Here is a 100629-nt window from a genome sequence, read left to right as displayed (position 1 = left end):
TGGATAAATCTTTTACAGAATGGGATTAGCCATCAACACGTTTTGTCCTATAACCCTGTTTTTATGAAGTTACTCTATGCAGAAGACGAAGAAAGCATGGCAGAAGCTGTTACAGATATTCTTGTATTTCATAAGTACCAGGTTGATACGGTATATGATGGAGAAGAGACCTTGGAATATGCAAGAAAAGAAATAACCTGGACGCTTATTATGCTCTCGGAAGGACAACAAAGTGTAAAGCAACAGAATGAACTGCCGGTGCAGCCGGATGGAAACACCAGACAATAAGGAAGAATTGCTTGAAAAAGAAAAAACGGTGGTGTACTATAATGCTATGAGAAAATCAACAGAAAGGGAATATGAGTATGGATTTAGAGCAATGCTACAAGGAACTGGAGGGAGATTATGCAGAGGTCATGCGCAGACTCCGGAAGGAAGAGCTGGTACACCGTTTTTTGATAAAATTCTTAGAAAGCGATGAAGTACAGAGGATTGATGAAGCTTTACAGGAAAGGGATTATGAGAAAGCCTTTGATCTGGTACATACCTTAAAGGGAGAGACCATGACGCTCGGGTTGGGACGGCTGAGCAAATCAAGCATAATTCTGTGCGAACAGCTCCGCTATAAAATATATGGAGAAGAGATGCTGCAGCAATTTAGGGAAGTCAGAATGGATTATCAGAAGACAATTGATATTATCCGGAAATACAGGGATTCACAGCCGTAATTTATGCAGGCAGCCCGCCAGATTGCAAAATGTGTTTCTTGTAGTTTTATGTTATTGTTATTAATGATATAACCATAGGTTATTGTATGAAAAAATATTATTACTTTAAGCCATTTTAGTATTGACAAACAGAACTGATATGCTAGAATAACTGTAATGTGAATGAAAGAAAAAGGATGGTTTTCACATGAGAAAACAGGCATTATCTATTTTAGTAGAGAATACCTCAGGCGTATTAAGTCATATCTCAGGACTTTTCAGCCGGAGAGGATATAACATTGATAGTTTTTCATCTGGTGTAACTGCAGATCCAAGATATACCAGAATAACTATAGTAGCAAGTGGTGACGAGCAGATTTTAGAGCAGATTGAAAAGCAGCTTGCAAAGCTTGAAGATGTACGGGATATTAAAAAATTAGAACCGGGTACATCAGTGACCAGAGAACTGATTCTGGTTAAGATTAAAGCGAAGGATACAGAGCGTCAGGCCATCTTAAGCGTTACCAATATTTTCCATGGCAAGGTGGTTGATGTCACCAACGATTCCATGGTAATTGAACTGACAGGGCATCAGGATAAATTAGATGCATTTATGGATCTGTTACAGGGCTATGAGATATTAGAGCTCGCTAGAACCGGTATCACAGGTTTGACCAGAGGGTCTGCCGATGTTACATATTTAGATTAATCATTAAAACAGGAGGCTGAAAAAATGGCAGCAAAAATTTATTATCAGGAAGATTGTAACCTTTCCTTACTGGATGGTAAGAAAATCGCCATCATTGGTTACGGTAGCCAGGGACATGCACATGCATTAAACTTAAAGGAATCAGGCTGTGATGTCATTATTGGACTTTACAATGGTAGCAAATCCTGGGCAAAAGCAGAAAAACAGGGATTCAAAGTATATACAGCAGCAGAAGCTGCAAAACAGGCTGATATTATTATGATTCTTATCAATGACGAGTTACAGGCTGATATGTATAAGAACGATATCGAGCCAAACCTTGAGCCAGGAAACATGTTAATGTTCGCTCACGGATTTAACATTCATTTCGGATGTATCAAACCACCAAAGGATGTTGACGTAACAATGATCGCTCCTAAGGCACCAGGACATACTGTACGTTCTGAGTATCAGGCTGGAAAAGGAACTCCTTGTCTGGTAGCAGTAGAGCAGGATGCAACCGGTAAAGCACTTGACCTGGCATTAGCATATGGTCTTGGAATTGGTGGAGCAAGAGCAGGACTTCTTGAGACAACCTTCCGTACAGAGACAGAGACAGACCTTTTCGGTGAGCAGGCAGTTCTTTGTGGCGGTGTTTGTGCACTTATGCAGGCTGGTTTTGAAACACTTTGCGAAGCTGGTTATGACCCGAGAAATGCATACTTCGAGTGTATCCATGAGATGAAACTGATTGTTGACTTAATCTACCAGTCAGGATTCGCTGGAATGAGATATTCTATCTCTAACACTGCTGAGTATGGTGATTATATCACAGGACCTAAGATTGTTACTGCTGAGACAAAGAAAGCAATGAAACAGATTTTAACAGATATTCAGGATGGTACTTTTGCAAAAGAATTCTTACTTGATATGTCACCGGCAGGACGCCAGGTACACTTCAAAGCTATGAGAAAGCTTGCTTCTGAGCATCCATCAGAGAAAGTCGGCGAAGAAATTCGTAAACTGTATAGCTGGAACAACGAAGAAGATAAGCTGGTTAACAACTAATCTGATACTTCAAAAAGATGATAAAAAAGCTGTCACAATTGCGGCAGCTTTTTTTACGCGAGTAGCGAGAAAAATCGCATGCTTGCATGCGGATTTGGCGAGCACCGCGATAACTCGAGAAACTCGCAAAGCGTGTTTCTCGTAGCTGACAGGCATTTGTAAGAAACTGACAGTGATGCATCTTATTCGCCCGGATGAAAATTCTGGTAGAAATCAATAAATAATTCCAAGGATTTCGAAGGCTTTAAGGTGTTTTTATAAGCGAAGCCAATTTCACGCTTGTGAATTGGAAAACCAAGTGGAATCTCTAATAACTCTTTATTTGCAAGTTCGTTCTGGACAAATTGGCGGATGACGCAGGCAACACCCAGGTTGGTTTTTGCAAAGTCAATTAAGAGGTCCATCGTAGAGACTTCGATTAAATCTCTGGTCTCGATTTTATTTTCCTGTAAATAATCATCAATATACTGACGGGTCATGTTGTGCTTATCAAGAAGCATCAGTGTAGAATTCTGTAAGATTGCATCGGAAGAAATGCCCCTTGCATTCAATACGTTTAAGTAAGCTTCCGTTGCAACAAAAATATCTTCAATTTCAGCCACATTGCTGAAATTTAAAGTTTTCTGGTTTTCCGGCCTTGCAATCAGACCGATATCAATTTTGTTTTCTTCTAACATCTGTAAGGATTCGTTGGTAGACTGGCATACGATAGAAATATTAATATGCGGATAGCGTTTTGTGAAATCCTTTAAATAAGGCAAAAGCATGTATTTGCAGAGTGTGGAACTGACACCGATTTTTAAGTGGCCGACACCAAGCTCTAAGGAGTTCTTTAATTTATCTTCCCCTAAAGTCAGGGTTTCGAAAGCGGAACTGACATGAGTAAAAAGAAGTTCACCTTCTTCGGTCAGCAATACGCCGCGGGAACTTCGGCGGAAGAGTTCGCAGCCCAGGCTTTCCTCTAGTTTCTGTATGGATTTACTGATGGCAGGCTGGCTGATATAAAGCTCTTTGGCTGCCTTTGATATATTCTGTGTTTTTGCTACGGTATAGAAAATACGGTAACTGGATAAACTCTGCAACATTTATAGATTCCTCCGTGTTTATAACTAAAAATCATAATAAATATGTTTAATATGTATTTCCATTATACCACTAGCTGTGCTATAATAGCAACAGTATAGAAAAAATGATTTAATTTCAGGAGGAATTTCAAATGGGAATGACAATGACACAGAAGATTCTTGCGGCACATGCGGGACTTGATTCTGTTCAGGCTGGCCAGTTGATTGAAGCAGATTTAGACTTGGTATTGGGAAATGATATTACTTCACCGGTGGCTATCCATGAGATAGAGAAAATGAAAGTAGACGGAGTGTTCCATAAGGATAAAATTGCACTGGTTATGGACCACTTTGTACCAAATAAAGACATCAAATCTGCACAGCATTGTAAATGCGTCAGAGAGTTTGCATGCAAAAACGAAATCACCAACTACTTTGATGTAGGAGAAATGGGTATCGAACATGCACTTCTTCCGGAAAAAGGACTGACTGTTGCAGGAGATGTTATTATCGGAGCAGATTCACATACCTGTACATATGGAGCATTGGGAGCATTTTCCACCGGTGTTGGAAGTACTGATATGGCGGCAGGAATGGCAACCGGAAAAGCATGGTTTAAAGTACCATCCGCAATTAAATTCAATATTACAGGAAAACCAGCACCATGGATTAGCGGTAAAGATGTTATTTTACATATCATCGGAATGATTGGTGTGGATGGAGCATTATATAAGTCTATGGAATTCGTAGGTGATGGTATCCGGTATCTTTCCATGGATGACCGTTTTACCATTGCAAATATGGCAATTGAAGCCGGTGGAAAGAACGGAATCTTCCCGGTAGACGAGAAAGCAGAAGCATATATGAAAGAGCATTCCAAGCGCCCTTATAAAGTATATGAAGCAGATGAGGATGCTGTATATGATGAGGAGTATACCATTGACCTTAGTACACTTCGCCCAACCGTAGCATTTCCACATCTTCCGGAAAATACAAAGACCATTGATGAAGTAGGCGACATTACTATTGATCAGGTAGTAATCGGTTCCTGTACGAATGGAAGATTAGATGACCTTAAGATTGCAGCTTCTATCCTGAAAGGAAAGAAAGTAAAGAAAGGTTTACGTGTAATCGTAATTCCTGCAACCCAGCAGATTTATCTGGATGCCATGGAAGCCGGATATATCAGAACCTTTATTGAAGCAGGTGCTATTGTCAGCACACCGACCTGCGGACCTTGCCTTGGTGGCTATATGGGAATCCTTGCTGAGAATGAAAGATGCGTATCTACAACCAACCGTAACTTTGTGGGACGTATGGGACATGTGGATTCGGAAATTTATCTGGCAAGCCCGGCAGTTGCAGCAGCAAGTGCAATTACAGGAAAGATTTCCAGCCCGGAAGAAGTATAGGAGGATTAGAACATGAAAGCAGCAGAAGGAAAAGTATTTAAATTCGGTGACAACGTAGACACAGATGTTATTATACCGGCAAGATATCTGAATTCTTCCGACCCTAAGGAACTTGCCTTACATTGTATGGAAGATATTGATAAGGAATTCGTAAATAAAGTATCTGCAGGAGATATTATTGTAGCGGAGAAGAACTTTGGATGCGGTTCATCCAGAGAACATGCACCAATTGCAATTAAAGCCGCTGGTGTAAGCTGCGTCATAGCAGAGACTTTTGCACGTATTTTCTATCGTAATGCAATCAATATCGGACTTCCGATTATTGAATGTAAGGAAGCAGCTTTGGAAATCAAAGCAGGAGATGAGGTAGAGGTAAATTTTGATACTGGTGTCATTACCGACAAGACCACTGGAAAGAGTTTCCAGGGTCAGGCATTCCCACCATTTATGCAGAAGATTATCGATTGCGAGGGACTGGTAAATTACATCAATCAGAAATAGCAGAAAGTGTAGAAAGATAATTGATATATTTTGGAGAGATTTTAAGATTAGTATAAATTTCTGCATATTCTCTAGCGGATAACTCTGTAATATAGTTTTCTTCAAAATTCTTATGAATACCGGCTGCCTTTGCCAGATCAACAGCTTTGTTGTAGGCAATGGCAGCTTTTTCTTCGGAAGAATAAGTGCCAATGGAATAATTGCCATTGATATGGATAAAAGCCTGATAACGGAGGAGTCCGTTGTGCTCTGTTTGGGCAACTCCACGGTAGCGGTTAATGACAATAATATTGGCGTAGCTGTAATCGAAGGGGTTACCATTGGCGAAAGTGTAATCTACATCCAGTACCGCATGATTACGGACTCCATAGCGGGAGAGAATCCCGGTCTGCATGCCGTATTCATTTACAAAAAGCCGGCCACCACGCTGCATAATCTTGTGGCTGGAATAAAAGAATAAATCATCAATATCAAATTTATATTCCGTCTGTGGTGCGAGAAAATAGAGAAAATAATTCTGCTTCAGATAAATCGGATTCTTGATATAGACGCCATTGTCACGGAAATTTAAAAGTGTAATGGCTTTGGTAAAATCTAAAAGTTTAATATATGCGGTATAATTTTCCAGTGTGATTTCAGACACAGAAATTAGAGAAGTTCCCTCTTTATAGGCAAGATGGGCTTCTTCTTCCGTTGGAAAGCTTCCAAGACTAATATGTTTTCTTTTATAGGTAAGGCTGGAACGGTAGTAGATGGTCCCGTCTTTTGTTTTGGCTGAAAAAGCACCGGAAAGCATGGTAAATCCTCACATTCTAAAATTCTTAGTTACAAATCATCTGTAAGAAGCTGCCGGTGGCGAGTTCTTACGGTAAGTATCACTTTGAGTATAACATTTTTAGGAAAGCATGAAAACAGGAAAATATCAAACTTTTGAAATGAAAAATATGCTATGATGCCAATATATATTGGAAATTGCAAGGATATAAAAATTCGTGGAAATATCAGGAATATTTGGCGGCGTTATTGGAATAGTGATATGATTGCAGGTGGAAAGGAGCAATTCGTTGAAGCAGGAAAATACAAGAAAGAAATATCAATTAAAAAACTGGCTAAAAGCAGGGATGATTCTGTTACTGGTATGCCTTGGAGGGTTATATTTTTTTAAGACATCCGAACGGTTTCAAAAAAGTGATGAAGTAAAGATAACATTAAAGCATGATAATTTCTTTGATGACAGTGTAGCAGGGATATTGGAGGATCTGGATAATGAAATCGGGCTTCCTAAGAAAATTTATCTGGTGAACCATTTTAATGTGACTTTCTATGCTACCGGAGAAATTGCTGCAATAGATACATTTTTCTATGGTGAGGATGAGAATGGAGAAACTAGAACCTATCTTGTGGACTATAACCGGAAGAAAAGCAGCAAAATGACAGTTTACATCAATAATTATGCCAAGACAGATTATGAAGAAAATATGTGCCTGACACCGCTTTTTGAACTGTTGGGAAATATAAAGGTGAAAGAACGGGTAGATAGCTGGGCAGAAGAAACAAAGAGCCATACCTTTGGAATAAGTTATTCTGGGAAAAGAGCCTTTACCAGTGCAGATAGCCTGCAGGTGATAAATGCAGAAAATGCAGATATAGATGGAACTGCAGATACAAATGAAAATTCAATTTTAAGCCAGTTGGAATATGGCGGAGAAGTTACAGGTTTTGCAGTTACATTTTCTGCTGGTGGCGAAGAAAATACAGGTGAAATTATAACTTATATCATAAATCCAAAATATACCAGTGCTGCAGTGTTAGCCCAGCAAAACCGGCAGGAGCAGATTGATGAAGCAAAAAACGGTGCTGGAAATGACACAACGGATAACAATGGGAATGCAGACACCAATGCCGTAGCCGGCAATGATGGCAATGATGAGGAAGAGAGCGGAGATGGCACTCCGTGGACAGAAAACAGGGAAGATGGAAGCGTGTACTTTTTTTTAGATGACAATACCGGTTATCGTCTGTTGGTGGCGGATGCTGCTGCCGGCAGCCGTTTTTATGAGCTTGAAATGACAAAGGACGGCGGGCAGAGCTGGAATCAGAAAAATGCAGATCCGTTTGATGGAAATATTGGTGTGGCAGAAGGAATAGAATTCTATAATGAAAATCTGGGCGTTATCGGATTGGCTGGAGCGTCAGGTGATTATTCCACACTTTATCTGACACAGGATGGCGGGAAAACATTTTCCATGATTGAACTTTCCATGGATGAAGTGACAGAACTTCCGGACACGGCAGCAGAGTATGGATTTTCCATATCAGACTATGATTATTGCAAGATGCCACAGCAGAAAGATGGAAAACTTATAATAAAAGTAATATCTGCTATGGGTGAAAACGATGGAATTCTTTTTGAATCCATAGATAGTGGGAATACATGGAATTATTCTGGGATAAGTTATTGACAGTAAACTGCAGGTTCTTATATAATGAAAGACAGAACAAATTTTATGCAGAGAGCAAAAGAGGGACAAAAAATGGATTTGATTTACACAAGTACAAGAAACTCAGATGAAAAGGCAACAGCTTCACAGGCAATTTTAAAGGGTCTTGCAGGAGACGGTGGTTTATTTGTGCCGGATTCATTACCAAAGCTTGACGTTGATATGGATACCCTGTCAAAAATGAGCTATCAGGAGACTGCTTACGAGGTAATGAAGCTTTTCTTAACAGACTTTACAGAAGAAGAATTAAAGCATTGTATCAATAGTGCATATGATTCTAAATTTGATACAGAAGAGATTGCTCCGTTAGTAGATGCAGACGGTGCATATTATCTGGAGCTTTTTCATGGAGCTACGATAGCATTTAAGGATATGGCATTATCCATTCTGCCTTATCTTATGACAACTGCTGCAAAGAAAAATCATGTAAAGAATGAAATTGTTATTTTAACAGCAACTTCTGGTGATACCGGAAAAGCTGCTTTAGCAGGATTTGCAGACGTTCCTGGTACTAAGATTATTGTATTCTATCCAAAGAATGGTGTCAGCCCGATTCAGGAGAAGCAGATGGTTACCCAGAAAGGGGCAAATACACATGTAGTTGGTATTCATGGTAACTTTGACCAGGCACAGACCGGCGTTAAGAAAATGTTTTCTGATAAAGAACTGGCAGAATTAATGGACAAAGCCGGATATCAGTTTTCCTCTGCTAACTCCATTAATATCGGACGTCTTGTTCCTCAGATTGTTTATTATGTATATGCATATGCAAAATTATATGAAAATGGTGCAATTGCAAAAGATGAAAAGATTAATGTTGTAGTTCCAACCGGTAACTTCGGAAATATCTTAGCAGCTTTCTATGCAAAGAACTTAGGACTTCCGATTGCAAAATTAATCTGTGCTTCCAATGAGAACAAAGTATTATTTGACTTCTTCTCAACCGGAACCTATGACAGAAACCGTGAATTTGTACTAACTTCTTCTCCATCCATGGATATACTGATTTCCAGCAACTTAGAGCGTCTGATTTATCGTATTGCCGGAAATGATGCAGAGAAAAATGCTGAATTCATGCGTGCATTAACAGAAGAGGGCAGATATATGATTACCGATGAGATGCGTGCCCAGCTTGCTGACTTCTATGGCAATTACACCACAGAGGAAGAAACAGCAGAAGTAATCCGTGACCTCTATGAGAAGACCGGCTATGTGATTGATACACATACTGCTGTAGCAACCGGTGTATACCACAAATATGTAAAAGAGACCGGTGATAATACCAAGACTGTTATTGCATCAACAGCAAGCCCGTTCAAGTTTACCAGAAGCGTAATGGATGCCATCGATAAAGAAAAATATGATTCCATGACTGATTTTGAACTGGTAGATGAGTTAAGCAAGATTGCAAATGTAACAGTTCCACAGGCAATTGAAGACATCCGCAGTGCAGAAGTACTTCATAAGACAGAATGCGATGTAGAAGATATGCCTAAGACGGTAAAAGCATTTTTAAATATCTAAATGCTTATGTAAAACATAGAGAATCTGCTACCGGCAGTTTCTTATGGATACAAGGTAACAAAACCCTGTCAGAGAAATCTGACAGGGTTTCGTTTATGTAAATAAAATGTAAAGGTTTAAGATTAGATTTCCATTAGGAAGTGAATGGTTCCAAATGGGAAAATAATTGGAAATACATAAATCTTAGTGGCATTTGTAAGCGTTTCTTCCTCATGAACTTCCGGAGGACATAAGTTTAATTCCAGGGAAAATTCATTAGACATATTTACATTAAATAATCCATTGTGAAGATTTAAGAAATCTTCGATAGAAGCTTTTACATACTCATCGAATTCATGGAATTCTTCTTTGGCATAACGGGATGCAAAAGCAATTGCAACAGATTTACTCATGTCTACACCAGAATTGAAAGAAAGTAAACCTTCATCTTTCTGGGTAACACAATAGTTGGTCATATACTCGGATTTCATCAGTGGATTTAATGGTGTAAAATCCTTTCCGATGAAACGAACGATATCATTAAAGAGAAGATTAAGGTATGCAACAATCTTTCCTGACATATCAGAATTATCAAAATGGAAGAATTTATGAATCAGCTTTTCAACCATATCATTCTGTTCGTTAGCAACATTTAAATCATCAATTTCATTACTTGCCTGATATTCTGCAAGTAATTCCTCAAACTGACTGTTGGTAAGCAGTCCGTCTTCAATCAAAATCTGACCTAAAAGCAGGTAGTCTGGTTTCTGCGAGGAGAGTAATTTGTCAACCTGTTCCTTTGTAAGATATCCGCCTTCGATTGCAATTTCACCAAATTTCTTGTCTTCATGGGTCTGACGGCATACAATAGCGTCAACCTGGGAAGCATTTAATAATCCGGCATGAATTGCCAGAGTACCTAATTTCAGATAGGAAGAGGACTGCCTCTCTAATGCATCTACCAGTTTATCCGCAGGAACAGCACTTTTGCTTAAAAGAAAATTACCAAAAAACTGTGTATACATAATTATCTCCCTTCAAAATAATTCTTCAGTACCCGCTCAATCTGTTCAACATTCAACGGTTTCTGGATAAAGTCCTTTGCACCGGCTTCAATTGCATTCTTTAACTGAGCCTGTGTACCAACAGAAGATACGATAATAATAACCGCTTTCGGGTCAGATTCTCTAATTTCTTTTACAGCGGCAATACCATCTTTTACAGGCATAACAATATCAAGAAAAACGATATCAGGTTTATCGGATTTGAATTTGTCAATTGCTTCCTGACCATTTGCTGCCTCAACAAAAGTTGTACCACCATACTGCGCAATAATGTCTTTTAACTGTTTTCTTGCAAGAATGGAGTCATCTCCAATCAGGATTTTTGCTTCGTCTAATTTCATATATAATCCCTCCAAATACAACTAGAATAATTAGAACATATTAATATACTACAATAGTTGACCAAAAGTTTCAATGGCTTTTTCGATAAAATTCGTGGTTTTGCATAAAAAACAAATAAGAATAGAAGGTTATATGATAAATATGTTCACATAGCAATGTAAAGTGTGGTAAGATAAATCAGAGTCAGGAAAAAAGAGTAAAAGAGGTTACATATTATGAAAGTAAACTGGAATTTAGTAGTAGATGTTGTAGTAGCACTGGTAGGTATCTATGTTCTTATGAATGGCATATGGATGAAAAGTACCGGAAAGACAAGCAGCCTTCTGGCAACGCCGGAGGAATTAAAGAAATGTAAACATCCGGAGAAGATAAGAGAAGAAGTAACACCGAAAATGCTTCTTTGCGGAGCACTGGCATTAGTATATGGCATTGTGACGGCATTGGGTGAGACCATCTTTAAACTGCCGATTATTATTAAATCAGGAATCCTTCTGCTGCTGGTGTTATCTTGTCTGTTTTTGGTCAGTACATTAAAGAATGCCAGAGAGAAGTATTTATAAAAAATATTTACTTATAATAATTTACAAAAAACTGTAGTTTATATCTGGAAAAGATACCGGATAAGAACTACAGTTTTTTGTGTCTAAGCATTCCGTAAGAAGCTGCAGGTGGCAGAAGCTTGCGGTTTAACGTTTGTCAATCGGAACATATTCTTTGCGTTCACCGATGTTACGATATGCAGGACGCATAATTTTTCCGTTCTGGGAAAGCTCCTCTAAGCGGTGGGCACTCCAGCCGGCAATTCTTGCAATTGCAAAAATTGGTGTATAGAGTTCTAACGGAAGGTCAAGCATATGATAAACAAATCCGCTGAAGAAGTCTACGTTTGGACTTACACCTTTATAGATTTTACGCTCTTTGGCGATGATTTCCGGTGCAAGACGTTCTACTAAAGAGTAGAGTGCAAATTCTTTTTCATATCCCTTTTCCTGGGAAAGCTTTTCCACAAAACCGCGGAAGATGACTGCTCTTGGGTCGGAAAGAGAATATACTGCATGACCCATTCCATAGATAAGACCGGCATGGTCAAAAGCTTTTTTATGAAGAAGTGCAGTAAGATATTTACCTACTTCGTCTTCGTCTGTCCAGTCTTTTACAGTGCGTTTCATATCTTCAAACATCTGAACTACTTTGATATTGGCACCACCATGTTTCGGCCCCTTCAGGGAACCAAGGGATGCTGCAATAACAGAATAAGTATCGGTTCCGGAAGAAGATACCAGATGGGTAGTAAAGGTAGAGTTATTTCCACCACCATGCTCCATATGTAAGATTAATGCGATATCTAAAAGCTTTGCCTCTAATGGGGTATATTTACTGTCTGGCCGCAGAATATGAAGAATTGTTTCTGCAGTAGATAATTCCGGCTGTGGGGTATGAATATAAAGGCTGGCACCATCATGATAATGGCGGTAAGCCTGATAACCATATACAGAAAGCAGTGGGAATAAGCTGATAAGCTGCAAACACTGTCTCAATACATTAGGAAGTGAAATATCATCGGCACGGTCATCATAGGAATAAAGTGTAAGCACACTTCGTGCCAGTGTATTCATCATATCTTTGCTTGGAGCTTTCATAATAATATCACGTACAAAGCTGGTTGGAAGTGTACGGTATTCGGAAAGCAGTCCACAGAAGTTTTTCAACTGTTCTTTGGTTGGAAGCTCACCAAACATCAGAAGATAAGCACATTCCTCAAATCCAAAATGGCTGTCCGGTGCAATTCCTTTTACTAAATCTTTTACATTATAGCCACGGTAATAAAGTTCGCCCTCAGATGGAATGTATTCTCCATTTACCAGCTTGGTAGAGCATACATCAGAAATGTGTGTAAGTCCTACCAGAACACCCTTTCCATTTAAATCACGAAGACCACGGTTAACATTATATTTCGTATATAATTCAGAAGGAATGATGGATGATGCGGAGCATTTATTCGCAAGTTCCATTATTTCCGGTGTGATTTCATAAAAACGTCCTGTCATATTGTTCCTCCTCTTTTAATTATTTTAATATGTTATCATATTTCGGTTGTAGAAAACAAGAAAAAAGCGTAAATTTTAAAGAAAGTTTAAAATTGTTTTCTAAAAAATTTAGAATTATAGGAAGATAGTACTAATGTAAAAATGTTCTCTGATAAAACGTTTTTTGCTGGATAAATTACAGAATATATATTACAATTAAAAAAAATACCGGAGGTACAAAATGGAAAAAGAAGAATTATATCGTTATGTGGATCATACTGCGTTAAAAGCCTTTACCACATGGAAGGACATAGAAAAATTATGTGAAGAAGCAATAAAATACCATACCGCATCGGTTTGTATCCCAAGTTGTTACATCAGCCGGGTAAAAGAAACTTACGGCGATAAAATCAAAATCTGTACCGTAGTAGGATTTCCGTTAGGATATGCGAACACTGAAGGAAAGCTGGCAGAGACAAAGAAAGCATTGGAAGACGGCGCAGACGAAATTGATATGGTAATTAATATCTGCGATGTAAAGAATGGGGCATATCATAAAGTAGAAGAGGAAATCCGTCTTTTAAAAGAGGTAACAGGAGGTAGGATCTTAAAGGTTATTATCGAAACCTGTTATCTTACAAAAGAAGAAAAGATTGCCATGTGCCATGCGGTAACCAATGCCGGAGCAGATTTTATCAAGACATCTACCGGATTTGGAACGGCAGGTGCTACCATGGAAGATGTATTATTAATGAAAGAACACATTGGAGCAGAGGTTAAGATTAAGGCGGCCGGAGGAATCCGTACCAAAGAAGATATGGAAAATTATATTAAGGCAGGCTGTTCACGGCTTGGCACAAGTTCTGCCGTTGATATTCTGGGATAGCAGATATTAAGAGCAATGAAGAATGATAAGATAATGAAAAAAATTTGTAAAACAGAAATAATTTAGAAAAGGTGAGTGTCATGGAGACGGACAAAAGACAATTATTAGAAGCGGCAAAAGAAGCCAAAAAATATTCCTATGCACCGTATTCCAATTTTCATGTAGGTGCAGCCCTTTATTGTAAGGATGGCAGTATCTATACCGGATGTAATATTGAAAATGCAGCCTTTACGCCCACGAACTGTGCGGAGCGAACAGCTGTCTTTAAGGCAGTATCCGAAGGGAAAAAAGAATTTTTAGCTATTGCTGTAGTGGGAGACAGGGAAGAACCGCTTACACCTTGCGGTGTCTGCCGGCAGGTGCTGACAGAATTTGTAGATGGAAGCACATTTGAGGTAATTATGGAAGATGGAGCTGGCGGTATCAAAGTTATGAAATTAGAAGAGCTTTTTCCGGCATCCTTTTCACCGAAAGATCTGCAATCATAAATTGTTCCACAATTTGACAGGAATTTTACATTGAAAAGCAACACATATTAGAGTATAATAACAATTACAAAAAGCAGATAGTTTTATGCCTGGGATGTTCGACACGCCTGTTATTTTGAACCTACATTTACTTTAAACGGGATTCCAATATCTCCAATAGGATGTCAGGCCTCCGTTTGCAGTGGAAGGCAGAGTATTGGTTGAGGTTACCCACCTAGCTTTGCTAGGAGTCAAAATACAGGAAACGGCATTTTGGGTATATTTGCTAAAGATAAGGTATGAATAGACGAAAGAATCTTTGTGTACAAAAGAATCATAAGGTACGGAAGATAAACATATAGTATACCAAAGAAGCATGTTTACAAAAGAACCGAAAATACAAAAGAGAAAAAAGAAGCTGCTGAAAAGCAGCTTCTTTTCTGCAACAGGCAATAAAGGAGTTATTATGCGAAAAGTGAAAAGTAAAAAAAGTAATTATCTGTTGCTGTTTTGTGGAGCACTTCTGGTTCTTATACTGGTGGTTCTGATAACGGATACAAAAGGGGAGAAAAATGGATATTCCGAACAATGTGTTTATCGGAATGAGATTCCCTCCCTGCTGCAGTTTACTTATTATTCCAAGGACGAATGGGCTGAGAAACTGCCGCAACAGGGAACACTTACCTATGATGATGTAAGTGGCATTCTGGAATTGCTTCATTTAAAAGAATATATTCCTTTGGATGATTCGAAAAAAAACATTGACCGGGCAGTCTGGTTTGCTATATATGATGAAATTTTAAGTTATCTTGATACCGATACGTCTGTCTTAAAAAAGGACATTCTTGTATTGAAAAAAGAAAAAAAGCAGCTTACCACACAGGATGGCATTTATGCCATTACATCCAATCTAAAGTGGTATCAGAAGCTTCACAGTTATGGTGTTTATCTGTTAGAGGATAAAGTAATCGGGGTCGCCGCAAAGGATAAAGAAGATGTGGCATTGAAAAATGCCTATCTCATTTCAAATATAGAAGGAAATCTTACATTTCTTTATCAGGGAACAGAATACCAGCTGCCGGTTGATACCGATGAAGAATTATCAAATGTCGTAGCAGATATTTTTTTCAGTGAAAAAGAGATACATAAAATCAGCCGGAAGGAAGATACCATTACCGGAAAGCTGATATCAAAAACAGATACCGCAATGGAGATTAAGGGATATGGACAAGTTGCGATAGATGAAGCCATGAAAATATATGCAACTTATGATGGAATCCGGGAAGTCTCCATGGATGCGCTGATGCTGGAAAATATGGAAATTACATTTGTAGTGGCAGAAAAACAGATCTGCGCCATTCTTTTGACAGAGCCTGCTAAAATAGAAAACATCCGTGTTTTGTTATTAGACAATGATAATATGTTCCGTTCTGATGTATCATTGGTATCGGATGTGCCGGTGCATCTTTATTATGGAGAAACGGAAACTGTATTAGAAGCAGGAAGCGTGATTACAGCATCCTGTTATGCCAATATACTGACAACATCGTCTGTTTCATTAGTCGCAGAGGATGGCACATCGCCATTCTATTTTACTGACAATCAGGGCAATCGCATATCTCCGGCTTATGCAGGCAGCATGGAGCTTCGTATGTATCCGGAAGGATATACCGTGGTAAATGTAGTGGATTTAGAATCCTATGTAAAGGGCGTTATCCCAAGTGAGGTTCCATCTTCTTATGGAATGGAAGCCTTAAAAGCACAGGCTGTCTGTGCCAGAAGCTATGCTTATATCCAGATGATGCACAATAAATATGAAGCTTATGGAGCACATGTAGATGACAGTGTGAATTTTCAGGTGTATAATAAGCAGAATCAGACGCCGGAAACGGTAGCTGCGGTAGATGAGACGAAAGGTCAGGTACTTTCTTATAAAGGTGATATTATAGAGACTTATTATTATTCCACATCCTATGGACATACCGGAGATTACGAAGCCTGGAATCTTGATAAAGATGCTTATGGTTATTTGCAGGGCGTCTGGGTGCGCAGTGAAGAAAATCCCATTGATTTATCGGATGAAAAAAGCTTCTTGGATTATATCAGTAACGTAGACAGTGCCTGCTATGAATCGGATTTGAAATATTTCCGTTGGAATACTGTGCTTGATTTCCAGGGAAAAGATGAGACATTGCTTCATACGATAGCCGATAGAAAAGAGCACCAGCCGGAGGCAATTAGTTATTATAAAGATGCATCTAAGACGGAAACAACAGACAGTTGCAGTAACTTTGGCTCATTGCAGGCAATAAATGTGGTAAAACGCAATCAGAGTGGTGTTATTTTAGAACTGGAACTTGAATTCCAGAATGGTGCAGTCAGCGTACAGTCCGAATATAATATGCGTGCAATTTTGGGCTGTGGTATTACGAATATTAACCTTTTGGATGGAAGCAGTGTGGAAATGAGTATTCTGCCCAGTGCTTATATCAGTATACAGGCAAAAGGGGATGGAACTTATGCAGTCCTTGGCGGTGGTTACGGTCATGGCATTGGCATGAGCCAGAATGGGGCACAAAAGCTTTGCGGGCAGGGCTTTGATTATAAAAGGATATTAAATTATTTTTATCAGGATACAGAACTGACTGAGTTATATCAGCCACAAAATATGACGAAGGAAGAAGGGGGTGCATAAGTTTGCTCTGGAAACTGATTGGAAATGTAAAATCATTTTTAGATAAATGTAAACGGGATAATATCAATGCATTTGCAGCACAGGCAGCATTTTTTATCCTCTTATCCAGTATCCCGTTTCTTATGGTGTTCAGTTCCCTTTTGCAGTACACGCCGGTAACGGAAGGGATGATTTTGCAGATTGTAAATGAAACAATGCCTGAATATATTGCGCCGTTCCTGGTAAATATTATCAATGAAGTCTATACCAAATCCTTTGGAATTGTATCGATTGCAGCCATCGCAGCAGTGTGGTCGGCAGCCAAGGGTGTGCAGTATATGGCAAATGGGTTGAATGTGGTAAATGATATTGTGGAGACCAGAAACTGGTTTGTTCTCCGTTTCTGGGCGATTATTTATACCATTGTATTTGTCATTGCTATTGTAATCTCGCTGGTATTACTGGTATTTGGCAAATCATTAGAACATCTTCTGGTGAAACATATTCCGATAATGACACATATTGTAAGCCTTATATTTGAACGTGGAAGCCTTATTATGATACTGGTGTTAGTCATTCTCTTTGTAGTGATTTTTACATTGATACCAAACCGTAAGGCAACCTTTCGTTCCCAGCTTCCGGGCGCAGTACTTTGTGCCATTGCCTGGTGTGTGTTTTCTGCCGGATTATCTATCTATGTGAATTATTTTAATGGATTTTCCATGTATGGAAGCCTGACTACATTGGTATTAATTATGTTGTGGATGTATTTTTGCATGTATATCCTGATGTTATGTGCGGAATTCAATGTGGTATTCGACGAATATATTGCAGGATTCATACAGCAGAAGAAGGAACGGAAACGGGATAAAAAATAACTTGAAGTTTTAGAAACACTGTGATATTATAACATTTAGTGAAAAAGTAAAGGGCAATGAAAGTGTTCAGTAGGTTATTGTACTTTTTAAAGAGAGAGGAAATCATCGGCTGAAAGTTTCCTTAAGGTAAGGCAGTAATTGAATTTCGCACGGAAGCTGCACAGGTGAATGTTAGTAGTCTGTGACGTGATACGCGTTAAGTATTTATAAGTGTCTAATGATTTAGAAATCAGGGTGGTACCGCGGAGTAATTTCGTCCCTATGGGAAGAAAATGCTTCGCGTTTTTTTTACGTGAAAAATTCGCAAAGCGTGTTTCTCGTAGTTTATTTATGAATGAAATAAAATGATAGAAGGAGATATTATTATGAAAGAAAAGCTGCAGAAAATCAGGGAAGAGGCAATTCATCAGATTGAATCATCCGGCGAACTTGGCAAACTGAATGATGTCAGAGTTGCATTTCTCGGAAAGAAAGGTGAACTCACCGCAGTATTAAAAGGAATGAAGGATGTTGCACCGGAGGACAGACCTCTGGTAGGACAGCTGGTAAACGAGACCAGGGAAGCTATTGAAAAGAAATTAGATGAGACAAAGCAGAAATTAGAAGCTGCCCAGATGGAACTGAAATTAAAACATGAAGTAATTGATGTTACACTTCCGGCTAAAAAGAACCGTGTCGGCCATCGTCATCCGAATACCATTGCATTGGAAGAAGTAGAGCGTATCTTTACCGGTATGGGCTATGAAGTAGTGGAAGGACCGGAAGTAGAATATGATTATTATAACTTTGAAGCGTTAAATATTCCTGCAAATCATCCTGCAAAAGACGAGCAGGATACGTTCTATATTAATGATAAAATCGTGCTTCGTACCCAGACTTCACCGGTACAGGTCCGTGTCATGGAAAAAGGCAAGCTGCCAATCCGCATGATTGCACCGGGAAGAGTATTCCGTGCAGATGAAGTAGATGCAACCCATTCACCTTCCTTCCATCAGATAGAAGGAATGGTAATTGATAAGAATATTACATTTGCAGATTTAAAGGGAACGCTGCAGGAGTTTGCAGCCCGTCTGTTCGGACCGGAAACCAAAGTAAAATTCCGTCCGCATCACTTCCCATTTACAGAGCCAAGTGCAGAGATGGATGTCACCTGCTTTAAATGTGGCGGTAAAGGATGCCGTTTCTGTAAGGGAGAAGGATGGATTGAAATCTTAGGCTGTGGAATGGTTCATCCGAAGGTGCTTCGTATGAGCGGTATTGATCCGGAAGAATATTCAGGATTTGCATTCGGAGTTGGTCTTGAGCGTATTGCTTTATTGAAATATGAAATTGATGATATGCGTCTCTTGTATGAGAATGATGACCGTTTCTTAAGACAGTTTTAATGAACAGGGAAGTTGAAGGGACATGCTTCCTGTAGTCGGAAAGAAAAGAACACAGTAGAGAGTTGATAGAAGGAGAAACAATATGAATACATCATTAAAATGGATAGAAGCTTTGGTTCCGGGACTTAATGTAGATGCACAGGAATATACCGATGCAATGATTCTGTCCGGTTCAAAAGTAGAATTTTACAAGAAAATGGATGCCGATTTAGAGAAAATCGTCGTTGGACAGATTAAGAAAATCGAGCCGCATCCGGATGCTGATAAGTTAATCATCTGTCAGGTAGATGTGGGAACAGGTGAGGACATCCAGATTGTAACCGGTGCTCCGAATGTAAAAGAAGGAGATAAAGTTCCGGTTGTATTAGATGGCGGACGTGTTGCCGGTGGACATGATGGAAAGATGACAGAAGGCGGCATCAAAATTAAAAAAGGTAAATTAAGAGGAATTGAGTCCAATGGAATGATGTGCTCCATTGAAGAACTTGGTTCTACCCGTGATATGTATCCGGAAGCTCCGGAATATGGTATCTACATCTTCGCAGAGGATGAGGTAAAACCGGGTGATGATGCAATTAAAGCATTAGGCCTTGATGATACTATTGTGGAATATGAGATTACAAACAACCGTGTAGACTGTTTCTCAATCCTTGGAATTGCCAGAGAAGCAGCAGCAACCTTTAAGAAAGAATTTGTACCGCCGGTTGTAACTGAGACCGGAAATGATGAGGATGTCAATGACTATATTAAAGTAAATGTAGTAGACAAAGAATTATGTCCTCGTTATACCGCCCGTGTGGTAAAGAATATTAAGATTGCTCCATCACCAAAGTGGATGCAGCGCAGACTTGCAGCCCAGGGAATCCGTCCAATCAATAACATTGTGGACATTACCAACTATGTTATGGAAGAATACGGACAGCCGATGCATGCATATGACTGGGATACCATCGAGGGAAAAGAGATTGTTGTAAGACGTGCCGGAAAAGGCGAATTATTTACAACTTTGGATGGTCAGGAGCGTTCTTTGGATGAAAACGTTCTGATGATTTGTGATGGCAGGAAAGCAATCGGTATTGCAGGTATTATGGGTGGCGAGAATTCCATGATTACAGACAATGTAAAAACCATGCTTTTTGAAGCTGCATGCTTCGATGGAACCAATATCCGCCTTTCCGGTAAGAAAATCGGGCTTCGTACCGATGCGTCTTCCAAATTTGAAAAAGGTCTGGATCCGAACCTTGCTATGGAAGCTATGAACAGAGCCTGCCAGTTAATCGAAGAATTAGGCGCTGGTGAAGTAGTTGGCGGAGCCATTGATATTTACGAGAATAAGAAAGAAGGCAGACGGATTCCTTTTGAACCGGAGAAATATAATAAATTATTAGGAACCAATATTAAGCCGGAAGAAATGCTTTCCTATTTTAAACGTCTGGAATTAGGTTATGATAAAGAAACCAATGAAGTATTAGTTCCATCCTGGAGACAGGACTTAGAGTGTGATGCAGACCTTGCAGAAGAGGTAGCAAGATTCTTTGGTTATGCAAACATTCCAACAACCCTGCCAAGCGGAGAAGCTACTACCGGAATGTTATCCTATAAATTAAGAATCGAAGCAATTGCAAGAGAAATTGCAGAGTTCTGCGGTTTTTCACAGGGTATGAATTATTCCTTCGAAAGCCCGAAGGTATTTGATAAATTATTACTTCCGGAAGATTCACCATTACGCCAGACCGTAACAATTTCCAATCCTTTGGGAGAAGATTTCAGTATTATGCGTACCACATCCTTAAATGGAATGCTGACATCTTTATCAACCAACTACAACAGAAGAAATAAAGATGTACGTCTCTATGAATTAGGCAACATTTATCTGCCAAAGAGTGTACCGGTAACGGAACTTCCGGACGAGAGAATGCAGTTTACCCTTGGTATGTATGGTGAAGGTGATTTCTTTACCATGAAGGGAGTGGTAGAAGAATTCTTCTATAAAGTTGGAATGACGATGAAAGCTGAATATGATCCGAAGTCCGGAAGACCTTATCTGCATCCGGGCCGTCAGGCAAACATTGTATATGATGGTAAAGTAGTTGGTTACTTAGGAGAGGTTCATCCGATTGTAGCTGCTAATTACAATATCAAAGATAGAGTATACGTTGCAGTGATTGATATGCCATCTATTATGGATGAAACAACCTTTGACCGTAAATACGAAGGTATTGCCAAATTCCCGGCAGCAACCCGTGATATCAGTATGGTTGTTCCAAAAGAGATTCTTGCAGGAGATATCGAAAAAGTATTCGACAGCAAGGGCGGCGCTTACTTAGAAAGCTACACACTGTTCGATATTTATGAAGGAGCCCAGATTAAACCGGGTTATAAATCTATTGCTTATTCACTGACCTTCCGTGCAAAGGATAAGAACTTAGAGGAAGCAGATTTAAGCGGAGCAATGAACCGCATTGTAAAAGCATTAGAAGCAATGAAGATTGAACTGAGAGCTTAGAAATAGAGGAAAGAAACATGGATGTAAAAGCTTTTGATTACGATTTACCGGAGGAACTGATTGCGCAGGATCCTCTGGAGGATCGTTCCAGTTCCAGACTCATGGTCTTGGATAAGAAAACAGGAGATATTGAACATAAAATATTCCGTGATGTAGTAGATTATCTGCAGCCGGGAGACTGTCTTGTGTTAAATAATACCAAGGTTATTCCGGCAAGACTGTTTGGAGTCAAAGAGGGAACGGAAGCCAAAATAGAGATTCTTCTTTTAAAGAGAAAAGAAAATGATATCTGGGAAACACTGGTAAAACCGGGAAAGAAATGTAAGCCTGGTGTTAAGATTTCTTTTGGAGAGGGACTTTTGACCGGAGAAGTCTTAGAGGTCGTAGAAGATGGTAACCGGCTGATTCAGTTTCACTATGATGGAATCTTTGAAGAGATTTTAGACCAGCTTGGTCAGATGCCATTGCCGCCTTATATTACCCATCAGTTAAAGGATAAGAACCGTTATCAGACAGTATATGCCAAATATGATGGTTCTGCCGCTGCCCCAACAGCGGGACTTCATTTTACACCGGAATTATTACAGCAGATTCGTGATATGGGCATAGATATAGCAGAAGTTACCCTTCATGTGGGACTTGGTACTTTCCGTCCGGTAAAAGTAGATACCATCGAAGAGCATCATATGCATTCGGAATTCTACCGGATCGAACAGTCGGAAGCCGATAAAATCAATCGTGCCAAAGCAAATGGCCACCGGGTAATTGCCGTGGGAACCACCAGTACAAGAACCTTAGAGTCCGCAGCAGAAGAAGATGGCACCTTACGGGAAAAGAGCGGCTGGACGGATATCTTTATCTATCCGGGCTATAGGTTTAAAGTTATAGATGCTCTGATTACGAATTTCCACCTGCCACAGTCTACCCTTGTGATGTTGGTGTCTGCTCTTGCAGGCAGGGAACATATTCTGGCTGCCTATAAGAAAGCAGTAGAAGAAAAATACCGTTTCTTTAGTTTTGGGGACGCTATGCTGATAAAATAATTTCTTATTGTCAGAATTCGAAATATAGGATAAAATAATTTTATTAGCTTTAATCTTGATAGAAGGAGAGGACTATGGACGAGAGAAGAAAACATAAACGATTGGATTTAGATGTATCTGTTCAGCTGGAACGTCTGGATCAGGATGATATTACTACTTTAAAATTTATTCATGTGGTAGTTACCGATATTTCACGTTCCGGAATCGGATTTGTTTCTGACCAGAATTTGAAAGTTGGAACCTACTATGATACCAAGATTCAGATCTGGACGAAAGAGGTCATTGATGCGGTACTTGAGATTGTCAGATGTGACCCGAAGGGGGACGGAACCTATAAATATGGCTGTGTATTTGTTGGAATGTCAGATACCGATGCATTAAAAATTGATATTTATCAGATTTTCAATGATGTCTAAAAGAAAAAATGAGTTACAGAATAAAATGTGTTGATGAAAACCGCTTTTAACCCTTGAAAATAAAGGGCTGAAAGCGGTTTGATGTTTTCAAAACTGCCTGTAGCAGATTTGGTGCTTTTTTTAGTGGATTTATAATCTGACATATGATTTACATAGATAATTTCTCTAAATCTTTGTAGAAATCAGGGTAAGAAACCTCTGCAATTTCAGAATGCTCTAATTCGATACCACCATCAATATTTAACGCAGCAATGGCAAAGCTCATAGCAATCCGGTGATCAAGTCCTGCATCAATGGCTGCGGAGTGTAAGGTATTTCCGCCGTGAATAATCATGCCATCATCCGTTGGGGTAACATCACAGCCTAATAACTTTAAGTTTTCTGTTACCGTAAGAATACGGTCGGTTTCCTTTACCTTAAGTTCTGCAGCATCCCGGATAATGGTGATTCCTTCTGCAAAGGCTGCCATAACAGCAATCACAGGGATTTCATCGATTAAAGTCGGGATGAGTTCCCCTTCCACCACGGTACCATGAAGTGAACTGCCTTTTACCAGAAGGTCGCAGACCGGCTCACCGGATGCGGTTCTTGGATTCAGCCGTTCGATGGAGCCGCCCATTGCTTTGGCAACTTTTAAGATGCCGTCTCTTGTGGGATTGACTCCAACATTGCGGATTAAGATTTCGGAACCAGGAGTAAGTAACGCTGCCGCAATAAAATAGGCTGCCGAAGAAATATCTCCAGGAACTTCCACTTTCTGTCCGTTTAAAACAGGATCCGGTGCAATGGATGCAGTTGTTCCTTCGGAGGTGACTTTAGCACCGAAAGAGCGAAGCATTAGTTCTGTGTGGTTGCGGGAGAGTACCGGTTCCGTTACGCTGGTAATTCCGTCGGCGTATAAGCCGGCTAAAAGTATACAGGATTTTACCTGGGCAGATGCAACCTTGGAAGTATAATCAATGGCATGTAATTCATGTCCGGTTATTTTTAAAGGAACACAGTTGTTATCCTTTAAACTTTCGATATCTGCCTGCATGAGACGAAGTGGTTCCATGATACGCTTCATAGGACGGGTGCGAAGGGAATCATCCCCATCTAACTGGCTGACAAAGGGATTACCGGCTAAGATACCGGAAATCAGCCGGGTAGTAGTTCCACTGTTCCCTGCATCTAAGATATGCTGTGGAGCCTTTAGACCGTGTAATCCTTTTCCATGGACAAGTACACGACTTTTTTCCCGTTCAATTTCAATGCCCATTTCCTGAAAGCAGGAAATCGTAGAAAGACAGTCGGCACCCTCTAAGAAATTGGTGATTTCGGTTGTGCCGTTGGAAAGCGAACCAAACATAATTGCACGATGGGAAATAGATTTGTCTCCCGGAATATTTATTTCTCCATGTAAGGCATGGGCTTTTTTGATCTGCATAATAAAATCCTTTCTGGATGCATTCTGAAATATTGTCAATATTTTATCTAAATATTATCGTTCATAAACTGTATAATGATATTTGCGAAGCAGTGCAATGGCACAGTTAAGTGCTTCTTCTTCATATAATTCAATACGAAGTACACCGTTTTCAAATTCACGGTTATGGATAATTCCAATATTTTTAATACTGATATTGTTGCTGGCAAGAATCGTAGCAATGGTTGCAATTCCACCGGCTTCATCAATCAGATCACAATAACATTCAAAGACTTTACGCAATGGACCGGAAGAAGTAATGGTGATAGAATCCCGGTAATCCTTGGCATGAGAGAAGAAATCATAGATTTCCTTTTCTTTTTTTTCTGCAATCAGACTACGCATGGTATTTAATTCTTCCGTATAGCGGTCAATGAGTGTTAAAATCTGCTCCCGGTTAGAGGCACAGATATGCTGCCACATTACAGGAGAAGAGGATGCAATTCTTGTAATATCTTTAAATCCGCCTGCTGCAATCGTCTTCATCGTCTCATTTTCATCATCGGTTTCACGAATCAGATTCACAAGACTTGCTGCAATAATATGCGGCAGATGACTGATAGAAGCGGTTGCATAGTCATGGGTTTTCGCATCCATAATCATAGGAACTGAGCCTAATGATGCAATATAATCCCGGAACGCATGAAGCACTGCGGTATCAGTTTTTGCAGTCGGGGTTAAAATATAATAAGCATTTTCCAATAAATAGGCGGTTGCAGCCTGATAGCCGGTCTTTTCAGAACCTGCCATAGGATGTCCGCCAATAAAAAAGGATTCTAACTCAAGGGCTGTAATACTTTCATGAATATCCCCTTTGACACTTCCTACATCAGAAAGAATACAGCCCTTTTTCAAAAAGGGCTTTAATTCTTTTATGTATTCAATATTTTTCTGTACCGGACAGCAGAGAAAGATAATATCACAGTCGGAGAAATCTTTCATTGCAAGCAGCGTATCATTGGAAATAGTATGGTCCTCAAAAGCTGCAGTTATGGTAGAAAGATGACCGGATGTGGCAATCAGTTCTGTTTCCGGGTAAATGCGTTTTATGGTCTTAGCCATCGAACCGCCGATAAGACCAAGACCAATAAAACCGATTTTCTTAAAGTCCATGTTACATTAAGCTCCTTCCGCTTAAGGAAATATATGGTTTGATATGTTCCATAACAGAATCGAACTGTTCGAAGTTCAGAGACTGCGGACCATCGGAAAGTGCATGTGCAGGGTCATTATGCACTTCAATCATCAGACCATCGGCACCGCAGGCAATACCGGCTTTAGCAAGCGGCTCAACGAAAGAGCGGACACCAGTTGCATGGCTTGGATCAACGATGACCGGAAGATGGGTACGTTCCTTTAAGACACATACTGCACTTAAATCCAAAGTGTTTCTGGTGGAAGTCTCAAAGGTACGGATACCACGTTCACATAATGCAACGTTTGGACTTCCGGAAGAAATAATATATTCTGCTGCATTCAGCCATTCATCAATCGTAGCAGACAGACCTCTCTTTAATAAGACAGGAAGACCAGCACGGCCAACTTCTTTTAATAATTCGAAGTTCTGCATATTTCTGGCACCGACCTGAAGCATGCTGACATATTTTACAGCAGATTCTACGGCATGTGCGCTGGTTACTTCACAAATGGTTGCAAGACCTGTTTCATCCGAAGCGGTCTTCATATATTTTAAACCTTCTTCCTCAAGACCCTGGAAAGAGTATGGGGAAGTACGAGGTTTGTAAGCACCACCACGAAGAATGGTTGCTCCTGCCTTCTTGACTGCACGGGCAATGCAAAGAAGCTGTTCTTCTGTTTCAACGGCACATGGACCAGCCATAATTGTCATGGTATCAGGACCGATTACGGTATCCTTAACCTTGAAGCTGGTTGGCTGTGGGTGGAACTTCTTATTGGCAAGCTTGTAGCTTTCGGTAATCGGAACTACCTTTTCTACCTCAGGGCTGGCTTCAATGCGCTGAATATCTAATTTGGTTTTATCACCGACAACTCCGATGATTGTAACTTCTTCCCCATGTGAAAGATGGGTTTTTAAGCCTTCTTTTTCCACTGCATCTACAATTTTATCTACATCCTGTGGAAGAGCGGATGGTTTCATAACAATAATCATAATTTATAATCCTCACTTAAAAAAATGTCACCTGACCGGTTTATTATAATATGAGAAGAAACGGAATGCAACCGTATCTCTCCGGTGGTGCATGTATACTATAACGGAATCAGAATACAATGTCAATACTTTAAAGCGTTAAAGTTTAACGTGCGAAAATATAAAATTTCACAATAAAATTATCAAAAATAGTGCAAAATGTTTACTGCACATTTACAATTCATTCATAAATGTTGTGTATAATACATAATATAGTTGAAGAAAATAACTTGATTTAGTAAAATATATACATAAATCTATAGTACAGGAGGAATAACATATGGAAGTATTTACAACGGACAGAATCAGAAACGTCGTGCTTTTAGGACATGGTGGAGCGGGAAAGACCAGTCTGGTGGAAGCAATGGCATATTTATCCGGCATGACAACCCGTATGGGAAAGATTTCTGATGGAAATACTATCAGTGATTTTGATAAAGAAGAAATCAAAAGACAGTTTTCCATCCATACTTCGGTTGTTCCGGTTATCTGGGATAATACCAAGATTAATTTCTTAGATACTCCGGGATATTTTGACTTTGTCGGTGAAGTGGAAGAAGCAGTCAGTGCCGCAGATGCAGCAATTATCGTGGTATCCGGCAAGAATGGAATTGAAGTCGGTACGAAGAAAGCCTGGGACATCTGCGAGAAATACAATCTTCCGAGAATGATATTTGTTACGGAGATGGATATTGATAATGCAAGCTTCAGGCAGGTAGTAGAAGATTTACAGCAGTTATATGGCAAGCGGATTGCACCATTCCATCTGCCGATTCGTGAAAACGAGAAATTTGTAGGCTATATCAATGTGGTTCGTAAGAGTGCCCAGAGATGGAATGATAAGGGTGAAGTAGTAGAATGTGAGATTCCGGAATACAGCCAGAATAACCTTGGAATCTGTACCGATGCCCTGATGGAAGCGGTAGCAGAAACCAGTGAAGAATTCATGGAGCGGTATTTTAATGGTGATGAATTCTCAGAAAACGAAATACGTCAGGCACTTCGCGTGAATGTGGCGGATGCCAGCATGGTTCCGGTTTCCATGGGTTCCAGCATTCTTGCACAGGGTATGTATACCTTGTTAGATGACATTATAAAATACTTCCCAAGCCCGGATAAACGTTCCTGTACCGGAATCAATGCCAAGAGCAATGAAGTATATTCCGCAGATTATGATTTCTCAAAGCCAAAATCAGCATATATTTTTAAAACAATTGTAGACCCTTTTATTGGAAAATATTCTCTGATAAAAGTAAATTCCGGTGTGTTAAAAACCGATGATTTACTTTTTAATCATCATCGGGATACAGAAGGCAGGATTGGAAAGCTCTATGTAATGTGCGGCAGCAAACCACAGGAAGTACCGGAGCTTCATGCCGGAGATATCGGAGCATTAGCAAAGCTTTCCGGAGCTATGACAACCGATTCCCTGTCTACCAGAGCCAATCCGATACTCTTTATCCGGACAAGTATTTCAGAGCCATATACCGGCATGAGGTATAAAGCAAAGAATAAAGGTGATGAAGATAAAATTTCCCAGGCACTGCAGAAAATTATGCAGGAGGACTTAACCATTAAGACGGTAAATGACAGTGCTAATCACCAGACACTGATTTATGGTATCGGGGAACAGCAGTTGGAGGTTCTGGTAGAAACCTTAAAGAATAAGTATAAAGTAGAGATTGAACTGAGCCGTCCGAAGGTTGCATTCCGTGAAACCATCCGAGGAACCTCAGATGTGGAATATAAATATAAGAAACAGTCTGGTGGACATGGCCAGTATGGACATGTAAAGATGCGTTTTTCACCATCGGGAAATCTTGAGGAAGCCTATGAGTTCTCGCAGGAAGTGGTTGGCGGAGCGGTTCCGAAGAATTTCTTCCCGGCAGTAGAAAAAGGGCTTCAGGAGGGCGTGCAGAAAGGACCTTTGGCGGCATATCCGGTACTTGGTATCAAGGCAGTGCTTTATGACGGTTCCTATCATGCAGTAGATTCTTCGGAAATGGCATTTAAGGTTGCTGCAAGAGAAGCCTTAAAGAAAGGAATCTTAGAAGCAAAGCCGGTGCTTTTAGAACCGATTGCCAGCCTTAAGATTACATTACCGGACGTTTATACCGGAGATGTAATGGGAGATTTAAATAAGAAGCGGGCAAGAGTTCTTGGCATGACACCGGATAACAAAGGAACCACCGAGATTTTAGCGGATATTCCTTATATTGAATTATATGGTTATGGCACAAGACTTCGTTCCATGACACAGGGAAGCGGAGATTTCTCCTACCAGTTTGCCAGATACGAACAGGCACCGGAGGAAGTCGCAAGGGTACAGATGGAAGAACGGGCATCCAAGCTTGCTTCAGAAGAGGATAAATAGTGTAGTGAGATAAGTGTAATGAGAAAAAATATCTGTTAAGACAAACGGATGAGGAAAGAGAGGTGGTGGTGACATGGGAAAGAAAAGAACATTTTTTGCAATTGTTTTGATTATTGCACTGTTTTTCGATAATTCGCAGTTCTCAGAAGCAAAAGCACTTCGTTCTCTGCCAATCACTACCTCTCTTTATTACAGCATGGAGCCGGAAGATGCCAATGTATTAAAGGAAGATTATGATATCACCTATTACTTAAATGGTGGAATCCCTTCTTCTGATTTGACTTATAACTATATTATAGAAGAACTTCCTCTAACCCTTGATATACCGGAAAAACCGGGATATAATTTCGCTGGCTGGTATACCGAAAGCAGTTATCAGAATAAGATTACAGAGATAAACATTGATAATTTCGGAGACGTATCGTTATACGCAAAATGGACCAAGAAGATTGATTCTTCTTACAGCGTGGAAATGTATCCATATTCCACGGCATCACAGATGAGCGGAAATGACCGGATGTTAAAGGATTGTGGATTCAGCTTTGCCTATGATGTAAATATTCCGGGAATGCCATCCACCAGGGAACAGGATTATGCACAGAATATGACATCCACGGACAACCAGTGTCCGCAGGGAATCTGTATTACCGAAGATTATTATATGATTACAGCATATAATACGGATGATTCGGAAAGCCTTGGAGCCCTTTATATCTTTGACAAAGAGACCGGAGAATATATGGTTACCCTTGGCATGAAAAAGAACAGCCATCTTGGAGGACTTACCTACGATGGAAGAAATGTCTGGATCTGCCATTCGGACACAAGGTCTTTGGAACGGCTTAGTTACAGTTATATAAAAAAGATTGCAGAGTCCAAACCGAAGATTTTTGTGGATGCCACCGGAATGTTTGAAGAATACCGTGTAGCGAATATGCCATCCTGCATTACCTGGCATGATGGAATTCTCTGGGTAGCAACACACAATGCCTTATTCAAATCCATTATGATTTCTTATAAATATCAGGATGGAGAACTGATGGAACAGCAGCGCTACCAGATACCGGAAAAGGTGCAGGGAATTGCTTTTGATGAACAGGACAGAGTGTATTTAAGCACATCCTATGGAAGAAGCAATTCATCCTATTTAAAGATTTACCAGAATGTAGATGCAATGGATACAAAGCCGCGGGCACCGGAACTTAAGGTGGAAATGCCACCATGTTCCGAAGAAATTAATTATGCAGACGGCAATATCTATGTGCTGTTTGAATCGGCAAGCTCGAAATATTTTGAAGGCACAGACGGAAAAGGGAAGAGCATTTGTCCGATAGACCGGATTCTTACAATTGATACAAATACCATTTTTCCTTGACAAATTGAGGGCATGTGATAGAATTTTATGAGTATAAGTCTCTAAAAAGGCATTCTATCAGCATGTCCTTATTTTATGGACGAAAGCTGTTTTAATTAGGAGGAATTGAAGATGTCACAAACAACAGTACCGTATAATCACAGAGCGGTAGAGCAGAAATGGCGTAAAGTCTGGGAAGATAAGCCAATTAACGTAAATGATGGCAAGAAGCCGAAATACTATTGTCTGGATATGTTTCCATACCCATCCGGAAACGGACTTCATGTAGGTCACTGGAGAGGCTATGTAATATCTGATGTATGGAGCCGCTATAAGCTTATGCATGGATATTATGTCATTCACCCGATGGGATGGGATGCATTTGGTCTTCCGGCAGAGAACTACGCAATTAAGATGGGTGTTCATCCGGAAAAATCTACCGCTGAAAATATCAGGAATATCAAGCGTCAGATTCAGGAAATTGCTGCAATCTATGACTGGGATATGGAAGTAAATACTACCGATCCTGAATTCTACAAATGGACACAGTGGATTTTTGTAAAAATGTTTAAAGCCGGACTTGCTTATGAGAAAGAGATGCCAATTAACTGGTGCCCATCCTGTAAGACTGGTCTTGCCAATGAAGAAGTTGTAAATGGTAAATGTGAGCGTTGTGGTGCTGATGTTACCAAGAAGAACTTAAAGCAGTGGATGCTTAAGATTACCAAATATGCTGACCGTCTTCTTGCAGACCTTGATAAGCTTGACTGGCCGGAAAAGGTTAAGAAAATGCAGACTGACTGGATTGGTAAGAGTAATGGAGCAGAAGTCAACTTTAAGGTGGATGGAAGCGATAAAGAGATTACTGTTTATACCACAAGACCGGATACTCTTCACGGAGCAACCTTCATGGTACTTGCACCGGAGCATGCTTTGGCAAAAGAGCTTGCAACTGATGAGACAAGAGCTGCAGTAGAGGATTATATCTATCAGTCATCCCTGAAATCTTCTGTAGATCGTTTGCAGGATAAAGAAAAGACTGGTGTATTTACTGGTTCTTATGCAATCAATCCGCTGAATGGTGCAAAGGTTCCAATCTGGCTTTCTGATTATGTATTAGCTGATTATGGTACCGGAGCAATTATGTGTGTTCCTGCACATGATGACCGTGACTTTGAATTTGCAAAGAAATTCAATATTCCAATCATCCAGGTTATTGCCAAAGATGGTAAGGAAATTGAAAATATGACCGAAGCCTATACCGAAGCAAAAGGTATTATGATTAATTCTGGTGACTGGAATGGAATGGAGTCATCCATTCTTAAGAAAGAAGCTCCGGAAATGATTGAAAAGATGGGCTTTGGTAAGAAGACAACCAACTATAAATTAAGAGACTGGGTATTCTCCCGCCAGCGTTACTGGGGCGAGCCAATTCCAATCGTACATTGTCCGGATTGTGGAGCAGTTCCGGTTCCGGAAGAAGAGCTTCCATTACTGTTACCGGAGGTTGAATCTTATCAGCCGACAGGTACCGGAGAATCACCGTTGGCAGATATTACGGAGTGGGTAAATACCACATGTCCTTGCTGTGGTAAGCCTGCAAAACGTGAGACCAATACCATGCCACAGTGGGCAGGTTCATCCTGGTATTTCTTACGTTATGTAGATAACAAGAACAAAGATGAATTAGTAAGCCGCGAGAAAGCAGATAAATATCTTCCGGTTGATATGTATATCGGTGGAGTAGAGCATGCAGTACTGCATCTTCTGTATTCCCGTTTCTATACCAAATTCTTATATGATATCGGAGTAATTGACTTTGATGAGCCATTTACCAAACTGTTTAATCAGGGTATGATTACCGGTAAGAATGGTATCAAGATGAGTAAATCTAAAGGAAATGTCGTCTCACCGGATGATCTGGTTCGTGACTACGGCTGTGATTCCTTAAGATTATATGAGCTGTTTGTTGGACCACCGGAATTGGATTCTGAGTGGGATGATCGTGGAATCGATGGTGTATACCGTTTCATCACCAGATTCTGGAATCTTGTAATGAGCCAGAAGGATGCAGATGTTGCTGAAACCAAAGAACTGGTTAAGATTCGTCATAAACTGGTATATGATATCACCCAGAGACTGGAAAGCTTCAGCTTAAATACTGTAATTTCAGGGTTCATGGAATACAACAACAAACTGATCGACCTTTCCAAGAAGGGCGGCGTAGATAAGAAGACACTTGAAACTTATGTGCTTCTTCTTGCTCCGTTTGCACCACATATTGCAGAAGAACTGTGGAGCGAGCTTGGTCATGATACTTCCGTATTTGCAGAAAGATGGCCGGAGTATGATAAAGATGCAATGGAAGATGATGAAGTTGAAATTGCAGTACAGATTAACGGCAAGACAAAGGGTGTTGTCAGCATTGCAAAAGATGCTTCCAAAGAGGATGCACTTGCTGCAGGAAAAGCTGCAATTGCAGATAAGCTTACCGGCAATGTAATCAAAGAGATTTATGTACCGGGTAAAATCATTAATATTGTAATGAAATAAGCAATGATAAAATCATAATAAATATAACGCAAACGAGGATGTGCATTTTGCATATCCTCGCTTGTGTTATAAGAGACTATTTTTTCTTTTTCTGTAACATCTGCATCATCTGCAGCATTTTATCCGCTTTTACACGTTCTGCTTCGGACATATTCTGCTTTAATAATTCAATTAATAAAGTTGTTTCGGTATTGGAAAAAGTCATGCCGTTCTGTTTGGCATTATTGGCGGCGTTCATGACCGTGGAAGCCATGGATTTGGCATCCTTTGCATCGGTGTTATTAGAAGCAAAATCCATAAGAAACTGCAGCTTTTCCGGTGAAATATCATTTAAGGCAGGATTGCCTTTTAAAAAGTCTAAATTCATAAAATCCTCCGTTCTTAACAAGTTGACAGGGAACCATAAAATAACAAATGATAAAGTGATGAAATCAGGAAAACAGGGTATCATAAGCAGACAGCATCTGATACATATTTAAAAAGTTTTCAATATTTTCTTTCTCGCTGGGTGTACACTGTTCGCTGATATCGGTAAGCATCTGAAACATCCGCTCCTGGGGAGAATGGCTGCTGACTTCCTGGATCGTAAGCGTGTCATTGGAAAAAAGCTGGGCTGTTTTTTGTAGTTCCATATATTTGATGAGAAGCGCAAAGGGACGCTGCTGACCGGCGGAAAGATATGGAATCATGGTTTTCATAATCTGTAACTGGTGGTTTTGTAACTGCGAGTCAAAGAAGGTTGGTTTATACTCAGAATCCATAAAAAAATCCTTTTTCTTTTAAATTATGATGGAACAGCGGAAAATATAACTTTGACGCATATAATAAAATGTAGAACTTTTTTATAGAAACCGGAAAGGATTTGATGCCAGCATGGGAAAATTAATCATTGACGGAAATGAAGTATATGAAATAGATGAAGAATGTATGAAAAAAAAGGAAGCAGAAAAGAAGAAGCGGACCGCACCGGAAAAAGGCGGTCAAAGATATGACACAAGAAAGAATCCTGCTTGCAGGATTCTCCGCCTGCGGCGGGTCACTTCAGCGACATAATTCCTCTCCGTCGCAGTGCGACCCTGCCCGGAGGGCTTTTAATTCTATAGGAAACGTAACTTTAACACTTTAATGTAACACGGCGTTTCCTATAGAATAAAAAAGGGACCTCGTTGAGAGGCCCCCGCTTTGCAGATGAATTAGCATCCACAACCGTTGTTGTTAAATCCGAAGCTGTCACCACAGCCGCCACAGAAGAGCAACAGTAAAATAATCCAGATACAGCTGTCGTTGCCGCATCCATTGCCACATCCTCCAAATCCATTGTTGCCGCAGCAGGAGAGTAACAGGATAATCCAGATTAAAGAACAGCAGTTATTTCCTTCGTTACATCCACATCCGCAGCCAGTAGCAGCTAAATCACTCATTTTCAAATCCTCCAAAATTTATCTTACACTTCATAATATGGAAGAAGTAAAAATGTGTGACTAAATTATTCTGAAATTTTTTCGATGCCGGAAATGTCCGGGTGAATTGTCAGGGAATAATTCGTATAGTAAATGACATAACCGGCAACAGCACCGTTTGGTTTCTTTACATTTTTACGCTGTAAATAATCGATTTCAATTTTTTCGTTATCACGGCCGGAAGAATAGTAGCCTGCCAGTCTGCCGGCCTCTTCGAAAGTCCGATCCGGCAGCTCCCTGCCCTCGGTTTTTACAATAACATGGGAGCCGGGCATTCCTTTGGCGTGGAACCACCAGTCATTTCCATTGGCAACCTTGAAAGTAAGTTCGTCATTCTGGAAATTATTTTTTCCAACATAAATATCAAAGCCATCACTGGAACGATAATGGAATGGTTTACTTTTGGATTTTTGTTTTTTCTTACCGCTCATTTTCCTGCGGATATAGCCATAGGTTTCCAGCTCGTCCCGAATCTGGGCAAGGTCATCTTCGGATTCTGCAATGGCAAGCGAAGCCTGAATGGTCTGTAAGTGTGCCATTTCTGTCTTGGTTTCTTCGGTCTGGGTATTTAATGCTTCAAAGGTACGCTTTAATTTATTGTACCGGGCAAAATATTTTTTTGCATTGTCCAGTGGAGAAAGTGTTTCATCCAGAGGAATGGTAAGCATTTCGCCGGTATAGTAATTTGGCACCTCTACTGATTTGGCTCCTTCGGTAACCTGATAGCCGTAGGTATTTAATAATTCGCCGTATACTTTAAATTTATCACGTTTTTCCGTATCTTTTAACTGTTTTAACTGTAAATCCAGTTTTTTACTGCTTCGCTCTAAGTGAGTGGATACAATTTTACGCAAATCCACAGATTTCTGACGCATACGGGTGTAGAGGCTGCGGCTGGCATAAAATTGTTCTAATACGGCGGAAATAGAATCTACCGGTTCAATGTGATAGCCTTCCGTATGTTCATAGCGGGTTGGTAAGATGGCAGCATATTCTGCCGGTTCTTCTCCTTTATAAAGAATACATGGCTTGAAGTTGGCGTTTCCGACATCCTCCATCAGCCAGCTGAAATTATGATAAAGGTGCAGCAGTGCGTCTTCTTCTAAGGTATTAATCGGTGTATCTGCATCTAAAGAAGCACGGTAACAGATTTCCGTTGCAACCTGTCCGCTGATTCCGGTAAAAGCAGAAGTAAGTGCTTTGGCAAGTGGCAGTGGAAGAGAAGACGCCTTTTCACAGAACTGTTCATAGGAACAGTCAAGGGGATTCCACTTGTTCTGGGTCTCCGGGATAAAATATTCTCTTCCCGGCAGAACTTCACGGACGGAACTCATCTGGGATGGAACCCGTTTGATGCTGTCAATGATGCGTTCGTTTTCATCACAGAAAATAATATTGCTGTATTTCCCCATTAATTCTATAATCAGGTTTTTCTTTTTCAGGTCGCCCATTTCATCCAAATGCTCGACCGTAATCCGGATGATTCGTTCTAATCCGGGCTGACTGATGGCAATAATCCGGCCGTTGGCAATATGTTTTCGTAATACCATGCAGAAATTCGGTGCAGTCATGGGACTGACTTTATTCTGAGCTGTAAGATAGATATAAGGCAGGGAAGCACTGGCACTTAAAGAAAGCCGGTACTGGCCGGATGGTGTCTTTATGGTAAGCAGCAGTTCGTCCGCCTCAGGCTGGGCAATTTTGCTGATTCGTCCATTTAAAATTGTCTGATTTAATTCTGCAGTAAGTGCAGCTACGGTAATTCCGTCTAGTGCCATATAATATGACCTCCTTTTGGAAAGAATAGATTCTTTTACAGAATTTTATTATAAAGAAATCTTTCTAAAATTTCAATAAATACGGCATTTTGAATTTGACTAATAAAGAAAATTCTACTATAATACATATATCTATGCATTAGGAGGCAGCTATGATTAAAAGTATGACCGGCTTCGGCAGGTGTGAGATAGAGGAAGACAACCGTAAGATAACGGTAGAAATTAAATCAGTAAATCACCGCTATCTGGATGTAAATGTTAAGCTTCCTAAAAAATTAAGCTTCTTTGAAAGTGCCGTGCGTAACTTGATCAAAGAATACATACAGCGTGGAAAAGTAGATATCTTCATTACCTGTGAAGATTTCAACGAAGCCAACTTCTCACTGAAATACAACGAAGAACTTGCTGGCGAATATTTAAAATATTTACAGCAGATGGCAGAACATTTCCAGCTGGAAAATGATATCCGTGTCAGCACATTGTCACGTTATCCGGATGTTTTTATAATGGAAGAACAGGATAATGACGAAGAAGAACTTTGGGCACTTCTTGAGAAGACATTGCGTAATGCATGTGAGGCATTTGTTGAAACCAGAGAAAAAGAAGGCGAGAATTTAAAAACTGACCTTCTGAATAAATTAGATGAAATGATTGGCTATGTGGACTTTATTGAAGAACGTTCTCCAATCGTTATGAAAGAATACCGTGAGCGATTAGAAACCAAGGTAAAAGAAATTTTAGAAGATAAGCAGATGGATGATGCAAGAATTGCAACGGAGGTTACAATATTTGCTGATAAAATATGTGTGGATGAAGAAACTGTCCGCTTAAAGAGCCATATTGAAGCGATGAAAGCTGCTTTAACAGGCGGTGGAACCGTTGGAAGGAAGCTTGACTTCATTGCCCAGGAGATGAACCGGGAAGCAAATACGATTCTTTCCAAGGCAAGTGATCTTGCAATTTCAGATACCGGTATTAATCTGAAAACGGATATTGAAAAAGTCCGCGAACAGATTCAGAATATTGAATAAATGATTTCCGTAAACCCTGTAGTAAGAATGGAATGGTGAAAAATGGCAGCACTTATGAATATTGGATTTGGAAATGTAGTAAATACAGATAAGATTGTTGCTGTGATTCAGCCGGATTCTGCACCTGCCAAGCGCATGATTCAGAAAGCCAAAGAAGAAGAGTGCGTGGTGGATGCAACCCAGGGAAGACGTACCCGTGCGGTGATTATTACCAACGCCGGATATATCGTTCTTTCTGCGTTACAGCCGGATACACTGACTGGCAGATTTAACGAGATTAGTGGAAATAAACTGAGTGAGGAATAGTAAATGAAAAGAAAAGGTATATTAACCGTAGTATCCGGTTTCTCCGGTGCCGGCAAAGGCACTGTGATGAAAGCTCTGATGGCGGAGTACAAGGATACGTATGCATTATCTGTTTCAGCTACCACGAGAAATCCGAGACCCGGAGAAGTGGATGGTGTTGATTATTTCTTTCGTACCAGAGAAGAATTTGAACAGATGATAGCAGACAATGCGTTAATTGAGCATGCCTGTTATGTGGGAAATTATTATGGTACACCAAAAGCCTATGTAGATGAACAGTTAGAGGCTGGAAAAGATGTAATTCTTGAGATAGAGATTCAGGGAGCACTTGACGTAAAGAAACGTTTTCCGGACACCATCTTAATCTTTGTAACACCACCGGATGCGGATGAATTAAAGAACCGCCTGGTGAACCGTGGAACTGAAGATATGGCAACCATCAATGCAAGATTAAACAGAGCATCCCAGGAAGCAGAGTTTATGAATCAGTATGATTACATTGTGGTGAACGATACCGTCCCTGCATGTGTGGAGAATATCCATAGCATCATTGAGAACGAGCATGATTGTGCATCACGTAATATAAATTTCATCAATAAAATCAGAGAAGAGCTGAAGTGCTTTTCGAAAGGAGAATAAATTATGATACATCCATCTTATGTTGAGTTAATGAAGGTCGTAAATAACGACGTTGAAATCGGAGAAGAACCGGTCGTAAACAGCAGATATTCTATTGTAATTGCTACTGCAAAGAGAGCAAGACAGATTATCGGTGGAGATGAACCATTGGTTGAAAATGCCAAAGGAAAGAAACCACTTTCTATCGCAGTAGAAGAGCTTTATACCGGAAAGGTAAAAATCATGGGAGAAGATGCTGTTTCAGAAGATAACGAGTAGCATAGCGGGGTTGCCAACATGGTTTGGTAACCCTTTCATCATGTAAGAGAAAAATATATACAGGACTTTTTCCTGTTACGGAGGAATGAATGAATATTTTCTTTGTATCACTGGGTTGTGATAAGAATCTGGTGGATTCAGAATATATGCTTGGTATGATCCGTGATGCCGGATATACCATTATTGATGATGAAACGCAGGCAGATGTGATAGTAATTAATACCTGTTGTTTTATCAATGATGCCAAAGAAGAGAGTATTAACACAATACTTGAAATGGCAGAATATAAGAAAACCGGACATGCAAAGGCATTGATTGTAACCGGGTGCCTTGCCCAGCGTTACAGGAATGAGATTGAGGAAGAAATACCGGAAGTAGATGCAATTCTTGGAACTAATTCCTATGATAATATTGTTTCTGCTGTGAAAGAAGTTATGGCAGGAAAACATTATACCAATTTAAATTCGCTGGAAGGACTTCCGACCTTGCATACCAAACGATGTGTTACCACTGGTGGACATTATGCCCATTTAAAAATTGCAGAAGGCTGTAACAAACGCTGTACTTACTGCATCATTCCATATATCAGAGGTAACTACCGCAGTATTCCGATCGAAGAACTGGTAGCAACAGCCAGAGAACTGGTAGAGGGTGGTGTAAAGGAACTGATTCTGGTAGCCCAGGAGACCACTCTTTACGGAATTGACCTCTATGGGAAAAAATCCCTGCACCGGCTTTTAGATGAATTAAACAAGATTCCGGGATTGTACTGGATTCGTATTCTTTACTGTTATCCGGAAGAAATTGATGATGAACTGATTGAAGCAATCAAACGAAATGATAAAGTCTGCCATTATCTGGATATTCCGATTCAGCATGCAAATTCAGACGTATTAAAGAGAATGGGAAGAAAGACCAATAAGGATGACCTGGTTCGTATTATTCATCATCTGCGGAAAGAAATTCCGGATATTACGCTCCGGACCACTTTAATCTGTGGCTTCCCCGGAGAGACAGAAGAGCAGCATAAAGAGCTGTTGGAATTCGTACAGGAAATGAAATTTGACCGTCTGGGCGCATTTACCTATTCTCCGGAAGAAGGAACGAAAGCAGCTGAGATGGAAAATCAGATTCCGGAAGAGAAGAAGAAGCTGTGGCAACAGGAAGTCATGGAGCTTCAGGAAGAAATTATTTTTGAGAAAAATGAAGATATGGTTGACCGTGAACTTTATGCTTTTATCGAAGGAAAAGTTGCAGATGAGAATGCTTATGTAGGAAGAACCTACCGTGATGCGCCATCTATTGACGGATATATTTTTGTAAATACAGAGGAAACCTTAATGACCGGAGACTTTGCCAAAGTAAAAGTAACCGGAGCTTATGAATATGATTTGATAGGAGAATTAGCATGAATTTACCAAACAAATTAACAATTTTCAGAGTAATTTTGATTCCGTTTTTTGTAGTGTTTATGTTGGCACCGATTTGTCCGGGTTATGCAAATTATATTGCTGTAGCAATCTTTATTGTAGCAAGTCTTACAGACCTTTTGGATGGAAAGATTGCAAGAAAGTATAATCTTGTGACAGATTTCGGCAAATTTATGGACCCGCTTGCGGATAAACTGCTGGTATGTGCCGCAATGATCTGCCTGATTGAAACCGGACAGCTTGCAGCCTGGATTGTAATCGTAATTATCAGCCGTGAGTTTATCATCAGTGGTTTCCGTCTGGTAGCAGCTGATAACGGCGTTGTAATTGCAGCCAGCTACTGGGGCAAATTTAAGACCACATTCCAGATGCTTATGGTCATTGTATTGATTCTTAATTTTGATAACTGTTACTTCCAGTTATTAGGAACCGTACTTACTTATATTGCACTGGTATTAACGGTTGTATCTCTAATTGATTATCTCTGGAAAAACAGAGCTGTTTTAAAAGAACAGAAATAAAGAGGATTCCCATGGAAAAAAGACAGGAAAATCTGGAAGATAAAATTGTAAAACGGCTGGCGGAGAATCATTTATCCATTGCTACCGCAGAATCCTGTACCGGAGGACTTGTAGCCGCAACTTTGATTAATGTGCCGGGTGCTTCGGATGTGCTGGAAGAATCTTATATCACATACTCGGATGCGGTAAAGCATAAAGTACTAGGTGTATCGGAAGAAACCTTACAGAAACACACTGCAGTAAGTAAAGAAGTAGCAGAAGAAATGGTTCGTGGCGTAACAAAAGTTGCCGGTACGAATGTCGGAATCTCAGTAACCGGTATTGCAGGTCCCGGCGGTGGAAGTGAAAAGTTTCCGGTAGGACTGGTATACATTGGTTATAAAATAAATGATTTTGTGAAAGTTATACGTTATGTATTTTCCGGAGACCGTAGTGAAGTGCGTATGCATGCGGTGGAGACGGCATTGCAGGAACTGAATGATTTACTGATAAAAGAGGGATTTTAATGAGAATAATAGCCGGAAAAGGAAGAAGCCTTCCATTGAAAACAATTGAAGGGATAGACACAAGACCGACAACAGACCGTATTAAGGAAACGCTTTTTAATATGCTGCAATACGAGATTGCGGACTGCCGGTTCTTAGATTTGTTTGCAGGAAGCGGACAGATTGGATTGGAAGCTGTCAGTCGTGGAGCGAAAGAAGCTGTTTTTGTGGAAAGTGGGAAAAAAGCAGCAGCATGTATACAGGATAATATTAACTTTACCCAATTTAATGACCAGTGTCGTTTACTGCAGATGGATGTTATGGCAGCTATCCGGAGTCTGGAAGGAAAAGGGACATTCCAGATTATTTTCATGGATCCGCCTTACAATCAGGAACTGGAAAAGGATGTGCTGATGCTGCTTTCTAAATCGACCCTGGTAGATGAAGATACGGTAATTATTGTAGAAGCGTCCCTAAAGACTGGTTTTGAGTATCTTGAGGAGCTTGGTTTTACACTTGATAAATGCAAAAAATATAAGACAAATTTACATGCCTTTATATCCAGAAAGGAATAACCTATGATGAAAAAAGCAATCTATCCGGGCAGCTTTGACCCGGTCACAAATGGTCATGTTGACATGATTGAACGTGCTTCGAAAATAGTGGACGAGCTGGTTGTAGGAGTTTTAAATAACAGTGCAAAAAACTCGTTGTTTTCTTTAGATGAACGTGTTAGTATGTTAAAAGAGATAACAAAAGATATGCCGAATGTAACAGTTGCTTCTTTTGATGGTCTTTTAGTTGACTTTATGGAAAAAATTGATGCAACCATTATCGTCAGAGGATTGCGTGCGGTAACGGACTTTGAATATGAACTTCAGATTGCACAGTCGAACCATCGTGTAAATCCAAAGATAGATACGGTATTTCTTACAACGAATGTAAAATATTCCTATCTCAGCTCTACAATTGTAAAGGAATATGCTTCTTATGGTGGCGATATTTCTCATTTTGTCCCACCACAGTTTATAGAGCGGATTTATGATAAATATAATATCAAAAAATAAGGAGTGTGGACGATGAGTAGCAGAATGGAACAAATCATAGAAGAAATCGAAGAATATATTGATAATTGCAAATATCAGCCATTATCCAGTACAAAAATTGTTGTTAATAAGGATGAGTTAGAAGAACTCCTGACGGAATTAAAAATGAAAACGCCAGAAGAAATCAAGCGTTATCAGAAGATTATCAGCAACAAAGAAGCTATTCTGGCAGATGCCCAGGCAAAAGCAGATGCCATCATTGCTCAGGCACAGGTACAGACCAGCGAGCTTGTCAGTGAACACCAGATTATGCAACAGGCTTATGCCCAGGCAAATGAGGTTGTTATGATTGCTACCAAGCAGGCACAGGAGATTCTTGATAAAGCAACCAATGATGCCAATAATATCCGTATGGGTGCAATTCAGTATACGGACAGCAGTCTTAAGAATATTGAAGAAATTTTAAGTCATGCCATTGAAGGTTCACAGGCAAGATATGATAATCTGATTCATACCCTTCAGGGTTGTCTGGATGTTGTAACGGCAAACCGGAATGAACTGCTTCCAGAGGAAGAAGATGCTTCTTCCGGACAGGCAAAACAGGAAACAACAGCAGAGCCTGCCACACAGGAAGCTCCGGCAAATGAGACTCCGGAAGAGTAATATATATTTATCCTGCCGGATATATCATGTACCCCAGAAGGAAAGCACAGAATGCAAGACTGATTCGGACCAGCAGATAATATTTCATGGAGAGCTTCTGGCTTGCAACCATGGAATAGGTCTGGGCGAAGCCACATAATCCGCCAAAAGAGGTAAGACTTAAAATTAAGGCATAAGCAAGTTGTGGAGAGAGAGCTTCTTCGGAAATCTGCCGGATTCCATTAGTAACTTCCAATGGAATACAAAGTGGTAATTGTAAGAGCTTTTGTGGCACATAAAAGGTAATCTGTTCTAACAGAATAGAAAAGAGCATGATATATCCACCGAGTTTACAAAGAATTTCAAAACCGTTCATGATACCGGCATCGATGATTGAAAAGTTTAATTTTAATCGTGGTGCCGTTTCTTTTTGCCTTAGATTATTACACTGAAAAGCATAGAGAATGCGGCATAGAATCAGGGGCGGCAGATAGAGGATCCCAAGTGTCGGTAATAAAAGACCGTCCTGCCGGAGTGTATCGTGAACAATATAGCTTGCAATGAACATGGGACTGATATTATTGCAGATGGCAAAGAGAATGACAGCCTCTTCCCTCGACAATTGATTTTCTTCTAACATCTGGGCACAGATACGGCTTCCCATAGGAAAACCAAATAGAAACCCTGACAGAAGTGGAAAACAGGCATTTCTGCTGCAGGGAATCAGGAGATGGATGAATGGATAGAGGATTCCTGAAATATGATAAAAAACCCCGGATGAAATCAGAATATTGGATAGAATGGCAAAAGGAAGCAATGCAGGCAGAATACTCTGGTACCAGAGCATAAGGCCATTTGCTGCGGCTGATACCGTAAGCATGGGATGCACAAATAATAATATTAAGCACAAAAAAAGAATCAGAAGAGAAATAGTTTTTTTCATAGTTCAATATATTGTATAAAATAACTTTTATGCGGATTATTATGAAGAAGAAAATTTGTGTCATTATTCTCTTTTTTTTGCTGTTGGTCATAGACTGCAGCCTGTTACAGCAGATTCAAAAGCGGGCAGCCTTTTATATAGCATTTGAACAACAGGAGTTCTTTCAGAAACTTCGGAATCAGGAAGTCTCTCCGGAAACGGTGTTAAAATTCAGGGAATATGAGTCTGAAGATGGTGAGGCTCAGGACGATATGACATTTACCCGCTATCTTCTGGCATATTATGCTTCAGATTTAACAGAAAAAAACGAGCTGAAAGATGTATACAAAAGATTGCTGCATTTTCATAAAGAAGAAATTGAAAAGCAGGAAGCCTATTTAGACAGTATCTGGTCTGACATTGTCTATTTCCCGGTTCCGGATACCATCTGGGACGAAGAGAAAAAAGTAACTTTTGGAGACACCTGGATGCAGAGTCGCACTTATGGTGGAGACAGAGGACATGAAGGCTGTGATATTATGGCAGATATCAATGAGCGGGGAAATTACCCGGTAATCAGTGTCTGCGATGGAACCATAGAGCAGATGGGCTGGCTGGAACTTGGGGGTTACCGTATCGGAATCCGGAGTCCTCATGGAGCATATTTCTACTATGCACATCTGTCGGATTATGCAGAGGGACATTCCATCGGAGACGAGGTTCATGCCGGAGAGCTGATTGCATTTATGGGAGATACCGGATATTCTAAGACAGAAGGAACCGCCGGTAATTTTGATGTGCATCTTCATTTTGGAATTTATTTAAATGATGAAAATAAACGGGAGTTTAGTGTAAATTCCTATTCCATCCTGCAATATCTCTATCAGGAGAAGAAAATATTACATTATCAATATTAAGATTTAAATTAGGATTTGAATTATAAGAAACACGCTTTGCGAGTTTCTCGAGTTATCGCGGTGTCTGCCAAATCAGAGTAGTAAAGGAACGTATCAGAATGAAAGATTTGAGATTAGATAAATTTTTAACAGAAATGGGCAAGGGAAGCAGAAGCCAGGTGAAAACCTATATTTCCAAGGGACGTGTTACCGTAAATGGAGAAATCATCAAACGTCCGGAATATAAGATTTCACCGGAAAAGGATATTGTTAACCTCGAAGGCGAAAAGGTTAATTATTCCCAGTGGGAATATTATATGCTAAATAAGCCTGCCGGCTGTGTCAGTGCCACGGAAGATAAGCATTTTCCAACTGTAGTTTCTTTCATAGAAGATGCTGTAAGAAAAGATTTGTTTCCGGTAGGCAGACTGGATAAGGATACGGAAGGGCTGCTCCTTATCACCAATGACGGTGCGTTGGCTCATGAGCTTTTATCTCCGAAGAAACATGTGGCAAAAACTTATTATGCCAGAATAGAAGGAAAAGTGACTGCTGAAGATGTTGCGGCTTTTCGGAAGGGTCTTGATATCGGAGAGAAAAACCTCACAAAGCCTGCTGAACTTGTGATTTTAAAAAGTGATTCAGAATCAGAAATTGAAGTTACTATTACCGAAGGAAAATATCATCAGATTAAGCGGATGTTTGAAAAAACAGGAAAAAAGGTCATTTATTTAAAACGGCTTTCCATGGGAAGCTTAAAGCTGGATGAAACTCTGGCAACAGGAGCGTATCGCCCGTTGACGGAGTCAGAATTACAGGCATTAAAGGAAGGATAAGAAGATGCAGAACGGTTTTTTACCAATTTCAAGAAAAGACATGGAAGAAGCAGGGATAAAGCAGCTGGATTTCGTTTATGTATGCGGAGATGCATATGTGGACCATCCTTCCTTTGGACATGCTATTATCAGTAGAATATTGCAGGCACATGGTTATACCGTGGGTATCATTGCACAGCCGGATTATCGTGACAAGGAAAGCGTAACCATATTGGGCGAGCCACGGCTTGGCTTTTTAGTTTCCGGAGGTAATATGGATTCCATGGTAAACCATTATTCTGTATCGAAAAAGAGACGTGCCCATGATGCATTTTCACCGGGTGGCGTTATGGGAAAACGCCCGGATTATGCAGTGGTAAGTTACTGCAATCTGATCCGTCAGACCTATAAACATAATCCAATCATTATCGGCGGTATTGAAGCAAGTCTTAGAAGACTTGGGCATTATGATTACTGGTCTAATAAGGTAAAACGTTCCATTCTTCTGGACTCCGGTGCTGATTTGATTTCTTATGGAATGGGCGAGCACAGCATTGTTGAAATTGCAGATGCGTTAGCTTCCGGTCTTGCGGTAAAGGATATTACTTATATCGATGGAACTGTTTTTAAGACCCGAAATAAAGAAGATATTTATGATGCCTTGGAATTGCCGTCTTTTAATAAAATCAAAGAGGACAAGACAGCGTATGCCAAGAGCTTTTACCTTCAGTATCAGAATACAGACCCTTTTACGGCAAGAAGAATTTATGAAACCTATGATGAGAAAATGTTTGTCGTACAGAATCCACCGGCAAAGCCATTGACCCAGATGGAAATGGATGATATCTACGCACTGCCATATATGAGAACCTATCATCCAATCTATGAAAAGGATGGTGGTGTACCGGCTATCGAAGAAGTAAAATTTTCCCTGGTCAGTAACCGTGGCTGCTTTGGTGGCTGCAGCTTCTGTGCCTTAACTTTTCATCAGGGCAGAATTATTCAGACCAGAAGTCATGAATCCATTCTTGCAGAAGCAAAGAAGATGACACAGGATAAGGATTTTAAAGGATATATCCATGATGTAGGTGGTCCGACTGCTAATTTCAGGGCACCGGCATGTACGAAGCAGCTCACAAAGGGAGTTTGCAAGAACCGGCAATGTCTGTTCCCGACACCATGTAAAAATCTTGTTGCTGACCATAGTGATTATATCAGTCTTCTTCGTAAATTACGGAATATCAAAGGCGTGAAAAAAGTATTTGTCCGTTCCGGTATCCGATTTGACTATCTTTTATGTGATACGAAAAATAATTTTCTGGAAGAACTTTGTAAATATCATGTCAGCGGACAGCTAAAGGTGGCACCGGAGCATATCTCAGACCCGGTATTACAGAAAATGGGAAAACCTCCCGTTTCCGTTTATAATGAATTTGTCCGCAAGTATCATGATATGAATGAACGGTTAGGATTAAAACAGTATCTGGTGCCATATCTGATGTCCTCCCATCCTGGTTCGACCCTGCAGGAGGCAGTAGATTTGGCTGAGTATTTAAGAGATTTAGGTTATATGCCTCAGCAGGTACAGGATTTCTATCCGACCCCATCCACCATATCGACCTGTATGTACTATACCGGTTTAGATCCGCGGACCATGGAGCCGGTATATGTAGCAACCAATCCGCATGAGAAAGCCATGCAGCGTGCACTGATACAGTATCGTAATCCGGAAAATTATGATTTGGTGCATGAAGCGTTAGTTAAGACGAACCGGACGGATTTAATCGGCTTTGATGCCCATTGCCTCATCCGTCCAAGAAAGCTTGCCAAAGAAGAAGCATTTTCGGATAAGAAAAAGACGAAGCGGACACTGAATCAAAATCAGACAAAGTATAAAACTGGAAATTCCAGAAATACAGAAAAATTTTCGGGAAAGACTTCCAGTCAGAATACGAAGAAGAAGCATACAATTCGAACCGTTCATAAAAAGAAATAGTAAGGATATGTTATGAAAACATTTATCATTAAAGAAAATGAAGCAGGACAACGATTTGATAAATATTTAAAAAAGCTTTTAAAAGAAGCACCGTCAAGCTTTGTCTATAAAATGCTTCGGAAGAAGAATATTGTATTAAATGGAAAAAAGGCAGATGGTTCTGAAAAACTGGAAGCCATGGATGAAGTAAAGCTGTTTTTAGCAGATGAAACTTATGATAAGTTTGCAGGAGCAGAGGTAAAAGAAAGTTTTCCAACCACAGCACTGGATATCGTTTATGAAGATGAAGATATTTTAATCATCAATAAACCTGCCGGAATGCTGTCACAGAAGGCACAGCCATCCGATATTTCCGCCAACGAATATATTATCGGATATCTTCTTCAAAGCAGAGCCCTTAAGGAAACTGATTTGCGGACCTTTCGACCGTCCGTATGTAACCGTCTTGACCGCAATACTTCAGGACTTCTGACAGCCGGAAAGACGTTAAAGGGATTGCAGGATTTATCCGAGGCTTTGAAAAAAAGAACCGTAAAGAAATATTATCTCTGCCTGGTAGCCGGATGCATTACAGCACCGCAGCATTTAAAGGGGTATCTTATGAAGGATGAAAGGCAGAATCGGGTATTTATTTCAAAGGAAAAAACAGCGGATGCACTCTGTATTGAGACCGAGTATGAGCCACTGGAAGTATATCAGGATGTCACACTGCTGCAGGTGCATCTGATTACCGGACGCAGCCATCAGATCCGTGCCCATTTAGCATCCATTGGTCATCCGATTATCGGAGACAGCAAATATGGTAATGAAAAAATCAATCATTTTTACCGGGAACGCACCGGCGTAAAACATCAGCTTTTACATGCTTACCGGATGATATTTGCAGATGGCAGATGTGTAGAAGCAGCTCCACCGGATGATTTTAATAAGGCTATTTGTTATGCAAATCAGAATGCCGCAGAGCAGTAATTATTTTTAATGAAAGACTGCGGATGTTACAGGAAGGATGAATAAGTAAGATGAAAGTATATCTGATGCGGCATGGAGAAACCGATTACAATAAAAAAGGACTGATACAGGGAACACTTGACATTCCATTAAATGAATTCGGACTGGAATTAGCCGAAAAGACCAAAGAGGGATTCCAAAACGAAGGATTGACTTTTGACTACTGTTATTGCAGTCCGTTAATTCGTGCCAGACAGACGGCAGAGATTATTCTGCGAGGAACGGACACCCCGATTTCCTATGATGAACGTATCAGTGAAATGAACTTCGGAGAAGGGGAAGGACAGAAGCTTGCTGATCTCAGCTGGAATCCGGTCCTTAAAAATATTGATGCTTTATTTCATGCGCCGGAACAGTATCGTGCCACGGAACAGGGCGAAAGCTACGAAGCATTACTTGGCAGGGTGGAAGATTTTTTAAAGCATGAAATCCTTCCACTGGAAGAAAAAATGAAGCGTGTGCTCATCTGCTGTCATGGTGGAATCATCCGGGCATTTCTTGCATACATAAAAGGACTTGAAATCAAGGATTTCTGGAACAGCCACCAGCCAAACTGCAGTGTAAATATATTAGAAGTAAAGAATCAGAAAATAAGGATTCTCGAAGAACATAAAATTTATTACACACTGCCGGAAGAAAAGAAAGGAAGTATACTCTGATGCCAACTTGGAATTCCAGAGGATTAAGAGGTTCTACGTTAGAGGAATTTATCAACCGGACCAATGAAAAATATGCAGAGCATAATTTAGCAATGATACAGAAAATTCCGACACCGATTACACCAATTAATATTGATAAAGAAACAAGACATATTACCCTTGCCTATTTTGACCAGAAAAGTACCGTAGATTATATCGGGGCAGTACAGGGCATTCCGGTCTGCTTTGATGCCAAGGAATGTCACACCGATACGTTTCCTCTTGCCAATGTGCATGCTCACCAGATTCAGTTTATGCAGGATTTTGAAAATCAGCAGGGTATTTCCTTTATTCTGATATTTTATACCCAACGGGATGAATTTTACTATATGCCATTCCGACAGCTTTATGAATTCTGGGAGAGAGCCCAGAATGGCGGACGGAAGAGCTTCCGGTTAGAAGAATTAAATCCGGAATTTTTCCTGCCAAAGAAGTCAGGAATCCTGGTTCCTTATCTGGAAGGCTTGAAAAAAGATTTGGAGCTAAGGGATTGACAATTATTTCCAGGTAATATATACTAGGAAAAGCAATTCACCGTGGTAGCATGGTAGCACGCTAAAGTGCTTTGAGAAAAACTGGAGGTTTATATGAAAAATCAATTGTTACATACACCAGAGGGTGTCCGGGATATTTATAATGAAGAGTGTGAAAAAAAATTAGAGCTGCAGGATCGGCTGCATAAGGCTTTAAAACGACACGGATACCACAGTATTCAGACACCAACCTTTGAATTTTTCGATATATTTGGAAAAGAAGTTGGAACCATTCCATCCAGCGAATTATATAAATTTTTTGACCGGGAAGGAAATACCCTTGTATTAAGACCGGATATTACACCATCTATTGCACGGTCTGCCGCAAAATATTTTATGGATGAGGATATGCCAATCCGCCTTTCTTATATGGGAAATACCTTTATTAATAACCATAGTTATCAGGGAAGATTAAAGGAATCCACCCAGCTTGGAGCAGAGTTAATCGGAGATGATACCGTAGATGCCGATGCAGAGATGATTGCCATGGCAATTGACGCATTAAAGAGCAGTGGTTTAAAGGATTTCCAGATTAGTGTGGGACATGTGGAATTTTTCCGTGGCTTAATGGAGGCGGCAGGACTTTCCGAAGAACAGGAAGAAGTTATCCGGGAACTGATTGCCAATAAGAATTTCTTTGGTGTAGAAGAAGAGATTTCCGACTGCTCCATGAACCAGAATTTAAAAGAATTATTCGGAATGCTTGGAACCATTTATGATAATGCATCTTCCTTTGAAGAAGCAAAGACCTATGCAGCTGATTATCCAAGGGTTTATAAAGCGATACGCAGACTGGAAGACTTAGATGCGGTGCTTAAAGTATATGACGTAGACAAATATGTGACCTATGAATTTGGTATGTTAAGCAGCTATCATTATTATACCGGAGTAATTTTTGCCGGTTATACTTACGGAAGCGGTGAACCGATTGTAAAGGGTGGCCGTTATGACAAGCTTCTTACTTATTTTGGAAAAGATGCAGCTTCCATTGGATTTGCGATAGTAGTAGACCAGTTAATGGCAGCAATTTCAAGACAGAAAATTGAGATTACCGTAAAACATGACAATCAGCTGATTGTATACAAACCGGAATACCGCAGGGAAGCAGTAAAGAAAGCCATTGCACTGAGGGCAAAGGACTGCAATGTGGAACTGATTGCCTGGGCAATGGATAAATCAAAAGCAGATTATGAAGCATATGCATTGCGAAATCAGATTGCAGAACTGACATTTATGGATGGAGAATAGAAATGGAAGATATGAGATATTTAACCTTTGCATTAGGTAAGGGAAGACTGGCAAATAAAACCTTAGAGACTTTTGAAAAAATCGGCATTACCTGTGAAGAAATGAAAGACAAGAATACCAGAAAACTTATTTTTGTCAATGAAGAATTAAAGCTTCGTTTCTTCCTTGCCAAGGGACCGGATGTACCAACTTATGTAGAATATGGTGCGGCAGATATCGGTATTGTGGGAAAGGATACAATTTTAGAGGAAGCAAGAAATATTTATGAAGTATTGGATTTGGGCTTTGGAAAATGCAGAATGTGTATCTGCGGTCCAAAAGAATCCAAAGAATTATTACAGCATCACGAACTGATCCGTGTGGCAACCAAATATCCGCGCATTGCAAAAGACTATTTTTATAATAAGAAACATCAGACTGTAGAAATTATCAAATTAAACGGTTCCATCGAACTTGCCCCGATTGTTGGACTTTCTGAGGTAATATGTGATATTGTAGAGACAGGCTCAACCTTACGTGAAAACGGACTTGAAGTATTAGAAGAAGTTTGTCCGCTTTCTGCCCGGATGGTCGTAAATCAGGTTAGTATGAAAATGGAACATGAGCGGATTACGAAATTAATTACAGATTTAAAATCGGTATTAAAGGAGGCATAAACATGCGTATTTTAGAGTTGACAGAAGAGACAAAGGGTAATATATTAGAGAATCTTTTAAAGAGAAGCCCCAACAGCTACGGCAAATTTGAAGCCAGCGTACAGGAAATCATTGAAACGGTACGTGCCAACAGAGATGCTGCATTATTTGACTATACAGCGAGATTTGATGGCGCAACGATTCATAAAGATAATATTTTAGTAACAGAAGAAGAGATTAAGGAGGCTTATGATGCAGTAGATCCGAAGCTCCTTGAAGTCATCCGGAAATCTCTTGTAAATATCCGTACCTATCATGAAAAACAGCGTCAGAACAGCTGGTTTGACAGCCAGGATAAAGGTATTATCTTAGGTCAGAAGGTAACCGCATTAGCCCGTGTCGGTGTTTATGTACCGGGTGGAAAAGCCGTTTATCCTTCTTCCGTACTGATGAATATTGTTCCGGCCAAGGTTGCCGGAGTTGATGAAATTATTATGACAACACCGCCTGGAAAAGATGGTAAGGTAAATCCTTCTACCCTGGTTGCAGCAAGAGAAGCCGGTGCAGACCGCATCTATAAAGTAGGTGGCGCACAGGCAATTGCAGCTCTCGCCTTTGGTACCGAAAGCATTCCAAAAGTAGATAAAATTGTTGGCCCTGGAAATATTTATGTAGCTTTAGCGAAAAAAGCCGTATTCGGTTATGTCAGCATAGACTCCATCGCCGGACCAAGTGAGATTTTAGTATTAGCAGATGAAACAGCCAATCCAAGATATGTTGCAGCCGACCTTTTATCCCAGGCAGAGCATGATGAAATGGCTTCCGCAATTTTGATTACCACAAGCCGTGAACTGGCAGAGCGTGTTTCTGAGGAAGCAGCAAAATTTACCGCACAGCTTTCCAGAAAAGAAATCATCCAGAAATCCTTAGATAACTATGGATATATTTTAATTGCAGATAATATGGAGGAAGCCATTGCTGCAGTAAATGAAATTGCATCCGAACATATGGAAATTGTAACAAAGAATCCATTTGAAGTTATGACCAAGGTAAGAAATGCCGGAGCAATTTTCATCGGTGAATACAGCAGTGAACCGCTTGGTGATTATTTTGCAGGACCAAACCACGTTCTTCCAACCAATGGAACCGCAAAATTCTTCTCTGCATTATCCGTAGATGATTTCATTAAGAAATCCAGCATTATTTCCTATTCCAGGGAAGCATTAGAGGAAGTATATAAAGATATTGCCCAGTTTGCAGAGTGCGAACAGTTGACGGCACATGCAAATTCCGTTAAAGTAAGATTTGAAGACGAAAACTAAACGGAGGTTTGTTTCATGGAACAAAGACGTATTGCAGAATATACAAGAAAAACAAAAGAAACAGATATTTACCTTTCCTTTGATTTGGACGGCAGAGGGGATGCAAAGGCAGATACCGGAATTGGATTTTTCGACCATATGTTAGATGGCTTTGCAAGACATGGATTATTTGATTTAAATGTCAAAGTGACCGGAGATCTGGTGGTGGACTGTCATCATACCATTGAAGATACCGGAATCGTCCTTGGCAATGCCATTAAAAAAGCAGTCGGTGACAAAAAGGGTATCAAACGTTTTGGAAGCTGTATGCTGCCCATGGATGAGACACTGGTGCTTTGTGCGGTAGATTTATCCGGAAGACCGTATCTATCCTTTGATGCAGAATTCACCACAGACCGTGTGGGTTATATGGATACTGAGATGGTAAAAGAATTCTTTTATGCCATTTCCTATAGCGCCGGAATGAATTTACATCTTAAGGTCATTACAGGCGGAAATAACCATCATATGATTGAAGCCATGTTTAAGGCATTTGCAAAGGCATTGGATGAGGCAACCATCATTGACCCGCGTATTACCGATATATTATCAACGAAAGGCAGTTTATAGGTGAGCATATGAAACACAAGAATATAGTAGCAACCATTTATCTGAAAAACGGAGAGGCAGTAAAGAGCCCGAGTGACCTTAGTTCTGCAGGAGATTTAAAAGAACTTACCAAGCTTTATAATGACAGTGGAATTGATAAGATTTTAATCTATGACTTATCAACCGGTGATGAAGAGCATGAGAAAAATATTCATACGGTAAAAGATATTTTCCGTACTGTAGAGATTCCGATTTATGCAGGTGGAAATATCAACCGTCTGGAAGACATTAAGAAATTTATCTATGCCGGATGTAAACAGGTTGTTTTAAACGGTGCAAAATCTGTCAGCATGTCTTTGGCGGAGGAAGGTGCAAAACGATTCGGAAAAGACCGTATGATAGTTTCTGTAAAGAATATTGATTTCTTATTCAAACACAAAGATGAACTGGATGAATATTTTCATGAAATGATTGTTCTTGATCCATCCATGATGGACGGAGTAGAAAATATTACAAATCTGCCATATGTCGTTCAGTATGATAATTATGACAAGGATGCACTGGTGGATGTATTAAAACGTGAAAATGTCAGAGGAATCTGTGGTGCATTTATTAATGATACCAGGACAGATATCATGAAATTAAAGACAGAATTTGCAGCCAGCGGAATCCGTATGGACAATTTTGCTCCGGCATTAAAATGGAGTGATTTCAAATTGAATTCGGATGGAATGGTACCTGTTGTAGTACAGGACTACCGTACCGATGAAGTACTTATGGTAGCTTATATGAATGAAGAAGCGTTCAATACCACCATTTCCAGCGGAAAGATGACTTATTACAGCCGCAGCCGTAAGGCGTTGTGGATGAAGGGTGAGACCAGTGGTCATATCCAGTATGTGAAATCTTTAACGGCAGACTGTGACTTTGATACCATTCTTGCAAAGGTATCCCAGATTGGCGTGGCATGTCATACCGGAGCACCAAGCTGCTTTTTTAATGAAATTGTCAAGAAAGAATATGCTGAGAAAAATCCACTGCAGGTATTTGAGGATGTCTACTCCATTATTGCGGATCGTAAGATTCATCCAAAGGAAGGCTCTTATACCAACTACCTTTTCGATAAGGGAATTGATAAGATTTTAAAGAAGGTCGGCGAAGAAGCAACCGAGATTGTCATTGCCGCAAAGAATCCGGAACCGGAAGAGATTATTTATGAAATTTCAGATTTCCTTTATCATGCAATGGTATTGATGGTAGAAAAAGGCGTAACATGGGAGGATGTTACCCAGGAACTTGCCCAGAGATAACATACATAGTTCCTGCACTTTCTGCATAGATTACAGCAGAACAACAATCAGGCGATGATATGCAGAAAGGTGCGATTTATTTGGAACAGGATTATATTGCAAACAGACGGGAATATATTCTTCGTGCCAGAAATTCTTTTTCGGAATCACGGAAAGACACGGACGAGGAGTTAATAAACACAGGAAAAGCAGCCATTTGGAAAGTAAAATGGCTGCTTTGTATTTGCATTTTTGTGATGTTTGTTTTATGTGATAAAGGGAAGCTTTCTTTTCCGGGGACTGCCGGTGAAAAAGATATCGAATGGATGTATCGGCAATTAGAAGAAAACTATGATTATACAAAACTGCAAAAGTATGTTATGATGATTTCGGATTTTGCAAAAAATATATAAGCGTTATTTTTTTCACAAATCGGATTATGATATTTAAGAATGATTGAGGTACCAGATGAACACTTTAGCATTAAGTGATGAAATACTTTTAACAATTGATAAACCGGCCCGTTATATCGGAAACGAGCTGAACATGGTAAAGAAGAATCCGAAGGATGTTGACATCCGTTTTGCAATGTGCTTTCCGGATGTCTATGAAATCGGAATGTCTCACCTGGGCATTCAGATTTTATATGATATGTTTAATAAACGGGATGATGTATACTGCGAACGGGTTTATTCTCCGTGGCCGGATTTACACAAGATTATGAAAGAAAAAAATATTCCTTTATTTGCACTGGAAAGTCAGGAGCCGATTAAGGATTTTGATTTCCTTGGTATTACCATCCAGTATGAGATGTGCTATACCAATATTTTACAGATTCTTGATTTATCCCAGATTGCCATGCTGTCTTCTGAGCGAAAAGAAGATGACCCGATTGTAATCGGTGGCGGTCCTTGCAGCTATAATCCGGAGCCGATTGCAGATTTCTTTGATTTGTTCTATATCGGAGAAGGCGAAATTTCTTATACGGAATTATTTACGCTGTATAAGCAGTGCAGGAAAGAAAAGGCCAGCAGAAAGGAATTCTTACGCCGTGCAGCGTCTATTCCTGGAATCTATGTGCCTTCCATGTATGAGGTGGCTTATAAAGAAGATGGAACGATTGCATCCTTTACACCAAAATATGAGGATGTGCCGGCAACGGTAAAGAAACAGATTCAGATGGATATGTCCCATTCTGTTTACCCGGAGAAACCGGTTGTTCCTTTTATTAAAGCAACCCAGGATCGTGTGGTATTAGAGATTCAGCGTGGTTGTATCCGCGGCTGCCGTTTCTGTCAGGCAGGAATGATTTACCGTCCGGTCCGTGAAAAAGATGTAGAAGTCTTAAAACATTATGCTTATGAAATGTTAAAGAATACCGGACATGAAGAGATTTCTTTAAGTTCTTTAAGTTCCAGTGATTATTCGCAACTGGAAGAACTGGTTAATTTTCTGATTGATAACTTTAAGGATAAAGGCGTAAATATTTCTCTGCCATCTCTTCGTATCGATGCATTTTCCTTAGACGTTATGGGAAAAGTGCAGGATATCAGAAAGAGCAGCCTTACCTTTGCTCCGGAAGCCGGTTCCCAGCGTCTTCGTAATGTTATTAATAAAGGACTGACGGAAGAGGTGATTTTAAATGGTGCCGGAATGGCGTTTGAAGGCGGCTGGAATAAAGTAAAGCTTTATTTCATGCTAGGACTTCCGACCGAGACGGAAGATGATATGCGTGCCATAGCAGAACTTGCCAATAAAATTGCAGTCCGTTATTATGAGATTCCAAAGGAAGAGCGGAATGGAAAATGTCAGATTACTATCAGTACCTCTTTCTTTGTACCAAAGCCATTTACTCCATTCCAGTGGGCGAGAATGTATGATAAGGACAGCTATCTTGGCAGAGCCAAGGTGGTAAATGATGCTGTAAAAGAACAGTTAAACCGCAAGAGCATCAAGTATAACTGGCATGAAGCAGATGTTACGGTATTAGAGGGTATTCTTGCAAGAGGAGACCGCCGGATTGCCCCTGCCTTGCTTAAAGTTTATGAAAAAGGTGGCATCTTTGATGCCTGGACGGAATTTTTTGATAATAACCGCTGGGTAGAGGCTTTTGCGGAATGTGGCATCGATACCGATTTCTATACCATGCGGGAACGTCCTCTGGATGAAATTTTCCCATGGGATTTTATTGATGATGGCGTTTCGAAAAAGTTCTTAATCCGCGAATGGGAACGTGCCAGAAAAGAAGAAGTAACTCCAAACTGCCGGATGCAGTGTCAGGGCTGTGGAGCTGCTCAGTTTAAGGGAGGTGTCTGCTTTGAAAATAAGAATTAAATTTCGAAAATATGGTGTAATGAAATTTATCGGACACCTTGATATGATGCGCTATTTCCAGAAAGCAATGCGTCGTGCTGAGATTGATATTGCATATTCTGAGGGATTTTCTCCGCATCAGATTATGTCTTTTGCGGCACCGCTGGGAGTTGGAATCACCAGTGATGGAGAATATCTTGATATTGAAGTACATTCTACCAGAAGTTCAATTGAATCCGTTAAGGCTTTAAATGATACCATGGTGGAAGGTGTTGAAATCGTATCTTACCGGATGCTGCCAGAGCATGCAAAAACAGCGATGTCCATTGTTGCAGCAGCAGACTATAACGTATTTTATAAGGATAAAGGAAATTGTCCATTCACTTTGGATGAATTGAAAGGTAAAGTAAAAGCATTTTATGAAGATGCTCCGGAGATTCTGGTTACGAAAAAGACGAAAAAAAGCGAAAAAGTCATGGACTTAAAGCAGCTGGTATATGATTTTCAGGTTGAGGAAGCAGATGGCTGTCCATTCTTTTATCTTAAAGTATCTACAGGAAGCGTAGATAATGTAAAACCAGAGCTTTTGTTAGAAGCCTTTTACCGGTATCTGGAACTTCCTTATAACGAAATGCAGTTTCAGATTCATCGTGTGGACGTATATGCCCGAAAAGAAGACGGCACTCTGATTGCATTGGATGAAATGGGAGATGACATTCTTGAATAAATTTATCATTACAAGGCAGCATTATGTAGGCGACTCCTATTTTACGGCACTGTTAGATGAAAAGGACAAGTTTAGGGAAATTGCATTTCATCCGTTATCCGAAGAAAATCAGGTTGTACCGGGAATAATTTGTATTGCCAGGGTAAAAAAGATTGCCGCGAACTTAGATGCCGCTTTTGTGGACATTGCAAAGGGAGTAACCTGTTATCTGGAAACAGCACATATAAAAGATGCCTGGTTTTCGAAGCAGTGCAGAAGCGGAAAGCTGACCGAAGGGGATGAACTTGTGGTGCAGATTACCAAAGAGGCGATCAAGACCAAGTATCCCATTGCAGATACCAAGCTTTCCCTTACCGGAAAATATTTTGTCCTGACAAATGAAAACCGTTCCCTTGCCATTTCATCTAAATTAAGTGCGGATGAAAAAGAAAGGTTAAGCAGTCAGGTACAGCTTTTCGAACAGATGCGGCTTTTTGAAAAAGAAGCAGTTACCGATACAAAGCAGAATGCCGGACAGGAAGAAAAAAGAAAGCCGCATAGTCTTATCGTAAGAACCAATGCGGCAGGAGCTTCTTCGGAAGAATTGGAAACAGAATACCGGAAACTTTTATCTGACTATCAGAAGTTAGCTGCAACTTTTCATTTCCGTACCTGTTACAGCATTCTGATGCTGCCAAAGAAATTTTATGAAAATGCCATTAATCACCTTTACCAGGAAGAGCTTGGTGAAATTATTACGGATGATAAGAATATCTATGAAGAGCTTCAACAGCTTTATGCCGGAAATCCTGATATTTTATCTAAGATACGGTTCTATGAAAATGATGCCATTTCATTAGGAACCCTTTATTCCTTTGAAACGCAGATACAGCGTGCAATATCGGAACGGGTCTGGATGAAGTCCGGTGCTTATCTTATCATTCAGCCAACGGAAGCTCTGACAGTTATTGATGTAAACAGTGGAAAGAATACTTCCGGAAAAAATGCAGAAGAATATTATTATAAGATTAATTTAGAAGCTGCTGCAGAGATTTCAAGACAGCTCCGGCTTCGTAATATTTCAGGAATTGTCATTGTGGATTTCATCAATATGGCAAAAGAAGAGCAAAGAAAAGAGCTGATGCACCAGTTCCGGTTATCCTTAAAAGAAGACCCGGTTCCGGTACGGCTTGTGGATATTACAAAGCTTGGCTTAGTGGAGCTGACCCGGAAGAAGGAGCGTAAGACCCTTTTGGAGCAGGTTGCCCAGCTAAGATGATAGCAGCTGCAAAAGCCACATCAAGGTATCTATCAAGATATGCAAAGAAATATCTGAATACAATACCCGGAAAGTACCTGAAAAATAATGATACCTGAAAAATAATTAAAATTATAGCGTGAAATAGTTGACGAATCGTAATTCGTGTGCTATGATACAACAGTATGCCGCACAGTGAGGTATAAGTCTATCGTAAGGATAGCACCACAACTGGCGAGTAATGATAATAGGAGGTGCCATATGTACGCAATTATAGCAACAGGTGGTAAACAGTACAAAGTATCTGAAGGCGATATCATTACCATTGAAAAGCTTGGTGTTGAGGCTGGTGAGAAAGTAACTTTCGATCAGGTTTTAGCAGTATCTGACAACGGATTAAAAGTTGGTGCAGACGCAGCTAATGCAACTGTAGAAGCTTCTGTAGTAAAAGAAGGCAGAGCTAAGAAAGTTATCGTTTACAAGTATAAGAGAAAAACCGGCTATCACAAGAAGAACGGTCATAGACAGGCGTTCACACAGGTGAAAATCGAAAAAATTAATGCGTAATCGATAGGAAATTGTTATGACAAAGATAACGATTTTTCGAAACCAGAAACAAGAGTATCTTGCTTTTTCCTGTGTCGGACATGCTGAATATGCAGATGCCGGAGAGGATATTGTATGTGCAGGAATTTCGGTTCTTGTGATTAATACAATCAATGCCCTTGGAATGTTCACAAAAGAACAGTTCAAGACCAATCAGGACGAAGAGACCGGATTGATTTCCGTATCTTTTGAGCAGCCGGCAGGACATGATGCAAAGTTACTTTTGGACACAATGGTTTTAGGCTTACAGGGAATACAAAACAATTATGGAAATGATTACATCATTTTAAACTTCAAGGAGGTGTAGAACATGTTGAATATGAACCTTCAGTTTTTTGCTCATAAAAAGGGAGTTGGTTCTACTAAGAACGGTAGAGATTCTGAATCCAAGAGATTAGGTGCAAAAAGAGCAGATGGACAGTTCGTTAAGGCTGGTAACATTTTATACAGACAGCGTGGAACAAAGATTCATCCAGGCGTTAACGTTGGTATCGGCGGAGATGATACTTTATTCGCATTAACAGACGGTGTTCTTAGATTTGAAAGAAAAGGCAGAGATAAGAAACAGGCTTCTGTTTATCCAGTAGCAACAAACGAATAAGATGCATGATAGACCCGACACGAAAGCGCCGGGTCTATTTTCACTTATAGGAAACTATATTTTAACTTGAAGTAATTTAGAAACAATTAAAGTATCATTTGATTACAGTAACTGATATTTAATCACAATCAATAATGAGGTAGAAAATTATGTTTGCCGACAGTGCAAAAATTATTATAAAATCAGGAAAAGGCGGTAACGGTCATGTGAGCTTCCGCCGTGAAAAATATGTTCCGGATGGCGGTCCGGACGGTGGCGATGGTGGAAAAGGTGGCGATATCATCTTTGAAGTAGATGACAGCATGAATACATTAAATGATTTCCGTCATAAACACAAATGGGCTGCAGAAAACGGAGAAGAAGGAAAAAAACGAAACTGCCACGGAAAAAAGGGTGAAGACCTTGTCATCCATGTTCCTGCCGGAACCATTATCCGTGATGCAGCTACCGATAAGGTAATTGCAGATATGTCCGGTGAGAATAAAAGACAGATTATTTTAACCGGTGGAAAGGGTGGACTTGGCAATCAGCATTTTGCGACCTCTTCCATGCAGGCACCGAAATATGCACAGCCGGGGCAGGAAGCATTGGAACTTGAAGTTCGACTGGAACTTAAAGTAATTGCTGACGTTGGTTTAGTCGGCTTCCCAAATGTGGGAAAATCAACTTTATTATCCAGTTCCACCAATGCAACACCAAAGATTGCAAATTATCATTTTACAACTTTAAATCCGATTCTTGGTGTCGTTGATTTAGGCGAAGGTGCCGGATTTGTCATGGCTGATATTCCGGGGCTGATTGAAGGGGCATCCGAAGGAATCGGTCTTGGACATGAATTCTTAAAGCATATAGAGCGAACCAAGGTTATTATTCATGTTGTGGATGCTGCCGGAACAGAAGGCAGAGATCCGATTGCAGATATTCATGCCATCAATCAGGAGCTGGAATCCTTTAACCCTGAATTGTTAAAGAAACCTCAGGTTATTGCAGCCAATAAAATTGATGCTATTTATGAAGGCAATAATGAAATTATTGAGAAATTAAAAGAAACCTTTGAGCCATCCGGCATTAAAGTATTTCCAATTTCTGCGGTCAGCCGTCAGGGTGTCCGTGAGTTAATGTTTTATGTGAAGAGTCTTTTAGATGAAATGGACGATACTCCGGTCATCTATGAACAGGAATTCTTCCCGGATTCCAGAGCATTAGAGGGTGAACCTTATACCATTGAGGTTGATCCGGAAGATGGTGCTTATGTTGTAGAAGGTCCTAAAATTGATAAAATGCTGGGTTACACCAATATTGATTCAGAGAAAGGTTTCCTTTTCTTCCAGAAATTCTTAAAAGAACAGGGTATCTTAAAGGAATTAGAGGCAAAGGGTATTCAGGAAGGTGATACAGTCCGTATGTATGGACTTGAATTCGATTATTATAAGGAGTAAATCATTATGGAATTAACGAGTAAGCAGCGTTCCCATTTAAGAGGAATGGCAAGTACGATAAATCCAATTTTCCAGATTGGAAAGGCATCTCTTACACCGGAAATTATTTCTGCAATAGATGATGCTATTGAAAAACGGGAATTAATCAAGATTTCTGTATTAAAAAACTGTGCAGATGATCCTCGCGAATTAGGCGAAATAATTGCAGAGCGTACGCATGCACAGGTGGTTGCGGTAACTGGTAAAAAAATCGTTCTTTACCGTAAATCAAAGAAACATCCAAAGATTGAATTGTTATAAACGAAAGCTTTTATACCTTGGAAGGGTGGTAGAAGATTGAAAAAAGTGCGTATTGGAATTATTGGCGGAACCTTTGATCCGATTCATATCGGGCATCTGATTATTGCACAGAATGCGGTAACACAATATCATTTAGACCAGATTCTTTTTATTCCAACGGGACATTCGCCTCATAAGGATGATAAAGAGATTGAACAGTCTGCCCACCGGCTGGAAATGATTCGCCTGTCTATTAAAAATAATCCGGATTTTTATTTTTCAGCCATGGAGATTAATGCAGCCCGTACCAGTTATACGTATCTGACGCTGCAGGAGCTTCATCGGACCTATCCGGACTGGGAACTCTATTTCATTATGGGAGCAGATTCCCTTGATTATCTGGATAAATGGATGGAACCGGCAGAAATTTGCCGCCTTGCAACGCTTTTAGTTGCTATCAGAGACGATTTGGATATGAACCGGATAAAGAATAAGGCTGCAGAGTTAAAGCGGCTCTATGCGGCAGATATAAGGCCGATTATCACACCAAATGTTTCCGTTTCTTCTCATAATATCCGGGAGCGGGTAGCAAAAGGGGAACCGATACGTTACCTTGTCACACCGGAAGTGGAAGAATATATTGCCCATCAGTGTTTATATCAGGAGGATGAAGGTCAGACACCAATGAACGAAAGATTAAATAAGATAAAAAAAACATTAAAAAAGGAATTGGATAAAGACCGTTATGAGCATACTTTAGGGGTCATGTATACTTCAGCCTGTCTTGCCATGGCAAATGGTTATGATATGGAAAAGGCTCAGCTTGCAGGTCTGCTTCACGATTGTGCCAAATGTATTCCAAACGAAAAGAAATTAAAAATCTGTGCGAAGAATAACATTCCTGTCACGCAGGTGGAAAAGGATAATCCTTTTTTACTTCATGCTAAAGTCGGTGCATTTCTTGCCAGAGTATTATATGAAGTAGAGGACGAAGAGATTCTTCATGCAATTTCTGTTCATACCACCGGGGCACCGGCAATGAATACACTGGATAAAATCGTATTTATTGCTGATTATATCGAACCAAAACGGGATAAAGCAGCAAACCTAAAAGAAATCAGAAAAACAGCCTTTGAAGATTTAGATGAAGCACTGAAAATGATTTTAAGTGATACCATTCATTATCTCAACGGCAGTAAAAATGATAAAAATATCGATCCAATGACAATTGAAACATATCATTACTATACAGGAGGTTCTCATGAATAAACAGTCGAAAGAAATGGCGAAGCTTGCATATCAGGCTTTATCAGAAAAGAAGGCAGAAGATATCCGTATTATTGATATCAGTGAAATATCTGTTATCGCAGATTATTTTATTATTGCCAGTGGAAGTAATGCCAACCAGTTACAGGCTATGCAGGACAGCGTAGATGAACAGTTATATAAAGCCGGTTATCATGCAAAACAGATTGAAGGAAATCAGCGTTCCAGCTGGATTCTGATGGACTACAGTGATATTATCGTTCATATCTTCTCAAAAGAAGATCGTCTCTTCTACGATTTAGAGCGCATCTGGAGAGATGGAAAAGATATTGACCCGGAAGAACTTTAAGAAATATATAGTTAAGAAGTATATTATGAAAAGGTATATATAAAAAGTTATATAATAAGATGTGCATATCAGGAAGGCACTATCGTACAAACACAGTCTGTATGGTAGCGCCTTCTTTCTAAAATATACTTACATAATAAGCCTGAAATTATTGCTAAGCCAGGAAACGGAATACGCCGAATACCTTTCCAAGAATAGAACATTCTTTCACAATAATTGGATCCATGGAATCATTTTCGGGCTGCAGACGATAATAACCATCCTCCTTATAAAAGGTCTTAACCGTTGCAGAATCATCTACAAGAGCAACCACAATATCACCATTAGATGCAGTAGACTGACGCTTTACAAGAACATTATCCCCATCGAAAATACCTGCATTAATCATACTTTCTCCCTTAACTCGAAGCATAAAGCTTTCTGCATTTGGCATAAACTCTGCCGGAATAGGAAAATAGCTGGTAATATTTTCTACTGCAAGAATCGGCTGTCCTGCAGCAACACTTCCTACCATAGGAACATTAACAACCTCACGTCTGGTTAAATTAAAGCTGTCATCAATGATCTCAATTGCTCTTGGCTTCGTAGGGTCACGTCTGATATATCCATTCTTCTCAAGAGTTTCCAGATGAGAATGAACCGAAGAAGTTGATTTCAGATTAACTGCTTCACAAATTTCACGAACAGCAGGTGGGTATCCTTTATTTAAAATTTCCTGTTTAATATATTCAAGAATTTCCTTTTGTTTTGAACTGATTTTTCCGTATGCCATCTCATTACCTCCTTTTTATATTCTAAGTCTAACATATGTTCACAGAAAAAGCAAACACATATTCCGAAAATTTGTTCGCTTTTCTTCTTGACAAACGAATGTTCCCTATATATAATGCATATATAAACAAATGTTCGCAACAGACGTTCGAAAGGAGACGAAACAATGAATCGTGATAATAGAGTATATGGATACAACGAATATAAAGAATACTACGGAAGGGGAAATAGAATGGACAACAGGTGCAGAAATATGGATGGAACTCAGTATACATCGAATCGTACGATGGCAATTCGTGCAAACGGAGGAAGAAACAAAGCATATGTGTGCCAGATTCAAAGATATCTTATTATTTCTTTTCTGGCAGTGCTTTTAACCATCCTTGGTGTTATTTTAGGAAGCAACCTGCTTGCTTCTTCACAGAGCAAAGCTTCCAATGAGGTAAATACCTATAAATATTATACCAGCATTGAAGTACAGAAAGGGGATACTCTCTGGACGATTGCAGAGCAATATGCAGATGATGATGCCGATTATGCCTCTTATATCGAAGAAGTAAAAGAGATGAACCAGTTGACCAGTGATACCATCCATGCGGGAGAGTACCTTACTGTTTCTTATTCTTCCAGTGAATTTAAATAGGATTTCAGATATGACAGAACACAGAACGTTTTTAGATAAATTAGATACCTTTCTGGATAAATAAGATATACAAGAAGAGATTTTGTTTTAATGTTATTTTAAATATTATTTTAATTTTATATTGACTTTTCATAGTAACCATATTAATATAGTAGGAAATTAGAAAAAGTATTATTTTCAACTACATATATCAAATTACATTATTTTAGACAAATGGAGGTTTACTATGAAAGAAATATTATGCTTTGGTGATTCAAATACTTACGGTTTAATTCCTGGCACAAAAGAGAGATATGGACGTGATACCAGATGGACAGGTCTTTTAGAACAACATTTATATGAAAAAGGTTATCGTATTATAGAAGAAGGTTTATGCGGTAGAACCACCGTCTTTGAAGATGAGCTAAGAGAGGGACGGAAGGGGGCTGCCTTACTTCCGACACTGTTAGAAAGCCACGCTCCAATTGACCGGGTTGTTCTTATGTTAGGAACGAATGACTGCAAAAGCTTATATAATGCATCAGCAGAAGTAATTGGACTTGGAATAGAACAATTATTAAAACAGATCCGGAAAATTGATTCAGATACCCGTATTTTGTTAATTTCTCCAATCCAATTAGGTGAAGGAGTTTGGGAGCCGGAGTTTGATCCTGAATTTAATCAAAAATCTGTTGAAGTATCTAAAAAATTAAAATCCGTTTATCAAAGAATTGCCCTAAAATACAACTGCGATTTTCTTGCTGCATCTGATATTGCAGCACCAAGCAGTGCTGATAGAGAACATTTAAATGAAGAGGGACATCAGAAGCTGGCAGAAGCAGTCCTTAAAGTGATTGCAGCATAATATGCTAAGAAATTTAAAATAAAAATTTATCAGAAAAGAAAGAATAGTTGTCGAATTTTCGGAATGTGGTATAATAGTTATGTATTATTTTACGCATAGTACAAGATTAAAATATCAAGGAGTTAGAAAATGTTACGTTTTATATATGTTATTCTAATGAATCTTTTTCGGGCCCCATATATTATACCGAAAATGAGAAAGTGGGCAGATCATCCGGAAAAATATTCGGAAGAAGAACGATATAAACTGGTTCGTCATGTCATTTATTTAATGAAGCGTTCCGGTAAAATCAAGACTGTAGCCTATGGCGAAGAAAATCTTCCAAAAGAAGGTGGATATGTTATGTATCCGAATCATCAGGGTAAATATGATGCTCTTGGTATCATAAGCACTCATAAGGAACCTTGTTCCCTTGTTATGGACGAAGCCAAATCCCATACCATTCTGGTAAGTGAATTTGTTGACTTACTTCAGGGTAAGCGTTTAATAAAAGATAATGTCCGTCAGGCTTTGAAAATTATTACCGAAGTTTCAGAAGATGTAAAGAACGGAAAGAAATACATTCTTTTTCCGGAAGGTGGTTACGAATTCAATAACCGTAATCGTGTCTGTGATTTTAAAGCGGGTAGTTTTAAATCTGCAATAAAAGCACATGTACCAATTGTACCAATTGCGCTGATTGATTCCTACAAAGTCTTTAACAGTTTTTATCTGTGGCCAATTACTACACAGGTTCATTATTTGGAGCCGATTTATTACGAAGAGTATAAAGATATGAAATCCAAAGAAATTGCCGAATTAGTAAAACAGCGGATTCAGGATAAGATATCAAGTATTTTATAAGATTCCTTTTATTATTTTATATTAAAACAGTTTCCCTTCTGGTGATTATAAATATATTTTTACTTTTATAATACCGGAAGGGAAACTGTTTTTCTTATAAAATATTAATTATAATATAATGATAAGAATGCTTATTTTTATTCATCCCGCAAATGAATATATTTTGGAGCAGTTCTTCGACGTTCATCCTCTAAGGCCGCATAATGCTTTTTCGTGGTATTTACATCTTTATGGCCTAAGACATCAGCCACCAGATAAATATCGCCTGTTTCGCGATATAGTGACGTTCCATAGGTACTTCTTAATTTATGCGGTGTAATATTCTTCATGGTAGTAATTAATTTTGAGTATTTTTTTACCAGATTTTCTACTGCCCGGACACCGATTCGTTTCTTCTGCATGGAAAGGAAGAGGGCATGGGTGCTTCCTTCCACAGCTTCAATGGTATTTCTTTCTTCCAGATAATTCAAAAGAGCAGTGCGAACCTCATCACCGAAGTATACAACGACTTCTGCACCACCTTTTCGATGTACTTTGATTCCGTTGTTACGAAAGTCTACATCTGTGATATCAAGTCCCACACATTCAGAAACACGGATTCCTGTTCCTAAAAGCAATGTCATAATTGCAAGGTCACGACATTTGGTCTGTTCATGAAACTTTTGCTGGCGTTCGGTTAATTTTTCACCAGATTCAACTTCATCTAACAGCATAGCAACTTCATCTACATCAAGTCTCGTTATGGTTTTTTCGTGTTTTTTTGGCATCCGGACAAGCTGTGCAGGATTTTTTGTTATCATTTCTTTACAGAAATAGTAATTATAAAAGCTTCGTAAGCTTGCCAGTTTACGTGAAATGCCTCTTTCATCATTGGTATGCGCAACACCATCTTTTTCATAAACCCTTAAATAATCAAGATATTCCTCAATATCCATAGGCGAAATCTGGTCTAACAAATCGATAGTGAATTCATTTACCGGCTTTTTCGCACAAATGGGATTATTCTGATGTATAAAATCAAAAAATATACCTAAATCATATGCATAAGCCAATAGGGTCCGGGACGAAACAGACGCCTTCATTCCGATAAAAAACTCTCGGCAGAAGGGGGGCAGCTCCTTCTGAAGTTCACGTAACTTTAATTCATTTTTTGTATTTACTGATTCATAATATGCCTTTTCATTCATTGGATAATTGCCTCCAGTCTGGAATATTCCCATTTATAATTGCTGTAAATAAACGGTTCTTTACACCAGGATGATCTTTATTAAGCTGTTGTAATAAATCCTTGGCATACTGACGCTTTGTTTTTCCATCAAATGTACATGGATTTTTAACAACAGGAAGATTGTAATGATTTTTAAAACCAATTACATCGACTTCTGGAACATACATCAGTGGCCGGATAACATCGAGATTGCTACGGTCGAGATGTGTAACCGGTGGAAATGCATAAAATCTTCCTTCAAACATAAGAGAAAGCAGCATCGTTTCTATGATATCATCTTTATGATGAGCATAAGCAACCTTGTTGCAGCCAAGCTCAATGACAGCATGATTCAATGCTCCTTTACGAAGCTTTGCACAAAGAGAGCAGGGGCTATTCTTTTTGTTCTGCTCTTTTATAATTGCCCCAATCTGTGTTGGAATAATATGATATGGCACATCCAGCTTCTGACACAATGCTTTGATTTCTGTTAAATCAAAATCCGGATATCCTAAATCAACTGTTATGGCAGTAAGAGAGTAGTGCACCGGATAAAATCTGCGTAGACCAGCCAGGGCATATAGCAGCGTAAGACTGTCTTTTCCTCCGGAAATACCAACCGCAATAGAATCATTTTCCTTAATCATCTGAAAATCATCCATCGCCTTTCTGGTATAACTATATAATTTTTGAAGTTTCATGAATAGCCTCCAAGTTTTGTGTTTTACGAATACATTATACATGAAAACTACTGGAAAATCTATGTCTTTACATATATAATAGGATAAGAATATGTAATGAAAGGAATTTTAGAAGAATGAAATTCGTAATACAGCGTGTTACACATGCCAAAGTTGAAGTTGAACAGAAAATTATTGGTTCCATTCAGAATGGCTACCTGGTATTAATCGGAATTGCTGAGGATGATAATGAAGAAATTGCAGATAAATTAGTTAAAAAGCTATTGGGATTAAGGATTTTTGCAGATGAGAATGGCAAGACAAATTTAAGTCTAAAGGATGTAAATGGATCCCTCTTGTTAGTTTCACAATTTACATTATATGCAGATTGCCGTAAGGGAAATCGACCGTCCTTTGTAAATGCAGGTAATCCAGAAAAAGCCAACGAATTATATGAATATATCATTGAAAAATGTCGTGACGAAGTTCCGGACGTACAAACTGGTTCCTTTGGAGCTGATATGAAGATAACTTTGCTGAATGACGGTCCATTTACAATTATATTAGATTCAAAAGACTTGATGTAAAGTCTGCTTTGTGCGTTAATATGGTATATATAGTGGTAGTGAAGTATCTATTCGCAAAACACAGCTTTTACGAATAAATGCTGCCATTTTAAGCCGGTTAGCACCGACGCACGCATAAAAATACCTTTGACTTACACAGGCATTCCCTTATGGCTGTTTCAGAGCTTTTTATAGCCACATTTGCAGTCCGGCTTTATAGCAAATGAGTAAAAACTATGAATGAAAAATAAAAAGTGCATGAACCCTAAAGTTTCTTTTGGAATACTTTAAAAGTTCATGCGTTTTTTGTTCTTATTTCATAAGATATAATGCACGATACTGCAAAATCATTTCTACACATTTATCAATGCCAAGAGCACTGCTGTCTAAGGTCAGATGATAGCTTCTTGAATCGCCCCATTTCTTGCTGGTATAGTAATTGTAGTAACTGGCACGCTGTTTATCCTTTTTCTGGATAGCATCCTTTGCTTTGGATTCATTTACCTGCAACTCCGCAGCAACACGTTGTATCCGGAATTCCTTGTCAGCATGAATAAATACATTGATGCAGTTTGGATTTTCTGCCAGTGCATAGTCGGCACAACGACCAACAATGACACAGGATTCTTTTTCAGCAATTTTCTTAATTGTTTCAAACTGTGCTAAAAATACCTTGTGATTTAACGGCATATCTAAAAACGGTGCGGATGAATAGCCATTTATGGAATATGTATCCATAACTAAAGAATATAAGAAACTGTTCGTTGGCTTTTCGTCCTGATTTTCAAAAATTTCACGGCAGAAACCGCTTTCTTTTGCAGCTTCCTGTAAAAGCTCTTTATCATAAAACTTTATGCCGAGACGATCTGCAACTTTCTTGCCAATTTCTCTTCCGCCACTTCCAAATTCACGTCCGATGGTTATAACAACATTATTTCCCATAGTAATCACCTCTTTATGCAAAATATATAACTTGATAAATGAATTATAACATATTTAGTGCACTATTCCTAGTATTTTCTGAAAATAAATAGAATTTTTTAAAATTGAAAACAGCCAAACACTAAATATTACCGAAAATAATACCGGAGAAAGCATAAAAAATTGAAGAAGAATCCTGAATTAATTCTTCCTCAATTTATTTAAAAGATCTTCAAAATATTCCGGAATAGGTGCTTTAAACTCAACATATTCTCCGGTTGTCGGATGCACAAATCCAATGATATAAGCATGAAGGGTCTGTCCTTGCAGATGATATGGATTCTTCAGACTGCCATATACGGTATCGCCCAGTAAGGGATGACCAATACTTGCCATGTGAACACGAATCTGATGGGTACGTCCCGTTTCCAGTTTGAATTCCATATAAGTTGCATCTTTTAGACGTTCTATAACACGGTAATGGGTAATTGCCGGTTTCCCATTTCGTTCATTAATTGCCATTTTCTTACGGTCTTTTGGATGACGTCCGATTGCGCCTTCAATGATGCCGGAATCTTCTTTTACAATTCCTTTTACAATGCCACGATACAGCCGGTTAACGGAATGCACTTTAATCTGTTCTGCAATCAGACGATGGCTCTGGTCATTTTTGCATATAATCAGTGAACCGGTGGTATCCTTATCAATTCGATGAACGATGCCTGGCCGGATTTCACCATTGATTCCGGAAAGATTTTCCCTGCAATGGTACATGATTGCATTTACAAGCGTTCCGCTGTAATGTCCGGGACATGGATGTACAACCATATCTTTGGGTTTATTAACGATAATTACATCATCATCTTCATACAAGATGTCTAATGGAATAGCTTCTGGTAAAATGGTTGTCTTTACCGCATCTGGTATGGTCACAGAAACCATATCTTCTATATGCATCCGATAATTTGCTTTTGATTGTGGCACATCATTGACCAATACCAGCCCGTCTTTTATCAGCTTCTGAAAGAAACTTCTGGACTGTTCCGGGTAGATAGCAGCCAGAAACTTATCCAGACGTTCCTCTTCATATTCATCCGTAACTTCAAAAGTTTCATTATGCATAAAAGAAATTTCCCCCTACTCTTCTACTTTTTTGCTCTTCATAAATGGGAAAATCTGACCTAATTCCTCTTCCTTATAATAAAACAGCATCAGCAGAATAAAGAGAATACATGCTACTACCACATAAATATCTGCAACATTAAAAATTGGGAAATTAATTAGCTTAAAATAAAAGAAATCAATGACATACTGGTGTACAACACGGTCAATCATATTTCCAATAGCACCGGCAACAATCAGTACAGCAACAATGCGGATTGGTGTAAATCTTTTCGCCAGTGGAATATTATGATAAAGAATTACCACTATTACAAGGAAAATCAATGTTCCAATCACAAAAAAAGTTTTCTTCCCCTGCATAATACCAAAGGCTGCCCCCTGATTTTCAAGATACTGCAATTCAAAAACGTTCTTAATAATTGGAATTGCAGCCTGTCCTTTGAGATGAAGCACGGCTAAATATTTTGCTATCTGGTCGAGAAAAAGCAATACTGCTGTACTCAATATAGTAATTATATACATAATTTTCTTATTCATAAATCTATCGCCTTTCGTCTTTTTTATGAAACATACTGCCGGAAGTGGATTTTCATCATTAATCAAACATACTGCCGGAAACGGATTTTCATCTTACTTTTCTTTGTGGTGCCAATTTCCCCATCAAAAATAAATTTTCCGGTTCCGCGGATGGAAATCACATCATTTTGTTTACATAAGTATGTGTTATGTAAACACTCTGCACCATTGATAAAAATTTTACCGGATTGTATCAGCACAACCGACTGGCTTCTTGATTTTCCACTCATGGCAGCTATCACACTATCTAAGCGATTCGATGCCACAATTTTTTCGAATTCTTTTAATTCTGGCTCCACTGCAATAGCTGATGGTTCTTCTAAAACACAATGTACTATAGTATGACATACCTGTTGAAGTTCCTCGGCTATGTAATCGGCAATTTCCCTTTTTACAAAAAGGTAAGCCTTATTATCCTTTATCAGAATGTCTCCAAGCTTCTCTCTTGCAATGCCAAGATTCATCAATGCTCCCAATACATCCCGGTGGGAAATTGTATCTGCAAATTTCGGATAAGCCGGTGCAATTTCAATACATTTAATCGGATAACTCCATTCATAATAAAGAGCATCAGGAAGAAAAGCTGCTATCTGACGCTCTGCATAAAAACAGCCGCCCGATAATTCATAGGTAATTCCCAATGATCCGGCGCAGCTATTTAAGATATTCTGTTCATTCAGGGTAAGAAAATCGCTGAAACAGACAATCCCCTTGCGTTGTGCCTGCTGGAACAAGTCCAGGAAGCGTTTTTTTATTAATTGTTCATCCTGCATCATAGCTATATCACATCATATATTTTGATTGTAATACTATTAACGAAAATCTGTCTGAATGGACGAACCGGAGAAGCTGTCTAAAATCTCCTGGAAGTCACCTGAAATATCAACAGATTCCGGTGTAATAATAAAGATATAATTGGATATCTTCTGCAAATTTCCATTGATTGCATAACAGGAACCAGAGGTAAAGTCAATAATTCTCTGGGCAATCTCAACATCCAGACCCTCTACATTCAATACAACGGTACGGTTCATAAGAAGAGTCTCAGTAATCTCTCTTGCATCCTCAAAAGAGGTTGGCTTAATCACACAGACTGCCATATTACCATTCTGCTTCCGGCTGCTGCGCATTGGAGTAATCTTGCTGACTGCCTTTGGTTTCTCCTTTACAACAGGCTCATCGAAATCGTCATCCTCTTCCTCATGCTTATGGAAAAGCTTTTTCTTTGGCTTTTCTTCTTCCTCCTCATCATAATAATCGTCATCATAGAAATCATCATCGTCATCATCTGAGTTCAAACGCATAACATCCATAAATTTATCAAAAAGACCCATTGTTCATTCTCCTAACTACTTATTTATTATAATTTCTTTCGCCAAAAATTCCGGTACCGACACGAACCATTGTAGCACCTTCCTCAATGGCAACCATATAATCTCCTGTCATACCCATGGACAGGACATTCATAGATACATTATCAATGTTTTTTGCGGCTATGTCAACAGATAATTGGCGGATATTCCGAAAATATTGACGGTTATCTTCTGGATTTTCTACCAACGGAGCAATGGTCATAAGTCCTTTTATCCGTACATTTTCAAGCTGTGCAATCTGTTCTACCAGTGCAATGGCATCCTCTGCATGAATACCAAATTTGCTGCTTTCTTCAGCAATATTGACTTCCACAAGAATCGGAACTGTGATATTTTTCTTCTTTGCCTGAATATTAATTTCTTCAGCGAGACGGTAAGAATCTACAGAATGAATCAGGCAGACCTTATCAACGATATATTTCACTTTATTTCTCTGTAAATGACCAATCATATGCCATTTGATATCCTGTGGAAGCTCATCATATTTTTCTACCAGCTCCTGCACTTTATTTTCCCCAAAGTCACGGATGTTTTCATCGTAAATTTCCTGCAGCATTGGTACCGGCTTGGTCTTGCTGACAGCAATCAATGTTACATCTTCCGGATTCCTTCCGGACTTTTCACATGCCTTTAAAATATTTTCCTGCACTTCTTTTAAGTTTTCTTTCAGCATTTTATACACCTCTTAATCTCATGATATCATTTTATGATAATGTTACTTTTTTAACAATATTAATTAATCAGATCATCCTCGGAAACAGCATCGCCCTCTAATGCAATGTGATCATAAATGGAGATTCCAAAATCTGTTCCAGCCTTTACAATGGTATATTCTTCATTCTGATACAAAATATCAATCTGCTTGAATACCGCATATCCCTTGTTGACATTGTATACACCCTGAAGTGTGGACTGCGCCTGCACCTCAAAAGTATCGTTGGAATCCGGCTTTTGAATGATACTGCCGGCAGTAATTTCTTCTTCGTCAATATAATAATCCGTTTCGGATTCCTGGAAAATAGCTGTTGCAACGAAATTAACAGCATTGGTCTTATTGTCCCTTACATATAAGCCTAAGGAGTTAGAATCGCCTCCACGGGTAAAATATTCCTTCGGAACAGTATAGAAAGCCTTTTCCGTGATGGAAGAATTTGGGATCTTAAGTCCACTCCGCTCTGTCAGCAGTAATTCCACATCGGTAAAACGGTCTCCTGCAAAGCGAACCATGTTATTATGCAGAGATAATATCACATAATAATCATTCCCCTGGGTTTTTAATTCATAATTCACCCAGCAGCTCGTATTGTCTTTTTTAAATTTGATTTCAATAACATTGCTGTCTGTTAACCGGTCATAGGTTGCTTTCTTGACCGGAAGAATGATATTCCAGTTTTCACTGGTAATCTGCTTATAAATCGGGTCACCTGCAGCAATCGTACTGTTATTTTTAATGGTTGTCTTCTTATAATCCAGCGGCTGAATATCATCTGCCGTAAAATTATCTGTCGTGATATTTTCATAGCCATCGGTATAATAAGCAATCAGCCCCGGAGTCTGGGCATAACTGATATGGAAGGTATCACTTGCCGTTGCCCCGGATGCTGTCAAATCGGATAATGCACTCATATTTACCGATTCCATGACCTGGGAGCTTACATTTTCTTTAAAATCATATACATGATAAAAAGATAATGAATCATAGGACTGGGTAAACTGTGATACATTGGACTTCAGATTTTTAAAATAATCACTGTCAAGCCCCGTGGTATCTGAAGCAGCTGCAGCCGCCAACTGATCACTGACAGAGCCTGTCTCATCCACAGAACAGATAATATTGTTCCAGCCAGCCTGGGCATTGTCTGCAATGTAATAATTAAAGGTACCACTATAGTCGGAAGTATAAACACTTTCTGACCTTACAATCAATCCGGTATAAGTATTATTCTCGGCAATTGTACCCTGGGTCACTTCATATATTCCAATGTGTTTTTCAGTGAAATAAGAAAATACATAAAAAAGAATATATACAAGAATAATGACAAAAATGACAATCTCTATATTTAAATGAAATGGTTTTCGATACTTTACAATCTTTTTTGTTTCAGCCACAATCGTTCCGCCTTTATAAAGAATAAATAGAAATTGATGTATAATGTCATCCACTTTGCACCATACTACATAGTAAAGGAGGACTTTGGCTATGAGTTCAAAAGGATTAGATTATACATTACTAACACTTGTAATCATTGGAGCCATCAACTGGGGACTCATCGGATTCTTCCGATTTGACCTGGTGGCATTTCTGTTTGGTAATATGAGCTGGCTTTCCCGCATTATCTATGCACTTGTCGGAATCAGCGGTCTTTATCTGCTTTCTGCCTACGGACGAATCCGCTCTATCGAACAGGCTTAGTAAAAAAGGTGTCTTAAGCATTTTAAGGACTTAAGACACCGCTTTTACTGCCAATTCAGGCATTTTTAAAGTGCTGCAACTACTTTTGCTTTTGCACATTCTGGAAGTTTTGAAGCATCCATAGAAATACTTAAAATAAATTTAACTTTATACTTCTCACTGATGACATCAAGTTTTTCAATAGCATGGGTAAATTCTTCGTCCTTCATACCGGAAATCGTAAGAAAACTATCCAGATACATCTCATGTAAATCATGATCAGATGAAACGATACCACATATAAAACCTAAAAACTCATCACAATTGGATATTGGAAAATCTGCAACATTGACAAGTCTGACTTTATTGTCCAGCTCATACATATGTTTCTGGCTCTTATCCAGATATACAATGTTGCCACAGACTGTTTTTACAGCTTCATTTACCTTATCCAGTAATACTTTTGTCTTTCCTTTACCCTTTTCTCCTGCAATTATTTCAATCATCGCATTTCCTCCCAGACATTATTTTCTTCAATGAAGAACTATATAAATTCATTATATAATATGTTGCAGCTTTATACAATGCCTAGTTACCACATCCGGCAAGTATTTCATTCATCATAAGATACAGATTGGATTTACAGTCTGCCTTTAATACAATGGATATCACCGGTTGTCCACCGGCATTATCCGTAAGTAACACAAGACAGAATCCTGCGTCCCCGGTGGTTCCTGTCTTACCGCCCACCAGTGTAAATCCATCCGGTAATTTGGATTCACCGGTTTTATACTGATTGGTACTGCTCCAGTCCTGGGTCTTAGCACTGCCATCTGCCGCTGTATAATTGGTGGTATAGGAGCTGGTAGAAATCAGCTGGTAAAAGGTCTCGTCCTGTAATGCCTTTTGGAAAATCAGATACAAATCATAAACGGTTGTATAATGATTCTCATCCGGCAGTCCATTTGGATTCATAAAATGAGAACCGGTTGCACCAAGTTGCTGTGCTTCCTGATTCATCAAATCCACAAAAGCTTCTACGGAACCGGAAATATGTTCTGCAATTGCAATGGCTGCATCATTTCCGCTTCGCAGCATCAGACCATAAAGTAAATCCTGTAAAGTCATCTGGTCTCCCGCCTGCAATCCGCATTTAGAAGAATCAGACGCCAGATTTACGGCATTGTCACTGATTGTTACCACATCACTGAGATTTCCATATTTGATAGCAAGATAAGCGGTCAGTATCTTTGTTGTACTGGCCGGATACATCCGCTCATATATATTCTGGGCATATGTAATTGTATTAGTTGCCGTGTTAAATACTCCGGCGGCCTCTGCCACACTGTTATGTTCTACGGATTCCTGCCCGATATTTTCAGTTCCGCCAACACATAAATTGGCACCAAAATAAGAGCTGACCGTATCCTCTGCACCGGATAGCACATTTACGCTGCTGCTTTCTCCATATACCGGATAGCCATTCTCTACAACGCTTTTGGCTTTCCCACAACCCGTTACAGATACGAACACACATACAACAAGCAGACCTGCCAGTACACGTTTATTTATACATTTCACGCCACTCAAGGTCTCCTCTGTCTAATGATTTAATCAAAAGCTCTGCAGTAGCAAGATTTGTTGCCAGCGGAATATTGTGTATATCGCATAAACGAACAACACTGTTTACATCCGGCTCATGTGACTTCTGTGATAATGGATCACGCAGGAAAATCACAAGGTCAATCTCGTTATGCTCAATCTGTGCACCAAGCTGCTGTGCACCGCCTAAATGACCTGCGAGATATTTGTGGACATTCAGATTTGCTACTTCCTCAATTAGTCTTCCGGTAGTTCCCGTTGCAAAAAGTTCATTTTTACAAAGAATTCCCCGGTATGCAATACAAAAATTCTGCATAAGCTTTTTCTTCGCGTCGTGTGCAATCAAACCGATATTCATTCGTTTAGTCCCCCTGTCCATATTTTCTAGGCTGAAGCCCTACATTCAGTACCAGACCAATTCCCGCAAACAGCGTGACTAACGATGTTAATCCATAGCTTACAAAAGGAAGTGGAAGTCCGGTATTTGGCATCAAGCCTGTGACAACGCATATATTTACAAAACTCTGGAAACCAATCAATGCAGCAATTCCGCTGGCAATCAACCGGCCTGCCATGTCTTTTGCACGTCTTGCAACCAACAGACATTCTATGGTAATAAGAAACAGTAATACGATAATAATAATACTGCCGATAAAGCCCATCTCTTCACCTACTATAGAAAAAATAAAGTCTGTCTGTGGTTCTGATATAAAGTTACCGTTTTTAACAGAAACAATATTCGTATTATTAAGTCCCTTGCCCCAGAGTTGTCCGGAGCCCACTGCCATAATCGAGTTCTGCTGCTGATATGCAATGTTAGGATATTTATCGGGTTCCAGCCAGCCTAAAATACGAAGTGCCTGATTTCCTGTCAAAAGTTTCTGCCCCGGCTGTAATACCAGCGTTAAGACCACAACCAGTGACGGAACCGCCACTGCCAGCACACCCATTACTATTTTATAACTTAATCCGGCAATAAACAAGAGGGATGCAAAAATTAATGCTGTAACAATTGTGGTAGAAAGATCCGGCTCCTTAAAAATCAGAAGAAGCGGTACTGCTGCCAATACCAGCGTGCAAAACAGCGTCCGGATATTATTCAGTTTATCTTTATTTTTGCTTAGATAATAGGCAAAAAACAAAACTAACAGGATTTTGCCTAATTCGGAAGGCTGAAAGCGGATTCCAAGCTTCAGCCAGCGGCGCGCTCCTTTTGTCTTTTCTCCAATGACAAAGATAGCTGCCAATAAAGCCACATTAACAAAATAGAATATCCAACTGAATTTCAATATAAAATTGTAATCAATCAGCGATATACCAACCATTACAATCAGACCTAAGATTAATCCTGCAATCTGCTTATTCTGTACGGAAGGCTTTGCACTGCCAACTACCATAATTCCAATGATGGTCAGTGCCACCACATAAAATACCAGTCGGAAACGGTAGTCTCTTAAGCGGTATTGTTTTAACATAAATCACTACATCCAATCTGAAGTCAGTTATTTTCCGGAATGCTTCAAATCCTTAATCGGAATATTTGCAAACAATGCCGGAACAGTTCCGTTGTTACCATCTGATTCGGTCTGGGTAATCTGAATATCAAGCCCTTCCGCATCAATTTCCATATACTTTGATATTACCTGGATAATATCGTTTTTGATATTTTCCATTACATCCGGTGAGCAGTCAGCACGGTCTGAAATCAACAATAATTTCAGACGGTCTTTCGCTACATTACCGGAATTCTTTTTCTTAAAAAAATCCATGAATCCCATAATTATTATCCCCCTAGTTTTTCTTAAATAAACTTACGAATTTAGACCATACGCCATTTTTAGACTCTAAGTCAAGAAGCGGTACTTCTTCTCCCATGATACGTTTACAGATATTTAAATATGCCTGTCCTGCAAGGCTGTCAGAGCCTACTAACGGCTCACCCTGGTTGGTTGAGATTACAATCTGTTCGTCATCCGGAACTGCACCGATTAAATCGATAGCAAGAATCTCATGAACATCTTCAATGGACATCATATCGCCACGTTTTACCATATCCATACGCAGTCGATTTACGATTAACTCGATTTTCTTAATCTCATTTGCTTCTAAAAGACCAATGATACGGTCTGCATCACGGATTGCAGATACCTCCGGTGTGGTAACAACCAGTGCACGGTCTGCTCCTGCAATTGCATTTTTAAATCCCTGTTCGATTCCAGCCGGGCAGTCTAATAATATGTAATCAAATTCTTCTCTTAATTCTTCTACTAATTTCTGCATCTGCTCCGGTGTAACAGAGGTTTTATCTCTGGTCTGGGCAGACGGTAATAAGAAAAGGTTCGGATATTTCTTATCTTTGATTAATGCCTGTTTGATTCTGCAGTTGCCTTCTACAACATCTACCAGATTGTATACAATACGGTTCTCAAGACCCATAACTACATCAAGGTTACGTAATCCGATATCGGTATCAATCAATACTACTTTTTTATTTAACTGTGCAAGACCGGTTCCTACATTTGCAGTAGTTGTTGTCTTACCAACACCGCCTTTTCCTGATGTAATAACAATTACTTCGCTCATGATTTATTCTTCCTCCTAAATCTTATATATTCATTAATAATCCACTTGTAATCGGTTCGATTAGTATGGAATCATCCATAACAACAGCTACCTGCGGTTCTAAAGTCTTCCGCCGGTTCTTAATGGCACTCAGTGGTCCGCGGTCAGAGCTTCTTCCAATTACATTACCTATTTTAATCTGTACCGGGTCCATATCAAGGGCAGCTACAAAGGTATGCTCATCTCCTGCCGCTCCAGCATAGGCATTGCCACGAAGCGAGCCTAATACCACAATATTTCCTTTTGCAATAATTTTTGCACCTGGGTTCACATCGCCAAGTACAACAATGCTTGTCTTACATTCAATGACCTGTCCACTTCGCAGTGTTCCCTTATAGAATTCACCGGTTCTTCCAGACTGACTTTCATCAAATTCCTGAATCTTTCGGGCACAGATTTCATCCCGCAGGGAATTATTATCTAAAATACATACCACATCAATGCTGGTATTTCGACTGATCAAATCAACGATTGCAAGTTCTTCTTCCTGACTTAATTCCCTGCCCTCAAAAGACAAGGCAATTCTGGCATTTTTAAAGAATTTGTCGGATTCTTTAAATTTATGAAGTATCTCGTCTAATAGCTCCTGAAATGGAATTCTATCATCTAAAATCAGATTGATTCCATGGGGATTACTCTTTAAAACAACTGGTTGCGACATATACTTCCCTCCTGACATTTAATCATTAAAGGCATTGGCAGCAGCTCCAACATCTTCTGCCTGACCATCTAACAAGGTAGATGTATCCTCCAAATGGAAATAATATTTATATACTGATGCAGCAAGTTCTGCAGTATTGGCTGATGTATATCCGTATGCAATACGGGTTGCAATGGAAATCTCAGGATCATTATATGGTGCATATCCTACATATAACGCATGGTTTGGTCTGGTTGGTACCTGCTGTGCGGTACCCGTTTTACCGGCAGAATCCACAGTAAGTCCATCAAACTGCTCATGGGTTTCTACCACCATCTTCATACCGGAATGAATGGCATCCCAGGTACTCTCTGAAATGTTGTCCATCGTGTTCTTTACGGTCGGTTCATAGGTTTCTAATACGTTACCATCGGAATCTGTAACCTGTTTTAACAGGGTATAATTATATACGGTTCCACTGTTTGCAACTGCAGTTACATAACGGGATAACTGTACCGTAGTAAAACTGTTGTTACTCTGTCCGATTGCAGAAGTAATCGGGAACTCTGTGGTCTGCTTCGGTTTACTTTCTGCAATTTCAATTCCGGTTTTAGAATCAAGACCATACATGGATGAGTATTTATTAATCATTTCCACACCATGGTCTTCATTATAAGTTCCATTTACCATACTTAAATCGTAACCAACTTTATAAAAGAAATAGTTACAGGAATCTCTTAATGCCTCTGAAACATTGATGGAACCGTGACTGCTTGGATAAATCCAACATTTTGGTCCATTTGCCACTTCTTCAAACTGTCCTTTATCCAAAATAGTTGTACCAGGTGAAATAATACCCTCAGTAAGTCCTGCTGTTGCAGTAACCATCTTAAAGGTAGAACCAGGTGCCGTCGTCTGCTGTGTTGCATTATTATAGAACGGATTTGATAAATCCTGATACAGCAAATTATAATAATTACTGTCTACTGTATTTGCCAGACGGTTGGTATCATAGCCCGGATAAGTAACACAGGCCAACAGTTCGCCGGTCTTTACATCTGTAATGACACAGGAGCCGGAACAAGGATCCAGTGCAAGCTGTGCCGGTGTAATCTCAAGATTCTTCACCTTTTCTTTTATAAAATTAAAGGCACTGATGCTGCCGGACTGTAACCCGCTTACTGCCGTGTCATCATAGTTTAACACTTTTTGGTCAAAAAGTGCAAGACAAAGCTGCGTTCCATTAATCAGGTCATCGTGAATCATGTACTTATACATAATCTTTGAAAATCCCTTATCTGATGCCAGTTCTTCTACAATATAGCTGACCAGTGCATCATAGATTTCGGAAGAATCAGAATACTTCTCGTCTACGGAAAACTTCGTGATATCAATCCATTTCTGGCTGATGGCATAATTTAAATATTCATTTACACTGATTTTATTACCTGCATAATTTTTATAGGTTTCATCCGATTTGTCAATGGAATCTGTAAGCAAAATTTTATTATTGACCAGCATTTTCGGAATATAGGTCATATAATTCTGCATTTCCTCAGGCAACTCATCCACTGGAGTTGCTGCTGAACTGCTAAGGCTGCTTTCCACCTGGGTTAATACTGTTTGCTGTTTACTTCCAAAGGCACTGAAAATCTGTTTTTCCACATCGGAAGCATCTTCAGTACTAAAGTGGTTTAAATCCAATACATTATTATTAATCAATGCAAAATACACATCATCAATTGGAATCAGAATATCGGACGCTGTTCCGGCTGCGGTATTATATTCTTTGATATTCACAATTTTAGAATATAAAATTCCGGCAATTTCCTGTTCCAAAAGATTATAAACCGCTTCCTGCAAATCTTTATCAATAGAAAGATAAACGTCATTTCCGGCCTGTGGCTCAATCCGTTCGGTTGTCTCCATTACTTTTCCGAGACTGTCGACATAAACGGTTTCACTGCCCTTTTTGCCCTGTAGTGTTTCGTCCATAACCTGCTCAATTCCGGATTTTCCAATGACATCATTTAAAGAATACTCATCATTATCAGCAGATAATTCATCATATTCTTCCTGGGAAATCTTTCCGGTATATCCGATAATATGGGAAAAATACTTGCTGTCTACATATTTTCGGATGGTATCTTCCGAGATATCCACACCCTGCAATGCATTCATATTTTCTGTAATATATGCTACGGTTTCATCACTAACATTTTGGGCAATGGTTGTGGAAATGTATTTCTGATAGCTGTTTTCTGCAATGGCACAACGCAATACCACAATCCGGTATAAGTCTTCTCTGGCATAATCATCTTCTGATAAATCATAGCCATTCTGTTTACTGGATCTGCAAAGGTAATCCATTACCTGCTTTGGGGTTGCTTCTGCTTCGTTATATTTCAGCTTCTTATTATAGGCTAAATCATCCGCAGAAGAATGTCCATAAGTGTCAGCAAGGAAACGCTTTAATGTGGTTCCCTCTACCGTATAATAATAGTTCCCGTCATCATCCAGTCCGATTTCAAAATCATTTTCAATGACATCGCCGTTTTTATCCAGCTCTTTGATAATATTGTAAAGTTCTGTATTAAGAGCCTCATTCTTTTCTGAAGTCTTGTCATAAGAACCATTATCCTCAATGGTTACGCTGTTTGCCAGTTCGTTGTAGGCTAAAAGATTACCATTACGGTCATAAATATTGCCACGGGAACCATTTAAGATACGTGGTTTCTGGATTTTTAAACTGTAATTATCCTGATACTCTTCACCTTTGATAATCTGAAGGTAAAATAGTCTGCCTATCAAAGTCGATGACAAAAGAATCATGACAACGCAGAGTACAAATATTCTTGATTTTGCAACTTTATGAAGTATTTCTTTCAGTGTATCAAACAAATTTCGCTGCACTCCTTTTTTCAATACGCTCTAACCGCTGGTTAATTTTCAAAATAATGAAATATAAAACCACAGAAATCAAAAGCGTGTATACAAGTTCCGGTATGATAATGTGTAACATATAATATCCAATTGCAAACTGCTTGCGGAATAAAAACCGGAAAAAGTAGATAAACAGATTATAAGATAAATCACTTCCGGCAATCAAAAGCATTGGAAGCTTAATATCGTCCGGGTAAAACATCTTCTTAAAGCATCCGTTTAAGAAGCCTGCATACATATATAAAAGGGCATAAAATCCAATCATCTCCCCAAAAAAGATATCTATCAGCAGTCCACTGAAGAAACCGATAAATATCCCTTCTTTTCTTCCGCGCATAAATCCAAAAGATGCACAGACCACAATCAAAAGATTCGGGGAAATAGACGCAAAGGATAACGCCTTAAATAATGTGCTTTGCAATAAAAAGCATACAACAATAATTAATGTAACGGTGATTTTTCTTCTCATCAATCAGACCCCGTTTCCTTTTTATCAAGTATTACCAAAACCTGCTGAAGATGTTCAAAGTCAACTGCCGGAGTAATGGTTCCTGATTTGGTCAGGTGGTTGGAATCTTCCGAAATACTGCTGACATATCCCACCAGAATGCCCTGCAGATATTTATCACTGACATTGGAGGTTACAATCTGATCTCCTATCTGAACCTTGTTTTCGCTGTCGTTTAATCCGGAGAACTCGATTACCTGGTCTTCATTCATACTCTGAAGATTACCATTTATAATACAGTTATCTGACGTATTTAATATCATGCCGTATACCTTGGCAGAATCATCAATCACAGAACGCACCTTTGCATAATGCGGTCCCACATCGATAACAATTCCTACCAGTCCGTTTCCGGCAATAACATTCATATCTACTTCAATTCCATCTTTGGAGCCTTTGTCAATGGTGAAAACGGAAAACCAGTTGCCTGGATCCTTTCCGATAACATTTGCTCCGGTTTTCTTGTAATCCGAATACTGCTGGTCTAAAGCTAACAGTTCCCTTAAATTATCCAGTTCATACTGTTCTAATTTAATGGTGTTTAATTCGTTGGTCAGTTCTTCTACCTGTCCCTTCAACTGTTCGTTTTCTTCCATGACGTCATTCAGATTTTTTAAATTATCTGCCTTGTCAGAAAGCCATGTACCAGCATAATTGATTCCCTTCTGCATTGGTTCAAAAATTGCACCGGCAATCGAATTCAACGGTCCGCCACCAAGATTCAATGAAAAACTGACATACATTGCCAGAATACATAATGCGGTCATGGACAATAATATATACTTTGTTGGAATTTGATGTTTTGGTCTACGTCTCATTTTATGCCTCTATTTATATATTTTGGACTTCATACTGAATCCTAAATGTTTATATTTTTCATCTGAAACAATCTTATTCAATCCACGAACTGCACATTCTTCCGGATTCTCGCAGGAATTTACCTTTATATTGGTAATCTCAGTAAATAATTTATCCAGATTATGTATTTTAGAACCGCCACCGGTAATATAAATACCGGAATGAATAATATCTTTTGCAAGTTCAGGCGGAGTCTTCTCCAAAATCATTTTAATAGAGTTACAGATAGAATTAAGATTATCCTTAATTGCAGCATAAATGACTTCTGCAGTAATCTCCATCTCAATCGGCAGACCACTGACTACGTCACGGCCAACTATAACCATACTCTTTTCCATGCCAGGTGTACCGGAACCAAGTTCTTCTTTTAAAGTCTTAGCAGTTTTGCGTCCAATCACAAGATTAAAGTTCTTTTTGATGTAACTGCTGATGGAGTCATCAATGCGGTTTCCACCAAAATGCAGTAAGTCACTTAATACAAGTCCACCCAGGGAAATTACTGAAATTTCTGTGGTATCTGCTCCGATATCTACAATCATGGCTCCGGTCGGCTCATTGACATCAAGTCCCAAACCAACAGCATCAGCCAATGGCTTCTCACATAAAAGGACAGACTTCGGTTTCATTTTGCTCTTATAAAAGATATCAAAGAAAGCTTTTTTCTCAACTTCCGTAATATCTGTTGGTACCGCAACGATAAATTCTGCACCACGGGTCTTGCCCTTTGCGTGTTTTTCTAAAAATTCCTGTATCATGGTCTGCATATTATTAAAATCTGCAATAACACCACAGATAATCGGAAAAGAAACCTGAATCTGCTCCGGTGCCTTCTCATACATTGCATACGCTGCATCACCATAAGCATACATCTGATTCTTATTTATGATGGCAATCGTATTTTTTTCATTTAGTATTTTCCCAGTTGCCTTGCAATATACCTTCATATTAGAGGTTCCAAGATCAATTCCATAAATGTTATTCGACATTTCTTTCTCCCTCCGGAAATCATAGCATTTCCTGTTCTTTAAAACTAAAATATTTTTTATCACCAATAATAATATGATCAGCAAGCTCAATTCCAAGAAGCCTGCCGCCTTCCACTATCTTTCTGGTAACTTCAATGTCCTGCCTGCTTGGTAGCGGATTTCCGCTGGGATGATTATGCACTAAAATCACATGTACTGCATGATATTCAAATGCTTTCAAGAAAATCTCCCTCGGGGAAATCAGTGAGGCATTTACTGTGCCAATTGAAAGAATGGAATCTGCAATCAGATGACACTTCGTATCAAACATGCAAAGCATCAGATGTTCTTTTTCTTCATGCCGAAGCTGCTCCATATAATAGTCTGCTACGGAAAAAGCATTCTGCATTACAACTGCCTGCTGGCGTCCGGTCTGTGCAATCCGCTTTGAAAGCTCTGCGATACACTTTAACTGGATTGCTTTTACTTTCCCGATACCCGGAACCTCCTGTAATTCCTTAAGACTCATCTGATAAAGCCCTAAAAGATTTCCGGTGCGTTTGCTCAATACATGCTTTGCTACTTCTGTTGAAGAACTTCCATTTGTGCCACAGCGGATAATTACCGCTAAAAGCTCTGCATCCGATAGGGATGCCGCCCCGGATTTCAAGCACTTTTCATAGGGCTGTTCGGAGACTGGCAGATTTTTTGCTGTCATATTATAACCTCTTTCTACTCTCACCGGTAACCCATTTCTTCCAAAAAGGCATATACTTTATATTAACACATCATATCTTCATTAACAAGTTTCTGTTCATAAAGTTTTTGTAAAGACATCAGGATTCCAAGTTTTGCATGATACCAGGTCAGTCCACCCTGAAAATATACGGCATACGGCTCTCTTAATGGACCATCGGCACTTAATTCAATGGAGGAACCCTGTACAAATGCCCCGGCAGCCATAATGACATCACTGTCATAGCCCGGCATTGCCCATGGCTCCGGTGTTACATAGCTGTCCACCGGCGCTGCAGCCTGAATTCCTTTGCAGAATGCAATCAGACCTTCCGGGCTGTTTAAGGTAACTGCCTGAATAATATCGTGACGGCTCTCTGTGCCATTCGGTACAACGGCAAAGCCCAGTCTTTCGTAGATATTTGCAGCAAAAATTGCACCCTTTAATGCACCTGCTGTAACTATCGGTGCCTGAAACAGTCCCTGATAGAAAGAAGAAATTACATTTAAGGAAGCACCCACTTCTTTGCCGAGTCCCGGAGAAGTAAGGCGGTATGCTGCATTTTCCACACATTCTTTTTTGCCGACAATATAGCCGCCGATTGGTGCCAGTCCGCCCCCCGGATTCTTAATCAAGGAACCTACAATCATGTCTGCTCCTACATCCAGTGGTTCTCTTTCTTCTACAAATTCACCGTAGCAGTTATCTACCATACAGATAACGTCCGGTTTTATGGATTTGATAAAGGAAATCAGTTCTCCAATCCGCTCTACGGATAAGGTAGGTCTTGTCTGGTATCCCTTGGAACGCTGAATGGTCACAAGATGTGTTTTCTCATTGATTGCTTTTTTGATATTCTCATAATCAAAGCTGCCATCGGAAAGTAAATCTACCTGGCGATAAGTAATGCCATATTCTGCCAGTGAGCCTTTGGATGGTCGGATACCTATAACTTCCTCTAAGGTATCGTACGGTTTTCCTACCGGTGATAATAATTCGTCCCCCGGTCTTAAATTTGACATCAATGCCAGTGCCAGTGCATGGGTTCCGCAGGTAATCTGCGGACGGACCAGAGCATCTTCTCCATGGAAACAGCTTGCGTATACTTTTTCCAGTGTATCTCTTCCCAGATCGTTATATCCATATCCATTGGACATGGCAAAGCATTCTGCGGAAACTCTGTTTTTCTGCATGGCATCAATTACTTTCATCTGATTATATTCTGCTGTTGCATCAATTGCTGCAAAACGTTCTTTTAATTCATCCTCTATCTTTTTCCCAAAAAGGTATACTTCTTTGCTGATACCCATTTCTTCATATTTCTTTTCAATCATTTCTTCTCTCATCATTTTCCTCGTCTTTCCGGCTGCAATTCCTTCCTAAACTACAGCAAGTCTATCATATAATGTTCTCTTTCTTTTTGTATGAATAAAAACTTAAGAAATAATAGCTTTTTCCTTAAGTATCTTTATCATGTATGCAAGAATTGCCTCATTTTTATAATCAAACTCATTTTTGTTAAGCCAGATGACATCCCGTTCCCGTTTAAACCATGTAATCTGCCGTTTTGCGAAATGTCTTGTTTCCCGCTTGATAATATAAACTGCTTCTTCCAAAGAATAACTGCCATCAAGATAGGATAACATTTCTTTATAGCCAATTCCCTGCATTGCCACCATATCTTTGGTGCAGCCCATTTCCTTTAAGCGGCGGACTTCTGCTTCCAGTCCATCTTCTATCATTTTATCTACTCTGGCATCGATTCTTTTGTATAAGTGGCTGCGCTCATCATTTAATACAAAATAGGCAAAATTATAAGGTGAAGTCCGCATCTGCTCTTTTGCATTATGCTCAGAAATCTTTCTACCGGTCTCCTGATAGAATTCCAACGCACGGATGACGCGTTTTCTGTTATTCGGATGGATGGCTTCGGCAGATTCCGGGTCCACTTCCTTTAACCGGTCATGAAGATACTGATTGCCATGTTCTTCTGCCAGCGCTTCCAACTCTTTCCGGTATGCACTGTCACTTTCCTGTTCCGTAAAATCAATATCATTTAACAGCGCCTGGATATAAAATCCGGTGCCGCCGGCAATAATCGGAATCTTTCCGTGGGCATATATTTCATTTAAATATTTTTTGGCATATTCCTGAAATTTTACCACATGAAATTCATCGAAAGGCTCTAATTCATCCACCAGATAATGACGTACACCATCCATTTCTTCCGGTGTGATTTTTGCGGAACCTACATCCATATGTTTATACACCTGCATGGAATCGGCGGAGATAATCTCTCCGCCAATGACCTTTGCAAGCTGAATGGATAATTCTGTTTTTCCTACCGCAGTAGGACCTGTCAGTACTACAATTGGTTTCTTCATCATCTTTTCCTACACAATCCGCTTGAATTTTTTCTCAATTTCATATTTTGACATGGCAATAATCGTTGGTCTTCCATGTGGACAATTATATGGATTATCAAGCTTCATCAAATCTTTCATAAGCTGTTCCATTTCCGGCAGGCTCAGTCTCTGGCTTCCCTTTACTGCAGCTTTGCAGGACATGGATGCGATTTTGTCTAAAATAACATCCGTCGTTGCCCGCTCGGATATGCCATCGGTAAGCTCGTCTAACATGTCAATCAATACATCCCTGGTATTCAGCCGGTAAAGATTACCCGGAACTCCGCAGATACTGTATTCTGCACCACCAAAGTGCTCAATTTCGAAACCTAGCTTCGTAAACTGTTCTTTGAATCGCTCCAGTACTTCTGCCTCACGCATGGATAATGTTATGACAATCGGCGGGCTGATAGCCTGAGAAGTAAACTCTTTCTTCTCAAACTGCTTTTTTAATTTTTCATACATGACTTTCTCATGGGCAGCATGCTGGTCTACAATAAACAGTCTGTCATTATATTCTACCAGCCAGTAGGTATCAAAAAGCTGTCCGATAATCTTCTGCTTTGCCATCTCCTCTTCTTTTAAGAAAGAACCCTGTTCATAGCTTCCTTCCGGCTTTGCTCCGTAGGTTTCTTCCTCCCGGAGGACATAGGCTTCTTTTGCCAGTTCTTTTTCCGTTTCTTTTTTCGATTGTTCCGGAAGCGGCTCTTTCCGAATCCGTTCTTCCATCATACCTTCCGGTGGCATTGATTTTATCGTATCAAGAAGCTTTTCCTGTGTCGCAGAGCTGACTGACCCGGTTCCCATTGGTCTGCTGACAGGATATTTTATTTCGTAAGGACTGTCTTTTCGTACTGCCTTCCGGATTTCTTCCAAACGTTTCTGCTCAAATGGCTCCGGCATTACCTTCTCTATCTTAGGAACTTCCATCTCGTTTTTCTTTGGTGTATCCACCGGAACTTCCGGTATAATATCACGGTGCACTAGCGCTGCCGATAAAATACTCTGCACTTCCCGGTACAGCTCCTGCTGGTTGGAAAAGCGAAGTTCCATCTTGGTGGGATGCACATTTACATCCAAAAGACTGCTGTCAATCTCAAAATAAAGTACTGTAAAGGGATACTGATGCTGCATCAGAAACGGTTTAAAGGCATCCTCTATAGCCTTGGATAAAATCTGGCTCCGGATAAATCTGCCATTGACAAAATATAATTCGTAGCCCCGGTTTCCTCTGGAAATCATCGGCTTTCCAATAAATCCACTGACTTTAAAAAGCTCGCTTTCATGTGCAATCGGAAGCAGCGCTTTTGTAATATCCCTTCCGTATAAATGGTAGATAATATCCTTGATATTTCCATTTCCGGATGACTGCAGTTTTACCTGATTATTCATAATAAATTTGAAAGCTACGTCTGGATGGGATAAAATCATCCGCTGCATCAGTTCATGAATATAGGTGCCTTCTGTCTGAGCGGATTTTAAGAATTTCTTTCTTGCCGGTGTATTATAAAAAAGATTCCGTATAATAAAAGTGGTTCCATCCGGCGCACCGATTTCTTCCAAAGAAACTTCCTTTGAGCCTTCAATGAGATAACGGGATCCGGTAAAATCACCGTTTGTCTTTGTAATGAGTTCCACCTGACTTACTGCTGCGATACTTGATAATGCTTCACCTCGGAACCCTAAGGATGTAACGGTAAACAAATCTTCTACGGATTTAATCTTACTGGTGGAATGACGCAAAAATGCCAAAGGAATCTGTTCCCTTTCGATTCCGCAACCATTGTCCGAAATACGGATAAAGGATATTCCACCTTCTTTGATTTCAACCGTTACTGCACTGGAACCAGCATCTATCGCATTTTCCACTAACTCCTTTACCACCGAGCTTGGTCGTTCGATGACTTCTCCTGCCGCAATTTTATCAATTGTTTCCTGACTTAACAGTGCAATCTGTGGCATAACGCCATCCACCTCCTTTACCATCTGTTTTTCACTTTATTCTGTAATTCGTATAACTTATTCATTGCTTCGATTGGTGTCATCTGACCCAAATCCAGTTCTTTTAATTCGTTTAATATCGTATCGTTGTCCATGGTATCAAGCAGTGATATCTGTTCTAAATCCACCTCGTCTAACTTCGGTTTGCTGCGTTTACTGCTTCCCTCCGCACTGATGTTCTGAACGATTTCCGTAATATCATTATTACTTAATTCTTCTACAATTTCTTTGGCACGTTCAATGACATTATCCGGCACTCCCGCAAGCTTTGCTACCTGGATACCGTAACTCTTATCAGCTCCGCCTTTTACAATCTTGCGCAGGAAAACGATATCATCACCCTTTTCTTTTACTGCAATGCAGTAGTTATTTACGCTGTTTAATTTGCCTTCCAGCTCCGTCAGTTCATGATAATGGGTTGCAAATAATGTCTTTGCGCCAAGAAGCCTTGGATTACTGATATGCTCTACCACTGCCCAGGCAATACTCAATCCATCAAAGGTACTGGTTCCACGTCCGATTTCATCTAAAATCAAAAGACTGTTGGAAGTGGCATTCCGTAATATGTTTGCCACTTCTGACATTTCAACCATAAAGGTACTCTGTCCGCTGGCGAGGTCATCAGAAGCCCCTACTCTGGTAAAAATACGGTCTACAATTCCAATTTTGGCTGATTTTGCCGGAACAAAGCTTCCGATTTGAGCCATCAGTACAATCAACGCACTCTGTCGCATATAGGTAGACTTTCCTGCCATATTCGGACCGGTAATAATGGACACACGGTTGCTGCCATTATCAAGATAAGTATCATTTGCCACAAACATTTCATTCTGAATCATCCGTTCTACTACCGGATGTCTGCCGTCTTTGATGTCGATAAGACCTTTTTCGTTTAATTTCGGACGGCAGTAATTATTCTGTTCCGCTACAGTTGCAAGAGATGCAAATACATCAATCTGCGCCACTGCTTTGGCGGTCTTCTGGATACGGACCACTTCATCCGCCACCTTCTGGCGGACTTCCCGGAACAGTTCATATTCTAAGACAATCAGCTTGTCTTCCGCACCTAGGATAACATCCTCTAATTCTTTTAATTCCGGTGTGATAAAACGCTCAGCATTTGCCAGAGTCTGCTTTCTGGTGAAATAGTCCGGCACCATGTCTTTAAAGGAATTGGTTACTTCAAGATAATAGCCAAATACTTTGTTATATTTGATTTTCAGATTCTTGATTCCGGTTTTCTCACGCTCTTTTGCCTCCAAATCAGCAAGCCAGCTCTTTCCATCTGTCTTTGCTTTCCGCAGGCGGTCCACCTCTTCGTTATAGCCCTCTTTTAAGATGCCGCCGTCATGAAGGGTAAGTGGCGGTTCTTCCGCAATGGAGCGTTCGATTAATTCGTATAATTCATCCAACGTATCCAGCTGCTCATATAAACGTTTTAAAAGTGGTGACTGAAAGTCACTCATCAGTGTCTTAATCGGTGGCAGCATATGTATGGAATTGCGAAATGCAATCAAATCCCTTGGATTTGCGGTCTGATAAGTAACACGGGTAATCAACCGTTCCAGATCATAGACCGGATTTAAATATTCCCGGATTTCTTCTCTTGTGATGGCATTGGTATTAAATTCGTCAATGGCATCATAACGTTCTTCTATTTCCGTACGCTCAATTAATGGCTGTTCCACAAAGCTTCTTAAGGTTCTTGCTCCCATGGCTGTCCTGGTCTTATCCAATACCCAAAGGAGAGAACCACGCTTTTGCTTTTCCCGGAGGGTTTCAACCAGCTCTAAGTTTCGTCTGGTAGAACTGTCAATAATCATGAATTTTCCGGTGGTATACGGATGAATTGCCACCAGATTGGAAAGGGTTGTTTTCTGTGTCTCGTAAAGGTATTTTAATAATGCACCGGCTGCAACGACGCCGCTGTCATAATCTGCAAGACCAAGTCCTTCTAAATCCCTGACTTTAAAATGATCCTTTAAAGTCATCTGTGCTGTCTCATCAGAAAAATACCATGCATCCAGAGAATAAATTACGATTCCCATACGGTTTTTCATATCATCGATATCAATTCCGCTGATATAAAATGCTTCATTACAGATGATTTCTGTCGGCTGGTATTTATTGACTTCGTCCAATAATTTCCGTTCCGAATCCACTTCTGTCACATAATAGTCTCCGGTGGTAATATCTGCAGAAGAAATACCATAATGGTCACCGATATATGCGATACACATGATATAATTATTTTTCGTTTCATCCAGTGCCTGTGCATTTAAGGTAGTTCCCGGCGTTACAACTCTTGTTACTTCACGCTTTACCATTCCCTTGGCAAGCTTCGGGTCTTCCACCTGCTCACAGATAGCAACCTTATAACCTTTTTTCACCAGTCTGGTCAGATAAGTTTCTGCTGCATGATATGGGATTCCGCACATGGGTGCCCGTTCCTCTGCACCACAGCTCTTTCCGGTTAAGGTAAGCTCTAATTCTTTTGATACAACCTTTGCATCATCAAAAAACATTTCATAAAAATCACCCAGACGGTAAAATAAAATACAGTCCTTGTATTCTTCATGTGTTTTTAAATAATGCTGCATCATTGGTGTATATTCCGTCAATGTTCTGTATCTCCTTTTCTATTTCAAAACACCTGTTGTTTTAATCTATTTTAAGTCTTGCATATTTTCCTGCAATTGCTTCCGCTACTTTCAATCCGTCCATGGCTGCTGACATAATACCGCCGGCATAACCGGCACCTTCTCCGCAAGGGTAAATGCCTGCAATATTACTTTCAAAGGATTCATCCCTTGTAATCCGCACCGGAGAGGAAGTTCGGCTCTCCACGCCGGATAAAATGGCATCCTCCCTGTTATAGTCCGGAATGTATTTCGGAAAGAGCTCCATTCCTGCCTGAAAAGATGCTGCTAATTCTTTTGGAAAAATTTCCCTGAGATTTGCAAATGTATGTGCACCCTTTGTGGTACTTTCAAAAGCCCCATATCCTGTAGATATGCGATTCTCTTTAAAATCTCCGTAAAGCTGCTGCGGAATTGCTCCGTTTCCAATGCGATAGGCATTTTTTTCCAATTTCCGCTGAAACTCAATTCCAGCTAACGGTCCATCCCCTTCAAAATCATCCGGTCGAACCGATATGATAATGGCACTGTTGGCATTCTGCCCGGCTCTTGCATGATAGCTCATGCCATTGACTGCCAGCATACCTTCCTCCGAAGAAGCATTTACTACATAACCACCCGGACACATACAGAAAGAATATACCCCGCGGTGATTCTCAAGATTTGCAGTCAGCTTATAGGATGCAGCAGGCAGCAGGGCATTTTTATGTCCGTTATACTGGCATGCATCAATCATCGCCTGCGGATGCTCTACACGAAATCCCACCGCAAATGCTTTGGCTTCCATCATAAGTCCCGCTTCCTGTAACATTGGGAAAGTATCTCTGGCGGAATGTCCGATTGCCAGCACCAGAACGTCTGTTGCTACTTCCTTTTCTCCGTTAATCCGGATGGCTTCTACTTTATCTTTCTTCCCATTCAGCATAATGTCTGTAAGCTGGCTGAAAAAGCAGTAAGTTCCACCCATTCTTTCAATTTCCAGCCGAATGTTTTTTACGACTGTTTTTAAAATATCAGTTCCGATATGAGGCTTATTTATATATATAATTTCTTCCGGAGCGCCCATTTTCACAAAGATTTCTAACACTTCCCGGTTTCTTCCTGCCACATCTTTTACCAGCGTATTTAATTTCCCATCGGAAAAAGTACCTGCTCCGCCTTCGCCAAACTGTACATTCGTCTTTGGATTTAAGATGCCGTCCTTCCAGAACCGTTCTACTTCAGTAGTCCTCTCTTCCACACTGCTTCCACGCTCCAAAATAATTGGACAATAGCCATGCTTTGCCAGTTCATAGGCACAGAACATTCCTGCCGGACCGCTTCCTACAATAACCGGTCTGTAGGACAGCTGTTTCTCTCCGGCATCCGGGAAATGATAATGTATATCCTTTGCTTTACTGATATTGGAATTTTTATTCTTATGTAAAATCGTATCTTCCTGCTTCACTTCCACATCCACTGTGTATACAAAGGAAAGTTCATTTTTTCTTCTTGCATCAATGGATTGCTTTCGAATCTGATAATGAATCAGATCCTTTTCATTTTTTAGATGAAGTGTTTTGATAATCTGTCTTCTTAACATCTCTTCCGAATGTTCAATCGGAAGCTTTAACTGATTTACTCGTATCATGATAACTCCCTTGCCACATGTATCCCGGCTACTGCGCCGCTGCTCCATGCCCATTGCAAATTATAACCACCGCAGATTCCGTCAATATCCACCATTTCTCCGGCAAAATAAAGTCCCGGACAAAGCTTTGACTCCATGGTTTCTGCATCTATTTCATCAGTGTCTACGCCACCGGCAGTCACCTGTGCCGTATCAAAGGTATTCCAGTCAGTAATATCCACCCGGAGTCCCTGCACCGTATCTATAAAGCTCTCTAATTCTTCTGTCTGCAGCCGGTTCGCATATTTTGCAGCTTTTATATGTGACTCTTCTAATAATACCGGAATTAATTTTTCCGGGAAAAAGCCGATTAAGGCTTCCCCGATGTGTTTTTCATCTGCTTTCTTAAATCTTTCCTTGAAATAGGTTAAGCACTGTTCTTTCTCCCAGAATGGCACAAAATTAAGTGTCGCATAGACTTCTTTCTGTTCTGATAACGCTCTTGTGGCAACTCTTGAAAGCTGAAATACCGGAATGCCGGATATTCCATAATTCGTAAGCTGTAATTCACCTCGTTCGCTGCATACATGTGTGCTTTCTATGTATAAATCGACCTTCGCATCTGCACGAATTCCTGCAATATCAGCAAAAAATGACTGTTTTCCCTTCAATCCGATAAGCCCCGGTACTAAATCTATGATATGATGTCCCAGACTTTCAAGATATAGGAAACCACTTCCATCACTGCCGCTTTTCTTTAAGGTCTTACCACCGGTTGCCATTATGCATTTTGTTGCATAAAAATCACCGCCCTTGGTATGAAAAGTGAAGCCCTTTGCGGTCTTTTCTATGCCTCTTATGCCACAGCCACAGACAACTCCAACGTTCTGTTTCTTTAATTCCATCAGCAACACATCCCTGATTGCAGTTGCCTGCTCGCTCTGAGGATAATATCCGCCGTTACGCTCCTTTGGATATATGCCAAGTTCTTTAAAGAACTGCAGTGTCTCTTCCAGTCCAAACTGCTCAAATACAGGTGCAACAAAAGCAGGGTTCTGTCCGTAATATTTGTCCACACCCTGCACTTTATTTGTATAATTACATTTACCGTTTCCGGTTGCTAAAATCTTCTTACCAGGTACTTCGTTGTGCTCTAAAATAAGAACTTTTGCACCGTTTCGTGCCGCCATAATGGCTGCCACCAATCCGGCAGCACCTCCACCGACTACAACGACACCTATGCGTTCTGTATGCTTACTCATGCCAGTTATTTACTCTTCTCTCTATTTCTTTTGGACTGCTATGCAATCAGACCTATTCAGCCTTTTAGATTGTATCATAACAGTCTGAAACAATCAACTTTTTAACTGGAATAGCTTTCTAAGAAACGGTATAAATCTTCCAGTGTATCAAAGGTTTTTCCATTGCTGATTTCTTTTTTCAATTCTTCCGGCAGTCCCTGATATGCAATTCCAGTATACATGTATAAGGCATCCTCTTCGCCGAAATAGACATTCAGGTACCCGTCCTCTTCCCGGATAACAAATGCTTTTTTATTCTGAATGTTTGCACTTTCCACGCTATCCTCGAATTGCTCCGTCTCAGCTTCCTGAATCTCTATTATTTTTTCCTGTTCTTTTTCATTCAGTTTCAGATAATACTGTCTTCCACCAATCCATGCAGAGATAGATAATACCAGTGCTCCAAGGAAAAAAGTGCGCATACGTTTTGTGTTTTTCATATTCATCACCACAAACAGTATGCGCAGGTTTTTTCTTTTTATACAATTTTTTCAAGAATTCTATGTTTTGCCCTTTTATTGCATTTTTATAATAAATGTAATTTCTTGGCAATACGGACAAAAAGGTATCCCTTCGGGAATTTCTTTAATTCTTCCTCACTTAAGCCTTTTAATAATAAAAGCATTGCACCGTATACAACAGCTCCGATTACAATTGCAAGTATAGCTGCAATGGCATTTACCTTAATAACAGCATAAATACCTTTGTAAACGCCAAAGACTACGACACCCATAATGGCAGAAGCTGCCACTGGGATTAAGAAAGTTTTCACAACTTCCTGACGATAACCACTGTATTTCCGTAAAGACATTGCGTTAAAGAGGCACATAAAGAATGCAAATAAAGCATTCGAATATACCACTGCATAAATACCAAGATGTAAACCAAACATCATCACTAATAGTGCAATCAGATGCAGTCCCAATGCGATAGCCGCATTTTTAACAGGCTCTCTCATCCGGTTAATCCCCTGTAACAATCCATTAGATAATGTGGAAAGAGAATAGAACAAAATTGCAACAGCTCCCGTTGTAAGCATGGTTGCTGCAGTAGTTCCGGTGCTGCCATAAAGATGCAGCAACTTTAATATCGGTCCTGACAGCACTGCAATTCCAATGGTACAAGGGAATGCAATTACCATAATAAAGCGGATTGCAATATTAATCTGGCTTCGTACGGACTCTCTGTCCCTTCTTGCATACGCACCGGTAAGATTTGGTACACAGGAAGCCGCCATCGCAGAAGCAATGGAAATCGGAATATTGATAATGGTCTTATATTTTCCGGAAAAGATTCCCCACCAGACATCAATATCATCCGGCTTATAGCCCTGTAGTTCCGCTACGTTCTTATAGATACCCTGATCTAAAATTGCACTGATATTATAAATTGTGGTACTTAAAAGTACCGGAACAATGGTCATAATCAGTACACGAAAGACATTCTGATAGGATTCTGTTTTGCTGCTGGTATCACGGCGCATCTGTCGTTTAAAAATACGTTTGTATGCCAGAAACAACATTCCAAGGAATAAAAGTGCAAACACTGCTCCCATATTGGTACCCAGTGTTCCGCCTGCAGCACCGTAAGCAGAACCATACTTTTCCTTATTTCCAAGCACTGCTCCGATTCTTGCCCCATATCCATAGAGGATATAGGCAGCTGCAATACTGACAATCGCATTGACAATCTGTTCGATAATCTGTGAAATGGCACTCGGCATCATGGTACCAAGTCCCTGGAAAAATCCACGTAAGACTCCTAATACAGCAACTACCAGTATCGTCGGTGCCAGAACCTTCAATGCAAAAATACTAAGGGGCGTATTCAGCATGTTTGTGAAGAATGACGCACCAAAGAAAAGAATCAAACTTGCAGTAAGTCCGGTACCGGTTGCTAAAAGCAGGGCTCCTTTTACAATTCGATATGCATTTTTTCTTTGCCCCTTCGAGACACGGGCAGATACCAGCTTGGATACCGCCAATGGCAGGCTGTATGCAGAAATAATCAGCAGGATATTATAAATTTCAAAGGCTGCACTGTAATAACTGTTACCGGTATCTCCAATGATATTGGTCATCGGGATACGATAGAGCAGACCGATTATCCTGCTGACTATAGAGGCAATTGCAAGAATGGAACCCTGTACTAAAAAGTTGGAGTCACTCTTTTTTCCTGAACTCATAAATTTACCTCAAGTAATTTTCGAAATAATTATTTTGCGGAAGGTGGTGTAAACTCATCTTCTGTTGCATAGATATTTAATTTCTTCTCCATATCATTTAACAATACACATACCATGGTCTTACCCTGATTTAATGTGATTTCATTTCCGGAAGCGTCATAGTATCTGGTTGGCTCGTTTTCGCTTGCTTTCTTCCATGTCACATCTATTACTTTACCGTTAGTAATATATTTTCCGGTTCCTTCACCGGTGCTCTCAACATCCAGATAACCGTGTGCATCATCTAACTTGGTATAATCGCAGTACTGAAGCAGAATGTTCTTAAAAGCAAGCTGTGTGCCTGTATTTTCATCCATATGCTCTTTTTTATACTGGAAACGATAGTATAAACCATCTTCACTGTTATATACAAACCAAGGATTGTTTACATAATATCCCGGCTGAACCACTGCTGCATCTGCTCCGTCTGTAAGTTCAATTTCTTTTTCATCATCTTCATTAAACTGATAATGTCCTTCATAATCGGAAGGCAGCTCGGTATCATAACCTTTTAATTCAATTCCGGCATCAATACCATCTGTGCTTACAAATGCATTGTGTGGAGCCTTTCTTGACTTGTCACGATAGAAAGTAGCAGAATCAATGGCACCCTCTAAACCGTTTAAGTCCTCAACTTTGCCACTCTCTAACAGCTCAGTTGCGTAAATTGCCTGTCCGTAATGAATATAAATTGCATCAAATTCCATTGCATAATATGCATAGTAGTGACGGCAGCTTCTTACCGAACCAATCTTGTCTAATCCGGAATAATCCTGGAAAATTGGCATCAGACGGGTAATTCCGCCTTCAGCAGGAGCTTCGTAAAGTACGTCTGCCTGTGACAGTCCATACTGTGGCAATGCATCATTGGTATTTCCAATCATGATTGCAACCGGTTTCTTCTTTGCTAAATCTTTATCAATCCATTCACCGGTCAGGTAACTTCTTGCCATACCATCTTTGCCGGTTTTGGTTTCGGTTTCAGGTTCTACTTCAGAAACGGTTTCTGTTGGTTCCGGAGCTTCCTCTTTTTTCTTACATCCAGCTAAAAGACTGGTTGCCATCAGTGTCATGCATAAAACAATACTTAATCTCTTTTTCATGATGTTCCTCCATTTTTATCTTAAAATATTTAAGCATTCTAAAATCTCGCGCTGCTTTCCTTCCATCAATGCAGCTTCCTGCTCTTCCATGTGGTCGTAACCAAACAGATGCAGCATACTATGTACAATCAGAAATGCAAATTCTCTTTGCATACTGTGGCCATATTCCTCTGCCTGTTCCCTGACCTTGTCCACAGAAATAATAATATCCCCCAGCAGAATTTCCCCTGTATCCGGATTAAAGCAATCCTCCGTCTGATTCTCTATCTGGGAAAAATCTCCCGGTACATCATATTCTAACATTGGAAAGGATAAAACGTCCGTCGGGCGGTCTATCTCCCGGAACTCTTTATTAACCTTCCAGATACCTTCGTTATCTGTCAGCGTAAGGCTGATTTCTGCTTCAAAAGGAAAATGCTCATGTTCCATTGTAAACGATATTACATCTTTTGCAAGTGTTTCATAATCAAAATCGAAGGTAACCTCCGCTTCTTTCTCTATCGCAAGGCTCAAAATAAATCCGCTCCTTTCGTTAAAAACTCTCTGATTTTAATAAACTGGTTCATGCCAAGATTCGCTTCATCATATAATCCGGCAGCCGATTTTTCGTTTAATGTCTGATAAATAATAATATCATGATTCCAGCTGTTCTTCACGGTTTCCTTGTCCAAAAGTTCAAATTTGGTAACAATACTGTCCACAATATGTACGATTGCGGACTCTATGGAACTAATAGCATTTAATTCACCATTGTATTCGCTTAGAATCTTAACCACGTTTTTCGGGAAACAGTTAATCTCAGCAAGACGAACTCCATTTTCTACAAACGGTTCTCCCTCCAGCTTGCCAATCCGGTAGTAAAATCCTGCCGCAGCTACCGTTTTATCATCTGCCCCAAGCTCCTTTGCACATTCTTCTGCCACACTCGAAACTTTACGGGCATGTGCATAATCAATTTCCGAATAGTTTTTAATCTCCTGTACCAGCGGAAAATTTTCTGCAATAATTTCAGCTAAAGTACGTTCTTTTTCATGCTTCGTATAATAATACAGCCTGTCTGCAAAAAAGTACGAAAAAACTGCAGTCAGTATCATGCTGCATCCTGCGGATAAGTACTGATGATA

104 protein-coding genes, 1 other RNA gene, 2 pseudogenes and 1 other annotated feature (1 of these 108 running past the window's edge) are annotated in these 100629 nt (G+C 39.7%); of the genes and pseudogenes, 61 read left to right on the top strand and 46 right to left on the bottom strand.

All coding sequences use genetic code 11. The features are described from left to right. From DXB43_RS15405 to ilvC, 4 genes and pseudogenes are all read left to right on the top strand, one after another. Window positions 1-288: pseudogene (locus DXB43_RS15405) on the top strand (hypothetical protein); the annotation flags it as partial. 71 nt (window positions 289-359) lie between these two features. Further along, on the top strand, window positions 360-728 hold the full coding sequence (locus DXB43_RS05215; RefSeq protein ID WP_117946995.1) for an Hpt domain-containing protein: 369 nt from the start codon (window positions 360-362) through the stop codon (window positions 726-728). A gap of 187 nt (window positions 729-915) precedes the next feature. Continuing rightward, complete coding sequence (gene ilvN, locus DXB43_RS05210) at window positions 916-1416, top strand: acetolactate synthase small subunit (RefSeq protein WP_117946994.1); 501 nt, start codon at window positions 916-918, stop codon at window positions 1414-1416. Between the two features lie 24 nt (window positions 1417-1440). Continuing rightward, window positions 1441-2463, top strand: a complete 1023-nt coding sequence (ilvC, locus tag DXB43_RS05205; protein WP_117698982.1) for a ketol-acid reductoisomerase — start codon at window positions 1441-1443, stop codon at window positions 2461-2463. A 182-nt stretch (window positions 2464-2645) separates the two neighbouring features. Here ilvC and DXB43_RS05200 read toward each other — a convergent pair whose 3' ends face one another. Next, entirely contained in the window at window positions 2646-3548 is a 903-nt protein-coding gene (locus tag DXB43_RS05200; RefSeq protein ID WP_117841097.1) for a LysR family transcriptional regulator, read from the bottom strand. Between the two features lie 131 nt (window positions 3549-3679). On the opposite strand from DXB43_RS05200, the gene leuC reads away from it, so the two are divergent. Then, entirely contained in the window at window positions 3680-4939 is a 1260-nt protein-coding gene (gene leuC, locus DXB43_RS05195; protein WP_022243892.1) for a 3-isopropylmalate dehydratase large subunit, read from the top strand. A gap of 12 nt (window positions 4940-4951) precedes the next feature. Next, window positions 4952-5440 (top strand): 3-isopropylmalate dehydratase small subunit, encoded by a 489-nt coding sequence (leuD, locus tag DXB43_RS05190; RefSeq protein WP_022243891.1) that lies wholly within the window; start codon window positions 4952-4954, stop codon window positions 5438-5440. On the opposite strand, the gene DXB43_RS05185 is transcribed toward leuD, so the two are convergent. Next, entirely contained in the window at window positions 5427-6236 is an 810-nt protein-coding gene (locus DXB43_RS05185; RefSeq protein ID WP_117946993.1) for a hypothetical protein, read from the bottom strand. The two genes, leuD and DXB43_RS05185, sit on opposite strands and share 14 nt — an antisense overlap. Before the next feature lie 153 nt (window positions 6237-6389). Here DXB43_RS05185 and DXB43_RS15000 point away from each other — a divergent pair, with 153 nt between their 5' ends. The 3 genes from DXB43_RS15000 (at window position 6390) to thrC (ending at window position 9465) form a co-directional block, all read left to right on the top strand. Beyond that, window positions 6390-6605, top strand: coding sequence for a hypothetical protein (locus DXB43_RS15000; protein ID WP_147343666.1), 216 nt, complete (start codon window positions 6390-6392; stop codon window positions 6603-6605). Next, window positions 6562-7902, top strand: coding sequence for a WD40/YVTN/BNR-like repeat-containing protein (locus tag DXB43_RS05180; protein WP_147343665.1), 1341 nt, complete (start codon window positions 6562-6564; stop codon window positions 7900-7902). The genes DXB43_RS15000 and DXB43_RS05180 overlap by 44 nt, the downstream gene beginning before the upstream one ends. Window positions 7903-7974: 72 nt before the next feature. Next, window positions 7975-9465, top strand: a complete 1491-nt coding sequence (gene thrC, locus DXB43_RS05175) for a threonine synthase (RefSeq protein WP_117698989.1) — start codon at window positions 7975-7977, stop codon at window positions 9463-9465. Between the two features lie 122 nt (window positions 9466-9587). Here the strand turns inward: thrC and DXB43_RS05170 are convergent, their stop codons facing one another. Together DXB43_RS05170 and DXB43_RS05165 are read right to left on the bottom strand one after the other, a co-directional pair. Further along, a complete protein-coding gene (locus DXB43_RS05170) occupies window positions 9588-10469 on the bottom strand; it encodes a chemotaxis protein CheX (protein WP_117698986.1) in 882 nt (293 codons plus the stop codon). Between the two features lie 2 nt (window positions 10470-10471). Beyond that, the gene (locus tag DXB43_RS05165; protein ID WP_117698987.1) at window positions 10472-10849 is read right to left on the bottom strand and encodes a response regulator; all 378 of its coding nucleotides are present in this window, start codon (window positions 10847-10849) and stop codon (window positions 10472-10474) included. A gap of 216 nt (window positions 10850-11065) precedes the next feature. On the opposite strand from DXB43_RS05165, the gene DXB43_RS05160 reads away from it, so the two are divergent. Then, on the top strand, window positions 11066-11410 hold the full coding sequence (locus DXB43_RS05160; RefSeq protein WP_117946991.1) for a hypothetical protein: 345 nt from the start codon (window positions 11066-11068) through the stop codon (window positions 11408-11410). Window positions 11411-11536: 126 nt separating this feature from the next. On the opposite strand, the gene DXB43_RS05155 is transcribed toward DXB43_RS05160, so the two are convergent. Then, a complete protein-coding gene (locus DXB43_RS05155; protein ID WP_117946990.1) occupies window positions 11537-12898 on the bottom strand; it encodes a citrate/2-methylcitrate synthase in 1362 nt (453 codons plus the stop codon). A 220-nt stretch (window positions 12899-13118) separates the two neighbouring features. Between DXB43_RS05155 and deoC the strand changes: the two genes are divergently transcribed. From deoC to DXB43_RS05110, 9 genes are all read left to right on the top strand, one after another. After that, window positions 13119-13763, top strand: a complete 645-nt coding sequence (deoC, locus tag DXB43_RS05150) for a deoxyribose-phosphate aldolase (RefSeq protein WP_117946989.1) — start codon at window positions 13119-13121, stop codon at window positions 13761-13763. Between the two features lie 80 nt (window positions 13764-13843). Further along, on the top strand, window positions 13844-14251 hold the full coding sequence (locus DXB43_RS05145; RefSeq protein ID WP_117946988.1) for a cytidine deaminase: 408 nt from the start codon (window positions 13844-13846) through the stop codon (window positions 14249-14251). Window positions 14252-14334: 83 nt separating this feature from the next. Continuing rightward, window positions 14335-14514, top strand: a non-coding RNA gene (gene ssrS, locus DXB43_RS05140) — 6S RNA. 182 nt (window positions 14515-14696) lie between these two features. Beyond that, window positions 14697-16925 carry a SpoIID/LytB domain-containing protein gene (locus DXB43_RS05135; RefSeq protein WP_158567194.1) on the top strand — a complete coding sequence of 743 codons (2229 nt, stop codon included), beginning with the start codon at window positions 14697-14699 and terminating at the stop codon, window positions 16923-16925. 2 nt (window positions 16926-16927) lie between these two features. Next, window positions 16928-17782 (top strand): YihY/virulence factor BrkB family protein, encoded by an 855-nt coding sequence (locus DXB43_RS05130; RefSeq protein WP_022243880.1) that lies wholly within the window; start codon window positions 16928-16930, stop codon window positions 17780-17782. A 47-nt stretch (window positions 17783-17829) separates the two neighbouring features. Next, window positions 17830-18046: a binding site (T-box leader), on the top strand. A 101-nt stretch (window positions 18047-18147) separates the two neighbouring features. Beyond that, window positions 18148-19167, top strand: a complete 1020-nt coding sequence (gene pheS / locus DXB43_RS05125; RefSeq protein ID WP_117698997.1) for a phenylalanine--tRNA ligase subunit alpha — start codon at window positions 18148-18150, stop codon at window positions 19165-19167. An 82-nt stretch (window positions 19168-19249) separates the two neighbouring features. Continuing rightward, window positions 19250-21673 (top strand): phenylalanine--tRNA ligase subunit beta, encoded by a 2424-nt coding sequence (gene pheT / locus DXB43_RS05120; RefSeq protein WP_117946986.1) that lies wholly within the window; start codon window positions 19250-19252, stop codon window positions 21671-21673. Between the two features lie 17 nt (window positions 21674-21690). Next, window positions 21691-22716 (top strand): tRNA preQ1(34) S-adenosylmethionine ribosyltransferase-isomerase QueA, encoded by a 1026-nt coding sequence (queA, locus tag DXB43_RS05115; RefSeq protein WP_117946985.1) that lies wholly within the window; start codon window positions 21691-21693, stop codon window positions 22714-22716. Between the two features lie 74 nt (window positions 22717-22790). After that, entirely contained in the window at window positions 22791-23132 is a 342-nt protein-coding gene (locus DXB43_RS05110) for a PilZ domain-containing protein (protein WP_022243876.1), read from the top strand. Between the two features lie 148 nt (window positions 23133-23280). Here DXB43_RS05110 and aroA read toward each other — a convergent pair whose 3' ends face one another. The 3 genes from aroA to aroF are packed head-to-tail and all read right to left on the bottom strand — an operon-like array spanning window position 23281 to window position 26728. Continuing rightward, the gene (gene aroA, locus DXB43_RS05105; RefSeq protein ID WP_117946984.1) at window positions 23281-24558 is read right to left on the bottom strand and encodes a 3-phosphoshikimate 1-carboxyvinyltransferase; all 1278 of its coding nucleotides are present in this window, start codon (window positions 24556-24558) and stop codon (window positions 23281-23283) included. Between the two features lie 54 nt (window positions 24559-24612). Continuing rightward, on the bottom strand, window positions 24613-25710 hold the full coding sequence (locus tag DXB43_RS05100; RefSeq protein WP_117946983.1) for a prephenate dehydrogenase: 1098 nt from the start codon (window positions 25708-25710) through the stop codon (window positions 24613-24615). Window position 25711: 1 nt separating this feature from the next. Then, window positions 25712-26728, bottom strand: a complete 1017-nt coding sequence (aroF, locus tag DXB43_RS05095) for a 3-deoxy-7-phosphoheptulonate synthase (protein ID WP_022243873.1) — start codon at window positions 26726-26728, stop codon at window positions 25712-25714. Between the two features lie 319 nt (window positions 26729-27047). Between aroF and DXB43_RS05090 the strand changes: the two genes are divergently transcribed. From DXB43_RS05090 to leuS, 3 genes are all read left to right on the top strand, one after another. Continuing rightward, entirely contained in the window at window positions 27048-29141 is a 2094-nt protein-coding gene (locus DXB43_RS05090; protein WP_117946982.1) for an elongation factor G, read from the top strand. A gap of 73 nt (window positions 29142-29214) precedes the next feature. Beyond that, window positions 29215-30516 (top strand): InlB B-repeat-containing protein, encoded by a 1302-nt coding sequence (locus tag DXB43_RS05085; RefSeq protein WP_117698991.1) that lies wholly within the window; start codon window positions 29215-29217, stop codon window positions 30514-30516. Window positions 30517-30627: 111 nt separating this feature from the next. Beyond that, complete coding sequence (gene leuS, locus DXB43_RS05080) at window positions 30628-33048, top strand: leucine--tRNA ligase (RefSeq protein ID WP_117946981.1); 2421 nt, start codon at window positions 30628-30630, stop codon at window positions 33046-33048. 76 nt (window positions 33049-33124) lie between these two features. On the opposite strand, the gene DXB43_RS05075 is transcribed toward leuS, so the two are convergent. After that, window positions 33125-33415, bottom strand: a complete 291-nt coding sequence (locus DXB43_RS05075) for a hypothetical protein (protein WP_117946980.1) — start codon at window positions 33413-33415, stop codon at window positions 33125-33127. A gap of 64 nt (window positions 33416-33479) precedes the next feature. Further along, complete coding sequence (locus DXB43_RS05070; RefSeq protein ID WP_117946979.1) at window positions 33480-33809, bottom strand: hypothetical protein; 330 nt, start codon at window positions 33807-33809, stop codon at window positions 33480-33482. Between the two features lie 112 nt (window positions 33810-33921). On the opposite strand from DXB43_RS05070, the gene DXB43_RS05065 reads away from it, so the two are divergent. After that, window positions 33922-34101, top strand: coding sequence for a hypothetical protein (locus DXB43_RS05065; protein WP_117946978.1), 180 nt, complete (start codon window positions 33922-33924; stop codon window positions 34099-34101). 140 nt (window positions 34102-34241) lie between these two features. Here the strand turns inward: DXB43_RS05065 and DXB43_RS05060 are convergent, their stop codons facing one another. Together DXB43_RS05060 and DXB43_RS05055 are read right to left on the bottom strand one after the other, a co-directional pair. Continuing rightward, on the bottom strand, window positions 34242-34469 hold the full coding sequence (locus tag DXB43_RS05060) for a hypothetical protein (protein WP_022243866.1): 228 nt from the start codon (window positions 34467-34469) through the stop codon (window positions 34242-34244). 65 nt (window positions 34470-34534) lie between these two features. After that, window positions 34535-36286 carry an Rqc2 family fibronectin-binding protein gene (locus tag DXB43_RS05055; RefSeq protein WP_117946977.1) on the bottom strand — a complete coding sequence of 584 codons (1752 nt, stop codon included), beginning with the start codon at window positions 36284-36286 and terminating at the stop codon, window positions 34535-34537. Between the two features lie 152 nt (window positions 36287-36438). Between DXB43_RS05055 and DXB43_RS05050 the strand changes: the two genes are divergently transcribed. The 10 genes from DXB43_RS05050 to DXB43_RS05005 all read left to right on the top strand — a co-directional run bounded on the left by DXB43_RS05050 (window position 36439) and on the right by DXB43_RS05005 (window position 42665). Next, entirely contained in the window at window positions 36439-37317 is an 879-nt protein-coding gene (locus DXB43_RS05050) for a YicC/YloC family endoribonuclease (protein ID WP_117698640.1), read from the top strand. Between the two features lie 42 nt (window positions 37318-37359). Beyond that, on the top strand, window positions 37360-37623 hold the full coding sequence (locus DXB43_RS05045; RefSeq protein ID WP_117698639.1) for a DUF370 domain-containing protein: 264 nt from the start codon (window positions 37360-37362) through the stop codon (window positions 37621-37623). Window positions 37624-37626: 3 nt separating this feature from the next. After that, window positions 37627-38262 carry a guanylate kinase gene (gene gmk / locus DXB43_RS05040; RefSeq protein WP_117946976.1) on the top strand — a complete coding sequence of 212 codons (636 nt, stop codon included), beginning with the start codon at window positions 37627-37629 and terminating at the stop codon, window positions 38260-38262. A 3-nt stretch (window positions 38263-38265) separates the two neighbouring features. Next, entirely contained in the window at window positions 38266-38520 is a 255-nt protein-coding gene (gene rpoZ / locus DXB43_RS05035) for a DNA-directed RNA polymerase subunit omega (RefSeq protein WP_022243861.1), read from the top strand. An 89-nt stretch (window positions 38521-38609) separates the two neighbouring features. Continuing rightward, window positions 38610-39932, top strand: coding sequence for a 30S ribosomal protein S12 methylthiotransferase RimO (rimO, locus tag DXB43_RS05030; RefSeq protein WP_117946975.1), 1323 nt, complete (start codon window positions 38610-38612; stop codon window positions 39930-39932). Beyond that, complete coding sequence (gene pgsA, locus DXB43_RS05025; RefSeq protein WP_022243859.1) at window positions 39929-40471, top strand: CDP-diacylglycerol--glycerol-3-phosphate 3-phosphatidyltransferase; 543 nt, start codon at window positions 39929-39931, stop codon at window positions 40469-40471. Before rimO ends, pgsA begins: the two co-directional genes overlap by 4 nt. An 11-nt stretch (window positions 40472-40482) precedes the next feature. Further along, entirely contained in the window at window positions 40483-40977 is a 495-nt protein-coding gene (locus DXB43_RS05020; protein ID WP_117946974.1) for a CinA family protein, read from the top strand. After that, window positions 40977-41531 carry a 16S rRNA (guanine(966)-N(2))-methyltransferase RsmD gene (gene rsmD / locus DXB43_RS05015; RefSeq protein ID WP_117946973.1) on the top strand — a complete coding sequence of 185 codons (555 nt, stop codon included), beginning with the start codon at window positions 40977-40979 and terminating at the stop codon, window positions 41529-41531. The genes DXB43_RS05020 and rsmD overlap by 1 nt, the downstream gene beginning before the upstream one ends. A 6-nt stretch (window positions 41532-41537) precedes the next feature. After that, window positions 41538-42023, top strand: a complete 486-nt coding sequence (coaD, locus tag DXB43_RS05010) for a pantetheine-phosphate adenylyltransferase (protein ID WP_022243856.1) — start codon at window positions 41538-41540, stop codon at window positions 42021-42023. Between the two features lie 12 nt (window positions 42024-42035). Further along, complete coding sequence (locus DXB43_RS05005) at window positions 42036-42665, top strand: ATPase (RefSeq protein WP_117946972.1); 630 nt, start codon at window positions 42036-42038, stop codon at window positions 42663-42665. A gap of 7 nt (window positions 42666-42672) precedes the next feature. Here DXB43_RS05005 and DXB43_RS05000 read toward each other — a convergent pair whose 3' ends face one another. Continuing rightward, on the bottom strand, window positions 42673-43428 hold the full coding sequence (locus DXB43_RS05000; protein ID WP_330417864.1) for a hypothetical protein: 756 nt from the start codon (window positions 43426-43428) through the stop codon (window positions 42673-42675). A 200-nt stretch (window positions 43429-43628) separates the two neighbouring features. Between DXB43_RS05000 and DXB43_RS04995 the strand changes: the two genes are divergently transcribed. From DXB43_RS04995 to rsfS, 23 genes and pseudogenes are all read left to right on the top strand, one after another. Next, complete coding sequence (locus tag DXB43_RS04995) at window positions 43629-44483, top strand: M23 family metallopeptidase (protein ID WP_158567192.1); 855 nt, start codon at window positions 43629-43631, stop codon at window positions 44481-44483. A gap of 98 nt (window positions 44484-44581) precedes the next feature. Beyond that, entirely contained in the window at window positions 44582-45298 is a 717-nt protein-coding gene (locus DXB43_RS04990) for a pseudouridine synthase (protein WP_117946969.1), read from the top strand. Window positions 45299-45302: 4 nt separating this feature from the next. Continuing rightward, window positions 45303-47273, top strand: coding sequence for a YgiQ family radical SAM protein (locus DXB43_RS04985; protein WP_117946968.1), 1971 nt, complete (start codon window positions 45303-45305; stop codon window positions 47271-47273). A gap of 12 nt (window positions 47274-47285) precedes the next feature. Then, window positions 47286-48242, top strand: coding sequence for an RluA family pseudouridine synthase (locus tag DXB43_RS04980; RefSeq protein ID WP_117946967.1), 957 nt, complete (start codon window positions 47286-47288; stop codon window positions 48240-48242). Window positions 48243-48292: 50 nt separating this feature from the next. Further along, on the top strand, window positions 48293-48940 hold the full coding sequence (locus DXB43_RS04975; protein ID WP_117946966.1) for a histidine phosphatase family protein: 648 nt from the start codon (window positions 48293-48295) through the stop codon (window positions 48938-48940). Further along, window positions 48940-49473, top strand: coding sequence for a Holliday junction resolvase RecU (locus DXB43_RS04970; RefSeq protein ID WP_117698628.1), 534 nt, complete (start codon window positions 48940-48942; stop codon window positions 49471-49473). Before DXB43_RS04975 ends, DXB43_RS04970 begins: the two co-directional genes overlap by 1 nt. Before the next feature lie 93 nt (window positions 49474-49566). Continuing rightward, window positions 49567-50760 (top strand): ATP phosphoribosyltransferase regulatory subunit, encoded by a 1194-nt coding sequence (hisZ, locus tag DXB43_RS04965; RefSeq protein ID WP_117841073.1) that lies wholly within the window; start codon window positions 49567-49569, stop codon window positions 50758-50760. 2 nt (window positions 50761-50762) lie between these two features. Beyond that, window positions 50763-51416 carry an ATP phosphoribosyltransferase gene (gene hisG, locus DXB43_RS04960; RefSeq protein ID WP_117841072.1) on the top strand — a complete coding sequence of 218 codons (654 nt, stop codon included), beginning with the start codon at window positions 50763-50765 and terminating at the stop codon, window positions 51414-51416. 2 nt (window positions 51417-51418) lie between these two features. Continuing rightward, window positions 51419-52717 (top strand): histidinol dehydrogenase, encoded by a 1299-nt coding sequence (gene hisD / locus DXB43_RS04955; RefSeq protein WP_117841071.1) that lies wholly within the window; start codon window positions 51419-51421, stop codon window positions 52715-52717. Between the two features lie 15 nt (window positions 52718-52732). Continuing rightward, on the top strand, window positions 52733-53326 hold the full coding sequence (gene hisB / locus DXB43_RS04950; protein WP_117946965.1) for an imidazoleglycerol-phosphate dehydratase HisB: 594 nt from the start codon (window positions 52733-52735) through the stop codon (window positions 53324-53326). A gap of 8 nt (window positions 53327-53334) precedes the next feature. Next, entirely contained in the window at window positions 53335-54615 is a 1281-nt protein-coding gene (gene hisIE / locus DXB43_RS04945; protein ID WP_022243843.1) for a bifunctional phosphoribosyl-AMP cyclohydrolase/phosphoribosyl-ATP diphosphatase HisIE, read from the top strand. A 59-nt stretch (window positions 54616-54674) separates the two neighbouring features. Further along, a complete protein-coding gene (locus DXB43_RS04940) occupies window positions 54675-55007 on the top strand; it encodes a hypothetical protein (protein WP_117946964.1) in 333 nt (110 codons plus the stop codon). A 55-nt stretch (window positions 55008-55062) separates the two neighbouring features. After that, window positions 55063-56928 carry a TIGR03960 family B12-binding radical SAM protein gene (locus tag DXB43_RS04935; RefSeq protein WP_117946963.1) on the top strand — a complete coding sequence of 622 codons (1866 nt, stop codon included), beginning with the start codon at window positions 55063-55065 and terminating at the stop codon, window positions 56926-56928. Next, on the top strand, window positions 56912-57634 hold the full coding sequence (locus DXB43_RS04930; RefSeq protein ID WP_117698623.1) for a TIGR03936 family radical SAM-associated protein: 723 nt from the start codon (window positions 56912-56914) through the stop codon (window positions 57632-57634). The genes DXB43_RS04935 and DXB43_RS04930 overlap by 17 nt, the downstream gene beginning before the upstream one ends. Continuing rightward, window positions 57627-58892 carry a ribonuclease E/G gene (locus DXB43_RS04925; protein ID WP_158565936.1) on the top strand — a complete coding sequence of 422 codons (1266 nt, stop codon included), beginning with the start codon at window positions 57627-57629 and terminating at the stop codon, window positions 58890-58892. The genes DXB43_RS04930 and DXB43_RS04925 overlap by 8 nt, the downstream gene beginning before the upstream one ends. A 240-nt stretch (window positions 58893-59132) precedes the next feature. After that, window positions 59133-59438, top strand: coding sequence for a 50S ribosomal protein L21 (gene rplU, locus DXB43_RS04920; RefSeq protein WP_022243838.1), 306 nt, complete (start codon window positions 59133-59135; stop codon window positions 59436-59438). A gap of 16 nt (window positions 59439-59454) precedes the next feature. Then, window positions 59455-59784: a ribosomal-processing cysteine protease Prp gene (locus DXB43_RS04915; protein WP_022243837.1), complete on the top strand. Its 330-nt coding sequence runs from the start codon at window positions 59455-59457 to the stop codon at window positions 59782-59784. A 3-nt stretch (window positions 59785-59787) separates the two neighbouring features. Continuing rightward, a complete protein-coding gene (gene rpmA / locus DXB43_RS04910; protein ID WP_022243836.1) occupies window positions 59788-60078 on the top strand; it encodes a 50S ribosomal protein L27 in 291 nt (96 codons plus the stop codon). Window positions 60079-60227: 149 nt separating this feature from the next. Continuing rightward, window positions 60228-61517 (top strand): GTPase ObgE, encoded by a 1290-nt coding sequence (gene obgE, locus DXB43_RS04905; protein ID WP_117841065.1) that lies wholly within the window; start codon window positions 60228-60230, stop codon window positions 61515-61517. Between the two features lie 6 nt (window positions 61518-61523). Beyond that, complete coding sequence (yhbY, locus tag DXB43_RS04900) at window positions 61524-61817, top strand: ribosome assembly RNA-binding protein YhbY (protein WP_117946962.1); 294 nt, start codon at window positions 61524-61526, stop codon at window positions 61815-61817. Window positions 61818-61862: 45 nt separating this feature from the next. Further along, window positions 61863-62450: pseudogene (gene nadD / locus DXB43_RS15760) on the top strand (nicotinate-nucleotide adenylyltransferase); the annotation flags it as partial. A gap of 30 nt (window positions 62451-62480) precedes the next feature. Beyond that, entirely contained in the window at window positions 62481-63065 is a 585-nt protein-coding gene (gene yqeK / locus DXB43_RS15755; RefSeq protein ID WP_242997800.1) for a bis(5'-nucleosyl)-tetraphosphatase (symmetrical) YqeK, read from the top strand. After that, entirely contained in the window at window positions 63058-63411 is a 354-nt protein-coding gene (gene rsfS, locus DXB43_RS04890) for a ribosome silencing factor (protein ID WP_022243832.1), read from the top strand. The genes yqeK and rsfS overlap by 8 nt, the downstream gene beginning before the upstream one ends. A gap of 154 nt (window positions 63412-63565) precedes the next feature. Here the strand turns inward: rsfS and lexA are convergent, their stop codons facing one another. Next, window positions 63566-64183, bottom strand: coding sequence for a transcriptional repressor LexA (gene lexA, locus DXB43_RS04885; RefSeq protein WP_022243831.1), 618 nt, complete (start codon window positions 64181-64183; stop codon window positions 63566-63568). 165 nt (window positions 64184-64348) lie between these two features. Between lexA and yneA the strand changes: the two genes are divergently transcribed. From yneA to DXB43_RS04870, 3 genes are all read left to right on the top strand, one after another. Further along, the gene (gene yneA / locus DXB43_RS04880; RefSeq protein ID WP_117946961.1) at window positions 64349-64825 is read left to right on the top strand and encodes a cell division suppressor protein YneA; all 477 of its coding nucleotides are present in this window, start codon (window positions 64349-64351) and stop codon (window positions 64823-64825) included. 226 nt (window positions 64826-65051) lie between these two features. Beyond that, window positions 65052-65669, top strand: coding sequence for an SGNH/GDSL hydrolase family protein (locus DXB43_RS04875; RefSeq protein ID WP_022243829.1), 618 nt, complete (start codon window positions 65052-65054; stop codon window positions 65667-65669). Window positions 65670-65798: 129 nt separating this feature from the next. Then, complete coding sequence (locus DXB43_RS04870; protein ID WP_022243828.1) at window positions 65799-66512, top strand: lysophospholipid acyltransferase family protein; 714 nt, start codon at window positions 65799-65801, stop codon at window positions 66510-66512. Between the two features lie 137 nt (window positions 66513-66649). On the opposite strand, the gene DXB43_RS04865 is transcribed toward DXB43_RS04870, so the two are convergent. Then, entirely contained in the window at window positions 66650-67699 is a 1050-nt protein-coding gene (locus DXB43_RS04865) for a tyrosine-type recombinase/integrase (RefSeq protein ID WP_117946960.1), read from the bottom strand. Then, window positions 67692-68420 carry a tRNA lysidine(34) synthetase gene (locus DXB43_RS04860; RefSeq protein WP_117841059.1) on the bottom strand — a complete coding sequence of 243 codons (729 nt, stop codon included), beginning with the start codon at window positions 68418-68420 and terminating at the stop codon, window positions 67692-67694. The genes DXB43_RS04865 and DXB43_RS04860 overlap by 8 nt, the downstream gene beginning before the upstream one ends. Before the next feature lie 116 nt (window positions 68421-68536). Between DXB43_RS04860 and dtd the strand changes: the two genes are divergently transcribed. Beyond that, window positions 68537-68986: a D-aminoacyl-tRNA deacylase gene (gene dtd / locus DXB43_RS04855; protein WP_117946959.1), complete on the top strand. Its 450-nt coding sequence runs from the start codon at window positions 68537-68539 to the stop codon at window positions 68984-68986. 291 nt (window positions 68987-69277) lie between these two features. On the opposite strand, the gene DXB43_RS04850 is transcribed toward dtd, so the two are convergent. From DXB43_RS04850 to DXB43_RS04820, 7 genes are all read right to left on the bottom strand, one after another. Continuing rightward, window positions 69278-69907, bottom strand: coding sequence for a cytidylate kinase-like family protein (locus tag DXB43_RS04850; RefSeq protein WP_117946958.1), 630 nt, complete (start codon window positions 69905-69907; stop codon window positions 69278-69280). 180 nt (window positions 69908-70087) lie between these two features. Next, window positions 70088-71008 carry an RluA family pseudouridine synthase gene (locus DXB43_RS04845; RefSeq protein WP_117946957.1) on the bottom strand — a complete coding sequence of 307 codons (921 nt, stop codon included), beginning with the start codon at window positions 71006-71008 and terminating at the stop codon, window positions 70088-70090. A gap of 15 nt (window positions 71009-71023) precedes the next feature. Next, window positions 71024-71545 (bottom strand): signal peptidase II, encoded by a 522-nt coding sequence (gene lspA, locus DXB43_RS04840; protein WP_117946956.1) that lies wholly within the window; start codon window positions 71543-71545, stop codon window positions 71024-71026. A 62-nt stretch (window positions 71546-71607) separates the two neighbouring features. Beyond that, entirely contained in the window at window positions 71608-72360 is a 753-nt protein-coding gene (locus tag DXB43_RS04835; RefSeq protein WP_117946955.1) for a YlmH family RNA-binding protein, read from the bottom strand. A 36-nt stretch (window positions 72361-72396) separates the two neighbouring features. Beyond that, a complete protein-coding gene (locus DXB43_RS04830) occupies window positions 72397-72918 on the bottom strand; it encodes a cell division protein SepF (protein ID WP_022243820.1) in 522 nt (173 codons plus the stop codon). A gap of 19 nt (window positions 72919-72937) precedes the next feature. Further along, window positions 72938-73630, bottom strand: coding sequence for a YggS family pyridoxal phosphate-dependent enzyme (locus DXB43_RS04825; protein WP_117946954.1), 693 nt, complete (start codon window positions 73628-73630; stop codon window positions 72938-72940). A gap of 59 nt (window positions 73631-73689) precedes the next feature. Continuing rightward, window positions 73690-75066, bottom strand: a complete 1377-nt coding sequence (locus tag DXB43_RS04820; protein WP_117946953.1) for an HlyD family efflux transporter periplasmic adaptor subunit — start codon at window positions 75064-75066, stop codon at window positions 73690-73692. Between the two features lie 91 nt (window positions 75067-75157). On the opposite strand from DXB43_RS04820, the gene DXB43_RS04815 reads away from it, so the two are divergent. After that, window positions 75158-75370, top strand: a complete 213-nt coding sequence (locus DXB43_RS04815) for a DUF378 domain-containing protein (protein ID WP_022243817.1) — start codon at window positions 75158-75160, stop codon at window positions 75368-75370. A gap of 65 nt (window positions 75371-75435) precedes the next feature. Here DXB43_RS04815 and DXB43_RS04810 read toward each other — a convergent pair whose 3' ends face one another. The 23 genes from DXB43_RS04810 to DXB43_RS04700 form a co-directional block, all read right to left on the bottom strand. Then, a complete protein-coding gene (locus DXB43_RS04810; protein ID WP_022243816.1) occupies window positions 75436-75855 on the bottom strand; it encodes a hypothetical protein in 420 nt (139 codons plus the stop codon). A gap of 82 nt (window positions 75856-75937) precedes the next feature. Then, window positions 75938-76930, bottom strand: coding sequence for a D-alanyl-D-alanine carboxypeptidase family protein (locus tag DXB43_RS04805; RefSeq protein WP_022243815.1), 993 nt, complete (start codon window positions 76928-76930; stop codon window positions 75938-75940). Then, the gene (locus DXB43_RS04800; RefSeq protein ID WP_022243814.1) at window positions 76914-77309 is read right to left on the bottom strand and encodes a methylglyoxal synthase; all 396 of its coding nucleotides are present in this window, start codon (window positions 77307-77309) and stop codon (window positions 76914-76916) included. Before DXB43_RS04800 ends, DXB43_RS04805 begins: the two co-directional genes overlap by 17 nt. Window positions 77310-77313: 4 nt before the next feature. Further along, on the bottom strand, window positions 77314-78426 hold the full coding sequence (locus tag DXB43_RS04795; protein WP_117946952.1) for an FtsW/RodA/SpoVE family cell cycle protein: 1113 nt from the start codon (window positions 78424-78426) through the stop codon (window positions 77314-77316). A 27-nt stretch (window positions 78427-78453) separates the two neighbouring features. Continuing rightward, window positions 78454-78729 (bottom strand): cell division topological specificity factor MinE, encoded by a 276-nt coding sequence (gene minE / locus DXB43_RS04790; RefSeq protein ID WP_022243812.1) that lies wholly within the window; start codon window positions 78727-78729, stop codon window positions 78454-78456. 13 nt (window positions 78730-78742) lie between these two features. After that, window positions 78743-79534: a septum site-determining protein MinD gene (gene minD, locus DXB43_RS04785; RefSeq protein ID WP_022243811.1), complete on the bottom strand. Its 792-nt coding sequence runs from the start codon at window positions 79532-79534 to the stop codon at window positions 78743-78745. Window positions 79535-79556: 22 nt separating this feature from the next. Then, window positions 79557-80234, bottom strand: a complete 678-nt coding sequence (minC, locus tag DXB43_RS04780; protein ID WP_022243810.1) for a septum site-determining protein MinC — start codon at window positions 80232-80234, stop codon at window positions 79557-79559. Window positions 80235-80252: 18 nt separating this feature from the next. Next, window positions 80253-83114: a penicillin-binding transpeptidase domain-containing protein gene (locus DXB43_RS04775; RefSeq protein WP_117946951.1), complete on the bottom strand. Its 2862-nt coding sequence runs from the start codon at window positions 83112-83114 to the stop codon at window positions 80253-80255. Beyond that, a complete protein-coding gene (mreD, locus tag DXB43_RS04770; RefSeq protein WP_117946950.1) occupies window positions 83107-83625 on the bottom strand; it encodes a rod shape-determining protein MreD in 519 nt (172 codons plus the stop codon). The genes DXB43_RS04775 and mreD overlap by 8 nt, the downstream gene beginning before the upstream one ends. Next, window positions 83625-84482, bottom strand: coding sequence for a rod shape-determining protein MreC (gene mreC / locus DXB43_RS04765; RefSeq protein WP_117946949.1), 858 nt, complete (start codon window positions 84480-84482; stop codon window positions 83625-83627). The genes mreD and mreC overlap by 1 nt, the downstream gene beginning before the upstream one ends. 9 nt (window positions 84483-84491) lie before the next feature. Next, window positions 84492-85508 (bottom strand): rod shape-determining protein, encoded by a 1017-nt coding sequence (locus tag DXB43_RS04760; protein WP_022243806.1) that lies wholly within the window; start codon window positions 85506-85508, stop codon window positions 84492-84494. A gap of 19 nt (window positions 85509-85527) precedes the next feature. After that, window positions 85528-86205, bottom strand: a complete 678-nt coding sequence (gene radC, locus DXB43_RS04755) for a RadC family protein (RefSeq protein ID WP_022243805.1) — start codon at window positions 86203-86205, stop codon at window positions 85528-85530. Between the two features lie 62 nt (window positions 86206-86267). Beyond that, window positions 86268-87569 (bottom strand): methionine gamma-lyase family protein, encoded by a 1302-nt coding sequence (locus DXB43_RS04750; RefSeq protein ID WP_117947001.1) that lies wholly within the window; start codon window positions 87567-87569, stop codon window positions 86268-86270. A gap of 90 nt (window positions 87570-87659) precedes the next feature. Beyond that, the gene (gene miaA, locus DXB43_RS04745; protein WP_117946948.1) at window positions 87660-88610 is read right to left on the bottom strand and encodes a tRNA (adenosine(37)-N6)-dimethylallyltransferase MiaA; all 951 of its coding nucleotides are present in this window, start codon (window positions 88608-88610) and stop codon (window positions 87660-87662) included. Window positions 88611-88616: 6 nt separating this feature from the next. Beyond that, window positions 88617-90590 carry a DNA mismatch repair endonuclease MutL gene (gene mutL, locus DXB43_RS04740; protein ID WP_117947000.1) on the bottom strand — a complete coding sequence of 658 codons (1974 nt, stop codon included), beginning with the start codon at window positions 90588-90590 and terminating at the stop codon, window positions 88617-88619. A 17-nt stretch (window positions 90591-90607) separates the two neighbouring features. Beyond that, window positions 90608-93232, bottom strand: coding sequence for a DNA mismatch repair protein MutS (mutS, locus tag DXB43_RS04735; protein ID WP_117841248.1), 2625 nt, complete (start codon window positions 93230-93232; stop codon window positions 90608-90610). 58 nt (window positions 93233-93290) lie between these two features. Then, entirely contained in the window at window positions 93291-94898 is a 1608-nt protein-coding gene (locus tag DXB43_RS04730) for an NAD(P)/FAD-dependent oxidoreductase (RefSeq protein WP_117946947.1), read from the bottom strand. After that, window positions 94895-96139, bottom strand: a complete 1245-nt coding sequence (locus DXB43_RS04725; protein WP_117946946.1) for an NAD(P)/FAD-dependent oxidoreductase — start codon at window positions 96137-96139, stop codon at window positions 94895-94897. The genes DXB43_RS04730 and DXB43_RS04725 overlap by 4 nt, the downstream gene beginning before the upstream one ends. Before the next feature lie 101 nt (window positions 96140-96240). Then, window positions 96241-96618 (bottom strand): hypothetical protein, encoded by a 378-nt coding sequence (locus tag DXB43_RS04720; RefSeq protein ID WP_117841045.1) that lies wholly within the window; start codon window positions 96616-96618, stop codon window positions 96241-96243. An 86-nt stretch (window positions 96619-96704) separates the two neighbouring features. Beyond that, on the bottom strand, window positions 96705-98363 hold the full coding sequence (locus DXB43_RS04715) for a putative polysaccharide biosynthesis protein (RefSeq protein WP_117946945.1): 1659 nt from the start codon (window positions 98361-98363) through the stop codon (window positions 96705-96707). Between the two features lie 29 nt (window positions 98364-98392). Further along, window positions 98393-99505, bottom strand: coding sequence for a DUF3048 domain-containing protein (locus DXB43_RS04710; RefSeq protein ID WP_117946944.1), 1113 nt, complete (start codon window positions 99503-99505; stop codon window positions 98393-98395). A 15-nt stretch (window positions 99506-99520) separates the two neighbouring features. Next, the gene (ybeY, locus tag DXB43_RS04705) at window positions 99521-100018 is read right to left on the bottom strand and encodes an rRNA maturation RNase YbeY (protein ID WP_117946943.1); all 498 of its coding nucleotides are present in this window, start codon (window positions 100016-100018) and stop codon (window positions 99521-99523) included. Beyond that, window positions 100015-100629: the 3' portion of a hypothetical protein gene (locus DXB43_RS04700; RefSeq protein ID WP_117946942.1), read on the bottom strand. It continues 567 nt past the right edge of the window; the window shows 615 of its 1182 coding nt (coding positions 568-1182); its start codon lies off the right edge, out of view; the stop codon is at window positions 100015-100017. The genes ybeY and DXB43_RS04700 overlap by 4 nt, the downstream gene beginning before the upstream one ends.

The sequence above is a fragment of the Roseburia sp. OM04-10BH genome, from assembly GCF_003462605.1.
Lineage (GTDB): Bacteria > Bacillota > Clostridia > Lachnospirales > Lachnospiraceae > Roseburia_C > Roseburia_C amylophila.
The sequence above is the reverse complement of the archived record's forward strand: the minus strand, read 5'-3'. Positions and strand labels throughout refer to the sequence as shown.

Bases quoted from the DNA above. Each gene is read 5' to 3' on its own strand.
- DXB43_RS05185 (WP_117946993.1), bottom strand. From the start codon at position 6,236: ATGCTTTCCGGTGCTTTTTCAGCCAAAACAAAAGACGGGACCATCTAC.
- DXB43_RS05050 (WP_117698640.1), top strand. From the start codon at position 36,439: ATGATTAAAAGTATGACCGGCTTCGGCAGGTGTGAGATAGAGGAAGAC.
- DXB43_RS05005 (WP_117946972.1), top strand. From the start codon at position 42,036: ATGAGTAGCAGAATGGAACAAATCATAGAAGAAATCGAAGAATATATT.
- coaD (WP_022243856.1), top strand. From the start codon at position 41,538: ATGAAAAAAGCAATCTATCCGGGCAGCTTTGACCCGGTCACAAATGGT.
- DXB43_RS04865 (WP_117946960.1), bottom strand. From the start codon at position 67,699: ATGAATGAAAAGGCATATTATGAATCAGTAAATACAAAAAATGAATTA.
- minD (WP_022243811.1), bottom strand. From the start codon at position 79,534: ATGAGCGAAGTAATTGTTATTACATCAGGAAAAGGCGGTGTTGGTAAG.
- DXB43_RS04870 (WP_022243828.1), top strand. From the start codon at position 65,799: ATGTTACGTTTTATATATGTTATTCTAATGAATCTTTTTCGGGCCCCA.
- DXB43_RS05215 (WP_117946995.1), top strand. From the start codon at position 360: ATGAGTATGGATTTAGAGCAATGCTACAAGGAACTGGAGGGAGATTAT.
- aroF (WP_022243873.1), bottom strand. From the start codon at position 26,728: ATGATTATTGTTATGAAACCATCCGCTCTTCCACAGGATGTAGATAAA.
- rsmD (WP_117946973.1), top strand. From the start codon at position 40,977: ATGAGAATAATAGCCGGAAAAGGAAGAAGCCTTCCATTGAAAACAATT.
- mutL (WP_117947000.1), bottom strand. From the start codon at position 90,590: ATGCCACAGATTGCACTGTTAAGTCAGGAAACAATTGATAAAATTGCG.
- DXB43_RS04710 (WP_117946944.1), bottom strand. From the start codon at position 99,505: ATGAAAAAGAGATTAAGTATTGTTTTATGCATGACACTGATGGCAACC.
- aroA (WP_117946984.1), bottom strand. From the start codon at position 24,558: ATGCAGATCAAAAAAGCCCATGCCTTACATGGAGAAATAAATATTCCG.
- DXB43_RS05065 (WP_117946978.1), top strand. From the start codon at position 33,922: ATGGGAAAATTAATCATTGACGGAAATGAAGTATATGAAATAGATGAA.
- DXB43_RS04975 (WP_117946966.1), top strand. From the start codon at position 48,293: ATGAAAGTATATCTGATGCGGCATGGAGAAACCGATTACAATAAAAAA.
- hisD (WP_117841071.1), top strand. From the start codon at position 51,419: ATGCGTATTTTAGAGTTGACAGAAGAGACAAAGGGTAATATATTAGAG.
- DXB43_RS05200 (WP_117841097.1), bottom strand. From the start codon at position 3,548: ATGTTGCAGAGTTTATCCAGTTACCGTATTTTCTATACCGTAGCAAAA.
- deoC (WP_117946989.1), top strand. From the start codon at position 13,119: ATGGAAAAAGAAGAATTATATCGTTATGTGGATCATACTGCGTTAAAA.
- miaA (WP_117946948.1), bottom strand. From the start codon at position 88,610: ATGATGAAGAAACCAATTGTAGTACTGACAGGTCCTACTGCGGTAGGA.
- DXB43_RS04750 (WP_117947001.1), bottom strand. From the start codon at position 87,569: ATGAGAGAAGAAATGATTGAAAAGAAATATGAAGAAATGGGTATCAGC.
- minC (WP_022243810.1), bottom strand. From the start codon at position 80,234: ATGTCGCAACCAGTTGTTTTAAAGAGTAATCCCCATGGAATCAATCTG.
- DXB43_RS05165 (WP_117698987.1), bottom strand. From the start codon at position 10,849: ATGAAATTAGACGAAGCAAAAATCCTGATTGGAGATGACTCCATTCTT.
- ilvC (WP_117698982.1), top strand. From the start codon at position 1,441: ATGGCAGCAAAAATTTATTATCAGGAAGATTGTAACCTTTCCTTACTG.
- DXB43_RS04995 (WP_158567192.1), top strand. From the start codon at position 43,629: ATGAAGAAGAAAATTTGTGTCATTATTCTCTTTTTTTTGCTGTTGGTC.
- yneA (WP_117946961.1), top strand. From the start codon at position 64,349: ATGAATCGTGATAATAGAGTATATGGATACAACGAATATAAAGAATAC.
- mreC (WP_117946949.1), bottom strand. From the start codon at position 84,482: ATGAGACGTAGACCAAAACATCAAATTCCAACAAAGTATATATTATTG.
- leuC (WP_022243892.1), top strand. From the start codon at position 3,680: ATGGGAATGACAATGACACAGAAGATTCTTGCGGCACATGCGGGACTT.
- hisB (WP_117946965.1), top strand. From the start codon at position 52,733: ATGGAACAAAGACGTATTGCAGAATATACAAGAAAAACAAAAGAAACA.
- DXB43_RS05100 (WP_117946983.1), bottom strand. From the start codon at position 25,710: ATGGACTTTAAGAAAATCGGTTTTATTGGTCTTGGTCTTATCGGCGGT.
- DXB43_RS04990 (WP_117946969.1), top strand. From the start codon at position 44,582: ATGAAAGATTTGAGATTAGATAAATTTTTAACAGAAATGGGCAAGGGA.
- DXB43_RS05180 (WP_147343665.1), top strand. From the start codon at position 6,562: ATGATTCTGTTACTGGTATGCCTTGGAGGGTTATATTTTTTTAAGACA.
- lexA (WP_022243831.1), bottom strand. From the start codon at position 64,183: ATGGCATACGGAAAAATCAGTTCAAAACAAAAGGAAATTCTTGAATAT.
- DXB43_RS05155 (WP_117946990.1), bottom strand. From the start codon at position 12,898: ATGACAGGACGTTTTTATGAAATCACACCGGAAATAATGGAACTTGCG.
- hisZ (WP_117841073.1), top strand. From the start codon at position 49,567: ATGAAAAATCAATTGTTACATACACCAGAGGGTGTCCGGGATATTTAT.
- DXB43_RS05085 (WP_117698991.1), top strand. From the start codon at position 29,215: ATGGGAAAGAAAAGAACATTTTTTGCAATTGTTTTGATTATTGCACTG.
- DXB43_RS04985 (WP_117946968.1), top strand. From the start codon at position 45,303: ATGCAGAACGGTTTTTTACCAATTTCAAGAAAAGACATGGAAGAAGCA.
- rpmA (WP_022243836.1), top strand. From the start codon at position 59,788: ATGTTGAATATGAACCTTCAGTTTTTTGCTCATAAAAAGGGAGTTGGT.
- DXB43_RS05075 (WP_117946980.1), bottom strand. From the start codon at position 33,415: ATGAATTTAGACTTTTTAAAAGGCAATCCTGCCTTAAATGATATTTCA.
- yhbY (WP_117946962.1), top strand. From the start codon at position 61,524: ATGGAATTAACGAGTAAGCAGCGTTCCCATTTAAGAGGAATGGCAAGT.
- DXB43_RS04845 (WP_117946957.1), bottom strand. From the start codon at position 71,008: ATGCATAATGAAACTTTTGAAGTTACGGATGAATATGAAGAGGAACGT.
- obgE (WP_117841065.1), top strand. From the start codon at position 60,228: ATGTTTGCCGACAGTGCAAAAATTATTATAAAATCAGGAAAAGGCGGT.
- lspA (WP_117946956.1), bottom strand. From the start codon at position 71,545: ATGAATAAGAAAATTATGTATATAATTACTATATTGAGTACAGCAGTA.
- DXB43_RS04760 (WP_022243806.1), bottom strand. From the start codon at position 85,508: ATGTCGAATAACATTTATGGAATTGATCTTGGAACCTCTAATATGAAG.
- DXB43_RS05090 (WP_117946982.1), top strand. From the start codon at position 27,048: ATGGAAGTATTTACAACGGACAGAATCAGAAACGTCGTGCTTTTAGGA.
- pgsA (WP_022243859.1), top strand. From the start codon at position 39,929: ATGAATTTACCAAACAAATTAACAATTTTCAGAGTAATTTTGATTCCG.
- DXB43_RS04725 (WP_117946946.1), bottom strand. From the start codon at position 96,139: ATGAGTAAGCATACAGAACGCATAGGTGTCGTTGTAGTCGGTGGAGGT.
- DXB43_RS04800 (WP_022243814.1), bottom strand. From the start codon at position 77,309: ATGAATATCGGTTTGATTGCACACGACGCGAAGAAAAAGCTTATGCAG.
- DXB43_RS05135 (WP_158567194.1), top strand. From the start codon at position 14,697: ATGCGAAAAGTGAAAAGTAAAAAAAGTAATTATCTGTTGCTGTTTTGT.
- DXB43_RS04810 (WP_022243816.1), bottom strand. From the start codon at position 75,855: ATGATTGAAATAATTGCAGGAGAAAAGGGTAAAGGAAAGACAAAAGTA.
- ilvN (WP_117946994.1), top strand. From the start codon at position 916: ATGAGAAAACAGGCATTATCTATTTTAGTAGAGAATACCTCAGGCGTA.
- radC (WP_022243805.1), bottom strand. From the start codon at position 86,205: ATGACAGCAAAAAATCTGCCAGTCTCCGAACAGCCCTATGAAAAGTGC.
- DXB43_RS04940 (WP_117946964.1), top strand. From the start codon at position 54,675: ATGCAGAAAGGTGCGATTTATTTGGAACAGGATTATATTGCAAACAGA.
- DXB43_RS05055 (WP_117946977.1), bottom strand. From the start codon at position 36,286: ATGGCACTAGACGGAATTACCGTAGCTGCACTTACTGCAGAATTAAAT.
- DXB43_RS05110 (WP_022243876.1), top strand. From the start codon at position 22,791: ATGGACGAGAGAAGAAAACATAAACGATTGGATTTAGATGTATCTGTT.
- dtd (WP_117946959.1), top strand. From the start codon at position 68,537: ATGAAATTCGTAATACAGCGTGTTACACATGCCAAAGTTGAAGTTGAA.
- DXB43_RS05020 (WP_117946974.1), top strand. From the start codon at position 40,483: ATGGAAAAAAGACAGGAAAATCTGGAAGATAAAATTGTAAAACGGCTG.
- yqeK (WP_242997800.1), top strand. From the start codon at position 62,481: ATGAACGAAAGATTAAATAAGATAAAAAAAACATTAAAAAAGGAATTG.
- DXB43_RS04795 (WP_117946952.1), bottom strand. From the start codon at position 78,426: ATGTTAAAACAATACCGCTTAAGAGACTACCGTTTCCGACTGGTATTT.
- gmk (WP_117946976.1), top strand. From the start codon at position 37,627: ATGAAAAGAAAAGGTATATTAACCGTAGTATCCGGTTTCTCCGGTGCC.
- rsfS (WP_022243832.1), top strand. From the start codon at position 63,058: ATGAATAAACAGTCGAAAGAAATGGCGAAGCTTGCATATCAGGCTTTA.
- DXB43_RS04970 (WP_117698628.1), top strand. From the start codon at position 48,940: ATGCCAACTTGGAATTCCAGAGGATTAAGAGGTTCTACGTTAGAGGAA.
- hisIE (WP_022243843.1), top strand. From the start codon at position 53,335: ATGAAACACAAGAATATAGTAGCAACCATTTATCTGAAAAACGGAGAG.
- DXB43_RS05045 (WP_117698639.1), top strand. From the start codon at position 37,360: ATGGCAGCACTTATGAATATTGGATTTGGAAATGTAGTAAATACAGAT.
- DXB43_RS05160 (WP_117946991.1), top strand. From the start codon at position 11,066: ATGAAAGTAAACTGGAATTTAGTAGTAGATGTTGTAGTAGCACTGGTA.
- DXB43_RS04715 (WP_117946945.1), bottom strand. From the start codon at position 98,363: ATGAGTTCAGGAAAAAAGAGTGACTCCAACTTTTTAGTACAGGGTTCC.
- mutS (WP_117841248.1), bottom strand. From the start codon at position 93,232: ATGATGCAGCATTATTTAAAAACACATGAAGAATACAAGGACTGTATT.
- pheT (WP_117946986.1), top strand. From the start codon at position 19,250: ATGAATACATCATTAAAATGGATAGAAGCTTTGGTTCCGGGACTTAAT.
- mreD (WP_117946950.1), bottom strand. From the start codon at position 83,625: ATGAGAAGAAAAATCACCGTTACATTAATTATTGTTGTATGCTTTTTA.
- hisG (WP_117841072.1), top strand. From the start codon at position 50,763: ATGGAAGATATGAGATATTTAACCTTTGCATTAGGTAAGGGAAGACTG.
- DXB43_RS15000 (WP_147343666.1), top strand. From the start codon at position 6,390: ATGATGCCAATATATATTGGAAATTGCAAGGATATAAAAATTCGTGGA.
- DXB43_RS04730 (WP_117946947.1), bottom strand. From the start codon at position 94,898: ATGATACGAGTAAATCAGTTAAAGCTTCCGATTGAACATTCGGAAGAG.
- leuD (WP_022243891.1), top strand. From the start codon at position 4,952: ATGAAAGCAGCAGAAGGAAAAGTATTTAAATTCGGTGACAACGTAGAC.
- minE (WP_022243812.1), bottom strand. From the start codon at position 78,729: ATGGGATTCATGGATTTTTTTAAGAAAAAGAATTCCGGTAATGTAGCG.
- DXB43_RS05070 (WP_117946979.1), bottom strand. From the start codon at position 33,809: ATGGATTCTGAGTATAAACCAACCTTCTTTGACTCGCAGTTACAAAAC.
- DXB43_RS05170 (WP_117698986.1), bottom strand. From the start codon at position 10,469: ATGTATACACAGTTTTTTGGTAATTTTCTTTTAAGCAAAAGTGCTGTT.
- rplU (WP_022243838.1), top strand. From the start codon at position 59,133: ATGTACGCAATTATAGCAACAGGTGGTAAACAGTACAAAGTATCTGAA.
- DXB43_RS04825 (WP_117946954.1), bottom strand. From the start codon at position 73,630: ATGCTGAAAGAAAACTTAAAAGAAGTGCAGGAAAATATTTTAAAGGCA.
- DXB43_RS04830 (WP_022243820.1), bottom strand. From the start codon at position 72,918: ATGGGTCTTTTTGATAAATTTATGGATGTTATGCGTTTGAACTCAGAT.
- DXB43_RS04835 (WP_117946955.1), bottom strand. From the start codon at position 72,360: ATGATGCAGGATGAACAATTAATAAAAAAACGCTTCCTGGACTTGTTC.
- DXB43_RS04850 (WP_117946958.1), bottom strand. From the start codon at position 69,907: ATGGGAAATAATGTTGTTATAACCATCGGACGTGAATTTGGAAGTGGC.
- DXB43_RS04875 (WP_022243829.1), top strand. From the start codon at position 65,052: ATGAAAGAAATATTATGCTTTGGTGATTCAAATACTTACGGTTTAATT.
- thrC (WP_117698989.1), top strand. From the start codon at position 7,975: ATGGATTTGATTTACACAAGTACAAGAAACTCAGATGAAAAGGCAACA.
- DXB43_RS04980 (WP_117946967.1), top strand. From the start codon at position 47,286: ATGAAAACATTTATCATTAAAGAAAATGAAGCAGGACAACGATTTGAT.
- rimO (WP_117946975.1), top strand. From the start codon at position 38,610: ATGAATATTTTCTTTGTATCACTGGGTTGTGATAAGAATCTGGTGGAT.
- DXB43_RS04815 (WP_022243817.1), top strand. From the start codon at position 75,158: ATGAGTTCAAAAGGATTAGATTATACATTACTAACACTTGTAATCATT.
- DXB43_RS05145 (WP_117946988.1), top strand. From the start codon at position 13,844: ATGGAGACGGACAAAAGACAATTATTAGAAGCGGCAAAAGAAGCCAAA.
- DXB43_RS04915 (WP_022243837.1), top strand. From the start codon at position 59,455: ATGACAAAGATAACGATTTTTCGAAACCAGAAACAAGAGTATCTTGCT.
- DXB43_RS04860 (WP_117841059.1), bottom strand. From the start codon at position 68,420: ATGAAACTTCAAAAATTATATAGTTATACCAGAAAGGCGATGGATGAT.
- DXB43_RS05060 (WP_022243866.1), bottom strand. From the start codon at position 34,469: ATGAGTGATTTAGCTGCTACTGGCTGCGGATGTGGATGTAACGAAGGA.
- DXB43_RS04720 (WP_117841045.1), bottom strand. From the start codon at position 96,618: ATGAAAAACACAAAACGTATGCGCACTTTTTTCCTTGGAGCACTGGTA.
- pheS (WP_117698997.1), top strand. From the start codon at position 18,148: ATGAAAGAAAAGCTGCAGAAAATCAGGGAAGAGGCAATTCATCAGATT.
- queA (WP_117946985.1), top strand. From the start codon at position 21,691: ATGGATGTAAAAGCTTTTGATTACGATTTACCGGAGGAACTGATTGCG.
- rpoZ (WP_022243861.1), top strand. From the start codon at position 38,266: ATGATACATCCATCTTATGTTGAGTTAATGAAGGTCGTAAATAACGAC.
- DXB43_RS04935 (WP_117946963.1), top strand. From the start codon at position 55,063: ATGAACACTTTAGCATTAAGTGATGAAATACTTTTAACAATTGATAAA.
- leuS (WP_117946981.1), top strand. From the start codon at position 30,628: ATGTCACAAACAACAGTACCGTATAATCACAGAGCGGTAGAGCAGAAA.